This window comes from Paenibacillus sp. TC-CSREp1 (assembly GCF_050171015.1).
Classification (GTDB): Bacteria; Bacillota; Bacilli; order Paenibacillales; family Paenibacillaceae; genus Paenibacillus; species Paenibacillus silvae.
Genome location: NZ_JBNOKM010000004.1, coordinates 57,672 through 173,014, shown reverse-complemented (window position 1 = coordinate 173,014; position 115,343 = coordinate 57,672). Strand labels below are relative to the sequence as shown.

Annotated in this window: 84 protein-coding genes (1 of these 84 only partly in view); 28 read left to right on the top strand and 56 right to left on the bottom strand. The window is 44.3% G+C overall.

Annotated features, from left to right (window positions below):
- Both uxuA and ACQSGY_RS07355 read right to left on the bottom strand, forming a co-directional pair.
- Nucleotides 1–262: the start of a mannonate dehydratase gene (uxuA, locus tag ACQSGY_RS07360; protein ID WP_145402013.1), read on the bottom strand. 806 nt of this gene lie to the left of the window's left edge; the window shows 262 of its 1,068 coding nt (coding positions 1–262); its start codon is at nucleotides 260–262; its stop codon lies beyond the left edge, outside the window.
- Between the two features lie 67 nt (nucleotides 263–329).
- A complete protein-coding gene (locus tag ACQSGY_RS07355) occupies nucleotides 330–1,004 on the bottom strand; it encodes a GntR family transcriptional regulator (protein WP_427051503.1) in 675 nt (224 codons plus the stop codon).
- A gap of 489 nt (nucleotides 1,005–1,493) precedes the next feature.
- On the opposite strand from ACQSGY_RS07355, the gene ACQSGY_RS07350 reads away from it, so the two are divergent.
- Nucleotides 1,494–1,796, top strand: a complete 303-nt coding sequence (locus tag ACQSGY_RS07350; protein ID WP_111270827.1) for an ArsR/SmtB family transcription factor — start codon at nucleotides 1,494–1,496, stop codon at nucleotides 1,794–1,796.
- A 156-nt stretch (nucleotides 1,797–1,952) separates the two neighbouring features.
- The gene (locus ACQSGY_RS07345; RefSeq protein ID WP_427051338.1) at nucleotides 1,953–3,350 is read left to right on the top strand and encodes an aldehyde dehydrogenase; all 1,398 of its coding nucleotides are present in this window, start codon (nucleotides 1,953–1,955) and stop codon (nucleotides 3,348–3,350) included.
- 80 nt (nucleotides 3,351–3,430) lie between these two features.
- Here ACQSGY_RS07345 and ACQSGY_RS07340 read toward each other — a convergent pair whose 3' ends face one another.
- Nucleotides 3,431–4,342: a helix-turn-helix domain-containing protein gene (locus ACQSGY_RS07340; RefSeq protein ID WP_216514364.1), complete on the bottom strand. Its 912-nt coding sequence runs from the start codon at nucleotides 4,340–4,342 to the stop codon at nucleotides 3,431–3,433.
- A gap of 212 nt (nucleotides 4,343–4,554) precedes the next feature.
- Between ACQSGY_RS07340 and ACQSGY_RS07335 the strand changes: the two genes are divergently transcribed.
- The 9 genes from ACQSGY_RS07335 (at nucleotide 4,555) to ACQSGY_RS07295 (ending at nucleotide 15,299) form a co-directional block, all read left to right on the top strand.
- Nucleotides 4,555–6,738, top strand: coding sequence for a glycoside hydrolase family 52 protein (locus ACQSGY_RS07335; protein WP_427051337.1), 2,184 nt, complete (start codon nucleotides 4,555–4,557; stop codon nucleotides 6,736–6,738).
- Nucleotides 6,735–8,894, top strand: coding sequence for an alpha-glucuronidase family glycosyl hydrolase (locus ACQSGY_RS07330; RefSeq protein ID WP_427051336.1), 2,160 nt, complete (start codon nucleotides 6,735–6,737; stop codon nucleotides 8,892–8,894). The genes ACQSGY_RS07335 and ACQSGY_RS07330 overlap by 4 nt, the downstream gene beginning before the upstream one ends.
- Before the next feature lie 71 nt (nucleotides 8,895–8,965).
- On the top strand, nucleotides 8,966–10,042 hold the full coding sequence (locus tag ACQSGY_RS07325) for an NAD(P)-dependent alcohol dehydrogenase (protein ID WP_427051335.1): 1,077 nt from the start codon (nucleotides 8,966–8,968) through the stop codon (nucleotides 10,040–10,042).
- Between the two features lie 206 nt (nucleotides 10,043–10,248).
- The gene (locus tag ACQSGY_RS07320) at nucleotides 10,249–10,515 is read left to right on the top strand and encodes an HPr family phosphocarrier protein (protein WP_240636690.1); all 267 of its coding nucleotides are present in this window, start codon (nucleotides 10,249–10,251) and stop codon (nucleotides 10,513–10,515) included.
- A 143-nt stretch (nucleotides 10,516–10,658) separates the two neighbouring features.
- The gene (locus ACQSGY_RS07315; protein WP_111270833.1) at nucleotides 10,659–10,910 is read left to right on the top strand and encodes a type B 50S ribosomal protein L31; all 252 of its coding nucleotides are present in this window, start codon (nucleotides 10,659–10,661) and stop codon (nucleotides 10,908–10,910) included.
- Nucleotides 10,911–11,074: 164 nt separating this feature from the next.
- Nucleotides 11,075–11,383, top strand: coding sequence for a Dabb family protein (locus ACQSGY_RS07310; protein ID WP_188591856.1), 309 nt, complete (start codon nucleotides 11,075–11,077; stop codon nucleotides 11,381–11,383).
- Between the two features lie 191 nt (nucleotides 11,384–11,574).
- On the top strand, nucleotides 11,575–12,336 hold the full coding sequence (locus tag ACQSGY_RS07305) for an SDR family NAD(P)-dependent oxidoreductase (RefSeq protein ID WP_427051334.1): 762 nt from the start codon (nucleotides 11,575–11,577) through the stop codon (nucleotides 12,334–12,336).
- 289 nt (nucleotides 12,337–12,625) lie between these two features.
- The gene (gene poxB, locus ACQSGY_RS07300; protein WP_427051333.1) at nucleotides 12,626–14,353 is read left to right on the top strand and encodes a ubiquinone-dependent pyruvate dehydrogenase; all 1,728 of its coding nucleotides are present in this window, start codon (nucleotides 12,626–12,628) and stop codon (nucleotides 14,351–14,353) included.
- A gap of 190 nt (nucleotides 14,354–14,543) precedes the next feature.
- Nucleotides 14,544–15,299 carry an SDR family NAD(P)-dependent oxidoreductase gene (locus ACQSGY_RS07295; protein WP_427051332.1) on the top strand — a complete coding sequence of 252 codons (756 nt, stop codon included), beginning with the start codon at nucleotides 14,544–14,546 and terminating at the stop codon, nucleotides 15,297–15,299.
- A 223-nt stretch (nucleotides 15,300–15,522) separates the two neighbouring features.
- On the opposite strand, the gene ACQSGY_RS07290 is transcribed toward ACQSGY_RS07295, so the two are convergent.
- Both ACQSGY_RS07290 and ACQSGY_RS07285 read right to left on the bottom strand, forming a co-directional pair.
- Nucleotides 15,523–15,684: a ribosomal protein L7/L12 gene (locus tag ACQSGY_RS07290; RefSeq protein WP_427051331.1), complete on the bottom strand. Its 162-nt coding sequence runs from the start codon at nucleotides 15,682–15,684 to the stop codon at nucleotides 15,523–15,525.
- Between the two features lie 233 nt (nucleotides 15,685–15,917).
- On the bottom strand, nucleotides 15,918–17,162 hold the full coding sequence (locus ACQSGY_RS07285; RefSeq protein WP_427051330.1) for a cytochrome P450 family protein: 1,245 nt from the start codon (nucleotides 17,160–17,162) through the stop codon (nucleotides 15,918–15,920).
- Nucleotides 17,163–17,359: 197 nt separating this feature from the next.
- Between ACQSGY_RS07285 and ACQSGY_RS07280 the strand changes: the two genes are divergently transcribed.
- The 9 genes from ACQSGY_RS07280 (at nucleotide 17,360) to ACQSGY_RS07240 (ending at nucleotide 32,601) form a co-directional block, all read left to right on the top strand.
- Nucleotides 17,360–18,337 carry an aldo/keto reductase gene (locus ACQSGY_RS07280; protein ID WP_427051329.1) on the top strand — a complete coding sequence of 326 codons (978 nt, stop codon included), beginning with the start codon at nucleotides 17,360–17,362 and terminating at the stop codon, nucleotides 18,335–18,337.
- A gap of 295 nt (nucleotides 18,338–18,632) precedes the next feature.
- Nucleotides 18,633–19,733, top strand: a complete 1,101-nt coding sequence (locus ACQSGY_RS07275) for an ATP-binding protein (protein ID WP_427051328.1) — start codon at nucleotides 18,633–18,635, stop codon at nucleotides 19,731–19,733.
- On the top strand, nucleotides 19,721–22,159 hold the full coding sequence (locus ACQSGY_RS07270; RefSeq protein WP_427051327.1) for a DUF5682 family protein: 2,439 nt from the start codon (nucleotides 19,721–19,723) through the stop codon (nucleotides 22,157–22,159). The genes ACQSGY_RS07275 and ACQSGY_RS07270 overlap by 13 nt, the downstream gene beginning before the upstream one ends.
- Nucleotides 22,144–23,346: a VWA domain-containing protein gene (locus tag ACQSGY_RS07265; protein ID WP_427051326.1), complete on the top strand. Its 1,203-nt coding sequence runs from the start codon at nucleotides 22,144–22,146 to the stop codon at nucleotides 23,344–23,346. The genes ACQSGY_RS07270 and ACQSGY_RS07265 overlap by 16 nt, the downstream gene beginning before the upstream one ends.
- Nucleotides 23,347–23,412: 66 nt before the next feature.
- Complete coding sequence (locus tag ACQSGY_RS07260; protein ID WP_427051325.1) at nucleotides 23,413–26,973, top strand: DUF4132 domain-containing protein; 3,561 nt, start codon at nucleotides 23,413–23,415, stop codon at nucleotides 26,971–26,973.
- A 10-nt stretch (nucleotides 26,974–26,983) separates the two neighbouring features.
- Entirely contained in the window at nucleotides 26,984–28,849 is a 1,866-nt protein-coding gene (locus ACQSGY_RS07255) for a hypothetical protein (RefSeq protein WP_427051323.1), read from the top strand.
- Nucleotides 28,836–29,114: a hypothetical protein gene (locus ACQSGY_RS07250; protein ID WP_427051322.1), complete on the top strand. Its 279-nt coding sequence runs from the start codon at nucleotides 28,836–28,838 to the stop codon at nucleotides 29,112–29,114. The genes ACQSGY_RS07255 and ACQSGY_RS07250 overlap by 14 nt, the downstream gene beginning before the upstream one ends.
- A 278-nt stretch (nucleotides 29,115–29,392) precedes the next feature.
- Nucleotides 29,393–31,900 (top strand): WG repeat-containing protein, encoded by a 2,508-nt coding sequence (locus ACQSGY_RS07245; RefSeq protein WP_427051321.1) that lies wholly within the window; start codon nucleotides 29,393–29,395, stop codon nucleotides 31,898–31,900.
- A 260-nt stretch (nucleotides 31,901–32,160) separates the two neighbouring features.
- A complete protein-coding gene (locus ACQSGY_RS07240; protein WP_427051502.1) occupies nucleotides 32,161–32,601 on the top strand; it encodes an RDD family protein in 441 nt (146 codons plus the stop codon).
- Nucleotides 32,602–32,880: 279 nt separating this feature from the next.
- Here ACQSGY_RS07240 and ACQSGY_RS07235 read toward each other — a convergent pair whose 3' ends face one another.
- From ACQSGY_RS07235 to ACQSGY_RS07205, 7 genes are all read right to left on the bottom strand, one after another.
- Nucleotides 32,881–33,474 (bottom strand): alpha-L-rhamnosidase N-terminal domain-containing protein, encoded by a 594-nt coding sequence (locus tag ACQSGY_RS07235; protein ID WP_427051319.1) that lies wholly within the window; start codon nucleotides 33,472–33,474, stop codon nucleotides 32,881–32,883.
- 26 nt (nucleotides 33,475–33,500) lie between these two features.
- Complete coding sequence (locus tag ACQSGY_RS07230; protein WP_427051318.1) at nucleotides 33,501–34,322, bottom strand: carbohydrate ABC transporter permease; 822 nt, start codon at nucleotides 34,320–34,322, stop codon at nucleotides 33,501–33,503.
- 2 nt (nucleotides 34,323–34,324) lie between these two features.
- Nucleotides 34,325–35,245, bottom strand: coding sequence for a carbohydrate ABC transporter permease (locus ACQSGY_RS07225; protein ID WP_427051317.1), 921 nt, complete (start codon nucleotides 35,243–35,245; stop codon nucleotides 34,325–34,327).
- Nucleotides 35,246–35,311: 66 nt separating this feature from the next.
- Nucleotides 35,312–36,601 carry an ABC transporter substrate-binding protein gene (locus ACQSGY_RS07220; RefSeq protein WP_427051316.1) on the bottom strand — a complete coding sequence of 430 codons (1,290 nt, stop codon included), beginning with the start codon at nucleotides 36,599–36,601 and terminating at the stop codon, nucleotides 35,312–35,314.
- A 195-nt stretch (nucleotides 36,602–36,796) separates the two neighbouring features.
- The gene (locus ACQSGY_RS07215) at nucleotides 36,797–38,392 is read right to left on the bottom strand and encodes a response regulator transcription factor (RefSeq protein WP_427051315.1); all 1,596 of its coding nucleotides are present in this window, start codon (nucleotides 38,390–38,392) and stop codon (nucleotides 36,797–36,799) included.
- Complete coding sequence (locus tag ACQSGY_RS07210; protein WP_427051314.1) at nucleotides 38,385–40,049, bottom strand: sensor histidine kinase; 1,665 nt, start codon at nucleotides 40,047–40,049, stop codon at nucleotides 38,385–38,387. The genes ACQSGY_RS07215 and ACQSGY_RS07210 overlap by 8 nt, the downstream gene beginning before the upstream one ends.
- A 757-nt stretch (nucleotides 40,050–40,806) precedes the next feature.
- Nucleotides 40,807–42,159, bottom strand: coding sequence for a glycosyl hydrolase 53 family protein (locus tag ACQSGY_RS07205; protein WP_427051313.1), 1,353 nt, complete (start codon nucleotides 42,157–42,159; stop codon nucleotides 40,807–40,809).
- A gap of 739 nt (nucleotides 42,160–42,898) precedes the next feature.
- Between ACQSGY_RS07205 and ACQSGY_RS07200 the strand changes: the two genes are divergently transcribed.
- Nucleotides 42,899–43,105 (top strand): hypothetical protein, encoded by a 207-nt coding sequence (locus ACQSGY_RS07200; protein WP_427051312.1) that lies wholly within the window; start codon nucleotides 42,899–42,901, stop codon nucleotides 43,103–43,105.
- 348 nt (nucleotides 43,106–43,453) lie between these two features.
- Here ACQSGY_RS07200 and ACQSGY_RS07195 read toward each other — a convergent pair whose 3' ends face one another.
- The 17 genes from ACQSGY_RS07195 to ACQSGY_RS07115 all read right to left on the bottom strand — a co-directional run bounded on the left by ACQSGY_RS07195 (nucleotide 43,454) and on the right by ACQSGY_RS07115 (nucleotide 64,825).
- Nucleotides 43,454–43,831: a hypothetical protein gene (locus tag ACQSGY_RS07195; protein ID WP_427051310.1), complete on the bottom strand. Its 378-nt coding sequence runs from the start codon at nucleotides 43,829–43,831 to the stop codon at nucleotides 43,454–43,456.
- Nucleotides 43,828–44,379, bottom strand: a complete 552-nt coding sequence (locus tag ACQSGY_RS07190) for a PadR family transcriptional regulator (RefSeq protein WP_427051501.1) — start codon at nucleotides 44,377–44,379, stop codon at nucleotides 43,828–43,830. Before ACQSGY_RS07190 ends, ACQSGY_RS07195 begins: the two co-directional genes overlap by 4 nt.
- Nucleotides 44,380–44,510: 131 nt before the next feature.
- The gene (locus ACQSGY_RS07185; protein ID WP_427051309.1) at nucleotides 44,511–46,331 is read right to left on the bottom strand and encodes a glycoside hydrolase family 43 protein; all 1,821 of its coding nucleotides are present in this window, start codon (nucleotides 46,329–46,331) and stop codon (nucleotides 44,511–44,513) included.
- Nucleotides 46,332–46,484: 153 nt separating this feature from the next.
- On the bottom strand, nucleotides 46,485–49,235 hold the full coding sequence (locus ACQSGY_RS07180) for a glycoside hydrolase family 78 protein (protein WP_427051308.1): 2,751 nt from the start codon (nucleotides 49,233–49,235) through the stop codon (nucleotides 46,485–46,487).
- Between the two features lie 100 nt (nucleotides 49,236–49,335).
- Nucleotides 49,336–50,763: an MFS transporter gene (locus tag ACQSGY_RS07175; protein WP_427051307.1), complete on the bottom strand. Its 1,428-nt coding sequence runs from the start codon at nucleotides 50,761–50,763 to the stop codon at nucleotides 49,336–49,338.
- 108 nt (nucleotides 50,764–50,871) lie between these two features.
- The gene (locus tag ACQSGY_RS07170) at nucleotides 50,872–53,595 is read right to left on the bottom strand and encodes a family 78 glycoside hydrolase catalytic domain (protein WP_427051306.1); all 2,724 of its coding nucleotides are present in this window, start codon (nucleotides 53,593–53,595) and stop codon (nucleotides 50,872–50,874) included.
- Nucleotides 53,596–54,576 carry an alpha/beta hydrolase gene (locus ACQSGY_RS07165; RefSeq protein WP_427051305.1) on the bottom strand — a complete coding sequence of 327 codons (981 nt, stop codon included), beginning with the start codon at nucleotides 54,574–54,576 and terminating at the stop codon, nucleotides 53,596–53,598.
- 260 nt (nucleotides 54,577–54,836) lie between these two features.
- Nucleotides 54,837–56,129 (bottom strand): UDP-glucose dehydrogenase family protein, encoded by a 1,293-nt coding sequence (locus ACQSGY_RS07160; RefSeq protein WP_427051304.1) that lies wholly within the window; start codon nucleotides 56,127–56,129, stop codon nucleotides 54,837–54,839.
- 2 nt (nucleotides 56,130–56,131) lie between these two features.
- Nucleotides 56,132–57,277 carry an NAD-dependent epimerase/dehydratase family protein gene (locus tag ACQSGY_RS07155; RefSeq protein ID WP_427051303.1) on the bottom strand — a complete coding sequence of 382 codons (1,146 nt, stop codon included), beginning with the start codon at nucleotides 57,275–57,277 and terminating at the stop codon, nucleotides 56,132–56,134.
- On the bottom strand, nucleotides 57,259–58,029 hold the full coding sequence (gene rfbF / locus ACQSGY_RS07150) for a glucose-1-phosphate cytidylyltransferase (RefSeq protein ID WP_427051302.1): 771 nt from the start codon (nucleotides 58,027–58,029) through the stop codon (nucleotides 57,259–57,261). The genes ACQSGY_RS07155 and rfbF overlap by 19 nt, the downstream gene beginning before the upstream one ends.
- Nucleotides 58,029–59,075 carry a Gfo/Idh/MocA family protein gene (locus ACQSGY_RS07145; RefSeq protein ID WP_427051301.1) on the bottom strand — a complete coding sequence of 349 codons (1,047 nt, stop codon included), beginning with the start codon at nucleotides 59,073–59,075 and terminating at the stop codon, nucleotides 58,029–58,031. The genes rfbF and ACQSGY_RS07145 overlap by 1 nt, the downstream gene beginning before the upstream one ends.
- Complete coding sequence (locus ACQSGY_RS07140) at nucleotides 59,072–60,262, bottom strand: radical SAM protein (RefSeq protein WP_427051500.1); 1,191 nt, start codon at nucleotides 60,260–60,262, stop codon at nucleotides 59,072–59,074. Before ACQSGY_RS07140 ends, ACQSGY_RS07145 begins: the two co-directional genes overlap by 4 nt.
- A 57-nt stretch (nucleotides 60,263–60,319) precedes the next feature.
- Nucleotides 60,320–61,414, bottom strand: coding sequence for a radical SAM protein (locus tag ACQSGY_RS07135; protein WP_427051300.1), 1,095 nt, complete (start codon nucleotides 61,412–61,414; stop codon nucleotides 60,320–60,322).
- Nucleotides 61,404–62,543 carry a UDP-glucuronosyltransferase gene (locus ACQSGY_RS07130; protein ID WP_427051299.1) on the bottom strand — a complete coding sequence of 380 codons (1,140 nt, stop codon included), beginning with the start codon at nucleotides 62,541–62,543 and terminating at the stop codon, nucleotides 61,404–61,406. The genes ACQSGY_RS07135 and ACQSGY_RS07130 overlap by 11 nt, the downstream gene beginning before the upstream one ends.
- 50 nt (nucleotides 62,544–62,593) lie before the next feature.
- Nucleotides 62,594–63,934, bottom strand: a complete 1,341-nt coding sequence (locus ACQSGY_RS07125) for a hypothetical protein (RefSeq protein WP_427051298.1) — start codon at nucleotides 63,932–63,934, stop codon at nucleotides 62,594–62,596.
- A complete protein-coding gene (locus tag ACQSGY_RS07120; protein WP_427051297.1) occupies nucleotides 63,931–64,176 on the bottom strand; it encodes an acyl carrier protein in 246 nt (81 codons plus the stop codon). Before ACQSGY_RS07120 ends, ACQSGY_RS07125 begins: the two co-directional genes overlap by 4 nt.
- 1 nt (nucleotide 64,177) lies before the next feature.
- Nucleotides 64,178–64,825, bottom strand: a complete 648-nt coding sequence (locus ACQSGY_RS07115; RefSeq protein WP_427051296.1) for a class I SAM-dependent methyltransferase — start codon at nucleotides 64,823–64,825, stop codon at nucleotides 64,178–64,180.
- 238 nt (nucleotides 64,826–65,063) lie between these two features.
- Here ACQSGY_RS07115 and ACQSGY_RS07110 point away from each other — a divergent pair, with 238 nt between their 5' ends.
- The 3 genes from ACQSGY_RS07110 (at nucleotide 65,064) to ACQSGY_RS07100 (ending at nucleotide 67,860) form a co-directional block, all read left to right on the top strand.
- Nucleotides 65,064–66,017, top strand: a complete 954-nt coding sequence (locus ACQSGY_RS07110; RefSeq protein WP_427051295.1) for a helix-turn-helix domain-containing protein — start codon at nucleotides 65,064–65,066, stop codon at nucleotides 66,015–66,017.
- Entirely contained in the window at nucleotides 66,011–66,991 is a 981-nt protein-coding gene (locus ACQSGY_RS07105) for a hypothetical protein (protein WP_145402055.1), read from the top strand. The genes ACQSGY_RS07110 and ACQSGY_RS07105 overlap by 7 nt, the downstream gene beginning before the upstream one ends.
- Before the next feature lie 80 nt (nucleotides 66,992–67,071).
- Nucleotides 67,072–67,860 (top strand): nucleotidyltransferase domain-containing protein, encoded by a 789-nt coding sequence (locus ACQSGY_RS07100; protein ID WP_427051294.1) that lies wholly within the window; start codon nucleotides 67,072–67,074, stop codon nucleotides 67,858–67,860.
- A 135-nt stretch (nucleotides 67,861–67,995) separates the two neighbouring features.
- Here ACQSGY_RS07100 and ACQSGY_RS07095 read toward each other — a convergent pair whose 3' ends face one another.
- The 5 genes from ACQSGY_RS07095 to ACQSGY_RS07075 all read right to left on the bottom strand — a co-directional run bounded on the left by ACQSGY_RS07095 (nucleotide 67,996) and on the right by ACQSGY_RS07075 (nucleotide 76,210).
- On the bottom strand, nucleotides 67,996–68,748 hold the full coding sequence (locus ACQSGY_RS07095; RefSeq protein WP_427051499.1) for an SDR family NAD(P)-dependent oxidoreductase: 753 nt from the start codon (nucleotides 68,746–68,748) through the stop codon (nucleotides 67,996–67,998).
- 411 nt (nucleotides 68,749–69,159) lie between these two features.
- Nucleotides 69,160–70,149: an alpha/beta hydrolase gene (locus ACQSGY_RS07090; RefSeq protein WP_427051293.1), complete on the bottom strand. Its 990-nt coding sequence runs from the start codon at nucleotides 70,147–70,149 to the stop codon at nucleotides 69,160–69,162.
- A gap of 198 nt (nucleotides 70,150–70,347) precedes the next feature.
- Entirely contained in the window at nucleotides 70,348–71,577 is a 1,230-nt protein-coding gene (locus tag ACQSGY_RS07085) for a cytochrome P450 family protein (protein ID WP_427051292.1), read from the bottom strand.
- A 164-nt stretch (nucleotides 71,578–71,741) separates the two neighbouring features.
- Entirely contained in the window at nucleotides 71,742–74,582 is a 2,841-nt protein-coding gene (locus ACQSGY_RS07080; RefSeq protein WP_427051291.1) for a family 78 glycoside hydrolase catalytic domain, read from the bottom strand.
- A 59-nt stretch (nucleotides 74,583–74,641) separates the two neighbouring features.
- Nucleotides 74,642–76,210 (bottom strand): hypothetical protein, encoded by a 1,569-nt coding sequence (locus tag ACQSGY_RS07075; protein ID WP_427051290.1) that lies wholly within the window; start codon nucleotides 76,208–76,210, stop codon nucleotides 74,642–74,644.
- A gap of 285 nt (nucleotides 76,211–76,495) precedes the next feature.
- Here ACQSGY_RS07075 and ACQSGY_RS07070 point away from each other — a divergent pair, with 285 nt between their 5' ends.
- Nucleotides 76,496–78,148 carry a sensor histidine kinase gene (locus ACQSGY_RS07070; RefSeq protein WP_427051289.1) on the top strand — a complete coding sequence of 551 codons (1,653 nt, stop codon included), beginning with the start codon at nucleotides 76,496–76,498 and terminating at the stop codon, nucleotides 78,146–78,148.
- A 103-nt stretch (nucleotides 78,149–78,251) separates the two neighbouring features.
- On the opposite strand, the gene ACQSGY_RS07065 is transcribed toward ACQSGY_RS07070, so the two are convergent.
- From ACQSGY_RS07065 to ACQSGY_RS07040, 6 genes are all read right to left on the bottom strand, one after another.
- Nucleotides 78,252–79,955, bottom strand: a complete 1,704-nt coding sequence (locus tag ACQSGY_RS07065; RefSeq protein WP_427051288.1) for a sugar ABC transporter — start codon at nucleotides 79,953–79,955, stop codon at nucleotides 78,252–78,254.
- A gap of 19 nt (nucleotides 79,956–79,974) precedes the next feature.
- Nucleotides 79,975–80,850, bottom strand: coding sequence for a carbohydrate ABC transporter permease (locus ACQSGY_RS07060; RefSeq protein WP_427051287.1), 876 nt, complete (start codon nucleotides 80,848–80,850; stop codon nucleotides 79,975–79,977).
- 11 nt (nucleotides 80,851–80,861) lie between these two features.
- Nucleotides 80,862–81,791 carry an ABC transporter permease gene (locus ACQSGY_RS07055; RefSeq protein ID WP_427051286.1) on the bottom strand — a complete coding sequence of 310 codons (930 nt, stop codon included), beginning with the start codon at nucleotides 81,789–81,791 and terminating at the stop codon, nucleotides 80,862–80,864.
- A gap of 185 nt (nucleotides 81,792–81,976) precedes the next feature.
- Nucleotides 81,977–84,574, bottom strand: a complete 2,598-nt coding sequence (locus tag ACQSGY_RS07050) for a family 78 glycoside hydrolase catalytic domain (protein WP_427051285.1) — start codon at nucleotides 84,572–84,574, stop codon at nucleotides 81,977–81,979.
- A 27-nt stretch (nucleotides 84,575–84,601) separates the two neighbouring features.
- Nucleotides 84,602–86,137 (bottom strand): NAD-dependent epimerase/dehydratase family protein, encoded by a 1,536-nt coding sequence (locus tag ACQSGY_RS07045; protein ID WP_427051284.1) that lies wholly within the window; start codon nucleotides 86,135–86,137, stop codon nucleotides 84,602–84,604.
- A 37-nt stretch (nucleotides 86,138–86,174) separates the two neighbouring features.
- Entirely contained in the window at nucleotides 86,175–88,631 is a 2,457-nt protein-coding gene (locus tag ACQSGY_RS07040) for a glycoside hydrolase family 3 C-terminal domain-containing protein (protein ID WP_427051283.1), read from the bottom strand.
- 259 nt (nucleotides 88,632–88,890) lie between these two features.
- Here ACQSGY_RS07040 and ACQSGY_RS07035 point away from each other — a divergent pair, with 259 nt between their 5' ends.
- Nucleotides 88,891–90,030 (top strand): helix-turn-helix domain-containing protein, encoded by a 1,140-nt coding sequence (locus ACQSGY_RS07035; RefSeq protein ID WP_427051282.1) that lies wholly within the window; start codon nucleotides 88,891–88,893, stop codon nucleotides 90,028–90,030.
- A 172-nt stretch (nucleotides 90,031–90,202) separates the two neighbouring features.
- Here the strand turns inward: ACQSGY_RS07035 and ACQSGY_RS07030 are convergent, their stop codons facing one another.
- Both ACQSGY_RS07030 and ACQSGY_RS07025 read right to left on the bottom strand, forming a co-directional pair.
- The gene (locus tag ACQSGY_RS07030) at nucleotides 90,203–91,819 is read right to left on the bottom strand and encodes a methyl-accepting chemotaxis protein (RefSeq protein WP_427051281.1); all 1,617 of its coding nucleotides are present in this window, start codon (nucleotides 91,817–91,819) and stop codon (nucleotides 90,203–90,205) included.
- Between the two features lie 146 nt (nucleotides 91,820–91,965).
- Complete coding sequence (locus ACQSGY_RS07025; RefSeq protein WP_427051280.1) at nucleotides 91,966–94,248, bottom strand: beta-glucosidase family protein; 2,283 nt, start codon at nucleotides 94,246–94,248, stop codon at nucleotides 91,966–91,968.
- 279 nt (nucleotides 94,249–94,527) lie between these two features.
- Here ACQSGY_RS07025 and ACQSGY_RS07020 point away from each other — a divergent pair, with 279 nt between their 5' ends.
- Nucleotides 94,528–96,126: a response regulator transcription factor gene (locus ACQSGY_RS07020; RefSeq protein WP_427051279.1), complete on the top strand. Its 1,599-nt coding sequence runs from the start codon at nucleotides 94,528–94,530 to the stop codon at nucleotides 96,124–96,126.
- 144 nt (nucleotides 96,127–96,270) lie between these two features.
- The gene (locus ACQSGY_RS07015; RefSeq protein ID WP_427051278.1) at nucleotides 96,271–96,945 is read left to right on the top strand and encodes a TetR/AcrR family transcriptional regulator; all 675 of its coding nucleotides are present in this window, start codon (nucleotides 96,271–96,273) and stop codon (nucleotides 96,943–96,945) included.
- A 15-nt stretch (nucleotides 96,946–96,960) separates the two neighbouring features.
- On the opposite strand, the gene ACQSGY_RS07010 is transcribed toward ACQSGY_RS07015, so the two are convergent.
- The 14 genes from ACQSGY_RS07010 to ACQSGY_RS06945 all read right to left on the bottom strand — a co-directional run bounded on the left by ACQSGY_RS07010 (nucleotide 96,961) and on the right by ACQSGY_RS06945 (nucleotide 114,467).
- Nucleotides 96,961–99,174 (bottom strand): MMPL family transporter, encoded by a 2,214-nt coding sequence (locus ACQSGY_RS07010; RefSeq protein ID WP_427051277.1) that lies wholly within the window; start codon nucleotides 99,172–99,174, stop codon nucleotides 96,961–96,963.
- Between the two features lie 187 nt (nucleotides 99,175–99,361).
- Complete coding sequence (locus ACQSGY_RS07005) at nucleotides 99,362–100,006, bottom strand: response regulator (RefSeq protein ID WP_427051275.1); 645 nt, start codon at nucleotides 100,004–100,006, stop codon at nucleotides 99,362–99,364.
- 25 nt (nucleotides 100,007–100,031) lie between these two features.
- Nucleotides 100,032–101,099: a sensor histidine kinase gene (locus tag ACQSGY_RS07000; protein ID WP_427051274.1), complete on the bottom strand. Its 1,068-nt coding sequence runs from the start codon at nucleotides 101,097–101,099 to the stop codon at nucleotides 100,032–100,034.
- 762 nt (nucleotides 101,100–101,861) lie between these two features.
- Entirely contained in the window at nucleotides 101,862–102,308 is a 447-nt protein-coding gene (locus ACQSGY_RS06995; protein ID WP_427051272.1) for a hypothetical protein, read from the bottom strand.
- Nucleotides 102,309–102,994: 686 nt separating this feature from the next.
- The gene (locus ACQSGY_RS06990; RefSeq protein ID WP_427051271.1) at nucleotides 102,995–103,384 is read right to left on the bottom strand and encodes an IS110 family transposase; all 390 of its coding nucleotides are present in this window, start codon (nucleotides 103,382–103,384) and stop codon (nucleotides 102,995–102,997) included.
- Between the two features lie 305 nt (nucleotides 103,385–103,689).
- Nucleotides 103,690–104,382: a TetR/AcrR family transcriptional regulator gene (locus ACQSGY_RS06985; protein WP_427051270.1), complete on the bottom strand. Its 693-nt coding sequence runs from the start codon at nucleotides 104,380–104,382 to the stop codon at nucleotides 103,690–103,692.
- A gap of 47 nt (nucleotides 104,383–104,429) precedes the next feature.
- On the bottom strand, nucleotides 104,430–105,611 hold the full coding sequence (locus ACQSGY_RS06980; RefSeq protein ID WP_427051269.1) for an FAD-dependent oxidoreductase: 1,182 nt from the start codon (nucleotides 105,609–105,611) through the stop codon (nucleotides 104,430–104,432).
- Nucleotides 105,612–105,703: 92 nt separating this feature from the next.
- A complete protein-coding gene (locus tag ACQSGY_RS06975; protein WP_427051268.1) occupies nucleotides 105,704–107,209 on the bottom strand; it encodes an MDR family MFS transporter in 1,506 nt (501 codons plus the stop codon).
- Between the two features lie 553 nt (nucleotides 107,210–107,762).
- Complete coding sequence (locus tag ACQSGY_RS06970; RefSeq protein ID WP_427051267.1) at nucleotides 107,763–108,947, bottom strand: Gfo/Idh/MocA family protein; 1,185 nt, start codon at nucleotides 108,945–108,947, stop codon at nucleotides 107,763–107,765.
- A 3-nt stretch (nucleotides 108,948–108,950) separates the two neighbouring features.
- Nucleotides 108,951–110,030 carry a Gfo/Idh/MocA family protein gene (locus ACQSGY_RS06965; protein WP_427051266.1) on the bottom strand — a complete coding sequence of 360 codons (1,080 nt, stop codon included), beginning with the start codon at nucleotides 110,028–110,030 and terminating at the stop codon, nucleotides 108,951–108,953.
- Nucleotides 110,031–110,045: 15 nt separating this feature from the next.
- Nucleotides 110,046–110,879: a carbohydrate ABC transporter permease gene (locus ACQSGY_RS06960; RefSeq protein WP_427051265.1), complete on the bottom strand. Its 834-nt coding sequence runs from the start codon at nucleotides 110,877–110,879 to the stop codon at nucleotides 110,046–110,048.
- An 11-nt stretch (nucleotides 110,880–110,890) separates the two neighbouring features.
- Complete coding sequence (locus ACQSGY_RS06955; RefSeq protein WP_427051264.1) at nucleotides 110,891–111,757, bottom strand: carbohydrate ABC transporter permease; 867 nt, start codon at nucleotides 111,755–111,757, stop codon at nucleotides 110,891–110,893.
- Between the two features lie 68 nt (nucleotides 111,758–111,825).
- Complete coding sequence (locus ACQSGY_RS06950; protein WP_427051263.1) at nucleotides 111,826–113,136, bottom strand: ABC transporter substrate-binding protein; 1,311 nt, start codon at nucleotides 113,134–113,136, stop codon at nucleotides 111,826–111,828.
- A 299-nt stretch (nucleotides 113,137–113,435) separates the two neighbouring features.
- Nucleotides 113,436–114,467, bottom strand: a complete 1,032-nt coding sequence (locus tag ACQSGY_RS06945; protein ID WP_427051262.1) for a LacI family DNA-binding transcriptional regulator — start codon at nucleotides 114,465–114,467, stop codon at nucleotides 113,436–113,438.
- Between the last annotated feature and the right edge of the window lie 876 nt (nucleotides 114,468–115,343).

Genomic DNA, 115,343 nt, shown 5'->3' with positions numbered 1-115,343 from the left:
TGTAATTTGCGATATATTTGTCCCGGGAAGGCAATCCAAGCTTGATATCCTCATGAATGTTAACGCTCTCTACAACATCCAGATGCAGCCCGGCTTTGTCGGCAGCTGCCTTGACCGCGAGAATTTTGTCCATCGGCCACTCATCCCCGGCGGGAACATCATGCAGCGCCCATACGATACCTTCAACGCCAGGAATTTGCCGGATGTGATCCAGTGAAACTGTGTCATTGCCTTCGCCAAACCAGCGAAAAACCATCTTCATTCCATTCACCTCATCATGATTAGTGGAAGCTGCTTTAAACTTTGTGATGTAGGGCAGTAAATGTAGCTCATTGAAAATAGGAAGCATATGTATCCCGAAGCATACTCAGGTCTGTCACGGTCAGGTGCAGATGCTCCTGTGCCAGACGTTCTGCCTGATCTGCATCCTGCTGCAGGATCGCTTGAACCATGGATCTGTGCTGCTCGATCAGGTGATCCCAGTGATGATCCGAGGACAGACGGAGCATACGGCTTCGATTCAAATGCACACTCATCTGCTCAATCACGGTCCAGGTTTTACTTTTGTTACAGCCTGCAAAAAGAGTGCTATGGAACTCCTCGTCCAGTTGAAACATACGCCGATCATCCGGTTCCTTCAGGCATTGCTGCTGGAGTGTAAGATTTTGTTCAAGAGCTGACATCTGCTCGGCCGGAAAATGTGCGCATGCCAGACGAATGACTGCTCGTTCAAGATGCTCTCGCATGAACCTGGCTTCTTCAACCAGATCAACATGAATGAGGGAGACATACGTCCCGCGCTGCGGATACACTTCCAGTAAACCTTCCTGGGCCAGCCTTACAAAGCTTTCGCGGACAGGCGTTCGGCTAACCTGGAAGCCCAGCGAGATTTCCTTCTCCGATATGGCTGTGCCCGGTGGCAGTTCGAGACTCAAAATCTGTTGTTTCAGCGTGTCATAAACAAGATCTCGTGTCGAGTAGGCCTGCTTGTTCAGCGCAGACAGATGACTTGTTATGGGCGGCAAGGCGGCTTTGGTTGACAACTTCGGGATTTGATCCACAACTTCAACTCCTTCATTGCCATACTACCATACAAGTATGGTGAAATGGAAGCGTTTTATTTTGATTCTAACGCAAGGAAAAATTGAAGGATATGAGCGCATGGATTGTACGAGGACAAGTGCATGGTTGCGATTAGTTCCGGTTTGTAATATTATTTAACTATTAGGTTTAAATGTTTAAACCAAACGACATAAATAAAAACGTTAAATATAAATCAGAAATATATAAGTTGATCTATTTATTTACACGTGAACGAAAGAGGACAGAAAAAACCTGAAAAAGCGAAGCGGTCGCCTTTATCACCGGATTTTCCCTTTGGAAAAGGGAATCGAAAAAATCTGGGGATAACCGCTACTCTCAGGTTGTTCTGTCATCGGAGTGGATTGTGTAAAATCTTTAGCTCAACTTATATAGACAGATGAGGTGTACCGATGAGTCAGAAGGCCATATCTATTTTCCAAACCTGTATTCCGTTGTTTCAAGTGTTAAGCGACAATCATCGCCAGTCGATCTTGCTGATGCTTAGCGAACAAGGCAGGATGACGGTGAATGAAATCACGGAACAGTCCAGTCTCTCCCGTCCAGCCATATCCCATCATCTGAAGCTACTGCTCGAGAAGGGTCTGATCTCGGTGGAACAGAAGGGCACACAGCGTTATTATTCGGCTTCCCTGCATGCTTCTGTTGATCTGCTGAAACAGCTTGTTGCCGCATTGGAAGAGGAATGTTTGTAATTCGAGCCATGTAAAACGATCGGTCATAGACGGATCAAAAGCAAGAAACTATGTTTACCAACGACAACATGCCTAGGCATGTATAGTATACGTTCGTAGGTTTAAACCTTTAACAACTACCTTTGATCACTAAAATAAATGAGGAGTGAAGCAGTTATGACAACGTTGCAGGAGTTAAGCAGTGAAGATGTTCAAGTGATTTTGACAAAACAACAGTCGTTTTTTCGTTCAGGTGCCACACGTTCGGCTGAAGTGAGAATACAGCGGCTAACCCGCCTGAAGCAGGCTATACAGAAGTACGAAACCAGACTGACAGAGGCGTTATACCAAGACCTGGGAAAGAGTGAATTCGAGTCATACACGACGGAGATTGGTTTTATGCTGGACAGCATCACACACACGATTCGCAAGATATCAAAGTGGATGAAACCCACCAAAGTCAAAACTCAAGTGGCACTTCTCGGTTCCAAAAGCTTCATCATTCCTGAGCCATACGGTACGGTTCTGATCATTGGACCATTCAATTATCCATTCCAGCTTCTCATCGAACCACTGGTTGGTGCAATTGCTGCGGGCAATACGGCGGTGCTTAAAGCGTCGGAGCATACCCCGGCCGTATCCGCTGTTGTCCGGGAGTTGATTGATGAGGTGTTCGAGCCAGAGTACGTGCAGGTCGTCGAAGGGGCCAAGGATACAACAACAGCGCTGATTCATGCGCCTTTTGATTATATTTTTTTCACAGGCAGTGTACCGGTCGGGAAAATTGTGATGCAGGCTGCGGCCCAAAACCTCGTGCCTGTCACGTTGGAGCTTGGTGGCAAAAGCCCTGTCATCGTAGATGAACAGGCAGATATTCAAGTGGCGGCTGAACGCATTATCTGGGGCAAGCTGCTCAATACAGGGCAAACCTGTATCGCACCCGATTATTTGCTGGTACATGAGCGTGTAAAACAGCCCTTGATTGAAGCATTGAAAGGAGCGATTGCTGCTTTCTTCGGAACAGATATTCAAAATAATAAGGATTACGGGCGCATTGTTAACCATTCACACTTTAAACGACTTACGACACTTATTGAACGAGATCGCGAGAAGGTGATCTATGGCGGGGCTTCGGATGAGGAGCATCGTTTTATCGAGCCGACTTTGATTGATGCTTCATGGGGTGCAGCCACGATGGAGGACGAGATTTTTGGGCCTATTTTGCCAATAATCAGTTATGGTCACCTGGATGAAGCGATTGCTCAGATTGTGAAACGTCCCAAGCCGCTTGCGTTGTATCTGTTTACATCCAATAAGGATGTTCAGGATAAAGTATTAACCGAGGTTTCCTTTGGCGGTGGCTGTATTAACGACACGATTACACATGTCGCCAATCCGCGTCTGCCGTTTGGAGGAGTCGGACATTCAGGCATAGGCTCATATCATGGGCGGTACAGCTTTGAGACTTTTTCTCATATGAAGAGTATTCTGAAAAAAAGCACCAGGATTAACCCGCCTGTGCTGTACCCGCCGTATGATAACAAGCTGAAGCTGATCAAGCGTTTGCTGAAATAGCAGCTAACCATCGTTTAAAGACATGAAGTGCTGTTAAGCGATTATAAAGGAATATATCTTCAAACAGCCTGCTGCTGGACTTATTCCAGGGCAGGCTGTTCCTGTCTGTACCGGGAGGGGGACATACCGGACCACCGTTTGAATTGACGACTGAAATGGGCAATGTCTTTATAACCGAGCATCAGCGCAATATTTTGCACAGAGAGCTGGGGGTTGCCTAACAGAACTTTAGCCTCATGCAGCACCATCTGGGATAATACCGCTCGAGGAGACTGTCCAAACACCTGCTTGAATACCCGATTGCAATGTGAAGGACTGATCCCCAGTTCAGCCGCGATATCATCAATGCCATAGTGACTGTCGGATTCGTGTCCTTGCTTGAATTGCTGACTCATCAGACCTTGGAGCCGAGTACGGATCATGTGCGCCAGTTCAATTCGTTCGTATCCATCCGTAAACGTCTGTGCCGCTTCCTGGGACACGGTCTCCCACAGATGCCCGAACAGCTCGAATACCGCCGACTGCAGCTTCATACGCTGCACCATTGCGCTGGCAGACTGGTCATGAGCTGAGGACATGAGCTTGTGCAAGACAGGCTCGATCTGCCGGGTTACCGGGCTGTCTGCGCTGAACAAGACCTGTTTGATTCGGGCCAGAAGGGAGAGAAATAGCTGGTCATCAATGTCGAAATGCATGCAGAAGTAAGTAAAGCCCTGCCCGTTCCGGCTCTGACTGGAGTGCACGCTTCCCGGCGGGATCAGGAGCAGCTCGCCTGCATGTTGTACATATAACGTGCCGTTGATGGTCATGTACTGGACACCCTCTGTTACGTAGTTCAGCTCATACTGAGGGTGCTCATGCGCCGGATAGTCCCAATCTTTCCCGACACTCCGCAGGTGGATTGCGAACAGATTGACGGTTGTTTGCACATCTGGGTAAAAAACTTCATGCACATTTTCTCCTAGGTCGGGCGGTAAATAAGTGGAAGACATCTGAATTTCTCCTTATGTATGTTTCTTTTTATACCTGTATTTATTAAGGTAGCCATAAAGTCGAATGGGTGTAACCGCTTTATATTTTAACATACATCAGCTTGATTTGGGTAAATATCCGATTGATTTGATCATGGTATGCGTGGGCAGTGCGTGATAGGATGGGGCTAATGAAAACGTATGCATATCTATTCCGAGAGGGGTTACGGAGAATGAGTACAGCCAGATCTATTTTTTACAATGCGCATCACGCACCAATCGGGGCATTTGCCAGTTTCACGCTAGGTTACAAGGGAGCCAAAGGCGGATTGGGTCTTGAACTCGGCAAGCCGGCAGACCAGAATGTATATATTGGATTACAGGCTCGTGATGGAGAGCATTATCAGGCATTGCCTTTCTACGAGGCAAGCGAGGATGAGAGCAGCCGTTATGATGTGGAGAAGCTCGAGCACGGAAATCAGACAACAGATGGCTCAGGGGAGCACCCGCTGATCGCTGCGTTTCGGGATGAAGATATCACGCGTGAGTTTACTTCAGGGACAGATACGTGGAATGCGGGTGATCTGCAGTTCCGTATTTATTCACCTGTACGCTCTGTTCCAGACCCGACAAGCGGCGATCGTGAAGCTCTGATGGATGCGCTTGTGCCAGCGGTATTGGTAGAGCTGACCATCGACAACAGTCAAGGCACAAAGACGCGTAAAGGCTACTTCGGTTATCAAGGCAGTGATCCATATTCCGCGATGCGTTTGATTGGCGGACCTGAGGGCGGATCATTAACAGGGGTTGGACAAGGCCGCCTGACCGCAATTTTATCCAAAAATGAAGGCCTGTGGCCGGCACGCGGATTCACACTGGAGAAGATTCTGGAGGAGAAGCACCGGGATAATCTGGCTTTTGGTCTAGGGTCTACATCTGTACTGCTGATGGAGGTGCCGGCAGGTGAGAAGCGTACGTTCCAGTTCGCGGTATGTTTCTATCGCGGCGGAATTGTCACGACCGGCATGGACACAACGTATTGGTATACTCGTTATTTCTCAGACATTCTGGAGGCGGGTGAATACGCGCTGAATCGATTTGATGTGTTGACTGCATCCTGTGCCGAGGTGGATCAGCGCCTTGGAACGGCAGCGCTTAGTGAGGATCAATCCTTCATGCTGGCTCATTCCATTCACAGTTATTATGCCAGCACACAATTGCTGGAGGCCGATGGCGATCCGCTATGGATTGTCAATGAAGGGGAATACCGCATGATGAATACGCTGGATCTGACCGCAGACCAGCTGTATTTCGAGCTTGCTCTCAATCCTTGGACAGTGCGCAACGAGCTGGAATGGTTTGTGAAACGATACAGTTATACGGATGAGGTGCGTTTCCCGGGAGAGGAAAAACTGTATCCAGGCGGGATTACGTTTACGCATGACATCGGTATTGCCAATGTATTCTCTCGTCCGGGCCACTCGGCATACGAACTGGTCGGCATTGATGATTGCTTCTCACAGATGAGCCATGAAGAGCTGGTGAACTGGCTTTGCTGTGCAACGGTCTATATTGAGCAAACGAAAGATCGGGATTTTGTACAGAAGATGCTGCCAGTGATTCAGGAGTGCTTCGAAAGCATGCTTAACCGCGATCATCCTGAAGAAGCAGAGCGTAATGGCTTGATGGGTCTCGATAGCAGCCGTACGCAGGGTGGAGCAGAGATTACAACATACGACAGCCTGGATGTATCACTCGGACAATCTCGCAACAATATTTATCTTGCCGGCAAGTGCTGGGCCGTATATGTTGCCCTGGAGAAGCTGTTTGCGGCGGAGAAGTTGACTGGACTATCTCATCAGGCAGGCAAGCAGGCAGATCGATGTGCAGCAAGCGTGGCAGCTCAGTTGACCGATGGTGGTTATATCCCGGCTGTCATTGCAGAAAACAATGATTCCCGTATTATTCCGGCCATTGAAGGTCTGGTATTCCCGTACTTTACAGGCTGTGAAGCAGCACTGGATATTAACGGCCGATTCGGATCCTATATGAAGGCACTCCACACACATCTGCAGACGGTACTTGTTCCGGGAACATGTTTGTTTGAAGATGGAGGATGGAAGCTGTCTTCCACAAGCAACAACTCCTGGCTGAGCAAAATCTATCTGTCCCAATTTATTGCTCGTGAGATACTTGGCGTGGAATGGGATGAGTCCGGGAAAGCCGCAGACGCTGCTCATGTGAAGTGGCTGCTTCATCCGGAAGAGTCCTACTGGTGCTGGAGTGATCAGATTTTGTCCGGTGTTGCGGTGGGCAGCAAATACTATCCACGCGGCGTAACTTCCATACTGTGGCTTCTTGAAGGAAAAGGCAATCGTCTGGCAGAGATTTATGCAAGCAAGGAGGCTGTACTATGAGTCAAACTACTATTCAATCCGGTCTGTCCGGTCCACAATATGATGCCTGGCTAGGTTATCACGCTGCACTTCCAGGAGCGAAGGATACTGCACGAAAGGCAGCTCCTCTCTGGAGCAAGCGGGTTGAAGTGCAGGAGCAGCATGAAGTGATGGATACAGCACTTACTGAGCTCTCCCAAGGGCTCGGTAAGTTATATGGGGTCCAGCCCAAAATGATTAAATCTCAAACGCAGGGCTCACAGCAGAACGAACGTGGACCAGCTATCCGGTTGGGTACTTGGGCCGGGAGTGATTTCGCAGCGAACGTGCTTACCGATGCTGAGCGTGCCGCTGTACATGGTGAAGGGTTCATTATTCGGGAAGATGAGTCGCAACGTGAACTGGTGATTGGTTCAGAAACACCGCAAGGTATTTTGTATGCAGTCTTTCATTTGCTTCGCGAATTGACATTGAAGCAGGAAGGCGCCGAAGCTGGTGCAGCCGCTGTCGCTGTCGCGACGGAAAGTCAGCCTGAGCGGATTGTCATAACCGAGCAGCCTGTGAATTCGTTGCGAATGATCAATCAGTGGGATAACGTGGACGGCAGTATTGAGCGGGGATATGCCGGACGTTCTATTTTTTACGAGAACGGAGAATTTACACAAGATATAGGCCGCATACGAGACTATGCACGGCTGCTTGCTTCCACCGGTATTAATGCTGTAGCGATCAATAACGTCAATGTTCACAGGAAAGAGAGCTTGTTCCTCACCGAGCGGTATCTGGGTGATGTTGCAAAGGTCGCCGCTGCGTTCAGAGCATATGGCATTCGTTTATTTCTCAGTGCCAACTATGCGAGTCCGATTGAGGTGGGCGGGCTGCAAACCGCTGATCCGCTCGATGAGCAGGTGCGGGAATGGTGGAGCATCCAGACCGCGAAGGTATATGCTGCAATTCCTGATTTCGGCGGTTACCTGATCAAGGCCGACTCGGAAAATAGACCAGGGCCGTTCACTTATAATCGTGATCATGCTGACGGTGCCAACATGCTGGCTGATGCTCTTCGTCCATTTGGCGGGCTGGTCATCTGGCGCTGCTTTGTATACAACTGCAAGCAGGACTGGCGGGATCGTTCTACAGACCGGGCACGTGCCGCTTATGATCATTTCAAGCCGTTAGACGGTCGGTTTGCGGATAACGTTATTTTGCAGATCAAAAATGGACCGATGGATTTCCAGGTAAGGGAGGCCGTCTCACCTCTATTCGGAGCAATGGAAAACACAAACCAGATCATTGAGTTCCAGATCACGCAGGAATACACAGGGCAGCAGCGACATCTCGCGTTTCTTGTGCCTCAGTGGAAGGAAGTACTGGATTTCGACACGTATGCCAAGGGCAAGGGCTCCGAGATCAAACGCATTGCTGACGGCTCGCTTTATCAGCGTCCATATAGCGGGTTTGCCGCGGTATCCAATATTGGTGCTGATGCATGCTGGACCGGGCATCCGCTGGCTCAAGCCAATCTTTACGGCTATGGCAGACTGGGGTGGAATCCCGACCTGTCAGCAGAGCAGATTGCAGATGAATGGGTGCGTTTAACGTTCGGGCATGATGAGCAGGTTGTTGAGCGGATTACGGGCATGCTGTTATCCTCACTGGATATCTATGAAAATTATACGGCCCCTCTCGGGGTAGGCTGGATGGTGAATCCGGATCATCACTACGGGCCAAATGTGGACGGGTATGAGTATTCCAAGTGGGGAACGTATCACTTTGCCGATCGTTATGGAATTGGGGTTGATCGGACGGTGAAAAGTGGTACAGGATACACGTCACAATATCATCCCGAAAATGCGGCCAGATATGAATCATTGGAGACTTGTCCGGATGAGCTGATTCTCTTTTTCCATCATGTGCCATATACGCATGTGCTGCACTCCGGTAAAACGGTTATACAGCATATCTACGACACTCATTTCGAAGGGGTAGAGCAGGCAGAAGCACTGGCGGAAACCTGGAGAGAACTGGAGGGCAAGGTGGACCCGGTGATTTACAGCAAGGTGGCTGAGCTGCAGGCGGAACAGGCAGAGCATGCGAAGGAGTGGCGGGATATGATCAACACGTATTTCTATCGCAAGAGCGGTATTCAGGATGAGCATGCAAGAACGATCTATTAAAAGTGAATAGCACGCAGCGTTTTCTTTAATATAGAAAGACAGCACTGACATACACAAGGAGGAGAATGCGTATGACTCGACATGAATCCTATGAGCTACCCGGAACAATGAAAGCGGCAGTTATGACAAAGCCCGGACATATCATCATTGAGGAACAGCCTGTGCCCAGGCCCTCTGCGAACGAAGTGCTGGTGAAGGTCATGGCTGTAGGTGTCTGTGGATCGGATGTCCATTATTTTGAGCATGGCCGCATTGGCAGGTTTATTGTAGAAAAGCCGATTATTCTGGGGCATGAATGTGCAGGCATGATTGCGGCAGTTGGAGAGCACGTCTCCAGGCTGAAACCGGGGGATCGGGTTGCCATTGAGCCCGGAGTAACCTGCGGTCGATGTCATGCATGTAAAGAGGGACGTTACAATCTGTGCCCGGACGTTCAGTTTCTGGCTACCCCTCCGGTAGACGGTGCATTTGTACAGTACATGGTCATACGCGAGGATATGGTATTCCCGATCCCGGATCAGCTGACGTATGAGGAAGCGGCAATGAACGAGCCGTTCTCTGTGGGTATTCACGCGGCACGTCGAAGTAAACTGGCTCCAGGTACAACACTTGCCATTATGGGCATGGGTCCTGTCGGGCTGATGGCTGTAGCGGCTGCCAAATCCTTCGGTGTTCAGACGATTATCGTAACGGATCTGGAAGAGGTTCGCCTTGAGGCCGCACGCAGGATGGGAGCTACACACACCATAAATGTACGTCATGAAGATGCTCTGACCGTAATTAAGGAAATTACGGGAGGCATCGGGGTGGATACCGCCTGGGAGACGGCAGGCAATCCGAAGGCTTTACAGTCTGCTCTCTACTCGCTGCGAAGAGGTGGGAAGCTTGCCATTGTTGGTTTGCCCGCGCAGGATGAGATTGCAATCAATGTACCGTTTATAGCGGACAATGAAGTGGATATTTACGGCATATTTCGTTATGCCAATACGTATCCGGCGGGCATTGCTTTTTTAAGCTCGGGACAGCATGATGTCATGTCGTTGATTACGGATCGTTATCCGCTGGAAGAGACACAGCAGGCTATGGAGCGGGCGCTGTATAACAAGAGCGGAAGTCTGAAAGTTATGGTTTACCCGAATGGGATGTAAAAAGTAGGAAGGAGTCCTGTGCATAGAGATGTGCAGGGCTTTTCTTATCGGTTAGGCTCATTTTTTTGTTTTTTCTGCCTGAAAAGCATGGACAACCTGCCAGCACATGGTATAATTCATGATGATTTTAATATATAAATGAAAACACATGAACTATAGCATACACCCTGAAGGTGTTCAGAACTTAGCGAAAGGAACTGAAGGTTGTGAGAACACATGAATTTATGATTCACGCGGATTTCCATCGGGATGAGCTGTTGTCGGTATCTTCACAAGCGTCACGTTTTTCCTCAGAGATATTATTGTCGTATACGGAGGCAGATCACGAGCATCGCGTAGATGTGAAGAGTCTGCTTGGTATGGCACTGCTTCCACTTCGAAATGGCAGCATTGTCCGCCTGCAGACACGGGGAAGAGATGAATTGGAGGCGCTCGAGTACATGCTGCATGTACTGGAAAAAGGCTCGGCGTAATGTTGAATCAGATGGATCAACGCATGGATTATAAATTTTTTGTCTTTTCTGCAAATCTTGCTGGTACTTCGTGCGAAAAAAGAGTATAATAAAATTTAGTTTGATTCTAGGGAGTACCCATATTAAAGGAGTGTAAATAGATTATGCCAAAAGTTGACATCCATCCTAAAACACAGCTCGTAGTTTTCTACGACGCAAGTGCTGACTACAAATTCCTTGCTTCTTCGACTAAATTCTCGAATGAAACAATGGAATGGGAAGACGGTAACACATACCCTGTGATCCGTGTAGACACCAGCTCCGCATCCCACCCGTTCTTCACTGGTAAACAAAGAAACGTGGATATCGGCGGACGTGTTGACAAGTTCAACCGTAAATACAACCTCAAAAACTAGTTTACCCATAGATAACAAAGGAAACCCCGGAAGATTCATTCCGGGTTTTTTTTGTGTCTTCAGCAATTGTTCGATCAAGAAGAGATCAACCAATTATTGCGCTTTCAATCCTTTCAGTTGTAAACTAGAGCATAGAGTTCAAACATATGAAGGAGGAAACAGAGATGAGCAGAATAACACATATGGTGACATTTACACTTTATGCAGGCAAGGATACAGCGGAAGCTGAAACTTTTTTGAAGGAAAGTAAGGAAGCGCTTGCGGCTATACCGGGTGTTGAGGACTTTCAGGTGTTACGCCAGGTGAGCGCCAAGAATGAGTTTGACTACAGCTTTTCGATGGTTTTTGCAGATCAGGCAGCATATGACGCTTATAATGATCATCCGGTGCATCGTCAGTATGTTGCAGAGCGCTGGGAGAAGGAAGTTAGCCGCTTTCAGGAAATCGACCTGATTCAGCACAATGGTGCCTAAGAGCAGGGCGGCGAGGATGCGAAACTATTGTATTTTTATATTCATAATGATTTGAATGAATTGAAGAACAAGCTGACTTGTTTGGTGAAATGTATATAACAAAATGCACTTAACATGCAGACAATCGAAACCGTTTTCTACGCATAAGTTTGAATGCATAAATCACATTGCAGAAGGAGGTTATTTCAGAGATGCAGCTGAACCTTACGGGGAAAACGGCATTAGTTACCGGCGCAACCGGGCAATTGGGCAGAGTTATAGCACGTACTCTTGCTGCTTGCGGCGCAAATGTGGCTCTGCACTACATAAGCAACGAAGCCAAGGCTATGGAATTACAGCGCGAAATTGAAGTAATAGGCCGTCAGGCAGTAATTGTGCAAGGTGACATCACCAAACAGGAAACCTCTTTTCGGATACGGGATGAAATTGAGAGCAAGCTGAGCGGTGTTGATATCGTTGTTGCCAATGCGGTCATTCAGTATGAATGGACAAGTGTGCTGGAGCAAGCGCCTGAGGATTATGTGAGCCAGTTCGAATCCTGCGTGATGCAAAGTGTGTATCTGGCCAAAGCGTTTATCCCACACATGCAGCATATGAGAGCGGGTCGTTTCATCGGTATTAATACCGAATGTGCAATGCAAAATTTTGCGCACCAATCTGCTTATACGGCTGGCAAGCGCGGCATGGATGGGGTATATCGGGTATTAGCCAAGGAAGTCGGCGAATATCAGATTACGGTGAATCAGGTGGCCCCAGGCTGGACAATCAGTGAACGTGATCGGACCATTGAGTCTGGACATGATGAAGCTTACACTCGAACCGTACCGCTGAAACGCAGGGGAGAAGATCAGGAAATTGCCAATGCAGTTGCTTTTCTGGCGTCCGATCTAGCTTCTTTTATTACCGGGGCGTATATTCCTGTAAGCGGCGGCAATGTAATGCCAGCCATATAAATTGGACTCGCTTTGTTTGTGATGAATATCCGTTTGCCCAGTGGGCAGGCGGATTTTTTTATTTTTCAGAACTGATAAGAATGATTATTGTGTATGTTGGTGGTCTGTGTAAATTGGACTGTGCAAATCTACTACGAATATCTCTAGTCCAATTGATACATCGGTCTTTTTATATTTGAATTGACATATGAAGTTGATTCGCTCTTCAAAAATCCGGGGTATAAGAATAGGTATATTCACGGGATGGAAACCTATTCTAAACAACGGATTAAAGGAGTGACCACACACGATGAAAAAAACGATAGCTGATGTTCTTGTTGAAGCTTTATTAAACGCTGGTATTCACCGAATATACGGCATTGTTGGAGACTCGCTGAATGCGGTTCTCGATTCTATACGCAGGTCGGGCAAAATTGAATGGATTCATGTCCGGCATGAGGAAGTTGCTGCTTTTGCTGCTGGTGCGGATGCCCAGGTCAGTGGAAGCATTGCCGTATGTGCGGGCAGCAGCGGGCCGGGTAATATGCATTTGATTAACGGACTGTATGATTGCCACCGCAACCGTGTGCCGGTACTGGCTATTGCGGCTCATATTCCGAGTGACGAGATTGGCAGCGAGTATTTTCAGGCTACCCATCCAGAGTATCTTTTTCAGGAGTGCAGTCATTATTGTGAAGTCATTACAACCGCCAAGCAGATGCCACGATCGGTTACGATGGCGATGCAGACTGCAGTTGCGCGTTCGGGTGTATCTGTTATCGTGTTGCCGGGAGATGTTGCGGGACTAGCGGCCGCCGATCTTCCTGTTCCCGAGCATGTGTATCATGCGCCGCATCCTGTCGTGCATCCGTCAGAGCCGGAGCTCGCCAAGCTGGCAGAATATTTGAATGAGGATAAAAAAATTACACTTCTATGCGGAGCGGGCTGTGCTGGTGCACGTGAACCGCTGCTGGAGCTCTGTGAGCGCTTGAAAGCGCCTATGGTCATAGCACTCCGAGGCAAAGAATATCTGGAGTATGATAATCCGTATTCGGTCGGACTAACCGGACTGATTGGATACTCCTCAGGATATCATGCGATGATGGACTGTAATGTGCTGCTTATGCTGGGAACTGATTTTCCATATCGGCAATTCTATCCCGAGGATGCAATTGTGCTTCAGGTAGATATTCAAACCTCTCATCTCGGCCGTCGTACCAAACTGGATTATGGTGTGTGCGGGGATGTCAAGGCAACGCTCGAAGCGCTGCTCCCACATCTGACGGCCGAACATAGCGATAAACATCTGCGTAAAAGTGTGAAGCATTATACCAAGGTCCGTGAGGAGCTGGACGAGCTGGCTGTGGGTAAACCAGGCAAAAAACCGATTCATCCGCAGTATTTGACCAAAGTTATCAGTGATGCCGCTGCAGAGAATGCGATATTCACCTGTGATGTAGGTACTCCAACCGTATGGGCTGCACGTTATGTGGAGATGAGTCAGAACCGCAGATTGCTGGGCTCGTTCAATCATGGCACGATGGCAAACGCACTTCCACAGGCAATCGGTGCTCAGGTTGCTAATCCCGGAAGACAGGTCATTTCGTTGTCAGGAGACGGGGGATTAGCGATGTTAATGGGCGATCTGCTCACGCTGAAGCAGCATAACCTTCCAGTGAAGGTAGTGGTGTTTAACAATAGCGCACTCAGCTTTGTAGAGCTTGAGATGAAAGCCGCCGGTTTCCTGGAATCCGGTACGGAGCTTGTGAATCCAAACTTCGCAATGGTTGCACAGGCCATGGGCATGGAAGGAATACGCGTAGAAGATCCGGGGGAACTGGAAGGAGCGATCGAACGTGCGCTGCAGCATGATGGTCCGGTTCTGATTGACGCCGTTGTTAATCGTCAGGAGCTGTCCCTGCCGCCAAAAATCAATCTTAAACAGGCCGAAGGATTCACATTATGGATGATGAAGGCTGTTCTCAATGGGCGCGGGGATGAATTGATCGAGCTTGCCAAAACGAATCTGCTTCGATGAGGCAGTTGTCATGTGCATTAGGTTTGGAAGCAAGTTCAGAGCTTAAGTTTGTTTTAAAACATATTTTTGATTAGAATAGGTACAGTCAGGAGGAAGAATCTTCCTTCCTGATTCCTACATAGTTGATCCAAGTGATCCGGGGAAGGTATAAGCACAGTTAGAAATGACACATAATTTGGAGGAGATCATCATGAGTCACACAGGAAAAGTTGCGATCATCACAGGAGCAGGTAGCGGGTTAGGTCAGGCAGCAGCGCTGAAATTGGCTGAACAGGGTGCTTCCATCGTTGTTGTGGATCTGGTAGAGAAGACGGGACTTGAAACGGTGAAGCAGATTGAACAGCTGGGAAGTAAGGCGATTTTTGTTCAGGCTGATGTGAGTAAAGCTGCTGAAGTAGAGAATTATGTGAAAAAAACGATCGAAGCGTTCGGTCGAATTGATATTTTCTTCAACAATGCAGGCATCGCTGGCCCCGGCATCAAATTAATTGAACATACGATTGAGCAATTTGACCAAATTATTGATATCAATTTGAGAAGTGTATTTTATGGATTAAAATATGTCATTACAGAAATGCTCAAAACGGGGGGCGGCTCCATCGTTAACACCGCTTCTACAGCGGGCATTGTAGGTGTTCCGGCAGTGGCTCCGTACGCTGCGACCAAACACGGTGTTGTTGGCTTGACACGTACAGCGGCAATTGAATATGGCAAGGAAAACATCCGCGTTAATGCCATTGCTCCAGGTACCATTGAGACACCAATGGTCGTTCAATTCGGTAAAGATAATCCGGAGGTTTTCCAGGCTACGGTAGATAGCATTCCATCTGGACGTCTGGGCAAGCCGGAAGAAATCGCTAATCTGGTATCCTTCCTGCTTGGAGACGATGCACCATACATTAACGGCGCTGTATATGCAATTGATGGTGCTGTTACTGCTCAATAAAACGATAGCTTTATTTTGATATAGGACTTGAGAAAAAAGGAACCATGCGGATCAACCACACAGTTCCTTTTTTCGTTGAATAGGAGACATGACTTCTGTAATAGAGCATACCTACTGAGTTACGATACTAGATTGGATATCGAAGCTTCTCTTTATCACGACATTTCGTCCAGTTGACGATCTTCTTCAATTTCTAGAGGCTGCCGTTACTTGATTTCTTCGCCTACCTGTCCAGTGCTTCTACGTAATCTTTCGCTTCTTTCAAAGAAAGGTTTCGGGCTTCGCGCAGTCGCTTGATCGCTTGAATTTTGTTGCCGCGACGCAGCATGTCCAAAAGCTCCCGATCCAGATCAAGATCCTGCGAACCGTGGTCACTTGTATTCATGGTATGGATTGTACTCACTGCATTCATCGAATCTTCTTTAACAGGCTTAGAAAAGGGAGAAGTGTTATGGACTGAAGAAGAGCTGTTCATAGTAAAAGAATTTCCCACGCCGGGTGTGCTGTTCTGAAGGCGTTCCACTTCGGATTTCAAGTCATCGACCTGACGCTGCAAACTGCTCATTTTTGACCACAGAATCGGAATCATTAGCAGGAAAACAACCATCAAGAAGCCGCTCATATCAGTTGTACCGGGATCTCTTTGACGCCACGAACGACCATGCCCGGTCTCCATTCCAGTGTGTCGACATCCGCTTGAAGCCTCATGTTTGGAAAACGATGTAACAATGTGCTTACAGCAATTTCTCCTTCAAGACGTGCCAGCGGCGCACCGAGACAGAGATGAATGCCTTTGCCAAAGGCGAGATGAGCACTTTTCTCACGAGTAATGTCGAACACATTCGGGTCCTTGAACTGCTGTTCATCCCGGTTCGCTGAATCCAGCGCAACAATTACAAGATCACCTTTAGCGATGTGTTGCCCTCGAAATTCGATATCCTCTGTAGCCCATCGGGATGTACTGAATTCGACAGGTCCATTGTATCGCAGCATTTCTTCAACCGCCTGATGGATAAGCTCGGGCTGCTTTATTAACAAATCCCGTTGTTCGGGGTGCTCCAGCAGGGCCAGAATACCGTTTCCAATTAGATTGACGGTGGTCTCATGTCCAGCAATAATGAGCAGCGACACAACGCCGAGCAGTTCTTTTTCGCTTAACTGGTCTCCCGATTCCTCGGCAATGACGAGCTGGCTGATCAGATCCTGTCCAGGGTCTTTGCGCACTTTGGCGAACCAGGCCGTGAGATACTCGGTAAATTCCTGAATGTGTTGGTGCAGCAACTCTGTATTCTTCATCGTAGAGGCTTCAATAAAGGTGTTGGACCACATGCGGAACTTGTCCCGATCCTTCAATGGCACTCCAAGTATCTCACTTATAACAATAATGGGCAGCGGGAAAGCGAAGTCATCAATCAGATTCATCGTTTCTTGTGAAGGCAGATTGTCCAGGAGATCACTAGCGATGTCCTGAATATGGCTTCTCATGCCTGCGACAAGTTGAGGTGTGAAAGCCTTCTGCACAAGTCCTCGCAAGCGACGATGATCGGGCGGATCAGAAAACAGCATCGTGCTGGAGAAAATGCTTTGGCGATCTGCTCCGTAACGTTTGACCATATCTTTGCTAAACCGTGAATCCTTTAACACCTGAACGGCGTCCTCATATCGGGAAATGATCCAGCCAAATTCGCCATGGGGAAACATGACTTTGAAGACAGGCTCATCTTTTCTTAATTTTTCATAGACCGGATAAGGGTTGTTTGTGAATGCAGCTGTGAACAAATGGGAGTTTGTGTTCTTACGGTTTTGATTGGACGCATGCTTCTCATCGTTTTGATGAATCTCATTGGTTTCATTCGGATTCAAATGCACAATCTCCTCTCCTGTGGTGTTAGAGCCTATTGCTCTGTATGTATTCCATACGTAAAGCATCGAAACCTTGTTGCATAACGACAAATATCCAAAAAGATGCAGGAATATCGTACATAGCTCCAGAAAACAACAATTTAAGTAAGAAATGAGCTTGCACATTTAGCAAATTTGGAAAAGAGGAGAATACGCGTATGTCATACAGACAGCTGCCTTTGCATTATCATCAGATTCCCGCAAGTCCCATTGTTCTGGGGTGTATGCGTTTTGGAGGAGCATGGGACGGACAGCCCATTACAAATGATCTGGTGGTTGAAGGCCGCCAGGCGGTAGAAACAGCATTGGAAATAGGAATTCATCATTTTGATCTTGCGGACATCTACACACGGGGAAAGGCGGAGCATGTGTTTGGACGCGTGCTGTCCGAGATTGGGGGGCTGCGTGAACAGATTATTATTCAATCGAAATGTGGCATCCGACTGGCCGGGGAGGATGAAGGTCCTCAGCGCTACGATACGTCAGAAGTACATATTCTGAAAAGTGTTGATGGCATTCTTACCCGGCTTGGCATCGACTATCTGGATATTCTGCTGCTGCACCGTCCTGATCCGCTTGCCCATCCGCAGGAGATTGGAGAAGCGCTGGCTAAGCTTCATCAGGCAGGCAAAGTGAGACATTTTGGCGTGTCCAACATGGGCTCGGAGCAGATTCGCCTTCTTCAGATGTACAGTCGTGTTCCCTTCATTGTGAACCAGCTGGAGATGAGCCTTGATAAAATCGGCTTCGTCGAAGCGGGTGTAACCGTGAACCGTGAACCTGCCAAACAGAATGTATTCCCTTACGGTACGATGGAATTCTGCCAGGCGGAGCACATTCAGCTGCAGGCCTGGGGCCCATTGGCGCAAGGAAGATTCACAGGCAGAGTGGTTGAGGGACAGCGGCCGGAGATTAAAGCAACATCAGAGCTTGTGGCACAAATGGCTGCGAAAAGAGATGTCACGCCTGAAGCGATTGTGCTGGCCTGGCTGATGAAACATCCTGCTGGCATTCAGCCAGTGATTGGCTCTATTCGCCCGGAGCGCATTCTTGCTTGCCGCGACGCGACCCAAATTGAACTCACACGTGATGAGTGGTACGAGCTATATTCGTCTTCCTGCGGACGCAGAATGTAGTGAAAGAGCACAGGTTCTCTGGAATCTGTGCTTTTTGGTTTTTATTTTTCAAATGGTGATTAAAGCATGTGCAGAGTTGTTTATTGACTTGTAGTGCCCTTCTTTTGTAGTCTGGAGTATTCATATTTGTGCTCAAGCGTGTTCATGAGTAAGACCTGAGACTTACAGGGGAGTGCAGATAAGAAGGACGTTTCAACCATTTTTGCCTGTTTTCAGCGTCATGGGATGAAAGCTGTGATAATATGAGGAAAATAGGAACATACGATCTGTTTACATGAGAGGAGACATCTTGAAGATGGAGATGCTTAAACCGCCTGCCGAGACATTGTACGAGGCTGAGTTACGGGCGTTACAACAGGAGGATCAGGGTCATCGTCCCCCAAACTGGTTATTATCCCCGGCATATGTACGGGATTTTATTATTGGACGGGATCAGCCAGCTATGCTGGATGGGGAGAAGATTGCGATCACACGTAAATTCTATGGTAATGATGTTCTGATAGAACGTGCGGTTGTTACACTTGCGGGTAATCGCGGGTTGATGCTGGTGGGTGAGCCGGGTACAGCCAAAACGATGTTAAGTGAGCTGCTCACGGCTGCGATCTCTGGCACAAGTTTGAATACGATACAGGGCACGGCTGGAACGACCGAGGATATGATCAAATACTCATGGAACTACGCCATGCTGCTTGATAAGGGGCCATCTGAAGCTGCGCTCGTGCCTTCTCCTCTGTATAACGGAATGAAAAAGGGGATACTTACCCGCTTTGAGGAAATTACACGTTGTCCGGCAGAAGCACAGGACAGCCTGATCAGTATTCTTAGCGACAAGGTCATGAGCATTCCGGAACTGGATGGGGGAGTGCTTTTTGCCAAACCGGGGTTTAACGTCATTGCTACCGCCAATATTCGGGACAAAGGTGTTAACGAGATGAGCGGCGCACTCAAGCGGCGTTTTAACTTTGAAACGATCAAGCCGATCCAGAATGTGAAAATGGAAGCGAAGATCATTGAATCTCAGGCGAGAAACCTGTTATTACATAGTGGAATTGATACCGAAATTCAAACCGATGTGGTGGAGCTGCTGGCAACAACGTTTATGGAGCTGCGCACAGGCATTTCGCGTGAAGGATACAAGCTGGATACACCGCAAGCATCGATGAGTACTGCAGAAGCGGTATCTGTATATGTGCAGAGTGCGATGACATCGTATTATTACGAGGGTAAATCGATTGCGCTGGATCGTTTGGTTCAGAATATGCTGGGTACGATTGCCAAGGAAAATGACAAGGATCTTAGCATTCTGAAAAATTATTTCTCCAAAATTGTGAAGGCTCGCTCCGCAGAAGAGGAAATCTGGAAAAATTATTATGAGGAAAGAAAATGGATCGGTTAGGCACGGTACCGCCTGCTGACACGGCCGTTTTATCGGATGCTGCGGCTTTAAAGCAGCTGCATTCTTTGTTTGAATCAGATGTATACAACCTGAACAATCGAACGCTCTATTTTCCAATACGGCATCACAGTCCAGCCTGTGCACATCATCTGCTGCGTGTGATTGAAGACTACAAGCCAGAAATGATTTTGATTGAGGGACCCGAAAGCGGCAACTCGCTTATTTCCGTGCTAACGGATGAGGCGACCGTACCTCCAGTCAGTCTCTATTACACCTATGAGGATGAGCATGGCCGGGAAGCTTGTTATTATCCGATGCTTCGATACTCACCCGAATATGTTGCATTGAAGGAAGCAAAGCGACGGGATATACCGGCCTCCTTCATGGATCTGGATTATCGGCATGTCTCCAGGCGCACAGACAGCCCTGCCAACCCGGCGCAGACGGAACAGCAGGACGTTTCGTTCCAGGATGAAACGCTGCTGGCCAGCTCGGATTTTATTAACCGACTATGCGAGAAAACAAACTGCCGCAGCTTTGATGAGTTGTGGGAAAAGGTGTTTGAGATCGGCGGACTGGATAAGTCTCCCAGTTTATTCGTGCAGGACGTGTTCACCTACTGTACATTATCCCGAATGTGTTATACTCCGGAACGATTGATTGCGAGCGGTGACCTGTTAAGGGAAGCGCATATGAGAAAACGAATCAGGGAAGCCGGGGAGAAACATGAGCGGGTGCTTGTGATCACAGGTGGTTTTCATACCTACGGTTTACTGTATGAGAACGTCTATGAGGCAGAACAGGAAGTACAATTGCAGGAGCCTGCATCAGATATGCAGCAGCAGATGTATCCAATGGTATATACGTTTGCCGAGGCGGATCGTCTGAACGGTTATGCCAGCGGTATGCCTTACGTGTTTTTCTATGATCAAATATGGGGAGAGCTGCTTCGTTCTTCGGTTTCAGCTTACCGTTTAACGACACTGAATGTGTTATCCAGGCTGATGCGCAAGCTTCGGGAACATGAAGAGCACGTATCTACGAGCGATGCGATTGAAGCTTACGGCATGATCCAGGGGCTGGCACAGCTTCGTGGCAAGCGGGAAGGCGGAGTATACGAGCTTATGGATGCAGCGCTCTCTTCATTTGTCAAAGGGGAGTTAACGCTTGCTACCGACAAGCCGCTGCAGGAGCTGCAGCTTCTGCTAACCGGTGATGGTATTGGAAGTGTAGCGCCTAATGCTTTTCATATTCCGATTGTAGAGGATTTCAAAACCCGCTGCACGGAGTTTAAACTACAGATCCGAACGACTGGTCAGCACAAAAAGGTGCTTGATCTGTATGCCAAGCCGGAGCATCGCTTGCTTAGCCAGCTATTTCAATGCATTGCGTATCTCGTACCTGAGTTTGCCAAACGACAGGCCGGCCCTGACTGGATTGCACAGCGTGATATGAATCTCGTTCGCGAAACCTGGGAGTATATGTATTCTTCGCGGATCGAAGCCAGGCTTATTGAAAATTCCCTATATGGCGGTACACTTGCTGCAGCGGCTACTCGCAAAATGGAAGAGCAAATGCAGGACATTCCGAATCATCACAGTGGCGAGCTTGCGCAGCTGATGCTTCATGCACTGCTAATGGGCCTTCAGGAGACAGCGATGCAGCTGTATGCTAAGGTGCGGGCAGCGCTGCGAACCGATGGACATTTCTTGTCTTTGTGCAGCAGTCTGACCATTCTTAACCGTATTCATCAGCACCGCAGGTTGCTGGGGTTATCGGATGATCCCCATCTTCCTGAACTGGTGTCGGAAGCTTATAACAATGCGGTGGACAAGCTGCTTCAGCTGTCCCGAACAAATGCAGATGAGCATGATGGAATTATTCAGGGACTGAAGCTGCTTGCGATGCTGGCAGAATCATCAGAGGAGCAGTTTCAGGATACAACGTTTCGCAATCAACTGAACGAGCTTTTACGTGATCCGAAGCTGCCAGCTCAGCTGGAAGGGGTATGTATCGCTATTGCATCAGGACTGGGTGATCGATCAAGGGATGAGATTGCGGAGCGTGCCCGGGGATATATTCACGGGACTCCTGAACAGATGCGTCAGACGGCTTTATTTCTACAGGGGGTCTTCACGGTGGCGCGGGATGCGTTCTTGTATGAAGATCAGCTGCTGTCCGAGCTGAACGGGTTGATCGAACAGTTATCCTACGATGATTTTATAGCGATGATTCCCGAATTGCGGCTGGCCTTTACTTATTTTACACCGATGGAAACGGGTCTGATTGCGGAACGTGTGGCCAAGCTGCATCAGGTGGAGCCGGATGAGATGTCTACCCCTGCGCTGGATGAGCAGCTTCTAATGCAGTTCAGAACGCAGGATGAGGCACTTCGAAAGGAGTTTGCTGCATGGAAATTAATATAGAAGGATCTCGTCACGCACAGGAAGAAACGTTGACAGAGCTGCCTTTAACCGCTGAACGCAGTGCTGTTGAAACATTGAACCGGTGGCGCTTGATTCTGGGGGAATCTGCAGAAGAGGGGCTGTCTGAAGCCGATTCATATGCATCGGGCGAATTTCAGTATACCGAGCTGGATGAAATTCTGGGATATTTGTACAATCGTGAATATGGGGAGGAGCAAGGCTATCGCAGAGAAGGCGGGCGCGGTTCGTCAGAGCTTACCGTTCCTCATTGGTTACATAAGGTCAGGGAGCTTTTTCCCAAATCCACGGTTGAAATTCTGGAAAAGCAGGCACTGGATCGCTACGGGCTGACGGAACTGCTGACAGATCGAAAGCTGCTGGAGTCGCTTGAGCCCAATATGAATCTTCTCAAAAACATCATGCAGTTTAAAGGACGAATGAAAAATGATGTGCTGCGAAGTGCCAAGGATATTGTGCGGGTGGTTGTTGATGATCTGCGAAGGAAGCTCGAATCACACGTCAGGGCAAGCATTATGGGCAAACGAAGTCGATATGCAGCAAGCTCGGTGCGCTCCCTGCGCAATTTGAATTTTAAACGTACGATTACACGCAATCTGAAAAATTATGATAAAGACAAACGAAGATTTGTGATTGATCGTCTTTATTTTGATGGCAATATACAGCAGCATAACAAGTGGAACATCATTATCGGTGTTGATGAGAGCGGCAGTATGATGGATTCGGTGATTTACAGCTCCGTTATGGCAAGTATTTTTTATCGTTTGAATGCCTTGCGGACAAAATTGTTTATTTTTGACACCAAGGTGGTTGATCTGAGTGATCGGCTGGAGGACCCTGTGGATGTGCTGATGAATGTGCAGCTCGGGGGAGGAACTCATATTGCCAAAGCGCTGCGTTACGGAGAGACACTGATCGAGAATCCAGGCAAAACAATCTATATTCTGGTCAGTGATCTTGAGGAAGGATACCCGATCAAGCAGATGTATCAGGCGTGTAAGGATATTATTGATGCAGGCTGCAAGCTTCTGGTGCTTACGGCGCTCGATTTTAATGGAAATTCAGTGTACAACGAACATGCCGCGCAAACGCTCGCCAACATGGGCGCACATGTCGCTGCGATTACCCCGAATGAACTCGCAGAATGGATTGGAGATATCATTACCTGAAATTCAACTAAATGATCTAACTTCAATTGAATTACTTTAACATCTCATTTTAAGGAGGAAATGATTATGCTTACCGCTGACCGAGCAGTTGAGAGTTTGGTAGAGAAGTTCGCTTCCGTCTGTTCAGACGATTATTCGCTGAAGACGGATCGCAGCTCCGAGATTATTGATTATGTTATGGGGGCGACCGACAAGTTCCCGGATATGATGGGGAAAACGAGTCATTATGTGTATCGAACCGTAGAAGCTTTAACCAAACTTGGCAAGAAGGAAGAAGGAGATCTCTTTTTCCGTGCTGGCGCAGTGGCGATGCATCTCGAATCGAATTATTTTCGAAGAAGCCCTTGGGGTGTAAGTGCATTTGATGCTTGTCTGGGTGAGGATTCGGAGGCCTACGGATTAAATGGGAAAAGCAAAAACCCGGATCGCATGGCAGCCTTAACATCCCGTTTGAAAAAAATGAAGCAATTTGCGGGTGAGCAGGAGATTCTCACTGAGCTCAAGCGACGTGTGAAACGCGCACAATGGCTGTTTGACTCCAAAAAAGCAGATAGTGAAGGCAATTTCATAGATGTCGTTGATGCTCTGATGCTCATTCATTTGTGTTTGCAATTGCAGGATGAGTTTACGAACACCGACGAGATCAAAGAAAGCAGAGAGAGACTGCCCCGGCTGTTTCAACATCTTCTGGAAAATGATACCATAAATCTTCGTGAAGAGCTCTACAGCCTGATCGAACCGTTGATTGCAGGCAGTGTCCAAGGCAAGCAAAATAGCTCCACTCAGCTGCTGGAAGAGGAATTTCTTCAGCAGAACCGGAGCGAGCTGATTGCCAAGCATTATCCTGAAATTACTTTTTCGCCTAAACATCATATTTCCCATGCTGTGTTCCATCAAACGATGGTGTTAGTAAGCAGTGCGTTGTTATATCTGACGAATATTCATGGGGGTAAACAGCGTTTTCTTGAAAATGTAAGTGGTGCAGGTGCAGTTCTGCATGAAATAATCCAGCATCTGCATGAGCTGTACCCTATAGAGGTTCGTCAGTATCTGCTCAGCATGAACCCTCGTTCAAGAAATGCAAATGACTTGCTGGACGGGCTGGTGTCTTTGGATGAACCCTATCAATTGATTGAAACGCTGCGGCTGGAGCTGAACTCGTACAGAGTATCCTGGAATACGCTAAAAGCGGCCATCGCCAGTCAGCCTGAGCAGTCCAAACGGGCCTATGAAATTGTCAAAGCTCCATTTTTGAAGTTATGTTTACAGAAGATGATGTCAGATCAGGATATTGCCCTGCCTCAGTCGGATGTTACTATCGAAGAAGCTGTATTCCAAGTGCTGCGCCAGCCGCTGGAAGGTGGCAGACAAGGGCTTGCTATTGCGAGATATCTTAGCGGAGAATATTCACTTGAGGAATACTGGGCAGACAAAGACAGCCGAGGGTTGTTCAATCACGTCAATCGGGACCGAAAACGAGTTAACCTTTTGATCAGCATTAGCTTCTTGCCCATCGATTCAGAGCCGATGCACCGTTTTGCTATTTTGCTGACACACCCGGACTGGATGATTGATATCGTATCGGACATGTATCACTCCTATGCGTTTAGCGGTGAGCAGATCCTGAATACGTACGGGAATGATCCTAAGGTCAAACGGGAGCAGTTGCTAACCAGTTTGATCTCTCTGAATGGTATGACGGATTATACGTATCTGTCGATGCCGCAGGATGAGTATCGCCGTATTTTACAGCAAAACATGGAACATGCACTGAAGCAGTACAAAAAACTGCCAACGGATACACGCATTTTGACACTGGAGGTGGCGTTTGAGCAGCGCGATACACTGCCTAAGAAACAATTGGTGGCAGCCGTTCAGGCAGGTTTGCAGGATGCATCCAAGCGAGCGAACAGCATCGCCCTGGCGGAGTTTAACCGTATTCCAGATCAAGAGCTGTATATGATGATTTACCGTGCGGAGAAAAAGGCTGCGATCAAAGAAATGGCGCTGACAGCGATCCGCAGTCTGGATAACAGCAAGCAGCTGTATATGGAGCTCTTGGAGAACGAGAAATCAGCAGAGTGGAAAAATCTGATTCAAATTCTGCTCGATACCGCTGAGCTGAGTCCGGAGTATGCACACGCCGCTCTTGCTGAGCTGGCCGATGCCAAAAAAATGTCCCGCATCAGCTGGCTGCCTCTGAAGGAACTGCCTACCCTGATTCGCGAAGCAGACGGCCAGCCGCTGGATGATCGGATCAAGCAGTATGTATTAGTGCAGTCCATTGATCACGGTTCTGGACCCAACGAACGATTGAATGAGCTGAGAGAATATGTAAGCGAAACGTCGCTTATTCGTTTTTCTAAAGAGCTGCTGCAGTTATGGATTCAGGAAGAAGCACCTGCCAAGGAAAAATGGATCATGTATCTGTCCGCTTTATTCGGAGATATTGAGATCGTTCATATTTTGACTCCGCAGATTAAGGAGTGGACGGAGAACAGTCGAGGTGCGATTGCCGCGGAGGCGGTGAAGGTGCTCGCTTTCCTGAATGAACCTGCTGCACTGATGGCCATCGACAAGATCAAACGAAGTGTGAAGAACCGTCAGGTGAAGGGCGCAGCTGAAGAGGCGCTGCAGCTTGCTGCCGAGAACCTTGGACTAACGGCTGAGCAGCTGGAGGATCGGCTGGTAACTTCGCTTGGATTTGATGAGAAGGGTACGCTGCAGCTTAGTTACGGAGAGCGTTCTTTCCAAGTAAAAGTGAATGCAGACCTGCAGGTGGTTGTTTTGAATGAGGAAACGGGTAAAGCGGTAAAAAGCTTGCCTGCTCCAGCCCAAAAGGATGATCCTGAGCTTGCGGCTCAATCCAAAGCACGTTTCACTCAGCTGAAGAAGGATCTCAAAACAATGGTGACGATCCAGACGCAGCGTCTGGAAGAATCGTTATCCAAGCAGCGTCTCTGGACAGCAGAGGAATGGACGGCTCTGTTTGTAGACAATGTCATTATGCAAAAGTTCGCAGTAGGACTCATCTGGGGCATCTATGAGCAAGATGAGCTGGTTCATACGTTCCGGTATATGGAGGATGGAACCTTTAACACGGTAGATGAGGATGAAACAGAACTTCCATCAGGGGCTCAGGTAGGGCTCGTGCATCCGCTTGAACTGGATCAGGAAACGCTGGAGGGCTGGACTACACAGCTTGAGGATTATGAGGTGAAGCAGCCGTTCGAGCAGCTGAAGCGTGCAATCCATCTGGTGGAGGATGAGGATCAGGCCAAAACAGAGTATGATCGTCTTCCACAAGAAGAGTTCTCACCAACGGCTCTTCCGAAAGCGCTGGAGAAATACGGCTGGATCAAGGGGCCTGCGCAGGATGGCGGCTGGTTCAATGCATTTTACAAGGAATACGGCGATCTGGTTGCCGAGCTTCAATTCAGCGGTACAAGCATTACCTATTATGAAGGAATGGAAGATGTTACGCTGGAATCCTTGCACTTCTTCAAGCCACACGGTACGAGACAGCACTATTATTATGCAGATCATAAATCGATTGCTTTGGGCAAAATTCCTGGCCGTGTGTTTAGTGAGACTATCTATGATATTTTGAGAGCAACGGGGCGCTGAGCACGTGAGTATGAATAAATTCCAAGAGAAATTCAGGCATTTCTCGAAGCTATGCACCGAGGATTATCTCATTCGTTATGCGAACAAGGGATTATATAAGAGGGCACTGAAGGAACTGGATCAAGGTATACATGTGAATTATACCTGGGGTGAGGCATCGGTTAAGTGTGAGCTAAGTGAGGGTACCGAATGTACCCTCTATGCCTCGCTCGATCAATGGCAGTGCTCTTGTCCGTCCGAGCATATTTGCAAACATGTGCTGATTGCCATTCTGTATGACCAGCGTCAGCAAGCGGCAGAAGGGGAGGAATCCGCTGCAGCATCAGCAATATCTCATGTAACTTCTGAAGAGTCTTCCTTGAAACCAGCGGAAACGCAGTTATCTTCTTCTGGCTTGCCGAATGAATATGCCAAGCCTGCTGATTTCGTGGCACAGGAGCTGCCTTTGGTTATGGAGCAGGACCATTCTGACTACAAGCTGCAACTAGAGCCAGCAGATACACCTTCCCGTTTTCGCTGGATGCTTGAGACCGAACTTGCAACGATGATTAAATCGTACACTGCATCCATGATTGAAGAAGTCGTTTTTCGGCTACGTTATCCTGAAGAAATTCGCATCAAGGAGGATACGCTGCTCACTGTGCAGTTGAAAACCCAGGACATTGAAGTGTCTTTTACAGATGAGCCTAATCTGACAAAAGCTTTATGCAAGGTGAAGCAGACGCCCGGAAAGATGGCGAAGCTTGAAGCGTTGCTGCGCTACCGGATGATTCATGGAATCCATGATATGGAGGTTCTGAGTGTTCGTGCATATGAAGCGAAGTTCTCGCTTCAAACCGTTCGGGAATGCCGCGAGATTCTGACAGGTATGCTGAAGACAGGGCTTGCCCGGCTGCCTCAATCTTATCTGGCGCAGCTGGAGACGCTTGCCATTGCCGCACACAGCGGTAATCTTCCGGATATTGAGCGCAGCTTGCGCGGCATTCAGGGTGAGCTTCAGCTTTTTTTCAAGCGGCATGTACGCTTCTCCATGCAAACGATGCTGGAACGGATAAGCAAGCTTTATCTTGCGTTAGAAGTACTTATGCAAGGCGATATATCTGTGAAGCAGCAGAGTCAGCTTGCAGGCAGCTTTCGCAGCAAGTATTTTACCGTGCCTTCTCTTCATCTCTATGGCCTGGGAGCAGATTCTTGGGAGACCCGATCCGGCTTTCGGGGGATTACGTATTACTTCTATGGTCTGGATGATGGAGAGATGTATACGTATAGCGATGTGCGTGCGGTCTATTATGAGGATCAGCAATTCTCGTTCGCGGAGCATTATGCTGCATTTACCCCATGGCTGCCAAGCCTGACGTTTAGTCAATTTACTGGAGAAGAAGTGCTGTTCCAGTCGGTTAAAGTAAATGAAGAACGTCGAATATCGTCTGGCGATGGAGCCAAATTGACCCTGTTGCCGCGAACACATGTGACCGAGGTGAATTTTGGGTCGTATCTGACGGATATACCGTATGCACTCCAGCATCAACCGGACTCGATCTCCTTGTTCACGGAGCCGAAAGAACGATTGGCCCTCATTGAGGTTACTCGCATTGTAGAGCATACATTCAACAAACAGACGCAGGATTTGATTCTTAAGGTAGAAAATACAGACGGGCAGTGTCTGCCACTCACTCTTCCGTATTCCTCGGATTGGCAGTCCATGATTCATCGGCTGGAATCAGGGTTCGGCTCTCAGAAGCTGGAGCACTTCTATGCGTTTGTACGATTGGAAACGAGGCGCATCAGTCCGATCAGCTTCCTGAAAGGTCAGACGCTGCTTAGTTTGAAGCTGGATTCCAGTAATGGAAGGATGGGACGTTTTGCACGAAGATAATGGATTGATGCAGCACTTATCCAGCTGGTCCGAGGAATTACTGCTTCGGGGGTTATCTCAATTTACTATTCGGGATATTGAACTGCTTGAACAGTGTGCTGCTGCCGCGCAACGACTACAGATGCAGTTTCTGCACGAATTGATAACAAGTGTTATCGAAGCCGGGCGCCGGGTAGCATTGGGTGAAGGCCAAGAGGAGCGACTGCTGGATCAGTATTGTCGCCTGTCTCAATATGTTCAGCTTAATGCGAACGTACAAGCTTGATTTTGAAAAGGTTATCTCCAGACTGGTTATGGATTAGTTTAACTTCTGGTGGGAGGATGGGAACAGATTTGGAGCATTAACCCTAATTATAAATAATCACGATTAAAATTGCAGTTGGCTCAGCTAGGCCGCTGCAATTTTTTTGTGTTATGTGAGCTATATTTTAATGGATGGGAAGAAAGTGAGTCTTTGGAGAGAAGGTGAAAGCATTTTCGTGTCATATCCCGAGTTATGCTGCATACCATTAGGCGAATGCGGTCATAAGGGAGGAAGCGGAGATGTCGATGAGTGAACCGCTATTACTGCAAATTGTGAATCAGCATATTCCGGCCGGGGCAACGGTCATCACGATTGATAAACCGGTTCAACATCCAGCTGTGTATGCGGCCGATCTTACAGGTGACGGGTTGCCGGAGATAGCTGTAGTATATCAGCTTCATAGTGAGCTGTATCTGTTAATTCTGAAATTCGTTCAAGGTCAGTGGATCAAAATGGCTCTTACCAGAGGTTTAGGTTATGGGGTTACGCTGCTGACGGCAGCCCCGGTCACATCAACGGCAAGGAATAATCTTATTGTGGGCTGGCAGATTGGCGCAATATGGTCAAAGCTCGCTGTGTATGAATGGACTGAATCCGGGTTGACCGATATCGTGCCTGATGATCTATATTACAGCTATGCAGAGATTGTGGATATGCCCGGCATGCAGGGCCGAGATGGAAAGGTTGAAATCGCGTTATGGGTTCATGATACCGGTGAAGCATATCGGGTGGACATTATTCGGTGGCAGCAGGGGCAGTGGGTTGCAGCGACGGATGTATATCCTACGTATTTTCCCAAAGTCGTGCATTATTACGAGCAGCTTACAGCACAATATCCGGACTATGTGTTCTACTGGTATTATCTTGCGGATGCCCAGTTTCATGCCGGGTTATATCCAGCCGCGCTGGCTTCCGTCCAGAAAGCATTAAGCCTACCGGAAGCGTATCCTTCCAGAGAAGAACTGCTCAAACTGGAGAAAAAAATTAAACAGACCATGACCACCAGTGACCGTACTCAAGCGGCAGCCTGGTTATATCCGATATCTGTTCGCACGACAAACGGGATACGCTGGGGTTATATGGATGCACAAGGACATATTCGCCTTGAACCTGTTCTGCAGCAGGCTCAGGCGTTCCAGCCAAATGGCTTGGCCGTTTTGGAGAAGGACAATCGTGCAGGGGTCATTAATTTACAGGGACAGTATGTGGTTCAGCCCGTATATGATTCTATTAATTCTTTTTCCGAAGAGCGGGCTATAGCTATAGATTCTCAAGGTTTTAAAATGATTAATGAACACGGGGCGGTCCTGACCCCAAGGGCCTATCCGTTTATTGCAGATGTGCAGGACGGACGTGCGGTATTTTACGATACGGGCACGGATCAGACAACACCAGGCTCCATTCTTTACGGATATTTGGATGCCTCGGGCAAAGAAGTGATTCGGGCACAATATATGTCTGCGAATGATTTCCAGCATGGTAAAGCGGTTGTACAGATCAAAGAAAAGGAATATGCGCTTATTGATCGCAACGGAAATAGGATATCAACCTATCCCTATGCCTATGTAGGACCGCTTGGGGATGGCTTGCTTGCTTTTCAGAAGGAGCTTTCAGGCAAATACGGATACATTGATGAACGGGGGAATGTCCGAATTCAGCCGAAGTTCTCTTCTGCACTTCCTTTTAGTGGCGGGCAAGCGATTGTAAATACGTCAGAAGATTATCGCTCGAATTATGGGGTCATTAATAAGCAAGGATCATTTGTGATTCAACCGGCTTACAATGACATTCGTGAGCTGGGAGATCAGAGGTACGCACTTGGGAAAGCTATTGATCCGGAGCAGCCTTATATTGGCTCATTGTATGCGATTGCTGATATGAATGGCAGGAGATTAACGGAGTTCATCTATCGTAATGTAGAAAATTACAAACATGGTCTTGCTTCAGCATCGAATGGAACTCAGACGTATTTGCTGGATTTGAGCGGCAGACCTGCTCCTGGGTATCCTCATATTGAGGGAGCGGGATCACTTGAAGTCGTGGCACCCGATCTGATTAAAGTATTTGTGGATCAGCGTTTATCCTATGTGAACCGGGCAGGGCAGATTATTTGGTATCAAAACACCATCGTACCGCTTGAGCCGCCTTATCGAGTGCGTGAGGAGAAATATAAGCCCAACCGGGACTATCTTGTCTATTATCCGCAGGTCGAAGGCTTAACAAGCCAGGCGCAGCAGGATGTACTGAATGGTAAGCTGAAGGAGCTTTCCCAGGTCAAACCGATTCCTGCCGATCAGCAACTGGATTATACGTATACGGGGGATTTCGATATTACGTTTTACCAGCAGCAGCTGCTTCAACTGCAATTAACCGGTTACAACTATCCAGCTGGAGCCGCACACGGCATGCCAACGATGATCTATGCCATTATTAATCTGTCGGATGGGCAGCTGTATGAGTTAAAGGATTTGTTTAAAGCAGGCAGCGACTATGTGAAGGTGTTAAGCCAGATTGTCGGGGAGCAGATCAAAAATGATCCGCAGTATTCTTATGTTTTCCCGGATACGTATACAGGCATCAGTGCCAATCAGCCGTTTTTTGTTACAGCAGACGCGCTGCATCTGTACTTCAACCCATATGATATTGCACCGTATGCTGCAGGATTCCCGACGTTTACAATTCCGTTCAGCCAGATCATGAATATAATCAATACCGAAGGATCGTTCTGGAAAGCTTTTCATATGTGAATGGGGGATGGGGGAGTAATCTGTTCCAAAACGCGCAAAGCAGAGGCCATATATCCAATATGGCTTCTTTTTATGTAATATGGCGGACAACAGTTAAGCAGACTAGGAGAGGAGCTAACATATGCAATGTAGTGAGCGTGAAAACAAGAACGAACGAATTTCCCTTGAAGTTTGTTCTAAAATTCACAAACTTCAAGGGAGTAATGTAAAAAGATTAAATAGAAAATCATATGTTTGGAATAATTTTCATGTATAATAAAATGTTGTACCAGGTATGTAAAAATCGTTTGGAGGAAATCATTTTGTACAAAGCAGGATTTTGGATTAGGTTAGGAGCAAGCATTTTGGATAGTTTGATTATTTCGATTCCTGTGGCCATAATCGTGTATACGTTCACAGGTCACTATGACACAGACGACCTGAACGCCAGAATATTGAGTGCGTTATATTCAATTATTTTACCAGTTTACTGGTATGGTCGAACGATCGGTAAACGCATATGCGGAATTCGAATTCAAACGTACGATACACATGAATCGCCTAAAATAACGACAATGTTAATGCGAGTTTTGGTTGCCGGAATTGTGTACGTATTAACTTTAGGTGTTGGAGTTATTGTCAGTGCATTTATGGTCGGATTACGAGAGGATCGCCGTGCAATTCATGATTTTATTGCGGGAACAGAAGTTGTTTGGGATTAAGGTGAGAAATGGATAGTAAGGCCGAAAAAGGATTAAATCTGGGTGCGGCCTTTTTCAACTTATATACTGTTTCACAAAACTCGTATTTTGTACATATGTCTATCCGCAGCAAACCTTACAATGGAACCAAGTTCTTTAACCTTTGACGATTGACGTTGTTCTTCCCTTTTATTAGCGCTTTAGAAATAAAAAACCCGTTAATTTTCAAATTTGAAAATTAACGGGTTTTAAAAACTTAATCTTTTCACATATTTATCAACTGCCTTCTCTTCATCAGGTTTACTCATGACGCGCATTGAGATTTTCTGAGGTGTAAAGGATTTTTTCCGAAGCATAGCCTGCTTCTGTCCATCCAAAAGGACGCTTGAACCCGTCAACGGCTTCCGAAATTCCGAGAAATTGCGTATAGACGCCTTGAGATAAAGTAATTGCCTCATCCTTTATACATTCCCAGGATTCATCGGTATGTGCAGCTGCAACTTGAGTATTCTGTTCATCTCTGATCTCTGCATGCACATACAGCCCGGCAAGCCGGGTACGCCATACAGACTGATTTCCCTCGCCGGCATAAGGATAACGCAGCACCTGAGCAGCAAAAACGTTTGTGCCTTCTTTCAGGTATTCTCCAACCTCAACTTCCTCATAATGCCATGTAAACCGGTCCCCTTTGCAAGGTCCCCGGCTTACGGGTATATCATTGACATAAAGCAGATAACGGCTGTCAGCTGAAATGCGAAGCGCGCAGTTATGCCTGCCTTTTCGAAGTTCAAATGTTTTTCTAAAATAGACAAATCTTCCTCCCTTAGCTTCATCTTTTTCCTTCCAATGAGGATGCCATATCCAGCTTGCCTCTTCTTCCCAATCAGGACGCATAAGTGCCCTCCTTTTTTGCAGATCGATTACTCTTTTACACTTCCTGAAGCGACTCCTGAAATAATTCGTTCCGAAAAGATGAAAAATAATATCAGAACCGGAATAGTCGCAATGACGGAAGTTGCCAGTGCTTTATCCATATTAAGCAGAATATTGGATGTATACTTCATAACTGCCAGCGGTATGGTTTTGACGGCATCGTCTTGAAGCATAATTAACGGGAGGAAAAATTGGTTCCATATATTAACGGACAATATAATGCACAGACTGACGATTACAGGTGAAGCAAGCGGAAACATAATGCGGTAAAAAATTCTCCATTCTCCGGCGCCGTCTATTCGTGCGGATTCGGCCAGAGCGTCCGGCAAGCCGGCGAAGAAGTTCGTAAGCATCAGTACAGCCATGGATAATCCCGCTGATAACACCAGAATTACGCTCCACGGAGAATTAATCAGTCCAAGATTTTTGATAATCAAAAATACGGGAACCACACCGAGCTGGACAGGGAACATGAGACCGATCAAAAAATACAACATTACCCCTTGCTTAAACTTAAAGGAGTAACGACCTAAACCATAAGCAACCATGGAGGCTAAAGCTACTATAATGATGATGGTCATCATGAGGATAAATACGCTGTTCCAGATATTGACGCCGAAATGCTCGTTGCGAAAAACTTTGACATAGGATTCCAACGTAAAGGACTTGGGCCAGCCCAGTGTATTGGACAGTACATCCTGCTTGGTGCGAAATGAGTTCCATGTAAGATACCCAAGGATGAGTAAGGTGAAGGAAGAGTACACCCAGAGGATCAGCTTTGTTACATACAGCTTTTTGATATCAGCCATGATCATTTCTCCTCCTTATAAGTGAATCTTAGCTGAATCAATGCAACCACAAAGATGATGGCAAACATGACGACGGCAATGGTAGTCCCCATACCTACGGAGTTTGTGCTTACCGTTCCTCCCATCGTGCCGGTCGTTCCAAAAGTAATTCTGTAGAAAAACAGTGTCATCACATCCATCGAATTGTTAATACCGCCGCTTACCCCTCCCAGCAAATAGCTAAAATCAAACAAGGTCATGGCAGCGATATAACTGATCATAGCAATATTTACGATACTGGAACGGATCTGAGGTATAATGACCGAGAAGAACCGTCTCCAGTAGCCAGCTCCGTCCAGATAAGAAGCTTCCATCACTTCGTCGGACAGCATCTTCATGGCTGCCACGAAGTAGATTATACTGAAGCCCACACCTGCCCAAGCATTCATAATGAACAAGGTAAGGACCTCGTAGCCCGGAACCCCCAACCAATTTCGAGCATGTTCCCCTAGCCCAATTAGCTGGAGAAACTCATTGAAAATACCGATATTCTGGTCAAAAACTAGCGTAGCCAGAAATACGATAACGCTAGTGGTAATAAACTGCGGAGCAAAGATCATTGTTTGAAAAAAACGGTAGCCTTTTACACGTGTATAAATTACATAGGCAAAATAAAGCTGTATAGGAATCAGCAGTCCGACGTTAAGCACAACTAATATTGCATTGTTCTTAAGCGCATTTAAGAACTGCCGTTTTAATTCCGAATTAGTGAACAATTCAATATAATTATTAAAGCCTACAAACACCTTCTCACTAAAACCGTTTGACTGAAACAGACTAAGCTGGGCAGCTGAGAAAATGGGATAGATCACGAAAATAGAATACAGAATAAAACCGGGCAATATGAACCATAAATAAGGTTTCTTTCCAAGCCACTGCAACATCTAGATCGCCTCCAAATGATTTGGACGGTTAAGCTACTCGGCTTAACCGCCCAAAAATCCTTCTGATTATTTCGTACGGAGCAGCGCTTCTTCCAGCATGTCTGCAGCTTGCTGACCATCAATATGAGAGGTTAACAGTTGCGGCATTACTTGCTGAAGAAAGATATCATTCAACTTGATCTCTTCTGTTGATATGTTCGTTAATACGGAATAAATATTATGACCCAGGGAATCAAACGCACTCAATTCTTTGACTCCCTCATCTCTAGGCGTGATATCCTGCAGGGCCGGCACCATACCTGTTTCATCCTCAAAAAGCTGTTGGGCTTTTTGACTGGACAGAAACTTTACATATTCGACCGCTGCTTCCGGATGCTTGGTTCCAGCAGATACGGCAAAAGTGGTCGCATTACTGAAGCTTTGCGGAGCAATGCGTTCACCAGATACTGTCGGGATATAAAATCTGCCGAGGTTTATTCCAGCGCCTACGAAGGTTGGATCATTCCAGGTACCATCTGCCATCATTGCTGTCTTGCCGTTAGTAAATGCCAGCTGGGCACCAGCATTGTCTACAGAGGCCAAATCCTTGGTGAAATAACCTTTATCGGCGAACTCTCTGATCGTTTGGAATACCTTAATTATGCTTGGGTCTTTGAAAGAACCAGTCCCCTCATTAATCTTGCTTAATGCTTCCTCAGCGGCAGCAGGCATTAGCGCAAAGGCAAGCCAAGCCCGCTCGAATTCAGATTTACCGGGAACGCTGAAGGGTGTTATTCCCTTATCCTTTATTGCTGCGACCAACGATACAAATTCATCTAAGGTTGCCGGGGCTTGCAATCCTTCCTTTTCAAAAATGTCCTTATTATAATAAATCAACTGAGAGTCCATAAAGGCCGGAGGAGAGGAATATAGTTTTCCGTCCACCTTCGCGTATTCCATGAGGTCTTCCCCGAAACGGCTGGTATCGAGCCCGTAATCATCCAGATTAAGCAATGCACCGCTCTGCACATACAGCTTCATTTTAGGCGTCTTGTTTCCTTGAACATAGAACACATCCGGCAGTGAGTTGCTCTTAACAGCCGTATCGATCGCTGTCTCTGACCCTGAGAATTGAAAGTTTAATTTGATATTCGGATGTTTTTCTTCAAATGCTTGATTGATTGCCGTAAATCCCGACTCAAACGATGATTGGTTAGACTGGTCTCCCCACACGGTTAGTTCCACTTGTTTTTCAGTTCCGGCTTTGCTGCCTTGATCAGGTGAAGAGCTGTTTGTGTCATCGCCACATGCTGCCAACAGCAAGACGGAGACACCTGTCACTGCAAGAAGTGCTTTTCTGAATAACCCCTTTTTCATTTTTTATTTCTCCCTTCGTGTCTAACGGTTTGTAAGCGTGTAATAATCATAGTTCACAAAATAAAGCGTTTCCATGAACGAGTTTTTGTTTATGATTCCACATTATTGGATAGTTGCATTTGATGTAGGGCAAAAAAACCGGAACAGTGATGTCCCGGTTGATCGTCATTCCAAATTATTAGATGAACATTCCATTTAATTAGATGAGAAGCCAGTCGAGTTTCTAAATTCAGAAACGGTCATTCCGGTAACTTTTTTAAAAACCTTCACGAAATAATTCGAGTTTGGATATCCCACACGGGAAGCTACCTCTTCAGCAGAAAGCGAGTATCGCTTCATGAGATCGATAGATTTACGGATACGAACCTGGGTCAGGTATTCGAGAAACGTCATCCCCATTTCCTGACTAAATCGATGACTGAAGTAATGAATGTTTAAGTTCACTAAGTTCGCGGCATCCTCAAGCCGAACGGTTTCGGCGAAATGTGCTTCTACATAACGAAAAACCGGCTCCAGCCATGTTTGCGATTTCATCCTGGCGGTGGCGGATAAGTCATTGAACCGTTTAATCGTCTGTAAAAAGCAGGACTTTAATTCGTCCCATGTTCGGATGGAATCCACTGAATAAAAGGGGAGGGGCATAAAATCGGACTTCTCTGTATTAATCAGCATATTTATGTTCGATGGATCATTTTGATAAATTTTAAGCATCCACTGGACCAAACGGAACGCAGTATCGGGAGAATAACACGTCTCTAGTTCGCTGCCTACAGCCTCCAGCCACTTCGCCAACTCTTCCTCTGAAGCTGATGTGAATATGCTTATAAATTGCTGCTGCCATTGTTGAAACTTGATGTCCAGCTGCTCCTGAACAACATTTAAACTCGCATCAAAGCGGTACATACCTGGCCCACTGAAAAAGGATCGGTCAATCATTTGCTCTGCTTGGTTTCTTATCACTCTACACTTCTGAAAGTTCAGATTCTCAGACATACCTGCTGATACTGTAATGGCAAGATTCTGCTTCACTGTGTCCATCCATTCTTTTACCAGACCAGCCATCATCGTTGTTTCTTCCGGTCCTGTTTCTCGACTAAAGAGTAATCCGTGAAAAAAGCCTTGATCAAAGCCAAGAGGAATTGCATGTGTCGTTTTATTCATAAGATCTTGCAGGAGAAAGCCCAAGGCAGTCTGGTCATCATCGTTGTCTGAGTGATCCATTGACCAAATACGAATAGCAACCCAACAAACAAAAGCAGATTCTTTCAAAAGGTCTGTAAGCAAAGGGTAATCTTTGTGAGAGAAATCCGCAGGAAAAGCAACAATACCCGGAAGTATTCTGGATTGTGTCATCAATCGCTGCCTTTCTTCATCCATGGCATTGGCCCGGCTCTGTCTAGCGCGAACCTTTGAGCGGAGTTTCTCTGATAATTGGGTCAGTGTTGAAATCAATTCATCTGGGTCGAACAGATGCTTGGGAATATAGTCTTGAACACCCAATTGGATTGATCTTCTTGTATATTCAAACTCTTCATAGCTGCTCAGGACTAAAATGATCATCTCTTTATCCGTCTCTCTAATCCGTCTTATCAATTCTAGACCATCCATTTCAGGCATTCGTATATCGGTCAGCAGAACTTCGGGGTAACCATCTGTAGAAAAGGCCTCCCATGCCTCCTTGCCGTTCCGATAAACACCCTGTATTTCATAGCCATTTTCATGCCAGTCAATGATGGTCTGAAATCCAACCCGAACCAGGGATTCATCATCTACAATCGCAATTTTAATCATTTTCGTTTGGCCATCCTTCTTTCAAGATAGGAAGCTTTAATTCCACAGTAGTGCCTGCTCCCCGTTCACTCGTAATGTTCATTCCGTAGGCAGGACCATAGAACATTTCAATCCTCTCTTTCACACTCAATAATCCAATGTGGCTTCCAGTTCCGCTGCTCATAACCTGCTGGATTTCAGATAAGCCCCCTTGATCGATTCCGCTACCATTGTCCCATACCCGAATACTAAGCATCCCTTTCTCTGCTTTTGCCTCCAGACGAATCTGCCCTGAATGATCAATAGACGACAAACCATGAACTATAGCATTTTCTAAGAGCGGCTGAATCAAAAATTTAAGCAGCCGATACGGTTTCACCTCATCCTCCAGTTCGACCTGAAATATAAAGTTTTGATGACGTACTTGTTGAATCTTGACAAATTCACGCATGACGTTAATTTCGTTTTCAAGCGAAACAAGTTCATTGGTGTCTCTGATCGAGTATCTCAACAGATTGCTCAATGCATCAACGATCTCTTTTATATGATCCTGTTTTCGTATCATGGCCATCCACCGGATGGTATTTAACGTATTGTAGATGAAGTGAGGAGAAAGTTGATTTTGGAGCACTTTTAACTGCACCTGCCGTTTGCGTTCTTCACTGGCCTTCACTTCACCCAATAGATTGTAGATCTCATACATAACAGAAATAAAGGTTTCATTCAGCTGCGTAATTTCTCTGGCCCCTCTGAATTTGGTAAGGGAGTTAGGCTTCTCGCCGCGCAATCCTCTCCGCATATTGGCAAGAAGCCTCGCGATCGGCAAAGCAATGTCGGTACGAATCAGGTAGGAGGCAACCAAACCAAGGACCAGACTTCCCCCGGCCAGCCAAGCAGCAAAAACACTCATTCGGTAGACGGTGGCATACACGGTATTTAGAGCATATTCGGCTGTAAGCGTCCATTCATTGTAATCAAGACTTTGTTCAAGACGTAAAACTTCAGAAAAGGTATTTTCCTGTATTCCGTGTTCTTGAAGCAGTACTTTATCCGGACCGTTAAGGAAGAAAGCAGTATTGGAACCTGCCATAGCGGAGCTAAGAACGTCCCTGAATACATTAGATGAAACAATAAGATAAAAATATCCCATAGGTCGGAAGTTCTCATCTTTAATGACTCGTCCTAATCTGAAAGCACTTACATCATCATCTGTAGGATAACCTGACCTTACAGAATCCCAATAAGGTGCCCCATTGGCTGTAACCGTATTTGCCTTTCCTTTCTCACTTAAAGGTTCTTGTTCATCTTGGCCGATGACAAAGGTACTGTTGTCAGTAACAAATACACATCCTTTAATACGGTTGCTGTCTAGTCCGCCAATGATAGGCAGCACGCTTCGCTCCAGTTGCTGCTGAATTTCAATTTTTTCAAATTCGTTATGGACCGGTTCAGACAGTATTGCTCCTATTTCATCTGAGGTTAAAATCTGCAAACTCACATTATTATAGGTCTGAATGGTTGCTTCCAGTTTGTCTAAAGTCAGGCTCGTAATCGAATCGGAATATGACTCGGCATTGGTACGGATCGCAGCATTATAGTTCTGGGCCAAGAGGCTTAGTCCAACGATAGAGGGGAGAACAAATAAGGGCAAGTAAAACAGGACCAGCTTCTTGGTCAAACTCCATCTATTCCATCGACGATTTAACCATTTGTATCCAGGTAGATAGGAACGGGATCTTCTCATGTCAGATTCTTCTATACCTCCTATGCTGTTTGACTGACTAACTTAGCGTTAATTTTTTCGACATCATTGACTTTTTTAAAGCGAATGGTTCCACCTTTGAAGCCCCTTTGTTCGTCCGTTATAAAATCTGACAGACGGAATGCGAACTGGAACTATTGGATGGAATACTTGATGAACTGTAATATGCATATCTGAGTGTTTCTCCTCATAATTGAAGGTTTTCATATTTATACTATGTTAGAGACAAAATGATTGAAATAACTCTTTCTTAAGGATAGATAACGCAATTTGAAAGATTGTGATAGTCAGGCATATCATATTAAATTCAGAGGTGGTGTTGGAAAGATGGACTCCGAACATATGGAATCCCGATGAGTGGTGCCAGGATATGCTTGTTAATAATCCGATATATTGTGATGAGAAGCAAAACGTCTGGGACGTATTTCGCTATGACGACGTGAACATGTTGCTTAATGAATTCAAGCTGTTCTCAAGTATACGGAAAAGAAGTGTGTCACCTATTGCAAAAACAGTCATACAAGTGTAGATATCAATTCTACCGATCCTCTAATTCAATTTAATACAGGGTCACTTTTTATGCGATATCCTTGAGGCAATCTTCAAGTAATCCGATAAATAAAAAAAGCCGCTATAAGCGACTTTTCTATATTGACCTGATTAAATTATACAGTTATTTTAATTTGTTTTCTTCGGAAATAGCATTCATTAATATTTTCTTAGCTTTAGCGCCATGATCCGAGTAATCAAACATTGACATGCTTCCCCACCCACTGTAATCTGGAGCCCAATAACGGATACCTATAAGTCCATGTGTTTTACCCCACTGAACCACATCATGATAGATTGCAGCTTGTCCTTCTTCATTATGCGGATATCCCTTGACCGTTTTTGACCATCCCGCATATGCGCCCTGCACTTCACCTGAAGGATAAGAAAACTCTGCGATAAATACAGGTATACCGACCTCTTTGTTAATCGCAGTAACTATTTTCTTATACATAACCATTTTATCGATGTATACCCCTGGCGCGCTGGGATAAAAACTAATTCCAGCAGTATCGATAGGGAATCCATTTTCCTTTAACGTCTTGAAATAGGTGACTGCTGTTTTCACTGTTGTTACTACAGTGGCGATGTGAGTAGAAAACTTAACATTGCTTGAATCAAGTCCTAAACTCGTGTAGGCCTCTTTAATCCCTTTGGCTACCGCTGTCATCTGCACTGCATTGTATTTCCATATATTATTTTTCAACCAATTGGTTCCCATCACAGAATAGACATGTCTCATGAAGCCCGGAACTTTTTCCAACTTTTCGTTTACTGCGGTTTTCAACCCAATGCTTACCCCTGCAAAACCATAGTTTGCTTCGTTACCAATGTTCCAGTTCTCTACTTTGACACCTGTTTTCAAAATTTCGGTTGCCACAAATTTTCCGTATGCTTCCAAGACAATGTTCATCTCATCTAAAGTTAATTCTTCCCAAGGTTTTCCGTTTTGCAGTGCATATATTTCGGGATATTCTTCGAAATTAGGTGCTTGTTGCCGATCCATATCCATGTATGTATAAGCCAGCATAATTTCAGGGTTCAACGGTATATTTAATTTGGCTGCCATTCGAGCTAGCTCTAATCCCTGCTCCAAGGTGTGGTAATTTGCATTTGGATCTTCCTCACCATTCACGATATTATCGGCAGTAGGATAACGTTTAGTCGCAATTCTTGCGTACATTTCCGTAGCGCCTGATGAAATATACATCTTCTCTAATTCCTCACGGTTTTTCGCAGTAACGTCTCCTGCTGTATAGGTATTCCCCGTCTTAAATTCACTTCCCGAAAAAGGGCTTACCGAAAGCGCTACACGGAATTTCTCTGTAGTGGCAGCAGGTACATAATCTTTATCTTCCACATATACTGATAAATTTCTTACGATAATCCCTGCTATGATTAAAATAATGATAAGTAAAGAAATCATAATCTTTGTTCTTGTTTTCATGTGATGTAATACATACTTTATTTTCTCCATGATGAAAGAAGTCTCCTTTATAGCTAAGCTAGGTAGTATTTTAATTAAGTATGATCTGAAATAAACCGTTTAATATGTGCTTCGTTAACAAAAAGAATGGTAATTGTCAGTTTAACCGGAGTTAAAGAAACGAGAGGTCATCCATATTCGCCATATTCTAATCCTTCCCCTTTCACTTTTCTGATATCCTTAAGCAACTCTTTACTTCATGATAACGAAAAAGAAAGAAAAAAAAATCGTACGAAAGGGCAAGCCCTTTATGTACGATGGGGCAATGAGCGAGAGGTCATAACAGGGAATACCTCATACCCAATGTTCATGGAAATACATGTAATGAACTAAAAATGTTCACTAAACTGCATGACTATTTTTTAAGAATCCATGTAGAAGTACTTCTCGTCTTATCATTTTCATAACTGGGGGCTTGATGTAATGTAGCATCATCTGTTTAACAGGTGGGAAAGAACCTGATCCTGAATTGATTAATCCCTCCCCTTAGACTGGAAGAAGACGGCGCAATTAACGGAATTGATTTTGAGAAAATTGTAGAGCGTTTCGAGAATAATACCGTTACGATGGGATGTTCCTTCCTCGCTTCCCTACTTCAGGCACTCGTGGATGGAGAAGTCGAGATCTGGACCGAATCAGCTGGTAAAGAATTAATTGCAGATGATGATGGAGCTATATTCGGATTCGTTAAGATAAGCCCTGTTATATTTGAGCGCATAAAGGCGTTATAATGGCCTCTGGCGACTTTGAATGGAATAAACAATTGATCGAAACATTTCTTAAGGGACAAGTTACTCATCCCCTATCGCCATCAGGCAATGAGGGAGACGCACTGATCATGGCTATGAATGCTGGAGCAGCCCTTGGAAATATGAGTGAAGCATGGTGGAATCCGCTATGCAAGATCCTACCTTTGAATATGATGAACATATGTTGAACCAGCTCGGCGGTGGTGGACGGACGGGAACCTACAGCATAATTGTCAAAAACACGGGAAACGTTATGTGAGTGAAGGTAACATGTACTACAATCTCCCGAAGACATTTTATACATATGATCCAGTGACTCTGGATTGGACTGATGCTCTCCTGTTATACAATCAGACAGATTGAATGCGACTGGAACTATTGAACGAAATGCTCGATGAACTCTAATGTTCATATCTAAAAAAGATATAATAAATAATAGAACGATGTCTCCCTATGGAAGACATCGTTCTATTATTTATTTATTTATTTATTTATTCGTGAGTAAAGGACTTTGAGAACCAACCTTGTCATAAATATTAATTCAAGCCAAACCATTCCTTTGCTTCAGTGCTACTTAGTCTCCAAATAATGATCACCGGCAAAATAACACCCAGCAATAAACCGATACTTTGCCAGACGGCAAATTCAATAAGTCTCATCACAATCATTACGATGGACAGCGAGAAAGCAAAACTGCGCCGGGATGTATGTGGGTAGCTAAGACGTGCTCCGGCCCATATGGAAGCGACACCGACAACGATCATGGCTAGACATATCCATTTGTTAAGTGTCCCTTCACCACCAAGCGAGTAAATGCCATTCACAATGTTTACTGCTGCCGCTAAGTACAACAATATCTGAGCAAATGTAACTGTGGATGGTTTTTTGCCACTTGCCTGAAGTCCATTTTTCATAGAGGTTTCTCCTTGTCATTAAAAGCTTTCTTATTTTTTGGAGAAAGCAAGGATACCTCAGCTTGGTCGCACCAATCCAGAACCGTTTCTGCAAACCCGATTCCGTAGCGCTGAAGAAGTAGTGGTCCCGCGAAGGAAGAGTCTTCCTTCGAATCTTCCCAAGAACTACCGGTCTGTATTTCTTTAATTAAATTTAGAAACCAAGTAAAACTTTCCCGTCGTTCACGAATCAAATGAAGCAGTAGCTCTGGTCCCTCTTGGGCAGCAAATAAAAATTTGACAAGATTCTCATCGCGCATCTGTAAATGGGCTGATGGGCTGACAAGCCATTTGCGTAGAGCTTCTCGGCCTGTGTCGGTCAGCTGCCAGCGCTGGCGCGACCTAGGCCCTTCAACACCTTTTGGCGCTTCGATAAGCGCCAGATCTTCAAGTATTTTCAATTGGGGATACATTTGTCCGTCACTGATGCCCCCAAAAAAGCGAACCGACCGTTTCGCAGCTTCTCGAATTTCGTAACCGCTTCGTGGCTGCAACGAAAGAAAACCTATTATCGTCCATGCCGTCGCAGTAAGTTCAAAATGATCTACAGCAGACTGTGACGATGCAGAATCGGTCTTTGCTGTGTCACTCTTTAACGCTTTTCTAGTATGCGGTCATTATAGTTCTGTAATTAGGAACGTCAAGATATTAAGTCTTGTAATAACTTTTGTAAATTCTCAATGGAAAAATTAGCTTGTGGAATCTGAGTCAATTGTTTGAGGCTGAATCCTTTAACCATACTAATTTGCGGGCTATGTGCGATTCCTGGCATATGATTCTCTATAATCGCTTGATAGCGGTCGTCATCCAATAAAGTTCCGATTTTGGTGTGTTCTGTTATGTCTTCTGGGTTCAATGGTGTTGTATCCATATGAAGCTGAACTTCAATTTCCTCACATCTAAAGTAATCAAAGTCCGCATGTTTTCTCATACCACTTAAATCTTGAACACATATACCCAAAAAGTTTCCGGTAAATCGGATGAATCCATTTCTTTCATTCGTTTCATCACTTAAATGTGAAATATCCATGACCTTTCCAATCGTATTCCATGCCCCTTCATCAAGAGAATAAGAAAAAAGCAAGAGGTTATGGTTTACAGTCGCTTTCAGTTTACAACGTTGAGTGCCGTCGATTGAAATCTCTGATTCAGGAAACTCTTCCCAATTTCCTTGAAATGATCTTACAATCCCCAAGCACTTCCCGAGATGTTCATCCCTCGTAATTCTTAAGTACACATAGTCACTCGTATCATAGTATAAAATTAAACCAGCCATCTGTTGAAAATGATCCGGATCGAATTCAAGCAAGGTTTCTACTTCAACATTCATTGTTTGTTGTCGCTGAGCCACCATACTCTGTCTGAATGTTGAGCTTAATGATTCCCGACCATAAATCCGTAAACTGCCTGCTTTTTCTGTTAAAGAAAGCCAAGTGGAATCTGTTGGAACCCTTAAAGTGTTCCAACGCTGATCAAGTTCTTTTTGATCAAAGTGATCAATTGCAGCAACAGGCGGGAATGGATAATGAGGTAATTCAAAATCATTAATCGATAATTTAGGAGCTTGTCCTCCACCAGCGATTCTAAGCCAGTGATCGTCGGTCCACTCCATGCGTTGAATGGCAGTCTCTCTTCCAAGAATACAGCTGATGTTATTAACTGGCCTGCCGATGAGATGTACCATAGCCCACTCACCATTCTGTGTTTCTACCAAACTACCATGTCCCGCTTTCTTTAACTTTAGGCTATCATCATCCAACGATGTCAGAATAGGATTCAAAGGGTCAACCTCGTATGGTCCTTCAATTGACCTAGAGCGTGCCATTGTTGCAGCATGAGAATACGAGGTTCCTCCTTCTGCGGTCAACAAATAATAATAACCATGGTGTTTATATAAATGAGGCCCCTCTGTGCAGTTCAATTCAGTTCCATGAAAAATATTTTTGGCTTTTCCAATTAACATGTTTCTCTCTGTACAAAACTCCTGAAGCAATATTCCTGCAAAAGGATTACGCCCAGACCGGTGATCGCACAACATATTAAGCATCCATTTACGTCCGTCATCATCGTGAAAAAAAGAGGGGTCGAATCCGCTACTGTTTAAGTAGATAGGGTCTGACCAGGGCCCTTCAATGTTTGTAGCTGTAACCATGTAGTTATGTGTATCCTTGAATGGGCCTAATCTGATTTTTACATCAGTAAATAACAGATAAAATATCCCTTTATCATAGGACAAACAAGGAGCCCAAACGCCACATGAGTCAGGATTCCCAGCCATATTAAGCTGAGACGGTCTGGTTAGGGCATGAGACACGATTCTCCAATGTTTAAGATCACGAGAGTGGTGTATTCGTACACCTGGATACCATTCAAATGTTGAAGTTGCGATGTAATAATCTTCACCCACACGAACAACAGATGGATCAGGGTGAAACCCACTTAGAATAGGATTGGTTATCATCCTCGCGTAACACTCCTTTTCTAAAAACTGAATCATTGACATTTCTGTACATATCATGTTCATTGATCAATGTGTTTTCGGCAAATTTTACTGGAATTTCTAATTCATATTAAGACAAAGGGCATTGTAGTTATCCTACAACACCCTTTTGTTTTAATGAAAAGCACCTTGTTTTTTCGGTTCATTTAATGTTTTCAAAAGCAGTTTAAACAACATTTCTGTTTCCTTAGGGGTATTTGCCAACAATTCGCTTATGGAGAAGTCATATGCATATTTTATCATTGGATGGTCCAGCATACCGGGGGCATGCTCTTCAATCAACTGAACAGCTATCGGCTCTTCTATTATTTCCTTAAGAGTGGAGTCCAGTGTAAACCTGTCTATTCTAAGATTGGTTTGTGTAGGATATCTAAAGGAGTAATCTCCAGAACCGACTTCAATGGAATCTTTTTGCTCAGGCAGTTTGATGATGGCAGTAGTATTGGCCGGGATTGTTACATTGACGATAATTTCTCCGTTCTCGCAAGACCATGAGCTCTTGATTTCGCCATATACTGAGTTATAAATGCCTTCAACTGCACTTATCCCCTTAATGAACTGAGGCTGGATCAAGATTTTTTTAAAGCCGGGTTCAATTTGATTAATACCAGCCAGCTTCCTGTACATCCATTCCCCAATAGATCCATATGCATAATGATTTAAGGAGTTCATGCCGGATGTATCAAAATCTCCACTCGGGAGAATGGAGTTCCACCGTTCCCAGATGGTTGTAGCTCCCTTCTTAACGGCATACAACCATGACGGAAAATCCTCTTTTAGGAACAAGGTACCGGCAAGCTCGTGCAATTCATTCTCAGATAATACATGACACAGATATGGAGTGCCCACAAAACCAGTTGTAAGGTGATTCTTATGTTGGGCAATATTTGTCTCCAGTGTCTTGCGGACTCTCTCCCGGTGCTTGTCATCAACCAGATTAAAATGAAGAGCTAATACGCAAGCTGTTTGAGTTTCACTGACTAATCTGCCGGTTGCTGAAATATACTCTTCCTTGAACGCTAATTTGATTTGGCTGTGAAGAGTTTCGTACTTGGAGGCATCCTCAGATTTATTTAACAACTTGGCAGTCTTGGCGAGCAACTCCGTGGAATAGGCATAATAAGCGTTAGCCACCAGATAAACGTCCGTAGCTCCAGTTCGCTCATTACTAATCTCTTCTTTATCAAGTCCGAGCCAGTCTCCGTATTGAAACCCTGTCTGCCAAAGCCCATTAACACCACAGCGTTCCGTGATGTAATCAACCCAGCCCTTCATGCTTTCGTACTGTTGCTCGAGCAGCCTAAGGTCGCCATACATCTGATACATGACCCAGGGAACAATAACAGCAGCATCGCTCCAAGCAGCAGCTCCCTCCTGATTCCCAAGGATATTAGGAATTACATGAGGGACGCCATATTCTTCAGTTTGCTCAGAAGCTAGATCACGCAGCCATTTTGTAAAGAAGGACGCGACGTTCATATTAAATGCAGAAGTTCCGGCAAACACTTGAGCATCTCCTGTCCAGCCAAGACGTTCATCTCTTTGAGGACAGTCCGTGGGAATGTCAAGGAAATTACCGCGTTGACTCCACTGGATGTTACTGAATAACTGGTTAACCATTTCATTGGAGGTTGCCAGATTACCTGTTTCCTCCAGATGTGAATGCAGTACGCAGGCTGTAAAAAACTCCGGTTGTACTACCTCTAACCCTTCTACCGCGATGTAACGAAATCCATGGAACGTGAAGTGCGGCCGGAAAATTTGTTCTTTACCGTTACAAACAAATCGATCAATAGATTCAGCCTGCCGCAAAGTTTCAGGATAAAAGTTACCTTCTTTATCAAGCACCTCGGCATGTCGGATGGTAATGACCTGGCCCTCACGCCCGGTAATCTGAAGTTCTACGAATCCGGTGACAATTTGTCCGAAATCTATAACCTTCTCTCCTTTTGGTGTCGTAATGAACTCCACCGCGGGAAGCCTCCTGGTAATTCTGACCGGTTCACTTTCCTGGGCGACAAGACGCTCTTTGTTATAGGAGAAAGGCAGCACATCATATAGCGTATCGTCTATAAAACAAGAATCGTAGGTCTCCCCCATGTAGATTTCGCTGGAACGAATCATTCCCTTGGTTACCTTCCAGCTTTCATCCGTTACAATCATTTCTTTAGATCCGTCTGTATAGACGATGTGAAGTTCTGCGATAGCTGCCACTCTGTCACCGTAATGATTCGGAGTACAGGTAAAGCCGAATATCCCTTTATACCAGCCATTTCCAACGGTAATCTCGATTTTATTACTTTTTTCAAGCATACCGTCTAAACTATAGGTCTGGTATTGCAAACGCTCATTGTAATTTGTCCAACCAGGGGCAAAGTAGTGATCTCCTACTCTATTCCCGTTAACCGAAATCTCATAGACTCCTAATGAGGATGCATAGAGACGGGCTGACTGTATATCCTTTTCTACAGTGAAAATCTTTCGGAAAATGGGAGGTGCAGTCTCATCATCCGGGAAGGTATGTGTAATCCAATCTGCTGTAAAGTTACTTCCCTTCAGAAGACCTGTTTCAAAATGTCCTTCAATGCTTGCCTGATTGCCTTGGTTATCCCAAACGGTGACATGAACCTGGTATAGAGTGGCGGCCTGAAGCGGAGGTCCCGCATACTCTACCAGAATTGAAGTATCGGCTTCCACCTTACCTGTATCCCAAATTCTCTGAGTATCCTTTGTTACTGCAATCTGATATGCAGTCTGCATAACTCCCTGCGCTGAAGAAACTAATTGCCACGATACCCGCGGGTTTGTTGTATCCAAGCCCAGGGGATTTTCCATGTATTCAATGCGAAGATTTTTTAGCTTCATATTGATCCACCTTTCCATAATTCAAAAATTTTATGATATCGCTTACTAATTTTATTTTTCAATAATTAATGCTTCAAATAAGCGATGCTACCGTTCCTCCCTAACCATTTTTACGTTCTTCCAATTCTTTAACAATTTGAGGATACTTCTCATCCAAATCGTACTTACGCAAGCAAAGATAAGTAAGAACAAAGATCACTAAAGGAAGATATACCGTCAGAACAAGGATACTGGTAATCGCTGAATCGGTTTGTGTTGCTAATGCCCCGTCATAGTTACCCAATGCCAATATCCAGCCGATCATTGCAGCTGCCAGACCCATACCAATTTTAACGCCAAAACTATTAGCGCTGTTGACCATCCCAACTAACCGTTTGCCTGTCTTCCATTCACCATATTCTACCGTGTTGTTCACCAGCACCCCGCCTACAGCCATCATTGGAATTGTTGCTAGCGTGGCAATACCTCCAAAGACTAGAGCCGCAATAAAGTTATATGGCATAAAGCAGCGAATAAGGGATGCAACGATGCCGACAATCATACCAATTCGCGCTGTTCTTGCAAGTCCGAATTTTTTAATCATCGGTCCTACTATAGCGAAACCTAAAAATACCGGAATCAATCCAATGGCTCCCATGATTCCTATCAAATCTTCATTTCCGAGAATATACTTTGTGTAATAGATTCCAGTTGAACCGTTAAGCGTATACATCATGTTGATCAGTAATTGTGCAAACAGCATAATGACCCAATATTTATTTTTGAACAGAAGCTTGATGCTTTCCCAGAAAGGGACGTTATCCGTCTCAACTACTTTTACATTGCCATTGTTTTCTTTGGAAGCTAGGAATGTCAGCACCAACGCGATAAAGGACACGCCTCCTAGCACAACGGCAACCATAATCCATGCGGATTGATCTCCGCCAAACATATTGGTCACTGGAATTAGTGCAATTGAAATAATCATACCGATAAGATAACCAAACACAGTTCGAGTAATGCCCATTTTCCCGCGTTCTTCTACACTTCTCGTGCGTATTGCCATTAAGCTTCCATAAGGTATTGCAATTCCCGTATAAACAACGGCTGAGGCAAAGGCTACCGTAACTAGAGCATAGATGCTCTTTACAGTTGCTGATGCTTCAGCTGGTACGGTGAACAGTAATATGATGGAGGCCATTGCTGGAAGAGCCATCCATAGAATCCACGGTCTAGCCTTTCCGTATTTGGACCTTGTTGCATCGACAACTCTACCCATCACCAAGTCAGCTATGGCATTAATAAATTTGGTGATGAGCATAATTGTTCCCACTGTTGCGGCTGCAATGCCTACTTTATCTGTATAAAAATAAGTTAACATTCCGATTAGACCGTTGATGGAGTTTAAGGCAATTTGCCCCGCCCCGTCTCCCAAGTAATGACGAGGTTTCATTGTTTTCTGAATACCTTGGGCATCAAGACCTAAAGCCTTAGACTTTTTGTTTGTTTCTACAATTGGTGGATTAGAGATATTCTGCTCAGCTCTCATTGTAGTTTTCCCTTCTTTCTCTCATAGATGTCACCGCTTTCAGGAATGGTTTTGGTCATCCTAAAAGTAATCGGATTGAATATTTGAATAACGCTGCCTTGCTTAGATTTAGTTTTGTAAGATGGTGCAACTAAAGGTTTTTGATCCACGGAATGATTGCTCTTCACCATCTGGAAGCTTAACTATTGCTGATGTCTCTACAGGCAATTTAGCTTTTAACAAAAATTGATACTCCTCAATACGCCATTCGATCTCAATCAATCCTTGCTTGGTTGCCACGCTACCCTTCGCCCAGTCTAGTTTTCCAATGTGTGGTTCAATTCTAATGGTAGTTGCTCCCGGATCAGCGGGTGTTACACCTAGAATAGTAGCTGGGAATTCAGCCAGTGGAACAGCACTCCAAGCATGACAATCACTTCTTGGATTCACTTCCATCTCTGGGAGCGTCGTCAAACCTTGTGAAGCGAATACACGCCAGCGATCCCACAATCCAAATATTTTATGCTGTAGCCCCACTTTCTTTAAAGCTTGAATCATTAAATACGTGAACGGCAACGTTACCCGGTGAATTGGCTCATCCAGTGTGCGTTCCATCAGTCGTCGGGCTTCTTCTCCTTCGATTGCTCCTGCAAGGATCGATATAATCTGAGTGTGCTGACTATATATCTCCAGTCCAGGCATATCGCGAAATAACTGACGTTCTTCTGACCAGGCAAGCTTTCTCAAGGCATTACACACTTGTTCTGCTCTCGATTCCATTGTTGATGCAGCTTGACTCCAGCCTGTAGCATGTAATAATGTTGCGGATTTCCTTAACGCTGCTGCATACATGAAACTCAGCAAAAACATGGGACTATCCACGCTCTCAGGCGGCGCACCGAGCGGCCATGCGTCAACCCAATCGAAGTAGGTCCAGTATCGGTTTGAAGTAACACCAACGATTCCGTCATCCGTTAACCTTGTATGAAACCAATCCATTAATTCAATGATGGCAGGCCGATATTGCTCCACTAATTGCAGGTCCCCATTAAACTCAAAATGCTCTGAGATCATATCTACCCAGTAAAGTGAAAAAGATGGAATGACTTGAGGCTCAACCGATGGGAAACGTGCCTGAAGTAATCCGGAAGGTTGTCTCGAACGATAAAAATCTTCTATGGTTCGCTTTGCCATTCTGTCATCGCCGCTAACATTATACGTAAACAGCATCATGAGTCGACTATCCATCGCATACTGTAGTTGTTCGTAATAAGGGCAGTCTTCATAAGTTTCATGCATACAAAGTTGTAAAGTTCGAACACTTAGATCCCAAATTTTGTTAAGTTCTTGATCTGAAGATTCAAATTGTGCTTTGACTTCTAATGGATATCTGGTTTCTCTGTATGACAACTGCAACAGTTCAAGTGGAGTTTCTTCTGTTTCTATTTCCAAACGAACGTAACGGAACGTTCTGAACCAGAAAGGCTCGTAGACCTCATCCGTAACCGTGTCATTTACTTGTCCTGAAACAATATAGGTATCAAATTCGCCCATTAACTGTCCGGTGCTGTCTTCTCGATCTCCTTTTTTTCGTTGCATTTCAGTGCTCTCGTGAAATTCATAACACTCCGCACCCATTAATCTCACTTTAGCACCTCGGCCATTACGCATCCGTATGTTGATATAACCGGTTGTCAATTCCCCAGCATCAAGATCCACCTGAATTTTATGTCTGCTTGGGATTACCAGCGATGATGTGTTATCAAGCGTATTTTGTAGAAACTTTTCAGTCTCTTCGACTCCAACTCCCGTTGTTTTTGTTACTTTAACAAATTGTTTTTCTTCTTCGTACATGAATGGTACGGGTCGAGGTAACAAGTTCCATGGACTAAGGATCCCGGCAAATCCTCGTGTTTCGGCGAATGGGATAGCATGTTCCCAGCTCAAATCATCATATTCGGAGAACTCCCAGCCTTTCGGTGCGCCATTCCCTTCTACTTCCTCTACGCCTCCCATCCATCGGATAAGTTGTTTGGACACATGTCGGTATCCTTGATGACGATAGGTACGCCAGTTTGCATCAGAGTGGAGTGGAATTATCTCAGTGCCGGTTTCGTCTCGTAAAGAGGCCTCTACTAGCAGGCCAGCAGACTGTGAGCGCCAAATGGAAATAGGTCCTCCCTCTCCAATTTTGAATGGTTCCATTACAGGATAACGGAGAACCTTTACTGCAAGAACGTTGTTACCTGTAATAAGGTGTTCACCTACATCTACAGTTTCGTAATATGTAGTGTGCATATCCCCTTTACAAGGACCGATCGAAACGGATTTACCATTAACATAAAGTCTGTATCTGCTGTCTGCAGAAATATCAATCACCAATTTGGGTGCTATCCATTCATCGATGTGGAAACTTCTTCGGAAATATACAAGGTGATGCTCGGTATTTTTCTGCTCCTCGGGCTGCCTGACATCCCATATCCATTTCCCTTTCCAGTAGCGGTTCTCCTGAACAGAAGCTTCACCATATTGCTGAAGCTTCTCGTTTAAGGAAGCCCCTCTCCCTTTTTCACCCGAGAACTGAACAGTACCCATGTATGGTAAAGAGATTGATCCAGTACAAGTTTGATGTTGAAAAGTAAGTTCGATGTCATAAGACTGACCTGATGGATCTATTCCTTTTGCCGAAAGTACGTTTTCGTTCAAACGAACCTGTTCACAAGAAAGGTTTAGATTCATTGGTTCCGTTTCTACTATAAGCTGAACAGCCCCGCTGCTGTCTTTAATGATCGTAAACACGGCATAAAACTGAAGGTAGGGCGTCTTAATGGTACCATTCCATAATTCATGCATTCAATTAACTCCTTTTTTAAATTTTTCAGCTAGAAGCCTCAAATCAGCATGAATTGACTGTAATATTTCTTTGGATACAGGAGAATGAGGAAATGAAGAAAGCATTTTAAGAGTAAAGCCTTTGGTATAATCAAGGTACGGAGACTGTACCAGTTCTGGAAGATAGCTATCCAGCATTGCTCTTGCCTTCTCATCACTCAACATATCGCCTAAAGTCGAAAATGCTTCCCATTGGGGATTCGTTGTAATAAATTGTCTTTTCTTCAACCATTCCTCGCACAAAACTGGCCAATGCTGCGCCTCAAGATGATCTTCTGCCAAGCCAATTCCATGCATGCCACTTTCGAACAGATGCAATGCAAACGGAATATTGTGCTTACGAAGCCCATTTGCGAACAGGAGACTGTTTTCCAAAGGTACACCGTTATCTTCAACCGTATGCCATAAAAACGCCGGTGGCGTATCTGCAGTAATCTGCTTTTCATTGGATAATAGATTCAGTAGATCGGGATCTGTTTGCCGTTCTCCCAAAAGTGCTTCTCGGCTGCCTGTACTGGTAAATTCATCGTTCATTGTGATGACTGGATAGCCAAGAACCATGAGGTCAGGACGACTGCTTTGCTGAAGGATTGAATCATTAGAATGAGGATTTCCGAGATCAGAATGGGTCCCTACTGTTGACGCAAGGTGACCTCCTGCGGAGAATCCCATGATGCCAACCCTTTTTGGATCCACATTCCATTCAGATGCGTTTGCTCTAACAAGACGGATGGCTGTCTGAGCATCCTCTAACGGAGCAGGATGTTGGTGTGGAGATACTCTGTAATTCAATACAAAAGCCGAGATACCAATACGGTTGAGCCACAATGCGACTGGCTCCCCCTCATGATAAGCTCTTGTGGAATAAGCACCGCCTGGACAGATAATCATGGCAGGGAAAGAGTTTTTTCCTTCTAGGATATATGGTGTCAGCAAATCCATAGTAATCCGCTCCTAGCATGTGATGGATCTATAATATAAATTGTAGCGGACAGATTTAGTTCGGAAAATAACTATATCTTAAGGTCGAATAATTCAATCTGAACTAGTTGTTATATTTCACAATCATGATTTAGTGACTGAACGTTATCATAAACAAAAAAGGCACCTCTCTGGAGAAGTACCTTTAATCTATATTATCCGTGAGACATATCATTGGCTGAGCAACGGATAAAGATGTTATAATGCTCCGTTATTAAACACTATATAAAGCTAGGTTCTTTGTTTGTTAGCATGTACCTTGCATCTATTATCCTAATGTCGTTTGCATAATCGGTTAGAGTCTGAAACTCTGGCCAGGCAGTAACAATGACACAAATATCACTACCTGCTACGATTTCATCCAGGGAGTTTGCCATCTTTAATGGAAGACTGTAGTGCTCTTCAAAATTCCTCATAGCCATCGGATCATAAGCAGAGAGATTGGTGCATCCCTCATCCAGAAGTGCTTCGATAATCCCTACTGCGGGGGAGTACCTAACATCATCGCTGCCAGGTTTAAAAGCTAAACCGAGTATGCCGATTTGTTCATCCCGATGTTTGAGTCGTCCGATTACTTTTCTGACCGTATGTTCAGATATATCAAGATTTACTTCCATAACAGCGTTCAATATCTTTGCATCGACACCATATTGACTTGCCGTATTTTTCAGAGCAAGAGTGTCCTTAGGAAGACAGTATCCTCCAAATCCGCAGCCGGGATAAACATAATTAACCATTCCAGCCGGAGAACCTGACCACCGTTTATCCATGTGTAAGAGATGGAATAACTCAGGTATATTCACCTGTCCTATATGTTCTGCAATGAGTGCCTGTTCATTTGCGAAGCTGATCATCGCTGCGAGCAACGCATTGGAAGAAAATTTAAGCATTTCTGCTGTTTCTGCGCCCACTTGGGCACATGGCACGGCAAAACTTTCATAGAGCTTTACAAGTAAATCTGAAGTTACCCGATCTAATTCCCCTATGATGATTCGATCAGGGTGCATAAAGTCATCCCAAGCGTTACCTTCTCTCAAAAATTCCGGATTGTATGCCAAGCCGATGTCTTGTCCAACTCGAAGTCCGCAATCCTCTATAACTGGCTTGATCTTGGTGCGCATCGTGCCTGGAGGTATGGTTGATTTAATTATGATGCTTGGATAAGCATCTTTGGGTGAAAATCGACAAATGTCTTTGACTACATCAAGTAGAGTAGACAAATCGAGGCCTGCTCTTTCATGGTAAGGAGTCCCGACACATATAAAAATCAGTTTAGCATCGGAAAGGGATTCCTCCAGACTGTCACACAGTACTAAATTTTCATTCAAATGTTCGTTCAACATTGGGGGTAAACCTGGCTCATGAAATGGAAGCTCACCCTTGCTCAATGCCATTCTTTTATAGATATCCGAGTCATATGCCTTTACCGAATAGCCCTTTTCCGCGAATCCCAGCGCGGCAGTTAGTCCGACAAAACCTAATCCAACAACTGTAATACCCATTGAATCTCTCACAATCATTGCCCCACCCCGCAGCTGATCAAGTAACGCCGGATTCCTTCTTCTAATCCGATTTCAGGATTGAAACGAAGGAGTTTTCTCGCTTTTTCAATGCTGGGGCATCTTCGTTGAGGGTTATGAGTCAAATAATGGGGATCAGCTGATTCTTGATATGTAACTGCAGGAAAATACCCTGTTAGTTCCCTTGAACATTCAGCAAATAGTTGTGCAAGACGGGATACGCTGATTTCTTGGGAATCGGCTCCAATATTAAATACATCAAATTCAGAATGAGTTATGACTTTAAAATACCCCACGATGGCATCCGCGATATAACAATACGTTCGGGTTGGTGTACCGTCTGATAGAATATCAATTGCTCGCTTTTCTTTGATCGATTTGGCAAAGTCTGCAGCAACTCTCTGATCACTCAGCTCAAGCCCGGGACCATAATTGTTGAAGGGGCGAACAATACGCACCGGGAGCTGATGCTCTTGATGATACAATGAGCAGATCGTTTCTCCCATCCGCTTGGACTCATCATAACAAGCCCTCGGTCCAATAGTAGCTACATTACCGTTGTATTGTTCTGATGTGGGTATATACTCTGGATCGGGATTACCGTAAATCTCGCTGCTTGAAAAATATAATATGCCTTTCGGTTGGTGAGACAGACAACTATGTAAAAGGCGCTGCAGGCCAAATACATTAGCTTCCAGCGTACGCAGCGGATACTTCCTGTAAAATGATGGTGATGCGATTGATGCCATGTGAAAGATATAATCAGTCCCCGAGATATAATCAGAAAATGAATCCGTAGTCACGTCAAAGACAACTGCAGTTAAGGGCTCCCCTTCGGCCTGAAGCCGTTCAAGCCATGAAGGGATTCCTTTAGGAAAACGATCCAAAACAGTAATATGTTTAATCGGTGTGCCTGACCTGTTTGTATGTAAAAGGGCAAGCACGAGGTAGTAACCAATAAAACCTCCACCTCCGGTAATTAAAAACCGACATCCTGAGAATAAATGTCTCTGCTCCAATTTTTGAGTTATATAGTCCAAGTCTTCTTCAATGATTTCATTTCCGAAGAAACCAGGCTCCCATTGAAGGTTGAATGTACGAGATTGGTCATGTTCTATTGAATCTAACCCCATATTTTCCATGGTGCATTCCCTTCCTCCCATAATTGTTCCAATTCCTGTTTGTCCCGAATCGTATCCATACACGCCCAATAACCTTCATGATAATAGGCCATTAATTGCCCCTGATGAGCAAGCTCTGGTAATACATGGCGCTCTAACTCTGTCTGATCTCCATGGATATAATCCAATACCTCTGGTTCCATAACAAAAAAACCTGCGTTTATCCATTCATCAGATAACTGTCCCTTCTCTTGAAAGGAGGTTACTGTGCGATCCTGACATTTCATTATGCCAAAGCGGGATTTGGGTCTAACTGCTGTTACGGTTACAAGCTTGCCGTGACTTTTATGGAAGCTTATCAGCTTATGAAGATCGATATCCCCTATACCGTCGCCATAAGTTAACATAAAGGGTTCATCGTGTAGACGATGTTTCATTCGCGCTATTCTTCCCCCGGTCATTGTGGCTTGTCCCGTATCGATTAGATTGATTTTCCAGTTCAATTTTGTTGCTGTTAGTAAATCGGTTTGATTTTGATCCAGATTCACCGAGAAATCGTTATATAAAAACGGGTAATCCAGAAAATACTTTTTAATATAATTAGATTTATATCCCAGAGCGAGCTCGAACTCATGAAACCCCTGCGAACTATAGATATGCATAATGTGGCACAAAATTGGCATGTCACCGATCTCAACCATAGGTTTAGGGCGTACTCTCGTTTCCTCTGCAAGTCTTGTACCTAAACCTCCACATAGAATCACTGTTTTCATTAGAAGTGACCCCCTTCGTTTCCGGTTTCGTGACTCATGGCTGCATGTTGCTGTGCATAATCCATAATCGTTTGATGCCATATCATTCGTTCAATACTTAAATATCCTTCTGCTTGTTGATCATCAGGGTGAAGACAGCGTTTGGCGAATGCCTGTAGTTGATTTACATAATAATTCATGGGTTCAAATTGTTTTAAATAATTGTGCGGATTAGAATCGTTCAGACGAATTTTCAAGCTGTAGAAGCCTGTTAATGGTCTGAAAAAGTTCGGGACAACCACTGTTGCCCGCTCGAAGTAAATCGTATGCATGGCTTTATAAGGGAGTTCGAATGAAGTCAAAACATCCGCTTCAAACCCATTACCATATCGAAGTTTGGCATTAAACGTCCAGTCACAGCCATCCGGGCCATCAAAATTAGAAAAAGCTGAAGCTTGACTTCCTTTCAGACCTACTAGTTGCTGTATCCATTGAAGCCAGTAACAACCAAGGTCATTAAAGCTGCCTCCGCCCTTGAGTTTCACACTACGATAATTATCACGATGACCATTCGGTGCTGGGATGCTAATACGGGTTTCTGTCCGATGTAACAAGCCGTATTGACCAGAGCTTACAATGGCTTTGAGAGCAGCTTGCCAGGGATGATGTGCAGTTATTATCCCTTCCATGAAGACGAGTGAAGGAGATTGCTTCAGAGCACTCGCAAGTTGCTGGGCATCCTCCTTCCCTAATCCCGCAGGTTTTTCTACGAGCACATGTTTGCCAGCCTCAAGTGCACGTAAAACCCATTCCATATGGAGGTCATTGCTAAGTGCAATATAAACGGCATCAACATGCGGATGCTCCAGTACCTCCTCAAGAGAGTGCAGGACATGAGGGATGGAGTACCGTTGGCCCAGGTGAAGTGCTTTCGAGCGGGTACGATTAGCTATGGCTACTACTTCCACCTGTGGTATATGCGAAATGACATCCAAAACAGCACGGCTCACGATAGCTGCACTGCCAAGTATGCCAAGCCTGCAAGTTTTTTTGTTGAGCTCGTTCATATATGAGTCAGCGACGATGAGCCATGCAGGTATAATACATTGCATTTGGAACAGGCGGGGGACAACTGTTTTCCTAATGTCGTTCGTATTTGATCATAAGCTTTGGAATGCCAAATATCCGATAATGATTGATCATGCAAGTTGCCTACAGAAAATTCAGAGAAAAATTTACAGGCACTTACATTACCCGTTGGTGTAATATCTGCTCTTGTGCTCAATGCCAAACAATTCGAAGCACAGCGTGAAGTCATTGAACGACCACTCACGAAATCTTCGATTTCATCAAAGTCCAGTCCAGGCTGATATCGAATTCGTGTTTTCCATGTATGTTCATTAATTACCCTGAGATCCATCATTAGTGCTGGAATATGTTCGGGTTTGATGCGATATTTAAAAGCATGCCAGCTGCTGCGGTGCTGTTGATCCATGGGATGAAGCCAATTGAATTTTTCCTGAAAAAAGGTATCCATTTCTGCCGATGTTTCATGCGAGATATACCAGGGGAAGCATAATAAAACCAGATCAATCCCTTTTTCTTCAAAGAATTTCATTAATGGATGTAGTTGACCAATCATACTGTCGTTAATGACCGTGTGTATCGATATTTTCCCCTGAAACTTTCCTTCTTTACGTAGTTCCATCAGCCGGTCGATCTGTTTCATCACTTTGTCAAAGGATCCTTTTCCACGTATCAGATCATGTTCTTTCTCGAACCCTTCAATGGCAATAAGTAACTCAAGGTGAGGTGAGATACGACACAACTCATCTTCAAACTTCTCGATCAGGTATGCGTTAGTACAAATCGTTGTTTCACGGGGGTCTTTTTCAAGCAAGTCGAGAATACCACGAATATCCCGGTGGAAAAGCGGCTCTCCACCCCATAAATATAGTCTGGACTTCGTATTATGAGTTTCTTCCAATACGCGCTGAAAAACAGCAAGGTCCATGTCCATATTTTGTTCCGTTTTGTCCATATCGTGATGGTAGCCCGACTCATTCCACTGGTAACAGTGCTTGCATCGCAGATTGCATCGATTGGTCAGTTTTAATGCAACCACTTCGGGCATGTCCATCTTAAACGAAGGGTTTAGCTTTCGTTCTCTATGCGGAATAACCACATTTCTCATCGTCCGTTTCAAAATCTCAAATGATTTATCATCCATTTCTACCCGACTGTTAGGCTGCATCATATCTCTTCCTTTCAGACTGAGATTTTGTTAAAAACTTGGCCGCGTTTTTGCCTATTACGGTTTTTCGTTATAAAACAGGCAGCATCCTTGGCATATAGGCAAAAGATGCTTACGAAGATAACGCCGATATTGCTTGTACTTTTCCCCTCTCCAGATCGCAGCAATGCTCTCCTCATTAACGTTGCCCAGCGTAAGATCATAATAAGCATGACAGGACGTAACATCACCTCTGGCGTTAATTTCTGTACTGATCCACGGAAAAGGACAGCGTTTTTTAATATGCGTCATCGAATGCCAGTTAGCGGTGAAGTATTTCCTGATGTTATCTTCTGACATCTGTTGAGGATACGTATTCATATATTTGTTATTTTTTTCGCAAAATTCAGCTAGACGTTGAACTTGCTTCTCAATAAGACCCGCATCCATGTCAGAAAAAATTGCTGGATCACAGATAAATCCTTTGGATAGAGGCGCCTCTTGTACTCCAAATTCTTTTCTGAGAATCCCGCTATACTGTTGATGGTTTTCCTCCGTTATATAAGCCTGCAGCTCAATACTGATGCAATCCAGGTTGGAAATATCAATGGATTCAAAGAAAAATTGTTCCAGGTGCCGGTGATTTGCAGGTGTAACAACTGTACTAATCCCAATCTGCGGATATGCACTTCCTGCTTGTTCTCTTAAGGAAAGCAGTTTGTTGATTCCGCGAATCGCTTTTTTAAACACACCCTTACCACGCTGAGCATTATTAATTTCTTCCGGACCATCAAGTGAAATCCATATCCGTTCAGGCGGATATTGAATTAACATCTCCGCATGTTTCTCCAAAAGCGTTCCATTCGTCGGAAAATGAACTTTGCTACCTGCTTCATGAATGGCCTGAAGGATTTCACCAATTTGGGGATGCAACAGAGGTTCCCCTCCGTAGAGCTCGTAGTAAGGTTGGGCGGGTTTACAGGTAGCGATAATATCGCGAATCACATCGATGCTTAACTGGTTTAAAACCTTATACTCACGATAAGGACCGTTCTCTCCCCATTCGTAACACATTCTGCATCGAAGATTACAGCTCTCAAGCAGTTGTAAAAAAACCCACTTGGGTAATGAGACATCAAGATTTGGCATGGTTATTGTGGATTCAATCTGCATGTAGTGCCTCCTTCTCGGAATGAATGAAGCGGCTCATATATTCTGTGGAATAATCTTGAATCTGTTCTCGTCTAGAGATCAGATTATGAGCAAGTTGTGCTAGTATATCTTTGGAGTAGCCCTGCTCAGCCCATACGTTGTACGGTATGCCAAACCCGTTTTCCTCCCAGATGGATGCATTGCGCTTCTCATGCTCACCAAATGGTTCAAGCATAATGAGTGGTGTGCCTGATGCTAAAGAATCCATCAAAGCCCCCGCACCAGGCTTGGATACAACTGCCATAGCTTGGCGAACCAATCCATAGAGTCCATGATGTTCAATTGGTGTTTTGTAAACAAAAGGTTTACCAGAATCCGTAACAACGTAGGGAGGAAATGTGTGCACACCAGACTCGTCTCTGAACCATGTCCGCCAATGAGGATCATTCATTATATAGCGTAAACCTGGCGTATTTGAAGGAACCACCTCATCTTCCGTGTATGCTACAATATCCAAGTCATACCCGTGTTCAGTGTCCAAGAGCTGACGAAGCTTTTCCTTGAAGGTTCCAATGCCCCATCCTCCTCCATGAATAACGAGTCGACTCGGCCGTTCTTCATATGGAACCGACGGCTTGTCATCTACATCAAGTCGATACATCATCTCAAGCCTGTTCGGATGATACATCGGAACTTCCCGATAACATGAGGCATAATCCGGTTTAAGCTTCAGTAATTGTTTCCATGAGGGAGAAAGACCGGAGTCCACATATAACAGATCCACGTCAATTTCATCCTTTGTTCGTTCACGCATAATATTCAGCAAATGGACCCAATGCCCAGACAACACGATAAATCGAGTACGTCTTTCCATCATCCACTGGTCAAGTAGAGACTCTACTGCAGCCAAGTTCAGACTTTGGCGAATGTCTCCAGGTATTCGTTGTGATGCAAGAGCGACAGCGAAATTTTCACGATAAGCCTGTCTGTTTTGGTCTGTTTTGAATTGCTTATCTTCCTCCATCACGTTTTCAAATACTTCAACGCAGGTTTCCAGACCGAGTTGTTGTAACCTTCTAGCAATGATTAAGCCCGGGATATAGAAACCCAATCCAAAACCGGAACACAATATAGTAATCTTTTGACCCATTCGCACCGTCTCCCCTGGCAAAATAAGCTTGGAATCCCGACAAACTCGGGTTACGTAATCAAGTTTAGCCCGGAATCCAGCAATGACTGGTTAACTCCGGCAACTAGATTTTGCATATGCTGCTGGCTCTCGTAAATGACTGCAAAATAGAATCGTCCCATAGTACGTTCGTTCAGATCAAGATTTGTTAAAGGAGAAATAAGAGTTCCCGAAGAGAGTGGCAAGATGCCCATTCCCCTCTCTTTGGTGTACAAGATCTGCTGTTGACTTAAATTTTGAAGCAAGTGCTCATATTGGGAACGGGCAGGAACTGCGAGATTGAACTGTACCAAGCTGCTATGCAGCTGTGGATTGGAAATTAAGCTATCTACACCGTGCTTAATTAAACTCATGGATTTTCGGGCATTTATTTCAACCAGTGGCTCTATTGAACCATCTTGTAATATCATAGAGTCGATACAAACATCGCCAAAGTAGCCGTCTTGGTATAATAAACTTCCGATTTCTAACATTTGATTCGTATAACCTGAAGCATACAGATGCGCTTTAAACGATTCACTCATCGTATGTGAAGCGCCGAATGCGTATCCATGATTATCAAGTTGTTGAAAAGAAACGAGTTGAACGTCGCCCGATTCATGAATATAAAGCTGGCAAGAGAAATCAAATTTACGATCTAGCAGAGGTTCTATGACAAAACGAATCAACTTTCCCTGTGCTGCTTGTTTATCCAGATGCTTGATCAAACGAAGCAATGCTTTTTCGGAGTGAATGAGTAAATTCCCTTTTCCAGACACACCAAACTCATCCTTTAGAAGCACGGCACCTTCACGGAGCATTTCATTGGCGATCGCAAGCAGTTGTTCCCTCCCCTCGACCACTCTGCCGATATTCGGCAGGCTCAACCTATCACGCATTTTAAGTGAGTACGATTTAGCATTAATTCGCTGTACAATATTTTGCCCGGGATAATGGGATGTAAGATGATATCTTTGTGCAAAATCTAACGTCCCAGGAATCACTGCAAACGCTTCCAATGTTGTTTTCTCCAAGGAAAAGCAAGATAGTAGTTGATCCGTAACATCAGAGAGATTCATGATTTCAAATACATTTAAGTTATCAATTTCGCTCTCCCTTTCTGCGCTAAACCATGGATTTCGATTCATATGGATGTCATATCCGATCGAGCGAATGTAATCATATTGAACGGAGTCCATGACATGGCGCGTGAGTAACAAGTCTCCGGTTTTACAAAAGACAAACAGAAGCTCGTCCATGGAATCAGTAATCTTCTTTGTTTGTATATTTTGTATGGTAGGAATAGAAGCAAGCCGGGAATCGCGCCAGTACCGCTCTGCTTCAAATGATCCACAATGTAAAGCAAAATTCATACGCTGGCCGCCATCTCACGGATAAATTGTGAAAATTTCTGTACGGACTGCAGATGCTCCAGACTGAAATGATCAAAATCAACTTCAATATCAAACTCTTCTTCAATACGTAAAATAAAATTAATAATATTCAGTGAATCCATTCCTGCATCATGAGTTAGGTCAGAGGATTCGTTCAGCTTGTTAACCAGGCTTGGTTCTTCCTTGATTTCAGCTATGATCTCAATAATTTTAGTTATCATTTTATACAGCCTCCCTTTTTCGTAGTACCAATACGATATCTGTCTGAGGTACAAATAAATTGTAATTCGTTACATGCACTTGTCTCGTTTCGGTTACGGATTCAATCTTTAATTCAGGAGGAAGACAGCGCTCGATATGAGTAATTAATGTTTCTTTGGTAAATCTCCAAATTACACCATCAATCGAAGAGTTCGCCATATAACCGCCGTCCGTTACAGAACCTGCAAGAGACTTGAGAATAACCGGGTCCGCGATAATGATAGATCCACCGTCACGTAACAGTCTGCAGCTCTCAATGAAAGCTTTTTTGTGGTGACGAATGTGATGAAAGCTTCGTGCGAACAAAACCATATCGCAGCAATGTTCAGGTAAAGAAGTCGGCTTATCAATAAAGGCATGGATATAGGCATCGAACCTTCCCCACTTCTTTCCAAGTTTCAGTGCATTTAAATTCGGATCCATGTTGAGAAAACGAATATCCTTCTGCTTGCGAAGATACTTGTTCAGTAAACCTGTACCGCAGCCCACCTGAAGAACGTCGCCCCTTAAAGCGGGTAAAACTTTGTAGACATTACGAGGAATCGGGAAATTTTGAACGTACATGGCTAATTCGTAGAAAATCGGATAACGCTCTTGCAGTCGAACCAATTTACTGGTGTAGAAAGGCTTCCGCTTTTTGTGACGTTTAAAGTCCCATTTGTTCAAATAGTAGACGGGGGATAATAACAAGAACAGAATAATAAAGACTCCTTGGACGCTATAAATTCCAAGTTTGCTAAAGCAATCATTGGACTTATGAGGCATCATTTGTTCAGAAGTATCGAAAATGATCACTCCCCTCTCACAAAGTTATAAGTGGTGTAGAACTTAATTCTAGCAAGATAGAGTGATCCAATATATGGTTGAATGCGCCAAAAAATACAGATATACTGTCCGTAAGCAGTGCTTCCTACCAAATGACTTACGAAGCGGAGGAAATCTGATCATGCACAATTCAATTGTATTTAGAGAAGAGTATTTTTTTGACTCCTTTACCCCCGTTCATTTGAAGCTGACAAAAGAAGAGCCGTTTACGATGCTACATCATCATGATTTTGTTGAAATCGCTTATGTATATGAAGGAGAAGGGCTTCATCAGATCGGGGATCAATGTATTCTGGTCTCTAAGGGAGATTTGTTTGTTATCCCCCCTGGTGTATCACATGCGTTTCAACCACTGGATTTGAAAGAACAGGCCCCGTTATATATTATGAATTGTCTGTATAAGCCGTTTTTGGAGAAATCATTTTTTCGTGGAGGACGCACATGGTCTATGTTCGTCGAGCAACGTAATGAATTTCGCAATGTATTCAGACAAATGTTACATCAACAGGAGGCTCGTACCGCACCATATTTAGCGGCTGCTCAATGCCAGTTACTGAATAAACTATTCTACATTCTCTACAATAGTAATCAGCAGAAATTGTACAGAAAGACCGAGATCAAGGATTTCTCTATACACCGGGCGATTCAATATATGGGAACCCATTATAGGGATACACTTACACTTCAAAAAATAAGCCAGCTTGTTGCGATGAGTACAAGAAATTTTCAACGAATGTTTAAAAAAGAAACGGGTATCAGTTATATTCAGATGTTGCAACACATTCGTATGTTATACAGTTGCAAATTGCTGGAGTATTCAAACTGGAGTGTTCAACAAATTGCTCAAGCGATTGGTATCGATGACATGAAATATTTTTACAAATTATTTAGAGAACATTGTGGAACGACTCCAGGGGCATATAGGCAATACATAGGGATTTCTGCGGGGTTAATTCGGGAGGAACCGACATGTTAGATATTCAACCTCTCAAAAGTTTCGATACCCCCTTTCAAGTAACGTCTTGTATTGATGATCACTTCAAAACGGTTTCTAATTGGCTAGGTAGAGATATGAGAACGATGTACGCAGATGCATGTGTCTTTGAGTACGATGCTGATTCACAACAACTTTTGCTGGATCGCATCGTCTATCCCCGTTTAAACCTGAGTTATCTGGACACCTATCATGGTATACAAGTTGATTTTAGAGATCGAGATTTCAGTGGGACTATGCTGAACAGCAACGAGGATGAAAAGCCATTTCTGGACATGCTGCAGTCTGAATTAGGTGCCGGCATGGCTGTACTGGTAGGTATTGATGTGTACTATTGTCCATGGTCTGACGGGTATCTCAAAACGCATGCACGGCATTCCTGTCTTGCTGTAGGCATAGACCTGAAAGACCAGAAAATAATGCTGGTGGATGCGTATTACGGACAAAAAAATATGGAGATGGAGCTCCAATTGTTTTTGAATATTTCATTTTACTACGCTATCTTTCGTATAACGGATCCCTGCTCTTTTCACAACGATTGGAAAGGACTGCTATCTTCCAGTTTATATGAACAAACGGGCGTGCCAACAATGCAAAACAGTATCCGGAACTTAGAGCAATTTGCTGAGGCATATTTAAAAGAAGGAATCGTTATTTCAGATCCCAAAATGGATACACAACACGCTATCTTTCAATGGATGAAGTTTTCAATGGCCAGACTTAGATATGCATCGTTTATCTTTTACTTACATGAACGTTCTCAGGAAAATATGTTCCATACGATTGGAGGACAATATTTAGAGCTTGCTAGAAGGTGGGATGCTGTCATGCATCAGTCCATCAAATGTTGTTTTTCTGGCAACGCCTTGAGTCAGCGTCAGAAAATATATAATAAAATGCTCTTTATTATTCAACATGAGAGCGATTTGCTAAATCAATTGCAGGATTTGGCGTAATCCACTATATATCTTATCCGTTCACTTCTGTAAATTTGAAGTTAGATGAAGTTATCAAATTATACAGGAGTGATTTTTTTATGTTTCAACATCATCAGATTGCATTAAATCAGTTGGTCGAGCTTTTGAAACCTGACCCTACGATTAGAGCCATTATAACGGCTGGCTCAATCGCTCAAGGTAAAGCCAGAGAAAACTCGGATATTGACGTTTACATCGTCGTTACAGATGATTCTTTTGAAGAGAGAAAATTGCAGCATCAATTATCGTATGCCAATCATGAGATCTGTGATTATCCTGAAGGCTATATTGATGGCAAAATTATCAATTATGGTTTCTTGGAACTTGCAGCTGCACAAGGCAGTGAACCTACAAGGTATTCTTTCTTGGGTTCTAAGGCCGTGTATTCAACCATTCCTCAATTAGATGAACTCCTACATCGCATCCCTGTATACCCGGAGCAAAATCGCGAGAAAAATATAATGGATTTTTATGCGGAAATTTACTTGCACGCTTTCTATTTTGCAGGAGAAGCCGTCAAAAAAAACAATCCTTATCTGCTCTCCCATGCAGTTAGCAATTTAGTTTTATTTGCCGGTCGTGCAATTTTGGCGATAAATCATCAGTTGTTTCCCTGCCATAAAGGTCTGATGAATGCAGTCTCTGGTGTAACGAATAAACCGGAAGGCTTTGTAGAATTAACTAATGATCTCATCGCTCACCCGAATTACGAAAAATGCATGGATTACGCGAAGGTCATGCTTGGATTCTATGATCCTAACATTGCATTCGAGCAAGCGCTTACTATTTTTGTGGCTAACAATGAATGGAACTGGATTGATCAGGAACCGCCTTTAGCGGATCGTTAAGTAGAATAAAGGTAACACGAGTTTCCAAAATATCGCCTCTCATAGTAAGGGATCGAATGAGAACAAACCCACAAGACCATCAGTTATTAAGTGTGATGGCCTTGTGGGTTATTGTTGAATGCTGTTGAACGTATGTTAGAGCGTAAGACCGCCGTCTGCTACAATTATGGAACCCGTCATATAGCTCGAGCCATCTGATGCGAGGAATGCTACAAGCTCAGCGAGTTCCTCAGGCTCAGCAAAACGCCCAATTCGCATATTAGGGAATTCTTCCGGCATGTAATCACTATTCTGAAGCATTTGTGGTACAGCTGCTGTTAGTGTGGTTGCTACACCGCCAGGACAAATCGCATTCACACGAATTCCTTTCCTTACGTATTCAATGGCTGCTGCTTTCGTTAGACCTGCAACACCATGTTTACTTGCTGTATATGCTGCAAGGCTATGCTCTGCACGGATGGCAGTTGTGGAGGCTGTGTTAATCACGTGACCATAGCCTTGTTGATCCATCACCTTAAGCGCATGCTTCATACCGAGGAAAATCCCTTTCAGGTTGACATCAATAATTCGTGAAAAATCGCTCAGCCCTGTTTCGTGGAAAGGTTGGAATTTTTGGATGATTCCGGCGTTGTTAAATGCTACATCAATCTTGCCAAACGTTTCTACCGCTTTTTGAATATAGTTTTGAACATGCTCTTCATTAGATACGTCTGCTTGAACGAAGATGGCTTCCCCCTCTTGCTCTTTCACAAGTTCAAGAGTTTCGTTACCTGTAGCCTCGTTAAAATCAACCAATACTAATTTAGCTCCTCTCGAAGCCATAAGGACTGCACTTGCTCTACCGATGCCACTGCCCGCCCCCGTGATCGTAATCACTTTCCCAGCCAGAGAATCTGATTTTTTGTTCACCGTTTGATTTACTGCCTTTGGAGTCTCTTCTTCTACAAAAGTTACATTAGCGAGATCTGCTTTTAATGCATCCAAAATCGTTTCAGGCAAATCCACCTGAGGAATAGCGGCAAGTTGATCGAGTGTAAAATGGGAAGCCATTTTGAATGAAGGTTCGTTAATAAATTCTGGCAGATGTTTAGCAAGAAGTGCAGTTGCTTCAGCGTTATTTAATAATTCCGAAATTTTGATGTTCTCATTGTAGTTTGTCATGTGATCCTCCATTTGGTTTTTTTTTTTTTTGATAGTAAGGCTATCATTACAATATAAATAATATCATTTTATGTCGAAACTTGCAATCCTTCTATTCATATTGGAATAGATGAATACACTTCGCTTTTACAGCGATGATTAAGAATGAAATACCGGAATTTGCCGCAAAGCATCATTCAATTGTGTTTTTGCTTCTTGGGTTAACTTGTTACCTCCGTAATCTAAAATGATACGAAGTGATACTCCCATGGCATCTGGATGAGGCTCATCTCCAATTTCTGGCATAGCATCAAGAATTAACTTTTTACAGCTGTCATTCTTCCATAACGCCCCTAGTTTTACATCCAGGCTGTACTCCAGCACCTCTTCCTCAGGTAAATGCTCGAGATCTGCAACAAATTCTCCGAATACACGGGTCATCCAGTTTGTACATAAACCAAACCATTGTGCAACGGAGGGGTCCACCATGCTGATCAGACCCATTGACGTTTGTGCACGCGCAAGAGACAGTCCGTGAGTACCTGCAGGAAAAATATGCAACTCAAAAGGTACGTTTTGGCGAGTCAAAGCGTCCGCAAACGCAAGGGAGTTATGCACAGGTACGAGCTTGTCATCAAATGTGTGGAATATAAATGTCGGTGGTGTGAGCTGATCCACCTTCTGATCTACACCTGGAACAGGGACTGGAAAAATCGCGCTCATTTCTTCGAGAATACAAGGATAGCCAAGAATCAAAGCATCAGGACGAACAGAACCCATCGTACTTAGTGCTGCAGCCAAATGTCCACCTGCGGAGAAACCGCAGACGGCAATTTTTTGCGGATGGATGTCCCATTCTGCACTATGTGTGCGAATAAGCTTCAAGGCCTCTTCTGCATCGTTGAGAGGTCGTGGAAATGCAGCATCTTGATTGAGCGAGTACCGTAAAATAAAAGCCTGATATCCTTCGGCTAAAAAACCCATAGCAATCGGTTCAGCCTCCCGATCAGAGCAGGCTCTGTACCCTCCGCCTGGGAGGATAAGTACCGCAGGCCGCTGCTTCATATTCGGCATCTCGGGTGATGAATCCAGCAGATAGGCAGTCAGGGTAACATTTGTATTGCTCAAGTCATACGATAGAAGTTTCATATACGTGCAGGTCTCCTTTTATATAAATGTAGTTTCAAGAAAAGGGATACTTCCATTGTAGATTTCAGGGAAAGGCTCTGCTATAACGCGATACAAAGATTAAATAGCGAAATCGAAAGAAATCATTCCAAACAAAAAAACCGCGAGATCGCGGTTCAATTGCAGTTTAACGACCTGTATGCTGTTGAATATTCGGATTCAGAAACGAACCGGGAATTCATACAATCCACGAATAATCATGCCGGGACGCCATGTTAATGGTTCGGGCTCGTTCTTGAATTGAATATCCGGCATTCTACGCAGAAGTTCATGAATTGCAATTTCTCCTTCTAGTCTGGCAAGTGGTGCTCCAAGACAAAAGTGAACACCTTTACCAAAAGCGAGGTGATTGTTTACCTTACGTGTGATATCGAATGTATCCGGGTCAGGAAAGTGAAGCTCATCACGATTCGCTGAAGAAAAGGACACAAACAACATCTCACCTTTACGAATGTGTTTGCCTCCAAACTCTACATCCTCTGTAGCCCAGCGAATGTTACTCACTTCAGCAGGGCCATTGTAACGCAGAATTTCTTCGATAGCTGGCCCTATAAGTTCAGGCTGCTCCAACAATAATTGTTTCTGTGCTGGATTTTCGATCAAGGCTAACATACCGTTTCCAATCAGATTCACAGTCGTTTCATGCCCAGCGATAATTAATACAAATACAAGGGCATATAATTCTTGCTCGGATAAAACATCCCCTTCTTCCTCGACAGTAATGAGGTCACTGATTAAGTCTTCCTGAAGTGACTGTCTTCGATCTGCAATCAGTGTCTGTAAATACTCTACAAATGCACGCATAACTTGATCGCTCTGTTCGTTCAGTTCAGGATTGTTGAAGCCTTCCATAATGATGTTGGACCATTCGCGAAATTGAATCTGATCTTTGTGAGGCACGCCCAACATTTCACAGATGACGATGATCGGTAAAGGGAATGCGTAGTCCTCGATCAGATTCATCTCTTTTTTCCCTTTTGCCAAAACCTGATCCAGTAAATCGTTGCTAATTTCATAGATGCGGCTCCTTAGGCGTTCAATCATACGTGGAGTGAATGCTTTTTGGATTAATCTTCTTAATCGGCGGTGATCCTCAGGGGAGACACTGAGCAAGTTGCGTGAGATGATTTCCTGATGAGGGGGGACGAAACCATCGGACTCTTGCACATAAGGAGGATTGGTTACAAAACGCTGATGGTCTTGCAAAATCGTTGAAACATCCTCGTAGCCGGTTACTAACCAGGCAAAATGCCCGCTAGGTAAAAGGAAACGGTGAACAGGGTCTTCCTTTCTCAAATGCTCGTATACGGGGAAAGGATTCTGAATAAATGCTTGATTCATAAAATCAACTTTGGATTGAGACTCGTTTTTATTTCCATGCGTAAACATAACTTCACTTCTCCTTCTCAAAATGATAGTTATAATATCAATTCAATATAAATTCTATCACGCACGAATATAACTTTCAAATTTTGATAAAATGATCATTTTTTGCATAGAAAAGCGCACAAGAATATGTTGTGCGCTTAGAATAATCGATATAAATCCAGGGTTTAAACCAGTTGAATCGTCATCAACTTGAGATCCAACTTATCCAGCTCTTCCTCCGGTGTGTTGAACGAAGGATAACTGGACAGTTCGCGTATACTTGCTTCTCCCATAGGACCAATGGTTGAGGGGTCCAAGGAGGCAAGCGTAGGTGAAAGCTCTTGCAGCATACTCCGGCTCTCTTCATTACGAAGCAGCACATTGAGAGGTGTGCGTGTACTCAGTGTTTCTTTGTATGGAGTAGAGGGCATATAATTAAAATCGTAATTGCCGCTGGCTACTTCAATGCAGACTTCATGGTCACCCTGTAATACCGGAAGACCGGCATCTGATAGTACAATCCCGTTCATGATGACATGGTCAATAATTGCGTGTGGCAGCTTAATTGTTGCTGTCGCATTAAAGGGAACGGAGAAGCTTAAATACAATTTGCCTTGCTCGTCAAACTTCCATTCACTTCTGTAAGCTCCAGCTGCCGTATCAATGTGGGTTTTTATCCATTTAATTCTGAAGTCTGGCATTGGCGCAAGCACGGTATGACGGAAACCAGGCTGATCTTCAGTAGGATTGATGCCTGCCATGTGACGATACATCCATTCCACGATCGCACCATAAGCGTAGTGATTCAACGAATTCATACCGCTTTCGCTAATGTTCCCATCGGGTAAGATGGAATTCCACCGTTCCCAAATCGTTGTAGCTCCTAAATTAACGGCATACAGCCAGCTTGGGTAATCATCATTAAGCAAGAGTGTGTAAGCCACATCATTGCTTCCGTGTGCTGACAGAACACGATTCAAATATGGCGTGCCAACAAACCCGGTTTTCAGATGATTTTGATCTCTGCGTAAACGCATGCGAATATCTTCCTCAATTCGCAACACATACTCTTTCGGTACGAGATCCATATACAAGGCGACCGCATATGCAGTTTGGGTATCTACTGCCAAACGCCCGTTTGCTGTGAAAAATTCATTTTGAATGGCTGCTCTAACTTCTTGCGCCAGCTTTTCGTAGGAGCTAGCAAGTTCATTGTGGCCAAGCACCCTCGCAGCTTTGGCAACGATTTCCGAGGAATACGCATAATATGCTGAAGCAATGAAGAAATTGTCTGTTCCGCCCATCGGGGAATCGGGATTATCTCCGTCTAGTGCCAACCAATCACCAAAGTGGAAACCCACTGTCCAGAGACGTGTTCCCCCAGACTCTTCGTCTGAACGTTTGATGTAATCTACCCATGCTTTCATGCTATCAAATTGTTGCTCCAGGATGGCCTTATCTCCGGAATGTACATACGTATTCCAAGGAATAATCGTCGCCGCGTCTCCCCAAGCGCTTGAGCCACCGCCCTGCACTCGGCCCACAGGAACGACCATTGGAACCATTCCATCCCGATCCTCCTGCTCTTTCCACAAATCATAACCATATTTATTGAAAAAAGCATACGTGTCCATATTGAAGTTAGCCGTGCCTGAGAAGACCTGTGCATCTCCAGTCCAGCCCATACGCTCATCCCGCTGAGGGCAATCTGTAGGCGTATCCAGAAAATTTCCCTTTTGCCCCCAAAGTGCATTTTGGAACAGACGATTTACGCCGGTGTGACTGGTCTCCAGATAACCGATGCGTTCCATATCAGAGTAAACTACACAGCCTGTAAAATCATTCAGATCCAGCTCTCCAGGCCAGCCTTCTACCTTGACATAGCGGAAGCCGTAAAAGGTGAAGTATGGACGTACAACTGCTTCCTCACCATTTGCTGTATATACGTATTCCGCTTTGGCTGACCGAAGGTTTTCACGGAAAAAATTCCCTTCCTGCAATACTTCGCCGTATTGTAAGCGAATCATGGTTCCATGCGGTGCTTTAGTGCGGAATTGAAGCCAGCCGACCATATTTTGTCCCATATCAATCACGGTTTCACCTGCTGGTGTGGTCAAGACAGATACAGGGTTTATCGTTTCCTTGATGACTACCGGGAGACTTCTTCTGGCTTGAAGCCGTTCGTATCCCAGATCGCTTTCACGTACCGGATAGGTTTCACTTACGTCCAGTGTGGCGTCGTAAATTTCTCCATCGTAGATGTTGCCATCCAAGACATGCGAGCGAGTGGCGTGCCAGGACAGGTCCGATGGAATGACTTCTTCCGTACCATCGGCGTAAGTAATCACGAATTCGGACAACAAAGCAAAATGATCTCCATACAGATTGGCTGTTGTGTCACCTTCGAAACCAAAACGCCCCTTATACCAGCCGTTACCCAGACCCACATCCACCGAATTTGTACCTTCCCGCAGCAAATCTGTAATATCATATGTCTGATATTGCAGCCATTTGTGATATGCATTATAATGCGGAGCCAGATATTCCTCCCCTGCTTTGACCCCGTTTAATTCCAATTCATAGATGCCCAAACCGCAAATGTAAGCTCTTGCCTCCGTAATCGGACCTCTTAATTCGAAGCTTTTCTTCATCACGGGATGAATATCCCTGTCCAGATCAGGTGTAATCCACGTGGCCGTCCAGGATTCATCCATTTTTGCTGTTTCAAACCAGGCAGTTTCACTAACGGCCTGTTCCCCACGTTCATTCCACACGGTAACTCTCCAGAAGTATCGTGTCCGTGGAGCTAATTCCAAATTTGGCGAGTACGCAAGTGAATTGATATCTTGTTTCTTCCCACTGTTAAATACGAGCTGTGAAAAAGATTCATCAAGAGCGATTTCGAACTGTGCTGCAATTTGTTTCGTTGCCGTAGTATCTGTAACCATGTAAGAAAAGCTTGGATTGAATATTTCAAATCCTAGTGGATTGGAGATATGATTTGTTTTTAGCTTCGTAACCTTCATCTAAGTAACCTCCCGTGTCGATTCGCGAAATTCAGCTGTTAATGATTCGATGTTATGGCCTAGTTTCCATTGGAGTGGTACCACTCGTTTACTTCGTTTGTAATTTGTCTCCCGCCAGAATTCATCCACTTTTGTACAAACTCATCAAACGCAGTAAGTGGCTCCTCTCCATAAATGATCGAGTTAAAGGTTTCCAGTTCGATTTTTTGCAAATAGGTGTTTCGGGCTTGCATTGTTTTGGTCGGAGGACCCTGATACAGATTGCTGCGATCAATCTGCCTCTGCTGATTCTCCACAGCATCTGCCTGCATGGAAAGAAATTGTGTTTCGTCCTTGGGGTCGATCCCCATACTTAGTAATATAGCGCGATCATGAAAACTGAGAGTTTTACCTTGACCCATTTTTAGTGATGCTGCTTTGATTCGGGAAGGATAACTCGCATATTGTCCCATAAGGGTGTACTTATACGTGCTTACTTTTCCTCCAGGAATGTCCTTGCTGTTGCTATTTACGGATCCATCCGAGTTGATTACATAATCGTACCCGTTTTGATAAGCGCTAAGATACAAAGGATCATCGGTTATTGTAGCTTCGTATAAATAGTTCTGATACTTGAAGAATGCCTGTAAAGCTTCTTCTGAGATATGCCGGCTTATCATCAATGCTCCACTGTATGAGTTTCCTTTCAAGCGGGCCGCGGTTCCGTCCATCCCAACAGGAATTGGATAAGGTACAAACTCGGCTGACGGGTCCTTGGCTTTTAGTTGCTGAAAAGGATAGTCACTAAACCAGCGGGGGCCAGCAACTATACCTACTTTTCCATCAATGATATTCTGATTCACTTGACTAAAGTCTTGAAGTGCTAGGTTATTTCCAATGTAACCTTTTCTTTTCCATGATTTTAATGTCGCAAGCGCTTGTTTAATCTGAGGCTGAACACTTCCGTACACGAGTTGGTCTTTTTCATTCTTGCTCCATATACTCGGGATCGCTCCATATGCACCGAATACCCATGAGATATCCCCTATCGGTGAGACGACGTACTGGTCTTTAATTGCAAAATCAATACCGTAAGTGTCCTGTTTGCCATTTCCGTCCGGATCATCATAGGTAAAGGCATTCATGACGGTCTCTAGTTCGTTCAGATTGTTAGGAGCTTTGAGATTCAAGTGCTCCAGCCAGTCCTTGCGAATCCAGAGAACAGACTGTGATGTTTGCTCCGTAATGATTGGAATAGCCATACGCCTTCCATTGATCTCAAAAGGTTTCCAGGCTTCTGGCACTTCTGCCATTGCTGCTTTCCATGCGGGCGAAGCATAACGCTCCCAGGCTTCTCCTGCATCCAAGAGTTTTCCTGAAAGCATAAACGTGTTGACTGTATCCATTACATTCGACGTAAAAACATCAGGTAATACATCATCAGAAGAGAGCATTAGCCGAAGCTTCATATCATAGTCTCCTGCTGGGGCACTCCATTTTGTACGAATGTTTACACCGAGTGTGTGATAAGCCCAGCGACTATGTACATTATCTGCAACATTTTCGCCGTTTTTATATACAGTGGTCGGTTCATTCATTTTGACCGTTGTCAGCAGAACTGCCGATTGAACGGGCTCAGGTTGTGGCATCTTGGGACTACATCCTGAAGTGAGCAGGATCAGACATAAGAATGAAAGAGAAAGACAAATTGATTTCCAGTTCATACGAATTAAGCTCCTTCATCATCATGATATCGTGCCAGTGGTTAAGTCTATATAACGCTTTTTCAACATTACATAATTCATTCTTAACCTTACTTCCATATGTAAGTTAAATGGGTTGTAATTCACAGTTGGCAAGTCTACAATTAGGTGAATTTAGTTCTTGGCAGGGGGAATTTCAGATTGAGAGAGAAATACAGAACATTTCTGAATATGGTGGCAATTACGTTCATTATGCTTGTTTCCGTGCTTGTCATGTATACCTTTTCCGTTCAATCCAGTCTGGATACGGTACAGAAAGACATTAAAACCAATAATCTCAATCGTGTGGAATTTGTAGTCAATTCGCTGGACCAAGCCTTGAACCGGTTAAACATGTTATCCATATCAATGGAAACCGACAACTCGATTGCTTTGTTGCGCTCGGTTGATGTGATGAGCTCCTACGAACAGGTACAATTAATTCAGAATATTGCTACAAGAGTCAATCTTCAAAGTTTGTCAGAAGGATGGAACAGCAAAATCTCCATCTATTCTACACTTTTGAAACAATGGATTATTTCTTCCGAGATTGGCATGAAAGCTCCAGTTGTTAACTCCAAAAATCCAGGATGGGAGTATGATAAAGCCTCAGATAAATACTACAAGTATAAGGTGATACCACAGGCTATTATTCGACTTGAATTTCCTCGAAGTAATCTTGAAGATATGGTAGAGAACTCCCATCAGGGAGAGAATGAATCTCTATTTTATCACTCTAACGGGGATTCTATCACACGTAAGCTAGCCAATCCGGTAACATCTAATATTCTAAAAGAGATCACAACTCATCTTCAACCCACTTCCGGTTCTGAGACCGTGTCAGTAAACGAAGAAAAGTATATCGTAAATTATGTTTATTCTCATCAGCTCGGATGGTATTTAATTGACTTCATGCCGCTTGACAGGGCTTTACAACCCATTCGTTTCACTCAGTTCTGGTTCTATGCTTCTTGTACCATGCTGTTTGTAGCAGGAATCACGATCATTGTGGTTCTCTTCCGTAAAGTACAGATTCCAATCCTCGCCTTGTTGAAAGGTGTTCGACTTTTGAAGCGTGGAGACTTCTCTTATCGAATACAGCGGGAGAGCAGTAACGAGTTTGATTTTTTATATGGACAATTTAATGATATGGCTGGGCAAATCGAGGATCTGATTGAAAAAGTGTATAAAGAGAAAATTGTAGCAAGGGAAGCCGTGTTAAAGCAGCTGCAGGCTCAGATTAATCCCCATTTTCTGTATAATTGCCTTTTCTTTATCAACAATATGACGAGATTGGGTAATGAGGAAGCGGTGACAGCCATGACACAAAATCTGGCTGAATATTTCAGATATACGACGCGATTGGACGAACCTATGACAACCCTTGAAAAAGAGATGGGGATCATACGCAACTATCTTAAAATTCAGAGCTTACGTATGGATCGGCTCTCCTATGAGATTGAAATTCCGGAGGAATTAAAGACTGTGCCGATTCCGAAACTGCTCATTCAGCCTTTGGTGGAAAACAGTATCATTCATGGCATTGAAACAAAGCGTGATTCTGGCGTCATACACGTCTCAATAAAACGTATTGAGCATGGGATCTGTATCAGGATAGATGATGACGGAAAAGGAATGAGTACGGATGATATCCTTGCACTTAAGGCCAGGATTGCAAAACCTCCGATCGATACGTTGGGATGTGCGCTTTGGAACATTTCGGAACGCTTAAGAATACATGATCCTGTACATTCACATCTCGAGTTTGAGCAAAGCCCGCTGGGTGGTCTGAGCGTCCAGTTACATTGGTCTCTTGAACCACAACTGAGTGAAAACATGGAGTGAGCTATGAAATTAACCTCATGGATTCTCCTCCGTTTAACCAATAATTCGCACCAAAACAAAGGCACCTGGATTGTTTTAATCCGAGTGCCTTTTCTCTGGCTTATTATTGCTTCACGTTATCATACCACTCATTTACTTCCTTAATAATTTTATCTCCTCCAGATGATTTCCACTTTGCAACAAATGAATCGAATTCATCGACGGGCTTTTTGCCATAAATAATTTCAATATAGGAGTCGATCTGCATTTTGGTTAATAATTCCTGCCTGGAAAGCATCGTTTTGGTAGAAGGACCTTGGAAATACTCAGGTACATCGATATCACTTTGATCCATCGCAACCAGCAAAGCTTTTGAAGAAAAGGCCTCTAAAGGATTAGATGCGTCATTGCCAAGAATACCTGTTGGTGCCAGCGCCGCTAACTCTTGATTACTCAACGTTTCGTTTTTAGCCATTTTAACATTGGCTTCCAACCTTTTGGAAGGATATACGGCGTCCGAGCCAGTAATCGTATATTTCATCGTTGAAACTTTGCCACCCGTAATTTTACTCTCATCCATAACGGCTTTGCCATTCTCAATTACATAATCGTATCCATCCTGAAAACCCTTGAATAGCAATGGATCATCGGAGTTATATGCCTCATACAATGCATTTTGATAATGGAAAAACGCTTGTAGAGCTTCTTCTGAAATATCCTTATTGATCAGGATCGCACTTGTGTATGGTTCCGCGATTGTTCTCATGTTTTTTCCATCGGCTCCCTTAGGAATCGGATATGGATTATAAATTGCATTGGGATTGGATGCCAGCAGCATCGATCCCGGATAAACCATCATCCAGTTTTCACCGCCCAGCATCCCCACTTTTCCAGAGGCAACGTTCTCGGCTACTTTATTAAAATCGTGCAGAGCAATGTCACTCGCAATGTATCCCTTGTTCATCCACTCATTGAGCTTGCTCAAACCTGACTTGATCTCCGGTTGAATGGATCCATACTTGAGGTTGCCATCCGTGTCTGGATACCAGCGTTCCGGTATAGCTCCAAACATTCCAAAGAACCATGAAGTATCACCCATAGGTGAGCCGACTACTTGATCTTTCATCGCGAGTTCCAGAGCTAAAGTGTCCTTTTTTCCATTTCCATCAGGATCTTGATTCACAAAAGCATCCATCACCTTATCGAGCTCATCCAATGTGGTTGGCGCTTTAAGGTTTAACTTATCGAGCCAATCCTGTCTGATCCAAAGTACAGACTGGGTTCCAGCTGTAGGGCGAAGTACCGGTATGGCAAATTTTTTGCCATCTTTCATGAAAGGATACCAAGCGGTAGGTTCCTCTGCGACAGCTGCTTTCCAGGTATCCGATGCGTATTTGTCGAATGCTTCTGTTACGTCAAGCAATTTTCCTGAGTCAATAAAAGTGTTGATCGTGTTCGATTGGCTTGAGTTAGCGACGAATAAATCAGGTATTTTGTCCCCGGAAGACAACATTAGCTTCAGCTTGGTGTCGTAATCTACCGCAGAGGATGTCCATAACGTTTTCATCTCTACGCCGAGTGTATCTTTAGCCCAGCGGGTATGAACATTGTCCATATAGTTTTCACCATTTTTAAATTTGACTGTAGGGTCCTCGCTTCTGACCATTGTTACCGATACTGCGGGTTCGATTTTTCCATTCACAACTTTAATTTCTTTTGCAGGCTCATTCGATTTGACAGTCTCTTCTTTATCGCTACATGCAGCTAACAGACTAAAGCTCATCGCAAGAAGCAGACATCCCCACATTATTTTTCTTTGTTTTTTCATGTTCTTCCCCCCAAGTGAATTATTCTTTTACTGCACCGATCACAATCCCGGCTGTGAAAAACTTTTGAAGCACAGGATAGATGAGCAAAATCGGTATAGCCCCAATTAAGACCTGAGCTGCCCGAATAGAACGATTGTTAATTTTCGCAATGTCATTCACATTGCTGGCATCGACAACCGGTACAGCGATTAGAGATTTCAGAAGCGTACTGAGTGGTACATTGTCTCCCCTCATATAAATGGAGCCCGCAAACCATTCATTCCAGTCGTTCACCACCATAAATAGTCCTACGGTTGCAAGGACAGGCAAGGATAGCGGCAGAAACATGTTGAAAAATACCTGCCAGTGATTGGCTCCGTCCATAAAAGCAGATTCTTCGATCTCCTTCGGTAATGCTTTGAAGAAGTTCATGATGAGAACGAGATAAAAGACATTGACCAAACCTGGAAGCACAAGTGCCCAGATGGAATTATACAAGCCAATTTTGGTGACGAGCAGATAGGTAGGAATCAGACCGCCATTAAACAACATGGCAACTACAAACAGGGCTACAAACAGTTTGTACCCAGCAATGCCGTCTCTCCCGCTGCCTTTGGATAACACATAAGCTGCCATACAGTTGATCATAAGTCCGAGCACCAGGCTTAACACGGTACGCTGGATTGAAATCCAAATTGCTGGAAGGAAAACGGGATTCTCAAGTGCTTTCAGATAGGAGTTAAAGGTGATATCGATCGGAAAAAAAGTAACTCTGTTTGCCATAACGGCTTCTGTTGAACTTAGCGATATCGCAATAACATGAAGCAATGGTACAACACAAATGAGTGCCAGTAATAGCATGAGTACATTATTAAATGTCTGAAACCAGCGCTGGGGCGTAGACATCACTTGCATAAGATCCCACCTTAGAAAATTTTATAGTCAGCTACTTTGTAGGCAATCCGGTATGCGCCTAGAATCAAAATCAGGCTGACAATGGATTTGAATAATCCAATGGCTGTAGAAAAGCTGTAGTTACCATCAATCAGACCGATCCGGTAAACAAAGGTATCGATGATATCCCCCTTTTCATATACCAGAGGGTTATACAAATTAAAAATTTGATCAAAGCCTGCATTCAGTATTTGACTGAGTGAAAGTGTTAGTACCACAGCTATTGTTGGAATCAGAGATGGCAAAGTGATATGTAACATCTGTTTCCATTTGCCTGCCCCATCAATCTGTGCTGCTTCATACAGTGCCGGGTTGATTCCGACGATAGCCGCGAGGAAAATGATGGAACCATATCCGAACTCTTTCCACACTTCACTCGATACCACTGTAAACAGAAACCAATTGTTATCACCTAGAAAGAAGATGGGGTTGAATCCTAATGCCTGCAGTGCCTGATTAACAAGACCGCTGTCCGGGTTAAGAAGCTCAATAAAAATGCCGCCTAGAACAACCCATGAAAGAAAGTGTGGGAGAAAAACAAATGTCTGAACAGTACTTCTTAATACTTTGAGGCGGACTTCATTAATCAGCAACGCAAAGCCCATCGTGGAAATAAAACCAAAAACCAGTTTTAACACCGCAATTCGAAGTGTATTCCAGATGACCTGTACGCTGTCTGGATATTCAAATAGAAATTTGAATTGTTCCATACCTACCCATTCGGATCCCATTATCCCCAGATAAGGTTTGTAATCCTGAAACGCCATGACTAGTCCGCCCAGGGGCATGTAAACAAATACAAGAACCAATAGCACGGCGGGGCTTAACATTAAGTAGAGCTGCCAGCGATCTCCTCGTCTATTAATTTTCATTTTGTTCTTTTTTGGGGCTGCCAACTCCATATGAGACCTCCTCATGTCTGATGTAGAATAGTATTGCTGGATTTATTGTAAGCGCATACAAGTCTACGGGATATAATGCAATACAAAGGGTAAATAGCGTTTTCTTAACTTATAGTTGAAAGTGCTGATTGTAAAAAAGTCGCCATACCGGCGACTTCATTACGTATATCGTTCTATGTGCCAACCTAACGTACGACAGGCTGCTCTTTATAACTATTTTTGGCAAGAGCGTTTGTGCTCAAAGAGCATTGAAAGCTGTGTTGTCCACTCGTCAAAATGTGTATCTCTCCATTGGGCATGTGCAAAGAGCATGTTGTAGAAACGGGAACTGTAACCTCAACATGGAATAAATGTTCATCCCGTTTCCAGTCTACACTTGCCAGGCCGTAAGGTGTAACTGTAGAGGCTTTAGCCCATGTAATACCTCCGCCAATCATAGGAGCGACTCGGAAAGTCTGATATCCGCCGCTGGTGGGCTCCAGACCTGCCAGCCTTTTATAAAGCCAATCGCCCACAGCTCCATTCGCGTAATGATTAAAGGAAACCATTCCTCCATTCGATTCTTCTGCTGACTTATTGCCGCTTAGTTCCTCAATATTTACAGTTCCATCAGGTCTGAGTGCATCCCAGCGTTCCCAGATCGTTGTCCCTCCAGCCTTCACCTCGTATAGCCAGGATGGACATTCCTCCTGTAACAGCAGTTCATATGCAGCGTCAAGCTGTCCATTGTCAGAGAGGGCAAATAGCAGATAAGGGGTTCCGGTAAAGCCTGTTGTAAGGTGATTTCCAGCTTCGTGAATTAATCGAGTCAAATTATTCACCATTTGCTTTGTTTCCTCACCTTCCGTCATACCAAAATGAAGGGGGAGCACATAGGCCGTCTGAAATTCTTCTTTCATATTCCCCTGTTTATCAGTAAATACATTCCGGTACGCGGTAATAATTTTTTTTCTTAAATCGTAGTAATAGGATACATCTTCGGTGTGCCCTAGAATGGAAGCAATCTTTGCCATAATGCCACACGAGTTAGCGAAATAAGCGGTGCCTACCCATTTCCCTTTTTTAATCCATGCTTTGGCATCTCCTTCCGGTGCAGCCCAGTCGCCAAAATGGAACGGGAAACGCCAAACATAACGATCTGCAGGCGAGACGGCTAGGAAAGAAGACCACCATTTCGCTGCTTTTAGAAATTTCTTCATGGAATCATATTGTTTTTCAAGAACCTGTTTATTGCCGCGTGCCAAGTATTCAGCCCAAGGGACCAGAATACTGCTGTCTCCCCAACATGAATTAGCCATTGCAGGCCAGTGATCTCCACCTCGGGGAATAACCATAGGAAATCCGCCACCTTTGGATTGTTCTGCACGCATATCCATCAACCATTTATCAAAGAATCGGCTCATGTCAAAGTTAAAACAAGCTGTTGAAGCAAAAACAGCAATATCCCCTGTCCATCCCTGACGTTCATCCCGTTGCGGACAGTCTGTTGGAATATCAACAAAGTTGGAGCGCCCACCCCATCGAATGTTACTCTGAAGCTGTGTTAACAGTGGATTGGAACATGAAAAATGACCAATCTCCTTGAAATCAGAATGCAACACGTAAGCCGACAGTTCAATCTGGTCCGGATCTATCCCGGTCAAACCCACATAACGAAACCCCATATAAGTCAACCGAGGTGAATACGTTTGCTCTCCTTCCAGACAAACATATGTCGCAGCAGCCTTCGCGGTACGTAAAGATTTTACGAAGAGTTCCTGTTCTACCAATACTTCAGCGTGTTGGAACACAATCTTTTGATTGTGTTTTCCTACAATTTTGGCTGTGATTACGCCTGCAAAGTTTTGACCAAAATCATAGATGATTTCACCACTCGGTGCTACTGTGCGGGATACCGGTTTCAATTCTTCCTGTACACGCACGGGCAAACCATACTGCGCTAATAGTTCCGGATTTTTGCGAGGGCGGGTTATATCTACCGGCTTCCATCGAACAAGGTCCAAATCAATAGCGGCATCATAATGTTCACCGTCATACCATTCTGCCATACGATAGTTTCCATGCAGAGTAACTTCCCACGTTGGATCGGTAACGATTAAATCTGATGTACCGTCTGTATACTCAATGTACAATTCCAGCAATAATGCTTGACGATCAGCACTAATTTTATTTTTGCGAACATAATTAAATGAACCGACAGCCCATCCCCCTGCTACTACAGCTGTGACTGCGTTTGATGATTTCAGTTGATGTGTAACATCATAGGTCTGGTACTGGATCTGATGATCATATGAAGTAAACCCTGGAGCAAAGTAATCTTCTCCCACCTTTTCACCATTCAGAGCAAGTTCATATACCCCCAGTGCCGTTACGTTTATCCACGCCCTTGTCACCGTCCGCGTGAGTTCAAAGTTACGGCGAAACGTCATAGGTACAGGAGAAACCTTTTTAGGGAAATCGTAGGACATATCGGTAATCCATTGAGCAGACCATTTTGTACCCATTCTGCCTGTCTTGAATAAAGCAAAATGCTCTGCCTGTTCTCCACTGGTTCCGGTTGCTATGATTCTGACATGATATTCCGTATGCGGTTTTAGCGGCCCAGTGTAGAGATTGTTAATCTGATCTGAGGTGGTCACACGCCAGTCACCAACTTCAATGATGGCTTCTTGCAACTTTTCTCCAGCTCGATCCGAAGAAAGTGCAAACGAAATCATGGGTGCATGATCTGTAATACAGCCGGATTCCAATCCGTTGATCTTTATGGAAGATAGCATTAACATTATGGCCTCTCCTGCCTTGTCAAAATATTATACATCCAGCTCGGAAACTATTTTTTTATAAACTCTGGTCTCAGTCGGAGCATGTAACGGAGTCCATACTTGAGCAAAAAATGGATCTACTTTTGCACGTTCAGCATAATTCCAACTCTCACGTTCACATTCAGGGCACCAATGACCCGCATGCAGCACCAGCTTCGGACTGGCTTGGAATGTATGTCCAAATGCACATGTAAAACTCAATTTATTTCTCCAGTTTCCTTTTTCCATCTCTGAGGACAAGCATTGTCCTCCCCGAAATGCAGCGGCCGACTTTACATCATCAATTCCGAGATCCCGCTCAGGTTTGGTGTCATCGTATCCATGATCAATATGAACTACGTTGTTCCAGTCTTTGAAATGCTGGAACTCGCTTAATTTATCAGGGATGCTGTTCCATGCCTCTTTACTGCCCCAATACGCATCAATGTGGTCTTCCACATTCTCTTCGATGAACCGTAATGTGCCATGTTCCGTTCGGGCCGGCTTTTCAAACATTTTTTTCATGACAGTTCCCATGATTCGTTCGCCAAACGGCAGTTTACACAGAATTTTCGCTGCCGTTGCCTGAGAACCCAGATTTTCAAGGTAACAACGATAAAAATAATCCATCCCGTCCTGACGGAAATGCAAATAATCGTTTAGCTTGTCCGAATCCAGGTAGTACTGTCCGTGAAAATTACGAGTGGCATACCATTTCGGATTAATTACATGGTCAAGGTTTTTGAAACCAATTGCCCCGTATAGTTTTTGGTACATCTCATAGGTACTGACACGGCAGGATTCCCCGCCTCCTATATTGTAAACATGACACCAGAAATCCTCTGGCAGCTTGCCTGTAAACTCATAATTGCACAAATTCTCCATCATTCTGCCGGAGTCACGATCGGACACATACTCCAGGACGTTGTCCAGACAGTTGTGAAACATAATCGCATCCATAATTTTACTCATGGCGGGTCCCATAATTCCGGTTTGGCGCAGGCTTACCCAGTATTTGAGCCCGGATTCAATCACAAGACGCTCGGCTGCGATTTTAGAAACGGCATAATAGTCAAACATGCTTGGTTTAAGGGGATCACCTACTCGTCCCCAATGGATAGGTGGCATGCGATCGCCGGTCTCTGCGATGGTTCCGATAAATACCAGCTTGGTATGGTCCTCTTGGCCATGTTCGTATATAGCACTCACCAGATTTTTGACGGCACCGTAATTAATTTCCATAGCTTTCTTGGGGAAATAATCTGCAGCAGGCGATACAAATGCAGCAATGTGAAGAATCAAATCTACGTCTTTGACACATTCAAGCACTTTTTCATAGTCCAGTATGTCTCCATACTTTATCGTTACTTCGTTCAACTCTTGATAAGGCTCCAGGGCCTTGCGATCCTTTTCCGTATCCAGACACAACGTAACAATGTCATACAGATGGCTGTCTTTGATCATTCTTTTCAGGCTTTCCTGTCCCATGCCACCGGATGCACCAGTAATAAAAACACGTTTTTTGCTGATCATGGTCTGACTCATGTTGTTTCCTCCTGTATGTTCGTTATTTAAGATATAGTCACTTCTGGTCCTTCGGCAGAGGGGACAAACGTTCTTTTCGAAGCATTCGTTTGATGCCTTGCATGATCTGACCATTCAGTATGTCAATCAGCCCGGCTGCGATATGGTAGCCAAAACGGCCTGTACTCGATACCGACATGGAACGAATGCTGTTGTTCGGCATCATTTTCATCAGAAACATGCCATTTTTGCGCTCCATGTCCCGCTCGGGACCTTCAGGCATCTTTTGTGATCGCTTAAACTGTTTTTTGCCAATACCGATAACCGATGTATAAAATAAATTTCCTATAAAGGATTCCCGCAATTCATCCAATCTGGAATCCAGAGTATATTTCGTTAATTGTTTGTTCGATGATTCTGTTACTTTCCTGCCAAGTAGAATTTCAAATTCTTCCATGCTCACTTGGGATAACAAATGGGGAGAAAAGTAATGCTTTAATTTTTCGCGAGAATACGGGCTTGCAATGTCAGGCTGGCTGGTGATAGAAATGCTGGCTGACAAGCGAATATCTGCTGCGGAAGCAGCAACCAAGACCTGATAATCCCCATTTTCTACAACCCACTCTTTCCGGTCCACATGATAGTAAGCGAGATCATTTAGAGTAAAGCTCATTTTCACTTGCTTTTTTTCACCTGGCTTCAAATATACTTTGCCAAAAGCACGAAGTTCCTTGGCAGGCTTAAACACATCTGAGGTTGGGTTTGCAACATATACCTGTACGATTTCTCCGCCCTCTATCTGCCCTGTATTCGAGATTTCACATGTGACTATGAAGGTTTCTGAATCTTGCTGGACTTGCAGCGATTCATAAGCAAACTGTGTATAACTAAGTCCATGACCAAACGGATAGCGTACACCTTTTCCTTGCAAAAAATCATAATAGCGGTAGCCTACATAGATGGATTCCTTGTAAAGCTCTGACTTCTGCTGCACAAACTGTTCACCAAAGGGTACGTCTGTATAACTGTTCATCCATGTCTCAGCGAGCTTTCCGGAAGGACTTTTTTCTCCGAAAAGGAGTTGAGCCGCAGCTTCACCTCCCGCTTGACCAGGCAAGTACATGTTCAAAATTGCATGAACCTCATCTTCAAAAGGCAATTCGACAGGTGAACCCCCAAATAATACAAGAACAATTTTTTTGTTCAGCTGGACCAGCTTGCGCAGGAGAGCAAGTTGATTATCAGGTAATTTCATCGACTCCCGGTCATAGCCTTCACTTTCTGTATAATCGGTTTGTCCTGCGAAGAATAAGACAACATCAGCCGACTGCGCCTTTGCCATAGCTGAACTAACATATTCCGGTTCAGATTCAAACTCGGACTCTCTGTAGCCACTTGCATAATCGTATCGGATGCCGCGTTGATCAAAAGCAGTTTTTGGCGAAGTAAGCTTGCTCGGGTTGATCAAAGAGCTTCCGGCCCCCTGAAAACGCATCTTCTCAAACAATTCACCAATGACAACATAGTTTTGCGATGGATCTAATGGCAGGATGCCATCGTTTTTTATAAGAACAGCACTATCGGCTGCGATTTCACCTGACAGGTTATGATGTTTTTCTCTGTCAAAAGCAAGGCCGTACTGAATATCGTGTGTACGCCGAATCAGATTCAAAATATTGCTCACCGACTGATCCAGCGAAGAAATCGGTAATTCACCACTATCAACTGCATCTATAATTGACTTTCTAAAATATTCGCAATCACCTGGCATCTCCAGATCCATTCCCGCTTTAATGCCATCTACCCGATCAGATACTGCACCCCAGTCACTGATCACCGCACCATCAAAACCCCATTCTTCTCTTAGAATTTCAGTCAATAGTCTGTGATTTTCCGAGCAGAAGATACCATTGATTTTGTTGTATGCACTCATTACAGTTACCGGTCTCGTGTCTTTGACAATTCTCTCAAATGCTCTGAGATAGATCTCACGTAATGCACGCTCATCCAACACAGAATCTCCCATGAAACGATAATTTTCGTTATTGTTTACAGCGAAATGTTTCAGTGAGACTCCAATTCCCTCATTTTGAACTCCCTCGACAAAAGCAATGCCCAGAATTCCCGAGAGGTAAGGGTCTTCAGAAAAGTATTCGAAGTTTCTGCCGCACTTGGGATTTCTTTTAATGTTAACAGCAGGACCAAGGAGAACATTAACCCCGAAATGGTGACACTCCTTCGCAATAGCTGCACCCATCTTTCGAATATTATCCGGGTTCCAGCTGGCAGCAAGCGTAACTCCTGTGGGAAATGATGTCGTCTCCTCACTGTTGTTTAGACCGAGATGGTCTGCCTTTTCTCCTTGTTTGCGTAAGCCGCAAGGCCCATCCGTCATATATATAGATGGTATGGATAATCTCGGGATTGAATTTGTTTTCCAGAAATCCACACCAGCCATTAAAGCCGCTTTTTCTTCTACCGTCATACGTTCAATTAGTTCATTAACGGTCTGCATGATTCTTCTCCCTTCGCTACGGATGCATTAGTTAAGATTTATTGTATTCCATAATGGAAGTGCTATCTTTCATATATGTACTGCAAATTTCAGATTTGTTCTTAAAATATATTGACTGTCTCGGACGAGTTTGCTATTTTGAAATGAATAATTAGAATGCTGGCACTCCATTCATTCGTTTATACTGGAGGAAATTTTGTTGAAGAGCTTACAAAAAACATTGAAATTTCTATACCAATCTACATTGATTCCGACGTATTTGTATAACCATCAGCACCATAAATTTAGTCATCCTGCTCAGAGCGAATTAACTCATCCGCCACTTGAGTATCTCTCTGAGCTTCTGCTCTCACACGAAGAGGTTACATATTTGTCTACTTCCTTCTTTGCTTATTATGGTGCGATCAAAGTTAGCTCCCTTCCGGGCCATGTCATTCTTGTCGGACCCGTCAGTCAAACACCTTATTTGAAAGACACACTGCGTATCGCTAAAAAAGCCTTTGTCGTTTCCGGTCAAGAAGAAGCAAACTTCGAAAGTTTTCTAAAGCAGATCATACCAATGCCGCTGCAGCAATTTCTAAATCATCTTGTGACCATTCATTATTTTGTGAACGGCCAAGAGATGAGTTACTTGGACCTACTTCAAAAGAATTCGATGAAGGAAATTAACAACGAGCAAACAAAACGAATTTACGAGAATAAAGAAAACTTATATTTTAACAATTCCTACGAGATTGAAAACCGGATGTGTTATTACATTGAGAACGGTAATGAGGTTGGCCTTAAACAGTTTTTGGAACGGCCTTTTATGGTTCATGAGGGTATGACTGCTGGGGACACAATTCGTCAGACGAAAAATACATCGATTGTCGCGATTGCCCTGGCTACGCGAGCAGCCATTCGGGGGCAATTAGATACAGAAGTTGCTTTTCAGTTATCCGATCTCTATCTCCAAGAGATTGAACAATTGTCGTCGCCGGAATCCATTCAAAACTTCATGAAAGAAGCTTTGTTTAATTTTGCCAGGAGAGTCCAAGCCGCAAGGTATGATATAGCAGATGACGTAAGTATGCGAAGTCTGATTCAATATATATTTAATAATGTGCATCAGAATTTAACCGTTGATCACGTGGCAAAACATTTCGGTTACAGTCGTACCTATCTCTCAACTACTTTCAAAAAAAAGATCGGCAAAAGCCTGCATCAATTTATTATGGATTGCAAGCTAAAGGAAGCTCAGAATTTGCTTGTTTATACGAACAAACCCATTAGTGAAATCAGCAGCTATCTTTGTTTTTCCAGCCAAAGTCACTTTCAGACCGTCTTCAAAAAATTCATAAATATCACACCTGCCCACTTCAGGCAGCAGAGCAGCCGGGGTGTGCGTCAGAATAAATGATCCTTATATTAAGCCAGTAGAGTTTAGATTCTAATTGAATGTATTTAAAACGGTTGACAACAAAAGCAGCTTTCTCTTATGGGAGAGCTGCTTTTGTCAATGAATCAGGATTGTTTCCTGGCATCCAATCGTTTTCGTTTTTCTAATTTCGCCCCCATTCTCCTCATATATATCAGGTTTTGTAAATGGATATCTGATCTCTCATATTAAAAGCAGAACCTCGGATGTTATCGGAAAAATGCTGTATTTCTTCTGCCATAACCATCTGCTGTTCAACGGCTTGAACCATCGTTGTGCTTTCTGTATGTGCTTGTTTGGCAATAGAAGCTAAATGCTGCATTGAAGCGCTGACCTCCTCGGAACTTGCGGATAATTGCTCAGAAGCGGAAGATATCTCTTGCATCTGACTGGCAACGTTGCTGGCAGATTCAAGGATCATTTCGAATGCTTGACCTGCTTGTTCTACTGCATTTATCGTCTGTGCCAACTCTTTTTTTCCTTGAGCTACGATAGTGCTTGCTGATACCGTATCTTCCTGAATGTCGTTGATCGTATCATATATGTTACTTAATGATTGACGGGTTTGATCTGCCAGTGAGCGAATTTCACTTGCAACAACGGAAAATCCTCTTCCTTGGTCCCCGCTTCTCGCAGCCTCTATACCTGCGTTAAGAGCGAGCAAGTCCGTTTGACGAGCAACTGTTGCTATAAGATGAACGATTTCTTGAATGGTAACAGAATGCTGATTCATTTTCGCAACAGAGCTTTCTATTTCATCCATCGTGCGATTATAGAGGTCAATGCAGAGCTTAACGTTCTGTAAAAGTTCCTCTCCCTTTCGAGCTTGTTGTTCAGTCATAGATGAACATTCTGTAGCTTCATTATTTGACTCACTGATCAGAGCAATGCCTCGAGCTACTTCATCTATGGCCCGTACCGTTTCTTCTGCTGACTGAAGTTGTACAAGCGCTCCATCTGAAACGGAAGTTGCCGATTGACCAATTTTTCTCATTGAAATGGAGGACTTCTCCAAATTGTTGATTAGAAGCTGACTTGATTGTACAACCACATCGGAATTATCCTGGGCTGAACGTATGAAGCCTGTAAGACCGGTTCGCATGACTTCAAACATATTTGCAAGTTTGCCAATCTCATCTGAAGCGCTTGAATGAAATGACTGGCTTAAATCTCCATTATGAATCCGTTCCGTTCCTTTAACGAGACGTTCCGTAGGCCTAATAATGGAACGCGCGAGCAACAGTGAGATGACGATAACAAGTAAAGTCACGAATGACTGATATGTGACGGACTGCCAAAATGCATTTTTGTTGGACGTGATCAATGTATGAATATTGGAGTCCACATCAATCACACTTTTTGATTTTAATCCAAGGATTAATTCGTTTAGTTTCTGTCCTCCCTCCAAATGACCTTGGTCAATGTAACTGAAGTATGCTTCCTGAATCTGATCTACTTCATTTTTTTCGGATGGATTCAATGCAGAATACTCTTGCAAAGCTTGCTTGAATTTTGCTAACAATTGTGCACTTGCTTCTTCAACGGATTCCTTAGACGCGTATCCGATTGCCGGAAGCAACATTTGAACCTGGTATTCCATCAGACTCTCCTGCATCTCCTGTGCTTTCAGCGAGGAGGTAAACTGAACTTTTCGTATCTCTTCTAACTTTTCATTTTGGATTAAAGATTTGTAATTTTGGTAACTAAGTGCTACGAGATACAGTACAATAACAGTCCCAAACGCAAATAGCATTTTCTTGCGAATACTCATTTAATATCCACCTTCTCTAAAATTACATATTAGTAATTATTATACATTTATGCATGTACGAGTTAAGGGTAAAGGCTATACAAAGGATAAAAGTCGCCTTCATGGCGACTTTTATCTGAAATCAAGTTGAAAAGAAAGATCAGATTCTATGTTTCACTTTGTACTGCCTGATTCAAGGCTGCAAGTAATTGTGATAAGGTTTCCTCTGTCATCCCTGTGAAAGGTATCAGATTCCGCAGTGGCAAATATTGCATGGAGGCTTGAACCATTTCAGCGGATACTGCACTGGATTGCATCTCACTTTGATCCTGATCCGCTTGGGGTTGCATTTGAGAAAGGATCGCCATCGTTTTAGGATTTGCAAGCAACTCCCCAAAGGTGGTATCGCGATGGTATGTTGGAATAATTTCACGGGATGTAGAATTTACGACAACTGTTGTTGTAAGCCTGATATCTTGAGATGATGCACCTACCAATATTTCGAATTCACCGCTGTCTACATGCCAATCGGATCGCTCTACATCGTAATATGCAAATGAACGTTTATCGAGAATTATGATGACTTGTTTCTCTTCACCAGGTTTTAAGTCTATCTTGGTGAAGCCCTTCAGCTCTTTGTCAGGACGTGTAACACGGGATGCTGTGTCATGGACGTATAATTGAACAATCTCCTTGCCTTGCACAGAACCAGTATTCTTGATCCTTACCGAGACTTTGATGCAATCGGTATCGTTAATCTCCCTTTTATCAACAGTCAGGTTGGAGTATTCAAATTGTGTGTAGCTTAGTCCATGACCAAAAGGAAACAGCGGTTCTATATCTTTAGCTTCATAGTACCGATAACCTACGAATATCCCCTCTCTGTATTCAACCTGGTTTCCATCACCAGGGAAAAACAATGCGGATGGATTATGCTTCGTTGAACGCGGGAACGTCTCTGCCAGCTTGCCGCTCGGATTGGCATCACCAAATAAAATATCAGCGATTGCGCCTCCAGTAGCCTGCCCCCCCAGATAAGCTTCAAGAACGGCTTTTGCGTTGTGGAGCCAAGGCATTACGACAGGGGCACCATTGCTCAACACGACAATTACATTGGGTTGAACGGCAGCTATAGCGGTAATGAGCTCCTGATGATTATTGGGAAGATTAAGATGTTTGCGGTCATATCCCTCAGATTCATAACGGTCAGGCAACCCTACAAACAAGATGGCTACATCAGCTGCCGCTGCCGTTTCCAAAGCAGCTTGTAATAATGGAGCATTGGTCTCATCCGAGCTCAGTTCATATCCCTGGGCATAGGTAAGTTGCGCTTGATCACCGGCAGAACGAAGCAATTCTTCATAAGGGATGTCCACTTTCGTTGGATTAATGTGTGAACTTCCCCCGCCCTGGTAACGGGCCGATTGGGCTAGTTCTCCAATCACGGCGATATGACCCGTTTTCTGCAAGGGTAGGATTCCATTCTCGTTTTTTAGCAATACCATGGTCTCTTGGGCCACCTGTCTTGCAAATGCATGATGCTCTTCAGCATTGTACGTGGCATCTTGCTGCATATGATCTGCACATTTAAAAATAACCGTAAGCAAGCGTTCGACCGCTTGATCAAGTAACGAAATATCGAGTGTGCCTTCTTCAACCGCTTGAATAATTTTACGTTGGGCTTCACCATTGGAAGGTGGCATTTCAAGTTCCATGCCTGCCGCTACGCTAGGTACAATTTCACTGACTGCTCCCCAGTCTGACATGACAAATCCGTCATGACCCCATTCATCTCGCAATATATCATTCAGGAGGTAAGGATTCTCCGATGCATAGGTCCCATTCACTTTGTTGTATGCAGACATAAGCGTCCATGGTTGAGCTTGTTTGACCGCTTTTTCAAAGCCGGTTAAGTAAATTTCGCGTAATGTCCTTTCATCCACTACGGCATTAACAGACATTCGACGATCCTCCTGATTGTTAACGGCAAAATGCTTCAGCGAAGTGCCGACTCCCTGGCTTTGCACACCGCGAATGTGAGATGAAGCCAGTTCACCCGTAAGATACGGATCTTCGGAAAAATACTCAAAGTTTCGTCCGCACAGCGGGGAGCGCTTGATATTTGCACCTGGCCCCAGTAAAATAGCTACATTTTCGGTCTGGGCTTCTTTACCTATGGTGCTTCCCACCTGTTCTATCAGGTCGCGATTCCAGGAGCTTGCCAGCCCGCTGGCTGTAGGAAAACAAGTCGCGGGTACACTTTCGTTCAGACCTAGATGATCCGATTCTCCATCTTGTTTTCGTAGTCCGTGTGGTCCGTCAGCTAGCATAATGGATGGAATACCTAATCTTTCGATTCCTGTGGTTGTCCAGAAGGTGCTACCGGAACACAGACTGGCTTTCTCCTCGATGGTCATTTGATCTATGAGCTGTTTAATATCTCGTTTCATCCATTGACACTTCCTTTCATTATGTATCATTTAAAGGTATCTATTTTATTTTACGGTTGAGGGAGAAGAAGGCATATAGCGCATTCTTAAGATTGCATAACGCATTTCGCAAGATTTTTTTTGATGTGCGTGCCCTTTTTACATCTATGGATAACTACATCCAAAGACTGATAACGATTTCTTAATATTTACAAGTTTATATCGAAATCCGGATTGTAATGCCTAAGATGATTGCCTACAATAAGGAGACTAATCATCAGGAAGGAAGTTGTTACACTTATGTATGCCCTTTTAATTGTAGACGACGAGAAATCTGTGGTGGATAGTCTTGCTCTCACGATTCCTTGGGAAGATAGCGGCATTGAAGAAGTGCATCGTGCCTATTCCGCCGAAGAAGCCCTGGATATCACTTCCCGGTTTGCGATTGATGTGATGATTACGGATATACGTATGCCTGAAATGGATGGTCTTGAATTAATTCGCCTGATTCGTTTATCCGCTCCTCGCATTCGGAGTATTATTTTGTCAGGACACGATGAATTTGAATATGCTCAGCAAGCCATTCGCTATCAGGCGATGAATTATATGCTTAAACCTGTGGATACTCAGGCACTTGTCAAGGCTGTTGAAGCGGCCATTAAGAATATTGAGCAAGAATGGGAAAATATAAGTTCAATGCAGCAGATTCAGCACATGTTACATGCTAATCTTCCCGTTTTGCAAAATCAGTTTCTTAATGATTTACTCCAAAACAAACCTATGAGTCAGCACATTTTGGAGGAGCGCCTGAAGATTCTTGATCTTCCCATCCGTATGGAAGACAACTATCGAATGATGGTGATTCGAATGGAAGAGGAATTTTCAGGATATGATCTTCAATCTCTCTCCCTCCTTGAATATGCGATTACCAATATTGCAGATGAAGTTTTCACTCCATTTGGATTATGGCATTGTATTACCGATCAGGGGTATCTGGTGTTCCTCATTCATCATGAGGATCGTAAAACACTAAACTCTGTCGATTCTTTTGCGGTTAAGCTGCAAAATCATGTGCAGAAATTTCTAAAAGGGGCAATCTCCATCTGTTTGGGACAAGAGCGACTTTTTCCTGAAGGGTTAAGCGAAGGTTTTAATCGGTGCGTGGCGGTTATTCAACAAAATGTCGGTGAGCATAAAAGCTATTTTATTACCGTCGACGATCAGCTGCCGAACCCCGTGATGGATCAAGGTTATCTTCAACTTCTGGAGCCTCCTCTTCTGCCGCAATTGCTGGAAGCTGGAAACTGGGAAGAAGCGATCGCCAAAATCAAACGTGTGCTTTCAGTGGATGGAGAAGGATCGGACCTGTCTCATGAAGTTCTTTATACATGTTTACTGTACCTGTCATCTACCTTTGCCATTGTATTCCGCTCACAACATGTTACGTTAGATGAGCTTCTAAATGAAGAGTTCGATTTGATGATTCGAAAGAAAAGTCAAATTTCGAGTCACCGCGTATATGCCTGGGCCGAGAAAATAATTCAGTTTCATCGAAGCAGAGCGATAAATCAGATCAGGAATACTCACGATGACATTGTTTCGAGCGTGCATGCTTACATTCAGAATCATCTTTCAGATGGAATCTCGTTGCAAATTATTGCAGATCATGTTGGACTGCATCCGGTTTACTTGTCTAAAGTCTACAAAACATCAACAGGAGAAACGATCGGCGATTATCTGTTTCGGCTGCGCATGCAAAGAGCTGTTCACCTTCTGACCCAAACCGAACTTAAAGTTGCTGATGTGAGCAAAAAGCTTGGGTTTATGGCTCCCCCTCATTTTATAAAAATTTTCAAAAAACAATATGGCTGTACACCCCAGGAATATCGGAATCGTTAGTTTTCCAACTAAGATCATTTGATTAATTGATAACATGAAGAAACCTTCCATCCCATCGATGATTATGGGTGGAAGGTTCTTCTTTGTATTATGCAGACGCCTCTTTCGTTGACAAACCACATCTAAGTTGATAGCATAATTTAATTGAACTTAAAGGAGGTCATTGTCATTCAACCGAAACAAAGGTTAGAACAGGAGCGTACCAGCTTGCGGCAGAAACGCCGGATCGAAATTATTAAAGCGGCTACTGCTGTATTTGCACGGCAGGGTTTTGAGCAAACGACGATGCAGGAAATTGCAAATGAAGCGATACTGGGCGTTGCGACCATTTTCCGTTACTTCCCAAAGAAAGAGCACCTTATTGTGGAGGTAGCTGCTAACATCGTGCATTCAGAAATTGAGATACTTCAAGACGTATTGCATGATGAAGGTACGTGTTATGAGAAAATGGAGCGCATCTTTGACGCTTTGGTTTTCTATCATCAAGCTCATTATCAACAGAATTCCAAACTTATAGAAGCTTTTGAATGTTATGTTACCTTGTCTAAAGAACCTTTGGAGAACATACAGATTTATCAGGATAAATATGATCAGCTGATCCATCTGTTTACGGAGCTGGCTCATTTAGGCGAGCAGGATGGTTCTGTGCGCACTGACACGAATACAGTAGAAACATTAATTACAATGATTAATGTATTCGGTAATTTCTCCAAAAAAATGTCCATGCTGCATGATACGGATGCATTCAATACCCGGGTAGACTTGAATCAACAATTTAACATTCTAAAAACGACGTTTCTTTCAGCACTCAAAGCTTAAAGATATCTTTTTTATTTAAATGTTTGATTCCGTCTGAACTTTGGTATTTGGTGTTACTCTGTTCTTATTCATATTCTCTTGCATAATGGATTCACCTTCAATATCGATATTAGGTAGAAGTCGATCCAACCATTTAGGCAAATACCAAGCGTGTTTGCCGAGTATTGTCATGACAGCTGGTACAAGTGTCATTCGTACGATAAAGGCATCTACCAGGATGCCAAATGCAAGGGCGAGCCCCATCGATTTGATGATCGTATCTTCGGCAAAAATAAAGCTGGCAAACACAGCAATCATAATAAGTCCAGCGGCTGTAACCACAGGCCCGCTGTGAGTTAATCCACTTCTTACTGAACGGTGGGCGTCACCCGTGTGGGTATAATCCTCACGCATTCTGCTCACCAGAAATACTTCGTAATCCATCGCCAGTCCGAACAAAATTCCTGTCACCAGAATAGGTAGGAAACTTAAAACCGGACCAGGTTCTGGAATACCGAACAAGCTGCCCAGGTATCCATCCTGTATAACCCATACGATAAAACCAAGTGTTGAACCTAACGTGAACAAGAAGCCAGCAACGGCTTTAATAGGAACCAGGATTGAACGGAATACGAGCATCAACAGAACAAAGGCTAATCCAACGATCAGCAATGCAAACTTAGGCAGTGCCTCCTGTAATTTTTCGGATATATCAATATTGACTGCCGTTCCACCGGTTACCATAATCTCTACGTTGTCTTTTTTCAGCACATTCTCCGATTGATCCCGAATAGCTTGTACTAATTCAGTCGTGCGAATATCATGTGGTCCTGTTTTAGGCAAGACGGTAATGATTGCCGCTTTTCCTGAAGGACTAGGAATTGCTGGCGTTACACTTGCAACACCGGGAATATCTTTGATGTAAGTTGTTGCCTCTGCAATCTTGGTCTGGCTATCCTTGCCTTCACTGGTTTTGGCTACAACGACAAGTGGACCATTAAAGCCGGCTCCAAAACCCTCTGCTAATAAATCATAACCTCTTCGTTCCGTGGTTTCGGTTGATTTAAGCCCACTGTCTGGCAAGCCTAGTTCCATGTGCAGGAATGGTAATGTACATACGGTAAGAATGACTATGGATAGAATCGAAATTAACCACGGTTTTCGCGTGATCATTCCTCCCCAGGCATTATCTTTGTTCTTATCTTTCTTTTGGCCCGACCATTTGCGCAGCCAGCGATTTTCCCGTGCCGGACTGATCCGATCTCCAGCAACAGCCAGAAGAGCAGGAACAAAGATGATGGCAATAAGCACAGCGACAAATACACTGATTGCTGCGGCCAAGCCCATCATGGTTATAAACGGAATTTGAACAACGGAGAGCCCCACAAGGGCAATAATAACGGTCAGGCCTGCAAAAACAACTGACCCTCCGGCAGTAGCATTGGCTTGCGCAATGGCCGTCTCACGGTCATAACCTTCAGCCAGCTGTTGACGGTAGCGGGATATAATGAACAAAGCGTAGTCAATACCTACGGCTAAAGCAAGCATTACAGCGAGCGTGATTGAAAATGAAGACATGGATACAAAGTTTGATCCAACGATTACGGTCATCAAGCCAATTCCCAAACCGATCACGGCTGTCAGAATAGGTAATCCGGCTGCAAGAAATGACGTGAAGGTAAAAGCCAGAATCATAAACGCAATCAGAATTCCAATGACTTCAGAGATGCCGCCTACTTCAATTTCAGAGAAAGCCACACTGCCTCCGAGTTCTGTCTGCACTCCATTCTTCGTTAATGTTTCAGCTATGTTTAATACATGTTCTTTTGAATGTTCTCCTACTTCACTTGCGGCTTGTTTGTACGTAATATCAGCATATCCGATTTTTTTGTCTGGACTTAGTGTCATGGTTTCGTATGGATTGGAAACGGAGACGACGGACAGATCCGTTTTAACATCTTTCAATGCCTTTTTTATTTTCCATTGATTCCCCTCTGATGTGAGCAATCCCTGATTCGCTTTGAAAATTAGACGAATCTGACCACCACCATCCGACGCGGGGAATTCTGAGTTTAGTACCTCGGCAGCCTGGTCGGATTTTGTTCCGGGTATGGTCATCTCACCTGTAAACGAAGTCCCCATGCCTAGACCGAGAGATGCCATTACAATGAGAAGTGTGAGTGTTGCCGTAATTACTGTTTTTCTTTTTCTCGAAGACCAAGCTCCGAGACGATATAACCATTTTGCCATAATAAATGTCATGCCCCTTTCAAAACTTTCTGCAATTAGGAAGTGTGTCATCACCACCCTATGTCTGTATTGTATTGAAAAATAGACGAAAAAAAATCGTACATAAGGGCATTCCCCAAATGTACGATCGGGCAGGATTGGGCATGTACGTTAGCTAAATCAAGACAATGCGAGTCATTAATTTTACTTAGAGATGCAGAAGTCCCTTTTCGACAGCGACAGCAACCGCTTCAGACCGTGAATCTACGCCAAGTTTGTTGTAAATATTCGTAAGATGAGCTTTCACCGTACGTTCGGCAATGCCCATATCAAAAGCAATCTCCTTGCTACGCATCCCTCTTGCGATGGCTTGCAGAACAATCGTTTCTTTATCGCTAAGCAAGGTAGGCCCCGTTTTTTTGGCTAACGATCGGGTCTGATGAGCAAATACTCTAGCTGTAATGTCTGGCTGAAGCAAAGTCTCTCCACGAAGTGCAGAGTCCAATGTGCGGAACAGATTTTCACGGCTGGTATCTTTTAAAAGATATCCTTTGGCACCCAGGGATAAACCTTCAATCATGAGTTCGTCCTCGTTATATGTAGTAAGAATGATAACGGGAATAAGCAGGCCTTGCTCATGCATTCGTTTCATTGTATCCAGTCCCCCAAGCCCCCCTGGCATGTTAAGGTCCATCAGGATGACATCAGGTTCTAAACTTTCCATGAGCTTTAATGCTTCAACACCTTCGCTCGCTTCTCCTACAATGCTATAATTATCATCTGTTTCAAGAATAAGCTTCAGACCTTCTCGAACAACCCAATGGTCGTCAACAATCAAAACTTTGTGCTTCATGCGGCTATCCCTCTTCTCCTACCAATTATAATGGAACGCTTAAGTATACAGCTGTTCCCTGTGGAGTACTTTCAATCTCAATACTCCCACCAATGAGTCTAGCGCGCTCTTGTATACCAATCAAGCCGTAGTGGCCATGTAATTTTCCGATGTGATCCGTGTTAAATCCCTGGCCGTTATCAACGATGTCCAGATTAAACTGATTATTGCTATGGCTGGTAGTTATCTTGACAAGGTTCGCTTGTGCGTGACGGGCGATATTCATAAGGGTTTCGCTCAAAATATGCAAAATATGCTCCATCTGCACCTTGGACAACTGTGAAGAGAGCTCTCCCTGAAATTCAATTGTAATGCCAGTCGCCTGTCGGAAACGTTCCAGTTGTTCTTGAAACGCTTCGCTCAGCGTGATGGAAGGGGTAGATTTTGTGCGTAAGTCATCAATTGCTCGTCGTGCATCCGCCAGTGATTGTCTAGCCTGTGCCATGGCATTACGTATAATTTCCTGTGCTTTGAGCTGATTCCCCTTTTCCTGATGAATACTAGCAGCCTCCAACTGCATAATAATTCCGGCAAGACCTTGGGCCAATGTGTCATGTAAGTCCCTTGCCATCCGCTGTCTCTCACTAGTGAGTGTAAGTTCCTCTACTTTTTGGTGAGCCAGCTCTAATTCCCGCAAGAAATTTTGGGTCCTGACACGTGCATTTACTTGTTTGTAAAACAATGACGCGTAAGATATGACTACAACCATCATGAGTAAAAGTAATAAAACAAGCAATGCCGCCTCAGGGCCAGTTCGATTAAATAAAGTTAGAGAACAAAACATGACATAGAGCACAAATGCTACGAAAACCACTTTTGCTGTTTCGAAATAGATCGCAACGGTTTGCCCGATCAATACAGGTATAAGACCAATCAGAATCGCCGGCATGCCATCCGGCATAAGAATAGCACTACCGTATATTAAAATTGCTTGGATTATAATATATAACGGCCTAGAATAAGCAACGACTGAACCTGTTATCCAGTAAAAGTAACTATGGGCGAGCATCACTATGACAAAAAAAACACTTGAAATAATGGTAGGTGCTGACATGTTCTGTAATATAAGAGTTGCAGTGGTAACAAGGCAGAGCCATATTAACACAGGGATCCGTGAAGCGGATAAAGGATCGATATGTTCTTTTACATCTGAAGCGGTATTTGGTCTTCTTTTAAACCACATTAGATTCACCTCGGTATCCAGTATACCTCTTTTCACCAGGAATAATAGTACTTTAGTACATGCCCTTTCGGACATAAGAAACTAAGAGCGTTTTAAAGAAAAAACTTATCACACGTTTGCTAGGTAAATTTAACTGATGACAAAGACTCTGTACAGGAAGTTCTTAGGTCTTTGAAGTATTTGGTTTTTATCAAATACCTTCTAGCCTCGAAGCCCTTAGTCGATTCAATCACTCATAAAGAGACTCATCTCAAACTTAGACACTTATTTAATCGGAAAGGGGAACATGTTGTTGTCTATTTCGGTAAGCGAAACAAGTTTTTGTCCTAACCTCCAAGTTCTCGTACCAATGTTCGTTCTTCTAATACTGAGCACTTATGTTTTACCTTCATCTTGTCAGTTGCTCTTAAACAAATTTGAAAATTTTCATGTATTTAGGTACTTAATGAAGTCTTAAGTGCACGTAATAATATTAGATGTATATCTAATCGGAAATCGATACAAGTTCTTGTCCTTAAAACCAACTATTCCACCTTTTTTTATATAATAAGTTTTATGGTAGATTTCAGAGTGTGCTTCTAAAGTTATAGATAACCTCCCCCTTTAAGATGCCGATCAAAATCAAAGAAGCCGCTAATAGTAGCGGCTTTCCACCGGGTTGCGAATCGTTGTAATGCCGAGCATTCTAGACAGCTCATTGTCATCAAAACCGATGATCGCCTGCTCTCCATCCGATGCCGAATATACAGAATATTGATACCAATCTTTGTACACGAGCAATCCGCGGCTTTCCATAAATGTTTCATAGGCAATGCGTCTGCTCTGAACATTATGGCTCTCCACCCTTCCGAACATGTTAGCGATTTGCGTGTACCCTCTGGATACGAGATGTTCGAGCGCCAATCGATAACCATTGGCTTGATCCAGTGCAACCGAAGTAATCTCGTCATTGCCCATGCGTTGCCAGGATACAATGGGTCCATACTGGCAATAATCTTTGAGCATTCTCGGATCGTTGACACAGGCCATGATGACAATACCATCCACCCTTTTGCTGCGCAAATCTTCAAAAGCCTGCAATTCGATTTCTTTATCCCCTGCGGGATGTGTAGATAATAGTCTGATAGCCGTAATCCATGGCTGTATCCATAAATTGATTCATGAATGTAAGCATGGAATGAACCATTTCTCCTGTTGCAGAATTCACAATCCCGATCTGTTGGGTACGTCCCGTCGATAACGAATGTATGTAATTTTATGAGATTAATCTATCCATATTATACCCGACACTTTAACACTTCATATTCAAAGAATTTATTTCAGCTCCGTATTAAACTAACCTACCCGTTAGTTTAATGAATTGAAGGTCTGGATGACGATTAGATACACGCCTAATCGGCAATAGGAACATGTTCTTGTCCAATACGTTAATCGGTACAAGTTCTTGTCCTCAGCAGCTAGTTTCAGTCCGATTTTAATACCTAACCACGCGTTATTTACCCCTCTTAATTTGTCAGTTGTCCATAACAATGTGAACATTTTCATGTATTATGGTGCTAAAAAAGGTTTTAAGTCCATGAGTGCATTGTTTAGATATACATCTAATCGGTAATCGGACTATGTTCTTGTCCATTTCGGCAATCGGTACAAGTTCTTGTCCTTAGCTTGGGACAAGAACTTGTACCGATAAAATAAAAAAGCCGCTAAAATAGCGACTTCAATGGGAACATGTTCTTGTCCCTCGACACCTGTGCTGAAGCAGCAGCTCACTGTAGCACTCTTCCCACTCGCGATGCGCGCTTTAACATCCCCACGATCTCGGCCAAATGCCAAGCATCTGCTGCATCGGTTTTCACTTTTCGAAGTTGTGTGCCTTTGGATCGTTTCGCTTGCAAAGGATTGATGATGTAGTGGATCCATCCGCTACGTTTCAGATATCCTGCCAAACCTCGATGGTAATGTCCGGTTGCCTCGAAGACAACGACAGGCTCCACACCACTTGTCTCTTTCAGTATGCTGAGCACTTCCCCTAACCGCTCGAAACCTTCCTCACTATGCTGAAGGGTCTCCATCCTTCCATAGGGTTCGTTACGCTTTTTGAAGGCCTGAATAACACTACATCCTTTCGCCACATCAATTCCAACAACGGGTTGCATAAAAACCTCCCTCATTCGATTTACCGGCATTCCCACCTGGTTTCCAAACCCATAGCTTCGCTTGTGATACGAGGTCATTGTCTCAACCAGCTCAAACATGGTCGTTGGAAGGTAGTGAGAGAACAGTTTTTTGTACGGGTTCTTTGTCCCTAAGCTAAGCCGCCCTCGTTCTCCCGGCTACCACCATCGTAAAACACCCATAAAAATAGGCCAACCAGAAAATTTCTGGCTGACCTAATAATACGAAAGCCGCTAAATTAGCGACTTCAATGGGAACATGTTCTTATCCCCCGACATTTACTGACCTAGCTTCGATACGAACCGTTAGCTTGCACAATACCGTTCAAGATGACTTCAATCCCCCAATAGAACCGTTCCTTCGAAACGGTGTCTCCAGAAAACAACTCCTCCTTCAAACTATGAATATGGGGGAAACGAATCGGATCGGCAGCTTGATAATAATCCTGGATGGCACTCATCTGTTCCTCACTGTGCTTGGACCTAGCGGCCCTCTCAAAAGCTATTGAGGAAACATACAGCAACAATAGATCCATTCCCCATGCGGCAGAAGTTGATGTAATACCACCCTTGAGCAGAACCATAATTAGGTATTCATTCAACTGAAAAGCATTGTTCCCTACCGGAATTGCCTGAAGTGACAGCTCCGCAAGTCCAGGCTGCTCGATCAGCAACATCAAATATGCCACCAAAATCTGGAATAGCTGTTCCTTCCAATTCCCTTCCGTCAGATCTGGCAGCACGAGCTCCCCAAGTCCATAATCAAGTACATAAGAGCTCAACTCCTGCAAGTTCTTTACATAGACATAGAGCGAGGAAGGTCCGGTGTCCAGTGCTTTGGCGACCTTCCGCATGCTCATGCCTGAAGTGCCTTGCTCTTTGAGCAACTCATAGGCCGTCTTTACAATCAACTCATGACTCAGCGGTTCTTTGGCCGGACGATCCCGGCGACTTATAATTATACGGTTAGGTTTCATCATACCTTTCTTATATCATAACGGAAGCGAATAGTAAATTCGCTCTTAGGTTACAACTGCGCTTCGTTATGCTGCTCATGGTACGAATTCATAAGCTCGTTAAGCTTCAGGGCAGCATCATCCGAGAAGCACAGGACGAGATTTTCATTTGACTCGCGAGCCATCTCCGAAGAATAGGCGTACATCTTTTCCTCATAATCCTCGATCGCTTTTGCTTGATCTTCATTCCGAACGATCGCAAGTGCAAGTTCCATTGCGTCCTGCATTGCCATATTCACGCCTTCGCCAGCGAACGGAGACATGACGTGGGCCGCGTCACCGATCAGCGTAACACCCGAATTTCTTTCCCACTTGAATCCAACCGGTAACATGTAAATCCGTCTTGGAAGAACAGCATCAGCCGCGTAGCGGATATAATTTTTGAGCGAGTCATCCCAATCTTTGAAGATCTCTAGTAATTTTTCTTTCGCTTCCTGTGGGTTATCAGACTTAATACCGCTTGTATCAAGCCACTCCCGATCCACCCATAGGCTCGCATAGACCTTAATGCGCCCATCACCATTCAACTGCCCCAAAATCCCTTTGTGATCGTCCAATGCAAACACTTTCCCACGTCGGTTGAATTCAGCCAAATCAGGATAGCGTATAGCAGCATTCTCAACATTAAGCTCTAACATAGTTAGTCCCGAATAACTGACATCCGTATCCGAAAGTAGCTGACGAACACGGGAGAAGGCACCGTCTGCTCCAACTACAAGATGCGCTGTATCGACGAACCCGTTCTCGAAATGAAGTTCTGTCGCGCCACTTGGCAGTGAAACGGCCTTTTCTAGCTTATATCCATAACGGATGATCGCTGGGTCCAGCTTGCTTAAGAGTAAATCGCAAAGTACGCCACGGTCGATTTCTGGCCGTCCTCCTGGAGTATCCTCATCGGCTACTTCATCCATATAACATTTCCCCGTTTTATCAAAAAGCCGAAAATCCTCTCCTTCATAACGAGCCACTTTTTGAAAAGCCTCATAAAGTCCGGCTTCCTTCAGCGCCTGTTGACCGGATTCCTCATGAATATCAAGGGATCCTCCGCGTTCATGGCTCTTGTCCTCCAGTTCCCGCTCATAAATGACGGACGGAATGCCATGATGCTGAAGAATGAGCGCAAGTGTAAGACCGCCTGGACCTCCTCCTATAATGGCGATATGTTTTTGATCTTTCGTAGTTGTTGTTGTCAAAGTAAACATCTCCTTCAAATGTAAAATTTTTATTGTGAACTTCGTTTGTTTAAGACCGCAGAATACAAATACTCTCTTCTTGTAATTTAATGCTAGTTCGATTGAGGTAAGCTTTTCTTAATATCTGTAGGTTTTGCAAAAAACAAACTGAGTACTAATGCCGCAATTGCAAACCCCAGAGTGATCCAGAACGTGGAACCAAAAGCCTCACCCAACTGATTGAGACTATGCCCGACAGGTAGTTCTCTCATTTTTCCAGCTAGAAAAGCCATCGTAATCGTTACTCCGAAGGAGGACATAATTTGCTGGGCTGAGGTTGTTATTGGAGTAACACGACTAACCAATTCCTTCGGAGCTGATTTGAGAACATGGGTATTGATCTGCATCATTGTCAATCCTTGGCCAAAACCTGCAAAGGCAAAACTACACATCATGTACCATGGACTGGTATCAGCATTAACTTGTGTCAGCGCGAGTAATGAGACAGATAGGGACAAAATGCCCATAATTGCAACGGGTCGAACTCCGTAACGATCAAACAATTTGCCACCGAGGTTGATTCCCACTGTTGACAAGATTGCCTGTGGAATGACATACAATCCAGCCTCAAGCGGGGAAAGGCCTTTAACCTGCTGCAAATAAAGAGGGAACAATAGAATGCTGCCAAATAACGCAATCTGATTTAACCACGCGACGATAATCCCATGTACGAATGCTGGAGAGCGAAAAACCCTAAGCTCCAGCAGAGGGTTTTTCTGCCGCAACTCATGCCTGATAAATATAGTAAGTATGACAGTACCGAATAATAGTGAACCAAACGTCCATGCATCCGACCAGCCCTTCTCACCGGCTTGATGAACCGCGAAGACCAACGAGGCGAAAGAAATCGGAGCTAAGAGTGCGCCAACTGCATCGAGCTTGCTACCCTGCTTCGGCTTTGCTGCAGGGAGGTATCTCCATGCCATTAGTAACGCAATGAAGCCAACAGGCACGTTGATGAAAAAAATCCAGTGCCAATTGATAAACTCAATAAGCCAACCCGACAGAACAGGGCCGAGAATTGGTGCGAGTAACATTGGAATCCCGAGAATACCCATGACTGAACCACGTTTGTCGGGAGGTGAAACGGAGAACACCGTTGCAATCCCAATTGGAGCAACCATGCCCCCACCGAGTCCTTGAAGGATACGGAAGATAATCAGTTGCTCGGGCGTTTGCGCCAACGCGCACAGCACTGAAGCAAGCACAAACAACACGATGCTCGTTAAAAACATCCGTTTTGGCGAGAAGCGGTCTGAGAACCAGCCTGCGAGCGGAATAACCGCTGATAATGACAAGGTATAGGCCGTAATGACCCATTGAATGGTGCTGAGATTGGTGCCAAAGGCGCTTACCAATTTCGGTACTGCTACGTTCATAATCGTACTATCCAAGATTACGAGGAACATTCCCGAAGCCACTGCAAGCAGCACCGGCAATACTTTTTTTAATGAAAATTCGGATTGCATACTAGCGGTATTATTTTCTGATCCCATGTCGATTATATACATTCCTTTCCGTATTTCAATTTCACCCTTTGTTAATTTTCCGATCACCACGCAACCACACTTCACTAATTGATAAAGTGTCTGAAATACGGGTTGTAGGATCGCCGTCAACCAACACTAAATCTACTCTCGTCCCTTCAGCAATATGCCCACGATCATTCAAGAGATGTAGAAGGGGTTCATTTTTCCCTTAATACATGTGGATCGGGGTGTTGATCCTGAAACCTGCTTTCGTCTCACATTTGGACACCCAACGTGTCTTGGATCGCCTTCACCTAACCAAAGCCACTACAAGCAGCGCTTGCTACACTTATTTCAAAAATAAGTCGGGCTTGACCCTATGTCGAGATTACCCTCATTCCTTTCTGTATAAATTTCCTATCTTGCTTATTGAACTCAAATAAGCACATTTCAGTTATAACAAAACGAACACCGTTCGTCAAGAACAATGTTCGTTTTGTTGCTTTCGTCTGATTCCCAACTCGCTCAATATAATTGCCGATCATGAAGTTTTACTGCATCCTTCGACTTCGCATGCCATCACAATTTAAGGTCTCGATGTTTGTTTACTAGCTCCTTGATCATTAAACGCCTGTCAGATGAATCAGATGAAGGGCGTTTTTTTACGCTCAATTACTTTGACCCACTGCCCGCAAACCGCACTTTCCAGAATGGCATCCATGATACACATAGAGAAATGCCCGTCTTCGAAGGTGGCGAAGTTCGCTTTGTCCTGCGATGGATTTTTGCCGTCGCAAATAAACGAATAGAAGCTAAGCATCATATTTTTCAGCGCATCGGGCCAGCCCTCGTTATGGCCGCCAGGGTGATGAATCGCGCTGCGCGCTTCCGGCGCAAACAGTGAAGGGTCTGCCAGCAGCACTTCATTTGCTCGATCTCGATGGCCGATCCAAAGCTTTTCGGGCTCTTCCTGATTCCAGTACGCCGATTTCCGGCTTCCGTTCAGTTCGAAGCTTAGCCTGTTTTTCCTGCCAGCGCTTACTTGCGACACCGTAAACACTCCTCGACTTCCGTCATCAAACCGCAACAGTACCGTTGCGTAATCCTCCGTATGAATCGGAATCTCCTCATATTCCGTTTCGGACACCGCAGGCTGCCCGTTGTAAGTCGCCGCTTGGCGCATTGCTTTTTTTCGAACAGGCAGAACAGTGGCCAAATCTGCAAAAACCTGGGTAATACGTTTCCCAGTTACATGTTGAACGGTATCACACCAATGGGAACCAATATCTGCAACAGCCCTCAATTTGCCTCCAGCCTCTGGAGCAAGCCTCCAATTGTAATCCGTATCATAAAGTAACCAATCCTGAAGATAGCTGCCGTGGATTAGATTGATGTTGCCGAATTCACCGCAACCCACCATTGCCCCCAGCTGCCTCATCATCGGAAACTGCCTGTAGTTAAAGTTAACAGCGTGGACGACCCCGCTATCCCTCGCTATTCGAAGCAGCTCCCCAGATTCCTGGCTGGATATGGCCAGTGGCTTCTCGGATAGTACATGCTTACCAGCCAGCATAATTTGTTTATTGATCTGAAAATGAAGATGATTCGGCGTGCAATTGTGAACGACCTGCAGTTCAGGATCTTCTAGCAAATGCCTATAATCTCCATAAGCTCTGGGGATGCCCAACATTCTGGCTTTTTTATCCGCGTTGGCTTGCCTAGAGTCGGCGAGAGCGACGACTTCGACGAACCCGAGTCTGCGTATCGCTTCAATATGCGTCGGACCGATAAATCCAGAACCAATAATGCCTACTTTTATTTTCTCCATGGCTCACTTCACCGCATCGATAATCATTTTGAATAGTGCCAGATCCTGCTTATAATCTTCCGGGGTAGTCTTCGGCATCAAGTCCTGTGTAATCACTTCATAGAGATAATTTAGTTCCAGCGTATACGGATCTGTTAACGTCGGACGGATAACAGACTCCGTGAACTTCTCTCCGACCGTTTCATTGATCATCACTTTGACCGGCAGATGGCGGATATAAGGCGTATCGTATTGGATCTTGACGGACTTGCTGCTTGCATATACCTCCAAATGGGCATCAAACCGCCCTTGCTGATCGATGCCGGTTTCGAACGTGACCGCGAATTGGTCGTAATCTAAAATAGCGCTTAGGAAAATGCTCCCGTTATTCGTGAGCTTCGCTCCGGAAACGCCTTTTGGCATGCCCAGCACTTCCCTCATCAAAGACAAATCATGGCTTGAAAGCCCGCAGAGCAGACGATACAGACTGAAATACGGAGAGTTGCTGTCCAAACCCGTCGCTTCTTTCACCAGACGTTCCGCACGGTTCTTCCTATCAGTCTTCAAAGCGTCTGGAATATCGTCAAAGGACACAACATGGCTCGTCGGTTTTACAAAGTAGGCGTTCGGGCCAATGATGTCCCTTACCCGCGCATATTGAATATTGTCCATCCCCCCAATTTGCTTTACTGCATCAAGAAAGGATGCCGCATATCGCCGCATGTAGCCGACCATCACTTTCACGTCGTTTCGGTCGCGTGCCTCGATAATCGCATCCGCTTCCGCTTCGGTCAGGCACATCGGCTTTTCGATCAGTACGTGTTTCTTGTTATTGGCGGCCGCAATGGCACACTCCGTATGATATTCGTCGCTATTTAACACAAAGACGACATCCAGATCCGATTGTTTCACAAGCTCGGATGCGTCTGTATACAAACTCGAAACTCTGTATTTTTCACCCATATAGGCAACAAGCTTCGGGGAAATATCGCAAAGCGCGGCTATCCGGTATTGCTCAGGAAGTGAATCAAGAACTGGCAGATGGATCACTTGAGCCACTTCGCCAATACCGATGATTCCTACATTCAAGACTTTTTGTTCCATATGTCATTTCTCTCCTCAGCCTTTTACGGAACCAGCTGCAGATCCGTAAGCCATATATTTTTGTACGAAAAACAAGAAAATCAAAATAGGCAATGTCGACAGCGTGGCTGCCGCCGTCAAACTCCCCCATTCAGCGGAATTTTGCTGCATAAACAGCTGCAAACCGATTGGTACCGTCATCAAGCTTTCCTTTTTGATAAAGGTGTTTGCGATTAAGTAATCGTTCCAGGAAAACAAAATGGAGAAAATAGATACCGCAGCAATGCCTGAACCCGAAATTGGCAACACGATGCGGGAAAACGTGCTCCATCGGCTACAGCCGTCCATCCAGGCCGCCTCTTCAATTTCTTTCGGAATCGTGTCGAAGAAGCTTTTGAACATTAACACCGCGAACGGTAAATGAGTTGCAGTTTGAATAATCACAACCGAGTTTAACGTATTCGTCAGATGAAGCGAGCGGAATGTTACGAATAGCGGCAGTAAAACCAGAATGATCGGAAACATCTGAAGCAGCAAAAGCAGCACAGAAAATGTTCCGGAAATCCAAGTCGTAAATCTGGATATAGCGTAGCCCGCCAAAGCGCCAACGACGATCGTCAGCAGCAAAGACACGGCAGTCACATAAATGCTATTCCCGAACTGATGCCAGAAGGCTGACTTCTCGTTGACAAATTGATAATTGCTTAGCGTCCATTGCACCGGCAGCATGCTTTTGGAGGTTAAAATCTCCGAATTTGATTTGAACGAATTCAATATCATTGTCAAAATCGGCAAGTTGGCAATCAGGGAAGCAAGCAGTAAAATAAGATAGACCATGGTACGTGTCAATCGTTTAGTCGTTTTCGTCAAGTTGAATCCCCCTATTTGTCCTTCTTCTGAACTCGCAACAAGATGACAGCGAGGACCATTAGCACGATCAAGCTTAAAATAGCTAGTACAGCGCCGACACCGATGGAGTCCTTGACAAAGGCATAATTGAAGCTCATCAGAATGAGGTTTTCCGTAGCGTCGATCGGTCCACCGCCCGTCAACAGATACAGGACGTCAAAATCGTTGAAACTCCAAATACTCATCATAATCCAGCAAACGAACGTAACGGTTTTCAGTTGTGGTAGCGTTATGCTGAGGAAAGAGCGCCATCGTCCCGCGCCGTCGATGCTTGCTGCCTCGTACAAATCATGGTTAATGGATTGCAGCGCGGCGAGCAGGGACACCATCATAAATGGATAGCTTCGCCATATTTTGACCATGATGACGGAAAATACCGCCCATTTCTCATCACTTAGAAACAGAATTGGCTCAAAACCGAGTGTTTGCAGAAATGTGTTGACGACGCCGGACTGACTGCCAATCATCCATCTCCATCCGACCATCGATACGACTGAGGAGAGTACCCAGGGTACCAGCAACGCCACGCGGAACAACCCTTTACCAGGGATATCGATATTTAAAAGAAGCGCCAGAAATAGTCCGATTGCATAGCTACCGATAACCGAGAACAACGCAAACCAGAAGCTGAACGAAAATGAATGCCAGAACTCATCCATCTCCAGCACTCTCACGTAATTAGCAAAGCCGACGAATGCCCCTGGCTTCAACAGCGTGCCGTCTTTGAAGCTGTATAGAATGCCGGAAAGAAACGGATAAATATTAACCAGCAAAATAAATAAGATTGCGGGGAACAAAAAACGGAATTGAAGCCACTTGATTCCTTGATCGTTGTTCATAGCACTACCTGCTTTCCAGAGGCACAGGAGAATACCCACCGGCATTCCCAGCACACCCGTTGAATGATTTACTGTTCCTTCATAATTTCCTTCACTTTACTAGCCGCTTCCTCCATCGAATCTTTTACCGGCTTGCCACTGATCAGCTTCTGCACCAATTGCATCATCGAGCCATCGCCTTCAATCTGGTTGAGCTCAGGAAACGCCCCTGAATATTTGTTAGCTGGCAGCTTCATGATCGGCAAATACTTTTCCGAAATCATTTTCAAATTAGGATCTTGTGTCCAGTAATCGTCTTTCATGAAGGACGTTCTTGCAGGGAACCCGCCTGACTTGCCTTCCGTCCATAGCGTCTTGTTGTTCTCGATCCACCACTTCATGAAGACTTTAGCTTCTTCCGGATGCTTGCTTTGCTTATAGATCATCATGTTGTTAACCCATCCCAACGTCTGCTTGTCTCCATGCGGGCCGGCAAGCGGCTCGAGAACGGATATCTTGTCTTCCAAGTCGGGAAAATTCTCCGGGAAGGACGGCGTGTGGATGAAAACTGCTGCTTGGCCTGCACCATACTCTTTGAGGGCATCGTCCTTGTTCATTCCTGCCATGGCCGGGTTGATCGATCCATCTTTCAGCATATCTGCCAGAAATTGAAATGCCTCCACATTACGGTCATTCATAAAATCAACTTTCTTGTCACTCGTAAATATGCCTCCGCCGTTACCCAGCATGAGTGTCATGATAGCATGAATACCCAAGGGGTCGTTTCCCGGCAAAGCGAGACCGTAGTTTCCGTTCCCGGACAACTTCTTCATGTCTACTCTAAACTCATCCCAACTTTTCGGAGGCGTCGTAATGCCGGCCTTTTCAAACAAGTCTTTCCGGTACCAAGGTACCCGGATGTCGATCATCCATGGCAGCGCAACGTAATGGCCGTTATATTTAAGCGCTTCCACAGAACCAGGAACGAAATCATCAAGCTTACCTGCTTTCTTCAATTCGTCGATGACGTCGTCGATTGGAAGAATTTCGCCTACATCGGTAAATTGAAATGCTTGGTAGCCTGCACCTGTGCTAATATCCGGCGGAGAACCGGCGGAGATCGCGTTAGAGAACGTCTGGTACCAGTTCGCCCATGGCGTCGACTGGTAAGTGACTTTAATATTCGAATGTTCGCTGTTGAATTTCTCTACCAGTTTCTTGGCTTCATCTGCATAAGAGGTCGGACCCCATGCCATGTCCCAGAACGTGATTTCTACGGCTTTCTCGGAACTAGATCCATTCTTGGCGGCATCACCTCCGCCTCCGTTCGAACTCGAGCAAGCGGCAAGTAATAGTGAAAGTGTAGCGGCTATTAGTGTTACGAGCGTTTTCTTAGCCATATCAATTCCCCCTGTTTTAAATTGGATTGAATTTTTTGGTATTCAGTCATCTTCCCAAGTACGAAATCTGATTGGTAGATCACCTCCAGTTAAAATCAATGTAAACGTTCTTACAAATGCTTGCAAAATCTGAATCCACACCTACCGTATCGATTTCCTTCAATTTCCGGCAGTTTCCTTCAGTTAGAGCCACTCATGCAAACCTGTTACGAAAGATTTAATAATAAATCACATCACATTACCGAACTATTTGTAAAAACGTTTACATTTAATAAGATAAGAGCTCCCGTCTAGGTTTGTCAAGAAGATTTTGGGGAGCTGCAGCTTTGTCGAACTACCAATTCCATCGGGAACGATATTTTTTTATGAACGTAACTGCCATTCGGATGCTCGATTTGCTCAAGTAATGTAGCCACAGCCGTAGCCGCCATATCCTCAATGGGCTGCTTGACAGTGGTCAGCGCTGGCCTGTACAAGCCTGCCATATCGATATCGTCAAAGCCGACTACAGATTTTTCGGCGGGCACACTGATGCCGAAATCCTCAAGCGCTTTGATCGCTCCGATGGCAATCAAGTCGTTCGAGCAAAACAAACCTGTGAAATCCGTGTTGTCCGAAATTAGCTTTTGGACGCACTGATAGCCGTATTTGGTGAAGTGATACACATGATCATTCCTACTGCTTATAATCAAACTTTCATCCACGGTGATCTGATTCAACATCAAGGCATTCCGATAACCCAGTTCTCTGTCAATACCAGTGGATAGAGAGCCAATGAATGCGATTCGCTTATGACCCAGCTGAATCAGATGCTCTACAGCTTTAAGTGAGCTAGCCAAAGCGTCCCCTAAAATCGTAGTGACATTCAAAGAAAGCGAAGAGAAAGATACTGTCGGGATCCCTTGATCGATAAACATCTGCAAGTACTTGGTATTCTCTGCCTGCACATCATTCGCCATTGTACCGATCAGTAGGCCGTCCACTTTACGCTCGAGCAGCGTGCTGAGGCACGGATTTTCGCTTTCTCGCTCATCGTATGAAGTGGTCACGATCAGCGTGTAGCCTTTTCTCAGCAGCTTTCTTTGAATTAATTCGGCCAGTTTGGCCCAGTACTCGTTGGATAGGACGGGCACTACAAAGCCGATCGTCTTTGTTTTTTTATTTATCATCGTTCTCGCCGCTTGGTCCGGCACGTAATTCAGCTTTTCGATCGCTTGTTGAATTTTTTCCTTGGTCTCTTTCTTAACCCTGTCTTTGCCGTTGATTACACGGGATACGGTGGCAATGGAGACATTGGCTTCCCTAGCGACATCTTTAATAGTCTTGATCATTTGGCGCACTCCTATTTGTATAAACGTTTACATTTATTTTTTCACAATCGGCAACTGATGTCAATGTTTTGACTTTGGATTCCCTCCGCTTTAATTGAAGGGTAGCAATCCGAACTGTTGTCCCACCACATTCCCCCTACAGAAACAGAAGTGTATCGGGCAATTAGAATAGAGACTTTAATGGGACCATGTTCTAGTCCCTCGACAACGATATCATCATCACAGAATGGTACGCTAATTTCTTTATTCCTCTTCCCTGCAATCTCTAACCAAACAAAAAAGAAATTATTACTGAACTGAATGACTAGTTTTCAAGAATCCAGGAAAGTATCCTCGCTTCAAGCGTTCGTTCACGATTTGAGCGAAGACTGTGGAAGCCTCAAAGATTTGACAAGACTACCATCTTTATTCCGTTTCTGTCATGATGTAGATGTATCCGTCTTTGAAATCTTGATATATTTTGCCGCTAACAGAGCGCAAGTCGGAACGGATAAGTGTTTATTTCAACTGGTTATTAAATCATTAATCTATATGCATATAAAGATAAGCAATAGCGACAATCCCGATAGATTCCTGACTGTCGCCCCACAAGTATGGTATTTATGTTGCGAAACATACCTTGTTTCTTGAGTTTCAAACCAAGATTTTTTGGGCTTTTAATATTTGCTCATTTCGTTCCCAAAGCTCTATGGCTATTGTTCGTCATCCTTGATATTTACACCCAGCCTTGACATTCAATTTTTCTTCATCACAAGTATTTCTTTTTGCTGTTAGAATGCACATTTTGCCAGGTTTACTGCCCTTTTGATAGGGTCTTTAACGGAAAATAGACAGTGTATGGCAGATCCTTGATCTCGTATAAAGGCATAAAACGGA

Coding starts and splice junctions, on each gene's coding strand:
- ACQSGY_RS06990 (WP_427051271.1), bottom strand. CDS start 103,384: ATGCAACCCGTTGTTGGAATTGATGTGGCGAAAGGATGTAGTGTTATT.
- ACQSGY_RS07345 (WP_427051338.1), top strand. CDS start 1,953: ATGACAACGTTGCAGGAGTTAAGCAGTGAAGATGTTCAAGTGATTTTG.
- ACQSGY_RS07085 (WP_427051292.1), bottom strand. CDS start 71,577: ATGTTTACGCATGGAAATAAAAACGAGTCTCAATCCAAAGTTGATTTT.
- ACQSGY_RS07305 (WP_427051334.1), top strand. CDS start 11,575: ATGCAGCTGAACCTTACGGGGAAAACGGCATTAGTTACCGGCGCAACC.
- ACQSGY_RS07045 (WP_427051284.1), bottom strand. CDS start 86,137: ATGAGTCAGACCATGATCAGCAAAAAACGTGTTTTTATTACTGGTGCA.
- ACQSGY_RS07215 (WP_427051315.1), bottom strand. CDS start 38,392: ATGATTAAAATTGCGATTGTAGATGATGAATCCCTGGTTCGGGTTGGA.
- ACQSGY_RS07195 (WP_427051310.1), bottom strand. CDS start 43,831: ATGAAAAATGGACTTCAGGCAAGTGGCAAAAAACCATCCACAGTTACA.
- ACQSGY_RS07230 (WP_427051318.1), bottom strand. CDS start 34,322: ATGGCTGATATCAAAAAGCTGTATGTAACAAAGCTGATCCTCTGGGTG.
- ACQSGY_RS07130 (WP_427051299.1), bottom strand. CDS start 62,543: ATGGGTCAAAAGATTACTATATTGTGTTCCGGTTTTGGATTGGGTTTC.
- ACQSGY_RS07005 (WP_427051275.1), bottom strand. CDS start 100,006: ATGAAGCACAAAGTTTTGATTGTTGACGACCATTGGGTTGTTCGAGAA.
- ACQSGY_RS07205 (WP_427051313.1), bottom strand. CDS start 42,159: ATGGAGAAAATAAAGTATGTATTACATCACATGAAAACAAGAACAAAG.
- ACQSGY_RS07010 (WP_427051277.1), bottom strand. CDS start 99,174: ATGGCAAAATGGTTATATCGTCTCGGAGCTTGGTCTTCGAGAAAAAGA.
- ACQSGY_RS07255 (WP_427051323.1), top strand. CDS start 26,984: ATGAATAAATTCCAAGAGAAATTCAGGCATTTCTCGAAGCTATGCACC.
- ACQSGY_RS07120 (WP_427051297.1), bottom strand. CDS start 64,176: ATGATAACTAAAATTATTGAGATCATAGCTGAAATCAAGGAAGAACCA.
- ACQSGY_RS07020 (WP_427051279.1), top strand. CDS start 94,528: ATGTATGCCCTTTTAATTGTAGACGACGAGAAATCTGTGGTGGATAGT.
- ACQSGY_RS07235 (WP_427051319.1), bottom strand. CDS start 33,474: ATGCGTCCTGATTGGGAAGAAGAGGCAAGCTGGATATGGCATCCTCAT.
- ACQSGY_RS06955 (WP_427051264.1), bottom strand. CDS start 111,757: ATGAACAACGATCAAGGAATCAAGTGGCTTCAATTCCGTTTTTTGTTC.
- poxB (WP_427051333.1), top strand. CDS start 12,626: ATGAAAAAAACGATAGCTGATGTTCTTGTTGAAGCTTTATTAAACGCT.
- ACQSGY_RS07025 (WP_427051280.1), bottom strand. CDS start 94,248: ATGAAACGAGATATTAAACAGCTCATAGATCAAATGACCATCGAGGAG.
- ACQSGY_RS07000 (WP_427051274.1), bottom strand. CDS start 101,099: ATGTCAGCACCTACCATTATTTCAAGTGTTTTTTTTGTCATAGTGATG.
- ACQSGY_RS07220 (WP_427051316.1), bottom strand. CDS start 36,601: ATGAAAAAGGGGTTATTCAGAAAAGCACTTCTTGCAGTGACAGGTGTC.
- ACQSGY_RS07265 (WP_427051326.1), top strand. CDS start 22,144: ATGGAAATTAATATAGAAGGATCTCGTCACGCACAGGAAGAAACGTTG.
- ACQSGY_RS07260 (WP_427051325.1), top strand. CDS start 23,413: ATGCTTACCGCTGACCGAGCAGTTGAGAGTTTGGTAGAGAAGTTCGCT.
- ACQSGY_RS07055 (WP_427051286.1), bottom strand. CDS start 81,791: ATGGAGTTGGCAGCCCCAAAAAAGAACAAAATGAAAATTAATAGACGA.
- ACQSGY_RS07050 (WP_427051285.1), bottom strand. CDS start 84,574: ATGTTAATGCTATCTTCCATAAAGATCAACGGATTGGAATCCGGCTGT.
- ACQSGY_RS07070 (WP_427051289.1), top strand. CDS start 76,496: ATGGTGGCAATTACGTTCATTATGCTTGTTTCCGTGCTTGTCATGTAT.
- ACQSGY_RS07065 (WP_427051288.1), bottom strand. CDS start 79,955: ATGAAAAAACAAAGAAAAATAATGTGGGGATGTCTGCTTCTTGCGATG.
- ACQSGY_RS06970 (WP_427051267.1), bottom strand. CDS start 108,947: ATGGAGAAAATAAAAGTAGGCATTATTGGTTCTGGATTTATCGGTCCG.
- ACQSGY_RS07080 (WP_427051291.1), bottom strand. CDS start 74,582: ATGAAGGTTACGAAGCTAAAAACAAATCATATCTCCAATCCACTAGGA.
- ACQSGY_RS07145 (WP_427051301.1), bottom strand. CDS start 59,075: ATGAACGAGCTCAACAAAAAAACTTGCAGGCTTGGCATACTTGGCAGT.
- ACQSGY_RS07315 (WP_111270833.1), top strand. CDS start 10,659: ATGCCAAAAGTTGACATCCATCCTAAAACACAGCTCGTAGTTTTCTAC.
- ACQSGY_RS07330 (WP_427051336.1), top strand. CDS start 6,735: ATGAGTCAAACTACTATTCAATCCGGTCTGTCCGGTCCACAATATGAT.
- ACQSGY_RS07180 (WP_427051308.1), bottom strand. CDS start 49,235: ATGAAGCTAAAAAATCTTCGCATTGAATACATGGAAAATCCCCTGGGC.
- ACQSGY_RS07175 (WP_427051307.1), bottom strand. CDS start 50,763: ATGAGAGCTGAGCAGAATATCTCTAATCCACCAATTGTAGAAACAAAC.
- ACQSGY_RS06965 (WP_427051266.1), bottom strand. CDS start 110,030: ATGGAACAAAAAGTCTTGAATGTAGGAATCATCGGTATTGGCGAAGTG.
- ACQSGY_RS07340 (WP_216514364.1), bottom strand. CDS start 4,342: ATGTCTTCCACTTATTTACCGCCCGACCTAGGAGAAAATGTGCATGAA.
- ACQSGY_RS07040 (WP_427051283.1), bottom strand. CDS start 88,631: ATGCAGACCGTTAATGAACTAATTGAACGTATGACGGTAGAAGAAAAA.
- ACQSGY_RS07030 (WP_427051281.1), bottom strand. CDS start 91,819: ATGAGTATTCGCAAGAAAATGCTATTTGCGTTTGGGACTGTTATTGTA.
- ACQSGY_RS07060 (WP_427051287.1), bottom strand. CDS start 80,850: ATGCAAGTGATGTCTACGCCCCAGCGCTGGTTTCAGACATTTAATAAT.
- ACQSGY_RS07240 (WP_427051502.1), top strand. CDS start 32,161: ATGTTGTACCAGGTATGTAAAAATCGTTTGGAGGAAATCATTTTGTAC.
- ACQSGY_RS07155 (WP_427051303.1), bottom strand. CDS start 57,277: ATGGAAAATATGGGGTTAGATTCAATAGAACATGACCAATCTCGTACA.
- rfbF (WP_427051302.1), bottom strand. CDS start 58,029: ATGAAAACAGTGATTCTATGTGGAGGTTTAGGTACAAGACTTGCAGAG.
- ACQSGY_RS07100 (WP_427051294.1), top strand. CDS start 67,072: ATGTTTCAACATCATCAGATTGCATTAAATCAGTTGGTCGAGCTTTTG.
- ACQSGY_RS07275 (WP_427051328.1), top strand. CDS start 18,633: ATGGAGATGCTTAAACCGCCTGCCGAGACATTGTACGAGGCTGAGTTA.
- ACQSGY_RS07090 (WP_427051293.1), bottom strand. CDS start 70,149: ATGAAACTTCTATCGTATGACTTGAGCAATACAAATGTTACCCTGACT.
- ACQSGY_RS07310 (WP_188591856.1), top strand. CDS start 11,075: ATGAGCAGAATAACACATATGGTGACATTTACACTTTATGCAGGCAAG.
- ACQSGY_RS07200 (WP_427051312.1), top strand. CDS start 42,899: ATGGCCTCTGGCGACTTTGAATGGAATAAACAATTGATCGAAACATTT.
- ACQSGY_RS07075 (WP_427051290.1), bottom strand. CDS start 76,210: ATGCCACAACCTGAGCCCGTTCAATCGGCAGTTCTGCTGACAACGGTC.
- ACQSGY_RS07335 (WP_427051337.1), top strand. CDS start 4,555: ATGAGTACAGCCAGATCTATTTTTTACAATGCGCATCACGCACCAATC.
- ACQSGY_RS07245 (WP_427051321.1), top strand. CDS start 29,393: ATGTCGATGAGTGAACCGCTATTACTGCAAATTGTGAATCAGCATATT.
- ACQSGY_RS06985 (WP_427051270.1), bottom strand. CDS start 104,382: ATGATGAAACCTAACCGTATAATTATAAGTCGCCGGGATCGTCCGGCC.
- ACQSGY_RS07290 (WP_427051331.1), bottom strand. CDS start 15,684: ATGAATACAAGTGACCACGGTTCGCAGGATCTTGATCTGGATCGGGAG.
- ACQSGY_RS07135 (WP_427051300.1), bottom strand. CDS start 61,414: ATGCAGATTGAATCCACAATAACCATGCCAAATCTTGATGTCTCATTA.
- ACQSGY_RS07270 (WP_427051327.1), top strand. CDS start 19,721: ATGGATCGGTTAGGCACGGTACCGCCTGCTGACACGGCCGTTTTATCG.
- ACQSGY_RS06945 (WP_427051262.1), bottom strand. CDS start 114,467: ATGATCAAGACTATTAAAGATGTCGCTAGGGAAGCCAATGTCTCCATT.
- ACQSGY_RS07140 (WP_427051500.1), bottom strand. CDS start 60,262: ATGCAGCCTAACAGTCGGGTAGAAATGGATGATAAATCATTTGAGATT.
- ACQSGY_RS07325 (WP_427051335.1), top strand. CDS start 8,966: ATGACTCGACATGAATCCTATGAGCTACCCGGAACAATGAAAGCGGCA.
- ACQSGY_RS07185 (WP_427051309.1), bottom strand. CDS start 46,331: ATGATAACCAATCCTATTCTAAGTGGGTTTCACCCTGATCCATCTGTT.
- ACQSGY_RS07280 (WP_427051329.1), top strand. CDS start 17,360: ATGTCATACAGACAGCTGCCTTTGCATTATCATCAGATTCCCGCAAGT.
- ACQSGY_RS07225 (WP_427051317.1), bottom strand. CDS start 35,245: ATGTTGCAGTGGCTTGGAAAGAAACCTTATTTATGGTTCATATTGCCC.
- ACQSGY_RS07105 (WP_145402055.1), top strand. CDS start 66,011: ATGTTAGATATTCAACCTCTCAAAAGTTTCGATACCCCCTTTCAAGTA.
- ACQSGY_RS07350 (WP_111270827.1), top strand. CDS start 1,494: ATGAGTCAGAAGGCCATATCTATTTTCCAAACCTGTATTCCGTTGTTT.
- ACQSGY_RS07165 (WP_427051305.1), bottom strand. CDS start 54,576: ATGGATTTGCTGACACCATATATCCTAGAAGGAAAAAACTCTTTCCCT.
- ACQSGY_RS06950 (WP_427051263.1), bottom strand. CDS start 113,136: ATGGCTAAGAAAACGCTCGTAACACTAATAGCCGCTACACTTTCACTA.
- ACQSGY_RS07125 (WP_427051298.1), bottom strand. CDS start 63,934: ATGAATTTTGCTTTACATTGTGGATCATTTGAAGCAGAGCGGTACTGG.
- ACQSGY_RS07170 (WP_427051306.1), bottom strand. CDS start 53,595: ATGCATGAATTATGGAATGGTACCATTAAGACGCCCTACCTTCAGTTT.
- ACQSGY_RS07295 (WP_427051332.1), top strand. CDS start 14,544: ATGAGTCACACAGGAAAAGTTGCGATCATCACAGGAGCAGGTAGCGGG.